This is a genomic window from Geodermatophilus sp. SYSU D00815 (assembly GCF_054050035.1).
Genome location: NZ_JBJGYO010000002.1, coordinates 169,071 through 280,363 on the forward strand (window position 1 = coordinate 169,071; position 111,293 = coordinate 280,363).

112 protein-coding genes and 2 pseudogenes (2 of these 114 cut by a window edge) are annotated in these 111,293 nt (G+C 75.0%); 56 read left to right on the plus strand and 58 right to left on the minus strand.

The window, feature by feature from the left end:
• Positions 1-334: the start of an MFS transporter gene (locus ACI78S_RS03440; protein ID WP_456970803.1), read on the minus strand. Its footprint begins 1,034 nt before the window's first position; the window shows 334 of its 1,368 coding nt (coding positions 1-334); the start codon lies at positions 332-334; the stop codon falls past the left edge of the window.
• A 264-nt stretch (positions 335-598) separates the two neighbouring features.
• Between ACI78S_RS03440 and ACI78S_RS03445 the strand changes: the two genes are divergently transcribed.
• From ACI78S_RS03445 to ACI78S_RS03460, 4 genes are read left to right on the plus strand one after another with little or no spacing between them, the layout of a single operon-like run.
• A complete protein-coding gene (locus ACI78S_RS03445) occupies positions 599-1,348 on the plus strand; it encodes a 3-hydroxybutyrate dehydrogenase (protein WP_456970804.1) in 750 nt (249 codons plus the stop codon).
• Entirely contained in the window at positions 1,279-3,204 is a 1,926-nt protein-coding gene (locus tag ACI78S_RS03450; protein WP_456970805.1) for a helix-turn-helix domain-containing protein, read from the plus strand. Before ACI78S_RS03445 ends, ACI78S_RS03450 begins: the two co-directional genes overlap by 70 nt.
• A 46-nt stretch (positions 3,205-3,250) precedes the next feature.
• Positions 3,251-4,204: a 3-methyladenine DNA glycosylase gene (locus ACI78S_RS03455; RefSeq protein ID WP_456970806.1), complete on the plus strand. Its 954-nt coding sequence runs from the start codon at positions 3,251-3,253 to the stop codon at positions 4,202-4,204.
• Positions 4,201-5,046, plus strand: a complete 846-nt coding sequence (locus ACI78S_RS03460; RefSeq protein WP_456970807.1) for a tyrosine-protein phosphatase — start codon at positions 4,201-4,203, stop codon at positions 5,044-5,046. The genes ACI78S_RS03455 and ACI78S_RS03460 overlap by 4 nt, the downstream gene beginning before the upstream one ends.
• Positions 5,047-5,053: 7 nt before the next feature.
• Here ACI78S_RS03460 and ACI78S_RS03465 read toward each other — a convergent pair whose 3' ends face one another.
• On the minus strand, positions 5,054-7,126 hold the full coding sequence (locus ACI78S_RS03465) for a diguanylate cyclase domain-containing protein (RefSeq protein WP_456970808.1): 2,073 nt from the start codon (positions 7,124-7,126) through the stop codon (positions 5,054-5,056).
• 135 nt (positions 7,127-7,261) lie between these two features.
• Between ACI78S_RS03465 and ACI78S_RS03470 the strand changes: the two genes are divergently transcribed.
• Positions 7,262-7,729, plus strand: coding sequence for a DUF4396 domain-containing protein (locus ACI78S_RS03470; protein WP_456970809.1), 468 nt, complete (start codon positions 7,262-7,264; stop codon positions 7,727-7,729).
• A 70-nt stretch (positions 7,730-7,799) separates the two neighbouring features.
• Here the strand turns inward: ACI78S_RS03470 and ACI78S_RS03475 are convergent, their stop codons facing one another.
• Positions 7,800-7,955 (minus strand): hypothetical protein, encoded by a 156-nt coding sequence (locus ACI78S_RS03475; RefSeq protein ID WP_456970810.1) that lies wholly within the window; start codon positions 7,953-7,955, stop codon positions 7,800-7,802.
• Between the two features lie 110 nt (positions 7,956-8,065).
• Entirely contained in the window at positions 8,066-9,805 is a 1,740-nt protein-coding gene (locus tag ACI78S_RS03480; protein ID WP_456970811.1) for a phosphoenolpyruvate--protein phosphotransferase, read from the minus strand.
• Positions 9,806-9,975: 170 nt separating this feature from the next.
• Here ACI78S_RS03480 and ACI78S_RS03485 point away from each other — a divergent pair, with 170 nt between their 5' ends.
• The 4 genes from ACI78S_RS03485 (at position 9,976) to ACI78S_RS03500 (ending at position 14,239) form a co-directional block, all read left to right on the plus strand.
• Complete coding sequence (locus ACI78S_RS03485; RefSeq protein WP_456970812.1) at positions 9,976-10,743, plus strand: DeoR/GlpR family DNA-binding transcription regulator; 768 nt, start codon at positions 9,976-9,978, stop codon at positions 10,741-10,743.
• Positions 10,740-11,765, plus strand: a complete 1,026-nt coding sequence (locus ACI78S_RS03490; protein WP_456970813.1) for a 1-phosphofructokinase family hexose kinase — start codon at positions 10,740-10,742, stop codon at positions 11,763-11,765. The genes ACI78S_RS03485 and ACI78S_RS03490 overlap by 4 nt, the downstream gene beginning before the upstream one ends.
• A gap of 23 nt (positions 11,766-11,788) precedes the next feature.
• Entirely contained in the window at positions 11,789-13,915 is a 2,127-nt protein-coding gene (locus ACI78S_RS03495; RefSeq protein ID WP_456970814.1) for a PTS fructose transporter subunit IIABC, read from the plus strand.
• Positions 13,916-13,978: 63 nt separating this feature from the next.
• Complete coding sequence (locus ACI78S_RS03500) at positions 13,979-14,239, plus strand: HPr family phosphocarrier protein (protein WP_456970815.1); 261 nt, start codon at positions 13,979-13,981, stop codon at positions 14,237-14,239.
• 188 nt (positions 14,240-14,427) lie between these two features.
• On the opposite strand, the gene ACI78S_RS03505 is transcribed toward ACI78S_RS03500, so the two are convergent.
• The 5 genes from ACI78S_RS03505 to pdhA all read right to left on the minus strand — a co-directional run bounded on the left by ACI78S_RS03505 (position 14,428) and on the right by pdhA (position 19,848).
• On the minus strand, positions 14,428-14,892 hold the full coding sequence (locus ACI78S_RS03505) for an SRPBCC family protein (RefSeq protein ID WP_456970816.1): 465 nt from the start codon (positions 14,890-14,892) through the stop codon (positions 14,428-14,430).
• Between the two features lie 95 nt (positions 14,893-14,987).
• The gene (locus ACI78S_RS03510) at positions 14,988-16,151 is read right to left on the minus strand and encodes an AGE family epimerase/isomerase (protein WP_456970817.1); all 1,164 of its coding nucleotides are present in this window, start codon (positions 16,149-16,151) and stop codon (positions 14,988-14,990) included.
• Between the two features lie 60 nt (positions 16,152-16,211).
• Complete coding sequence (locus ACI78S_RS03515; protein WP_456970818.1) at positions 16,212-17,729, minus strand: dihydrolipoamide acetyltransferase family protein; 1,518 nt, start codon at positions 17,727-17,729, stop codon at positions 16,212-16,214.
• A 2-nt stretch (positions 17,730-17,731) separates the two neighbouring features.
• Positions 17,732-18,712 carry an alpha-ketoacid dehydrogenase subunit beta gene (locus ACI78S_RS03520; protein WP_456970819.1) on the minus strand — a complete coding sequence of 327 codons (981 nt, stop codon included), beginning with the start codon at positions 18,710-18,712 and terminating at the stop codon, positions 17,732-17,734.
• Entirely contained in the window at positions 18,709-19,848 is a 1,140-nt protein-coding gene (pdhA, locus tag ACI78S_RS03525) for a pyruvate dehydrogenase (acetyl-transferring) E1 component subunit alpha (RefSeq protein ID WP_456970820.1), read from the minus strand. The genes ACI78S_RS03520 and pdhA overlap by 4 nt, the downstream gene beginning before the upstream one ends.
• Before the next feature lie 217 nt (positions 19,849-20,065).
• Between pdhA and ACI78S_RS03530 the strand changes: the two genes are divergently transcribed.
• The gene (locus tag ACI78S_RS03530) at positions 20,066-20,539 is read left to right on the plus strand and encodes an Lrp/AsnC family transcriptional regulator (RefSeq protein WP_456970821.1); all 474 of its coding nucleotides are present in this window, start codon (positions 20,066-20,068) and stop codon (positions 20,537-20,539) included.
• Positions 20,540-20,608: 69 nt separating this feature from the next.
• Here ACI78S_RS03530 and gdhA read toward each other — a convergent pair whose 3' ends face one another.
• Positions 20,609-21,961 carry an NADP-specific glutamate dehydrogenase gene (gene gdhA / locus ACI78S_RS03535; RefSeq protein ID WP_456970822.1) on the minus strand — a complete coding sequence of 451 codons (1,353 nt, stop codon included), beginning with the start codon at positions 21,959-21,961 and terminating at the stop codon, positions 20,609-20,611.
• Positions 21,962-22,093: 132 nt separating this feature from the next.
• Between gdhA and ACI78S_RS03540 the strand changes: the two genes are divergently transcribed.
• Entirely contained in the window at positions 22,094-23,149 is a 1,056-nt protein-coding gene (locus tag ACI78S_RS03540; RefSeq protein ID WP_456970823.1) for a hypothetical protein, read from the plus strand.
• A 3-nt stretch (positions 23,150-23,152) separates the two neighbouring features.
• Here ACI78S_RS03540 and ACI78S_RS03545 read toward each other — a convergent pair whose 3' ends face one another.
• Entirely contained in the window at positions 23,153-23,401 is a 249-nt protein-coding gene (locus ACI78S_RS03545; protein WP_456970824.1) for a DUF3253 domain-containing protein, read from the minus strand.
• Between the two features lie 55 nt (positions 23,402-23,456).
• Between ACI78S_RS03545 and ACI78S_RS03550 the strand changes: the two genes are divergently transcribed.
• On the plus strand, positions 23,457-23,975 hold the full coding sequence (locus ACI78S_RS03550; protein ID WP_456970825.1) for a hypothetical protein: 519 nt from the start codon (positions 23,457-23,459) through the stop codon (positions 23,973-23,975).
• A gap of 86 nt (positions 23,976-24,061) precedes the next feature.
• Here the strand turns inward: ACI78S_RS03550 and ACI78S_RS03555 are convergent, their stop codons facing one another.
• Both ACI78S_RS03555 and ACI78S_RS03560 read right to left on the minus strand, forming a co-directional pair.
• Positions 24,062-25,384: a serine hydrolase domain-containing protein gene (locus tag ACI78S_RS03555; RefSeq protein WP_456970826.1), complete on the minus strand. Its 1,323-nt coding sequence runs from the start codon at positions 25,382-25,384 to the stop codon at positions 24,062-24,064.
• Between the two features lie 26 nt (positions 25,385-25,410).
• A complete protein-coding gene (locus ACI78S_RS03560; RefSeq protein ID WP_456970827.1) occupies positions 25,411-25,737 on the minus strand; it encodes a DUF3817 domain-containing protein in 327 nt (108 codons plus the stop codon).
• Between the two features lie 104 nt (positions 25,738-25,841).
• On the opposite strand from ACI78S_RS03560, the gene ACI78S_RS03565 reads away from it, so the two are divergent.
• The gene (locus ACI78S_RS03565; RefSeq protein ID WP_456970828.1) at positions 25,842-26,387 is read left to right on the plus strand and encodes a hypothetical protein; all 546 of its coding nucleotides are present in this window, start codon (positions 25,842-25,844) and stop codon (positions 26,385-26,387) included.
• Between the two features lie 26 nt (positions 26,388-26,413).
• On the opposite strand, the gene ACI78S_RS03570 is transcribed toward ACI78S_RS03565, so the two are convergent.
• Positions 26,414-27,487 carry a C40 family peptidase gene (locus tag ACI78S_RS03570; protein ID WP_456970829.1) on the minus strand — a complete coding sequence of 358 codons (1,074 nt, stop codon included), beginning with the start codon at positions 27,485-27,487 and terminating at the stop codon, positions 26,414-26,416.
• 313 nt (positions 27,488-27,800) lie between these two features.
• Between ACI78S_RS03570 and ACI78S_RS03575 the strand changes: the two genes are divergently transcribed.
• Positions 27,801-29,360, plus strand: a complete 1,560-nt coding sequence (locus tag ACI78S_RS03575) for a phytoene desaturase family protein (RefSeq protein WP_456970830.1) — start codon at positions 27,801-27,803, stop codon at positions 29,358-29,360.
• Positions 29,361-29,465: 105 nt separating this feature from the next.
• Positions 29,466-30,209 (plus strand): annotated as a pseudogene (locus ACI78S_RS03580) (YhjD/YihY/BrkB family envelope integrity protein); the annotation flags it as partial.
• 20 nt (positions 30,210-30,229) lie between these two features.
• On the opposite strand, the gene ACI78S_RS03585 reads toward ACI78S_RS03580, so the two are convergent.
• From ACI78S_RS03585 to ACI78S_RS03625, 9 genes are all read right to left on the minus strand, one after another.
• Complete coding sequence (locus tag ACI78S_RS03585; RefSeq protein ID WP_456970831.1) at positions 30,230-32,623, minus strand: transglycosylase domain-containing protein; 2,394 nt, start codon at positions 32,621-32,623, stop codon at positions 30,230-30,232.
• 150 nt (positions 32,624-32,773) lie between these two features.
• Positions 32,774-34,813: a HelD family protein gene (locus ACI78S_RS03590; RefSeq protein ID WP_456970832.1), complete on the minus strand. Its 2,040-nt coding sequence runs from the start codon at positions 34,811-34,813 to the stop codon at positions 32,774-32,776.
• A gap of 143 nt (positions 34,814-34,956) precedes the next feature.
• Positions 34,957-35,619, minus strand: a complete 663-nt coding sequence (locus ACI78S_RS03595; protein ID WP_456970833.1) for an acVLRF1 family peptidyl-tRNA hydrolase — start codon at positions 35,617-35,619, stop codon at positions 34,957-34,959.
• 12 nt (positions 35,620-35,631) lie between these two features.
• Entirely contained in the window at positions 35,632-36,030 is a 399-nt protein-coding gene (locus ACI78S_RS03600; RefSeq protein WP_456970834.1) for a rhodanese-like domain-containing protein, read from the minus strand.
• Positions 36,027-36,599: a cysteine dioxygenase gene (locus ACI78S_RS03605; RefSeq protein WP_456970835.1), complete on the minus strand. Its 573-nt coding sequence runs from the start codon at positions 36,597-36,599 to the stop codon at positions 36,027-36,029. Before ACI78S_RS03605 ends, ACI78S_RS03600 begins: the two co-directional genes overlap by 4 nt.
• Positions 36,600-36,804: 205 nt before the next feature.
• Entirely contained in the window at positions 36,805-38,019 is a 1,215-nt protein-coding gene (locus ACI78S_RS03610; RefSeq protein WP_456970836.1) for an MFS transporter, read from the minus strand.
• A gap of 312 nt (positions 38,020-38,331) precedes the next feature.
• Complete coding sequence (locus ACI78S_RS03615; RefSeq protein ID WP_456970837.1) at positions 38,332-40,149, minus strand: phosphoenolpyruvate carboxykinase (GTP); 1,818 nt, start codon at positions 40,147-40,149, stop codon at positions 38,332-38,334.
• A gap of 452 nt (positions 40,150-40,601) precedes the next feature.
• Positions 40,602-41,102, minus strand: coding sequence for an SRPBCC family protein (locus tag ACI78S_RS03620; protein WP_456970838.1), 501 nt, complete (start codon positions 41,100-41,102; stop codon positions 40,602-40,604).
• Entirely contained in the window at positions 41,099-41,428 is a 330-nt protein-coding gene (locus ACI78S_RS03625; protein WP_456970839.1) for an ArsR/SmtB family transcription factor, read from the minus strand. The genes ACI78S_RS03620 and ACI78S_RS03625 overlap by 4 nt, the downstream gene beginning before the upstream one ends.
• A gap of 62 nt (positions 41,429-41,490) precedes the next feature.
• On the opposite strand from ACI78S_RS03625, the gene ACI78S_RS03630 reads away from it, so the two are divergent.
• Both ACI78S_RS03630 and ACI78S_RS03635 read left to right on the plus strand, forming a co-directional pair.
• Entirely contained in the window at positions 41,491-41,709 is a 219-nt protein-coding gene (locus ACI78S_RS03630; protein WP_456970840.1) for a hypothetical protein, read from the plus strand.
• Positions 41,710-41,779: 70 nt separating this feature from the next.
• Positions 41,780-42,022, plus strand: coding sequence for an acyl carrier protein (locus ACI78S_RS03635; RefSeq protein WP_456970841.1), 243 nt, complete (start codon positions 41,780-41,782; stop codon positions 42,020-42,022).
• Here the strand turns inward: ACI78S_RS03635 and ACI78S_RS03640 are convergent, their stop codons facing one another.
• Genes ACI78S_RS03640 through ACI78S_RS03650 form a run of 3 tightly spaced genes read right to left on the minus strand, consistent with a single transcriptional unit; the run spans position 42,023 to position 44,205 of the window.
• Entirely contained in the window at positions 42,023-42,715 is a 693-nt protein-coding gene (locus tag ACI78S_RS03640; RefSeq protein WP_456970843.1) for a DsbA family oxidoreductase, read from the minus strand.
• Between the two features lie 29 nt (positions 42,716-42,744).
• A complete protein-coding gene (locus ACI78S_RS03645; RefSeq protein WP_456970844.1) occupies positions 42,745-43,782 on the minus strand; it encodes a cation diffusion facilitator family transporter in 1,038 nt (345 codons plus the stop codon).
• A gap of 45 nt (positions 43,783-43,827) precedes the next feature.
• Complete coding sequence (locus tag ACI78S_RS03650) at positions 43,828-44,205, minus strand: FKBP-type peptidyl-prolyl cis-trans isomerase (protein WP_456970845.1); 378 nt, start codon at positions 44,203-44,205, stop codon at positions 43,828-43,830.
• A 197-nt stretch (positions 44,206-44,402) separates the two neighbouring features.
• Between ACI78S_RS03650 and ACI78S_RS03655 the strand changes: the two genes are divergently transcribed.
• Positions 44,403-44,780 (plus strand): VOC family protein, encoded by a 378-nt coding sequence (locus ACI78S_RS03655; protein ID WP_456970846.1) that lies wholly within the window; start codon positions 44,403-44,405, stop codon positions 44,778-44,780.
• Positions 44,781-44,826: 46 nt separating this feature from the next.
• On the opposite strand, the gene ggh is transcribed toward ACI78S_RS03655, so the two are convergent.
• Genes ggh through ACI78S_RS03670 form a run of 3 tightly spaced genes read right to left on the minus strand, consistent with a single transcriptional unit; the run spans position 44,827 to position 48,202 of the window.
• A complete protein-coding gene (gene ggh, locus ACI78S_RS03660) occupies positions 44,827-46,221 on the minus strand; it encodes a glucosylglycerate hydrolase (protein ID WP_456970847.1) in 1,395 nt (464 codons plus the stop codon).
• Positions 46,218-47,012: a sugar phosphate isomerase/epimerase family protein gene (locus ACI78S_RS03665; protein WP_456970848.1), complete on the minus strand. Its 795-nt coding sequence runs from the start codon at positions 47,010-47,012 to the stop codon at positions 46,218-46,220. Before ACI78S_RS03665 ends, ggh begins: the two co-directional genes overlap by 4 nt.
• Positions 47,009-48,202 carry a zinc-binding dehydrogenase gene (locus ACI78S_RS03670; protein WP_456970849.1) on the minus strand — a complete coding sequence of 398 codons (1,194 nt, stop codon included), beginning with the start codon at positions 48,200-48,202 and terminating at the stop codon, positions 47,009-47,011. Before ACI78S_RS03670 ends, ACI78S_RS03665 begins: the two co-directional genes overlap by 4 nt.
• A 161-nt stretch (positions 48,203-48,363) precedes the next feature.
• Here ACI78S_RS03670 and ACI78S_RS03675 point away from each other — a divergent pair, with 161 nt between their 5' ends.
• The 5 genes and pseudogenes from ACI78S_RS03675 to ACI78S_RS03695 all read left to right on the plus strand — a co-directional run bounded on the left by ACI78S_RS03675 (position 48,364) and on the right by ACI78S_RS03695 (position 52,858).
• Positions 48,364-49,776 (plus strand): ABC transporter substrate-binding protein, encoded by a 1,413-nt coding sequence (locus tag ACI78S_RS03675; protein ID WP_456970850.1) that lies wholly within the window; start codon positions 48,364-48,366, stop codon positions 49,774-49,776.
• Positions 49,777-49,780: 4 nt separating this feature from the next.
• A complete protein-coding gene (locus ACI78S_RS03680) occupies positions 49,781-50,722 on the plus strand; it encodes a carbohydrate ABC transporter permease (RefSeq protein ID WP_456970851.1) in 942 nt (313 codons plus the stop codon).
• On the plus strand, positions 50,722-51,669 hold the full coding sequence (locus ACI78S_RS03685) for a carbohydrate ABC transporter permease (protein WP_456970852.1): 948 nt from the start codon (positions 50,722-50,724) through the stop codon (positions 51,667-51,669). The genes ACI78S_RS03680 and ACI78S_RS03685 overlap by 1 nt, the downstream gene beginning before the upstream one ends.
• A 4-nt stretch (positions 51,670-51,673) precedes the next feature.
• Positions 51,674-51,817: pseudogene (locus ACI78S_RS03690) on the plus strand (helix-turn-helix domain-containing protein); the annotation flags it as partial.
• A 51-nt stretch (positions 51,818-51,868) separates the two neighbouring features.
• Positions 51,869-52,858, plus strand: a complete 990-nt coding sequence (locus tag ACI78S_RS03695; protein ID WP_456970853.1) for an ROK family protein — start codon at positions 51,869-51,871, stop codon at positions 52,856-52,858.
• An 88-nt stretch (positions 52,859-52,946) separates the two neighbouring features.
• Here the strand turns inward: ACI78S_RS03695 and ACI78S_RS03700 are convergent, their stop codons facing one another.
• Together ACI78S_RS03700 and ACI78S_RS03705 are read right to left on the minus strand one after the other, a co-directional pair.
• Positions 52,947-53,936, minus strand: a complete 990-nt coding sequence (locus ACI78S_RS03700; RefSeq protein WP_456970854.1) for a Gfo/Idh/MocA family protein — start codon at positions 53,934-53,936, stop codon at positions 52,947-52,949.
• Between the two features lie 48 nt (positions 53,937-53,984).
• Positions 53,985-55,247: an acyl-CoA dehydrogenase family protein gene (locus ACI78S_RS03705; protein WP_456970855.1), complete on the minus strand. Its 1,263-nt coding sequence runs from the start codon at positions 55,245-55,247 to the stop codon at positions 53,985-53,987.
• A gap of 137 nt (positions 55,248-55,384) precedes the next feature.
• On the opposite strand from ACI78S_RS03705, the gene ACI78S_RS03710 reads away from it, so the two are divergent.
• Genes ACI78S_RS03710 through ACI78S_RS03720 form a run of 3 tightly spaced genes read left to right on the plus strand, consistent with a single transcriptional unit; the run spans position 55,385 to position 57,266 of the window.
• Positions 55,385-56,161 carry a DeoR/GlpR family DNA-binding transcription regulator gene (locus ACI78S_RS03710; RefSeq protein ID WP_456970856.1) on the plus strand — a complete coding sequence of 259 codons (777 nt, stop codon included), beginning with the start codon at positions 55,385-55,387 and terminating at the stop codon, positions 56,159-56,161.
• On the plus strand, positions 56,158-56,520 hold the full coding sequence (locus tag ACI78S_RS03715) for a DUF4406 domain-containing protein (RefSeq protein ID WP_456970857.1): 363 nt from the start codon (positions 56,158-56,160) through the stop codon (positions 56,518-56,520). Before ACI78S_RS03710 ends, ACI78S_RS03715 begins: the two co-directional genes overlap by 4 nt.
• Positions 56,517-57,266 carry an NUDIX domain-containing protein gene (locus ACI78S_RS03720; RefSeq protein WP_456970858.1) on the plus strand — a complete coding sequence of 250 codons (750 nt, stop codon included), beginning with the start codon at positions 56,517-56,519 and terminating at the stop codon, positions 57,264-57,266. Before ACI78S_RS03715 ends, ACI78S_RS03720 begins: the two co-directional genes overlap by 4 nt.
• Here ACI78S_RS03720 and ACI78S_RS03725 read toward each other — a convergent pair.
• On the minus strand, positions 57,263-59,242 hold the full coding sequence (locus tag ACI78S_RS03725; RefSeq protein ID WP_456970859.1) for an acetoacetate--CoA ligase: 1,980 nt from the start codon (positions 59,240-59,242) through the stop codon (positions 57,263-57,265). The genes ACI78S_RS03720 and ACI78S_RS03725 overlap by 4 nt on opposite strands.
• A gap of 68 nt (positions 59,243-59,310) precedes the next feature.
• Here ACI78S_RS03725 and ACI78S_RS03730 point away from each other — a divergent pair, with 68 nt between their 5' ends.
• From ACI78S_RS03730 to ACI78S_RS03740, 3 genes are read left to right on the plus strand one after another with little or no spacing between them, the layout of a single operon-like run.
• Positions 59,311-59,712, plus strand: a complete 402-nt coding sequence (locus ACI78S_RS03730; protein ID WP_456970860.1) for a DUF2237 family protein — start codon at positions 59,311-59,313, stop codon at positions 59,710-59,712.
• Between the two features lie 28 nt (positions 59,713-59,740).
• A complete protein-coding gene (locus ACI78S_RS03735) occupies positions 59,741-60,232 on the plus strand; it encodes a glutathione peroxidase (RefSeq protein WP_456970861.1) in 492 nt (163 codons plus the stop codon).
• Positions 60,233-60,280: 48 nt separating this feature from the next.
• Positions 60,281-61,003 (plus strand): mycothiol-dependent nitroreductase Rv2466c family protein, encoded by a 723-nt coding sequence (locus ACI78S_RS03740; RefSeq protein ID WP_456970862.1) that lies wholly within the window; start codon positions 60,281-60,283, stop codon positions 61,001-61,003.
• On the opposite strand, the gene ACI78S_RS03745 is transcribed toward ACI78S_RS03740, so the two are convergent.
• Together ACI78S_RS03745 and ACI78S_RS03750 are read right to left on the minus strand one after the other, a co-directional pair.
• Positions 61,000-61,656 carry a response regulator gene (locus ACI78S_RS03745; RefSeq protein WP_456970863.1) on the minus strand — a complete coding sequence of 219 codons (657 nt, stop codon included), beginning with the start codon at positions 61,654-61,656 and terminating at the stop codon, positions 61,000-61,002. The two genes, ACI78S_RS03740 and ACI78S_RS03745, sit on opposite strands and share 4 nt — an antisense overlap.
• Entirely contained in the window at positions 61,653-62,786 is a 1,134-nt protein-coding gene (locus tag ACI78S_RS03750) for a sensor histidine kinase (protein WP_456970864.1), read from the minus strand. Before ACI78S_RS03750 ends, ACI78S_RS03745 begins: the two co-directional genes overlap by 4 nt.
• Positions 62,787-62,995: 209 nt before the next feature.
• Between ACI78S_RS03750 and ACI78S_RS03755 the strand changes: the two genes are divergently transcribed.
• Both ACI78S_RS03755 and ACI78S_RS03760 read left to right on the plus strand, forming a co-directional pair.
• Positions 62,996-63,679, plus strand: a complete 684-nt coding sequence (locus ACI78S_RS03755) for a hypothetical protein (protein ID WP_456970865.1) — start codon at positions 62,996-62,998, stop codon at positions 63,677-63,679.
• A gap of 105 nt (positions 63,680-63,784) precedes the next feature.
• The gene (locus ACI78S_RS03760; protein WP_456970866.1) at positions 63,785-65,176 is read left to right on the plus strand and encodes an aspartate aminotransferase family protein; all 1,392 of its coding nucleotides are present in this window, start codon (positions 63,785-63,787) and stop codon (positions 65,174-65,176) included.
• 63 nt (positions 65,177-65,239) lie between these two features.
• Here ACI78S_RS03760 and ACI78S_RS03765 read toward each other — a convergent pair whose 3' ends face one another.
• Positions 65,240-65,659 (minus strand): universal stress protein, encoded by a 420-nt coding sequence (locus ACI78S_RS03765; RefSeq protein WP_456970867.1) that lies wholly within the window; start codon positions 65,657-65,659, stop codon positions 65,240-65,242.
• A 28-nt stretch (positions 65,660-65,687) separates the two neighbouring features.
• Positions 65,688-67,217 (minus strand): APC family permease, encoded by a 1,530-nt coding sequence (locus ACI78S_RS03770; RefSeq protein ID WP_456970868.1) that lies wholly within the window; start codon positions 67,215-67,217, stop codon positions 65,688-65,690.
• An 89-nt stretch (positions 67,218-67,306) separates the two neighbouring features.
• On the opposite strand from ACI78S_RS03770, the gene ACI78S_RS03775 reads away from it, so the two are divergent.
• The gene (locus tag ACI78S_RS03775; RefSeq protein ID WP_456970869.1) at positions 67,307-68,515 is read left to right on the plus strand and encodes a saccharopine dehydrogenase family protein; all 1,209 of its coding nucleotides are present in this window, start codon (positions 67,307-67,309) and stop codon (positions 68,513-68,515) included.
• Here ACI78S_RS03775 and map read toward each other — a convergent pair.
• Entirely contained in the window at positions 68,486-69,301 is an 816-nt protein-coding gene (gene map, locus ACI78S_RS03780; protein ID WP_456970870.1) for a type I methionyl aminopeptidase, read from the minus strand. The two genes, ACI78S_RS03775 and map, sit on opposite strands and share 30 nt — an antisense overlap.
• Positions 69,302-69,351: 50 nt before the next feature.
• Here map and ACI78S_RS03785 point away from each other — a divergent pair, with 50 nt between their 5' ends.
• Entirely contained in the window at positions 69,352-69,615 is a 264-nt protein-coding gene (locus ACI78S_RS03785; RefSeq protein WP_456970871.1) for a helix-turn-helix domain-containing protein, read from the plus strand.
• A gap of 97 nt (positions 69,616-69,712) precedes the next feature.
• Here the strand turns inward: ACI78S_RS03785 and gabT are convergent, their stop codons facing one another.
• From gabT to ACI78S_RS03810, 5 genes are all read right to left on the minus strand, one after another.
• A complete protein-coding gene (gene gabT, locus ACI78S_RS03790) occupies positions 69,713-71,065 on the minus strand; it encodes a 4-aminobutyrate--2-oxoglutarate transaminase (RefSeq protein ID WP_456970872.1) in 1,353 nt (450 codons plus the stop codon).
• 106 nt (positions 71,066-71,171) lie between these two features.
• Entirely contained in the window at positions 71,172-72,245 is a 1,074-nt protein-coding gene (locus ACI78S_RS03795) for an LLM class flavin-dependent oxidoreductase (RefSeq protein WP_456970873.1), read from the minus strand.
• Positions 72,242-73,801: an APC family permease gene (locus ACI78S_RS03800; RefSeq protein ID WP_456970874.1), complete on the minus strand. Its 1,560-nt coding sequence runs from the start codon at positions 73,799-73,801 to the stop codon at positions 72,242-72,244. The genes ACI78S_RS03795 and ACI78S_RS03800 overlap by 4 nt, the downstream gene beginning before the upstream one ends.
• A gap of 130 nt (positions 73,802-73,931) precedes the next feature.
• Entirely contained in the window at positions 73,932-74,645 is a 714-nt protein-coding gene (locus ACI78S_RS03805) for a cache domain-containing protein (protein WP_456970875.1), read from the minus strand.
• Positions 74,642-75,424, minus strand: a complete 783-nt coding sequence (locus tag ACI78S_RS03810) for a FadR/GntR family transcriptional regulator (RefSeq protein WP_456970876.1) — start codon at positions 75,422-75,424, stop codon at positions 74,642-74,644. Before ACI78S_RS03810 ends, ACI78S_RS03805 begins: the two co-directional genes overlap by 4 nt.
• 120 nt (positions 75,425-75,544) lie before the next feature.
• Here ACI78S_RS03810 and ACI78S_RS03815 point away from each other — a divergent pair, with 120 nt between their 5' ends.
• The 5 genes from ACI78S_RS03815 (at position 75,545) to ACI78S_RS03835 (ending at position 81,388) form a co-directional block, all read left to right on the plus strand.
• The gene (locus ACI78S_RS03815) at positions 75,545-77,029 is read left to right on the plus strand and encodes a (Fe-S)-binding protein (RefSeq protein ID WP_456970877.1); all 1,485 of its coding nucleotides are present in this window, start codon (positions 75,545-75,547) and stop codon (positions 77,027-77,029) included.
• A gap of 2 nt (positions 77,030-77,031) precedes the next feature.
• Complete coding sequence (locus ACI78S_RS03820; protein WP_456970878.1) at positions 77,032-78,585, plus strand: FAD-binding oxidoreductase; 1,554 nt, start codon at positions 77,032-77,034, stop codon at positions 78,583-78,585.
• On the plus strand, positions 78,572-78,889 hold the full coding sequence (locus tag ACI78S_RS03825; RefSeq protein ID WP_456970879.1) for a hypothetical protein: 318 nt from the start codon (positions 78,572-78,574) through the stop codon (positions 78,887-78,889). The genes ACI78S_RS03820 and ACI78S_RS03825 overlap by 14 nt, the downstream gene beginning before the upstream one ends.
• A gap of 88 nt (positions 78,890-78,977) precedes the next feature.
• Positions 78,978-80,423 carry a gamma-aminobutyraldehyde dehydrogenase gene (locus tag ACI78S_RS03830; protein ID WP_456970880.1) on the plus strand — a complete coding sequence of 482 codons (1,446 nt, stop codon included), beginning with the start codon at positions 78,978-78,980 and terminating at the stop codon, positions 80,421-80,423.
• A 41-nt stretch (positions 80,424-80,464) separates the two neighbouring features.
• Positions 80,465-81,388 carry an oxygenase MpaB family protein gene (locus tag ACI78S_RS03835; protein ID WP_456970881.1) on the plus strand — a complete coding sequence of 308 codons (924 nt, stop codon included), beginning with the start codon at positions 80,465-80,467 and terminating at the stop codon, positions 81,386-81,388.
• 89 nt (positions 81,389-81,477) lie between these two features.
• Here ACI78S_RS03835 and ACI78S_RS03840 read toward each other — a convergent pair whose 3' ends face one another.
• A complete protein-coding gene (locus tag ACI78S_RS03840) occupies positions 81,478-81,975 on the minus strand; it encodes an Lrp/AsnC family transcriptional regulator (protein WP_456970882.1) in 498 nt (165 codons plus the stop codon).
• Positions 81,976-82,150: 175 nt separating this feature from the next.
• Between ACI78S_RS03840 and ACI78S_RS03845 the strand changes: the two genes are divergently transcribed.
• The 3 genes from ACI78S_RS03845 to ACI78S_RS03855 are packed head-to-tail and all read left to right on the plus strand — an operon-like array spanning position 82,151 to position 85,136.
• Positions 82,151-83,221: a FecCD family ABC transporter permease gene (locus tag ACI78S_RS03845; RefSeq protein WP_456970883.1), complete on the plus strand. Its 1,071-nt coding sequence runs from the start codon at positions 82,151-82,153 to the stop codon at positions 83,219-83,221.
• Positions 83,218-84,306 carry a FecCD family ABC transporter permease gene (locus ACI78S_RS03850; RefSeq protein WP_456970884.1) on the plus strand — a complete coding sequence of 363 codons (1,089 nt, stop codon included), beginning with the start codon at positions 83,218-83,220 and terminating at the stop codon, positions 84,304-84,306. Before ACI78S_RS03845 ends, ACI78S_RS03850 begins: the two co-directional genes overlap by 4 nt.
• The gene (locus ACI78S_RS03855) at positions 84,303-85,136 is read left to right on the plus strand and encodes an ABC transporter ATP-binding protein (protein ID WP_456970885.1); all 834 of its coding nucleotides are present in this window, start codon (positions 84,303-84,305) and stop codon (positions 85,134-85,136) included. Before ACI78S_RS03850 ends, ACI78S_RS03855 begins: the two co-directional genes overlap by 4 nt.
• Before the next feature lie 6 nt (positions 85,137-85,142).
• Here the strand turns inward: ACI78S_RS03855 and ACI78S_RS03860 are convergent, their stop codons facing one another.
• From ACI78S_RS03860 to ACI78S_RS03870, 3 genes are all read right to left on the minus strand, one after another.
• Entirely contained in the window at positions 85,143-86,087 is a 945-nt protein-coding gene (locus tag ACI78S_RS03860) for a siderophore-interacting protein (protein ID WP_456970886.1), read from the minus strand.
• Between the two features lie 330 nt (positions 86,088-86,417).
• Positions 86,418-87,377: an EamA family transporter gene (locus ACI78S_RS03865; RefSeq protein ID WP_456970888.1), complete on the minus strand. Its 960-nt coding sequence runs from the start codon at positions 87,375-87,377 to the stop codon at positions 86,418-86,420.
• Positions 87,378-87,420: 43 nt separating this feature from the next.
• On the minus strand, positions 87,421-87,870 hold the full coding sequence (locus ACI78S_RS03870) for an anti-sigma factor antagonist (protein WP_456970889.1): 450 nt from the start codon (positions 87,868-87,870) through the stop codon (positions 87,421-87,423).
• Positions 87,871-88,013: 143 nt separating this feature from the next.
• Between ACI78S_RS03870 and ACI78S_RS03875 the strand changes: the two genes are divergently transcribed.
• The 8 genes from ACI78S_RS03875 (at position 88,014) to ACI78S_RS03910 (ending at position 94,002) form a co-directional block, all read left to right on the plus strand.
• Positions 88,014-88,583: a DUF5655 domain-containing protein gene (locus ACI78S_RS03875; RefSeq protein ID WP_456970890.1), complete on the plus strand. Its 570-nt coding sequence runs from the start codon at positions 88,014-88,016 to the stop codon at positions 88,581-88,583.
• Positions 88,583-88,981, plus strand: coding sequence for a hypothetical protein (locus ACI78S_RS03880; protein ID WP_456970891.1), 399 nt, complete (start codon positions 88,583-88,585; stop codon positions 88,979-88,981). The genes ACI78S_RS03875 and ACI78S_RS03880 overlap by 1 nt, the downstream gene beginning before the upstream one ends.
• Positions 88,982-89,003: 22 nt before the next feature.
• Positions 89,004-89,783, plus strand: a complete 780-nt coding sequence (locus ACI78S_RS03885) for a thioesterase family protein (RefSeq protein ID WP_456970892.1) — start codon at positions 89,004-89,006, stop codon at positions 89,781-89,783.
• A gap of 58 nt (positions 89,784-89,841) precedes the next feature.
• Positions 89,842-90,747: a mechanosensitive ion channel family protein gene (locus ACI78S_RS03890; protein ID WP_456970893.1), complete on the plus strand. Its 906-nt coding sequence runs from the start codon at positions 89,842-89,844 to the stop codon at positions 90,745-90,747.
• A complete protein-coding gene (locus ACI78S_RS03895) occupies positions 90,744-91,238 on the plus strand; it encodes a hypothetical protein (protein WP_456970894.1) in 495 nt (164 codons plus the stop codon). Before ACI78S_RS03890 ends, ACI78S_RS03895 begins: the two co-directional genes overlap by 4 nt.
• A gap of 82 nt (positions 91,239-91,320) precedes the next feature.
• Positions 91,321-92,265: an ABC transporter substrate-binding protein gene (locus tag ACI78S_RS03900; protein ID WP_456970895.1), complete on the plus strand. Its 945-nt coding sequence runs from the start codon at positions 91,321-91,323 to the stop codon at positions 92,263-92,265.
• A 22-nt stretch (positions 92,266-92,287) separates the two neighbouring features.
• A complete protein-coding gene (locus tag ACI78S_RS03905; protein ID WP_456970896.1) occupies positions 92,288-93,241 on the plus strand; it encodes an amino acid ABC transporter permease in 954 nt (317 codons plus the stop codon).
• Positions 93,238-94,002, plus strand: a complete 765-nt coding sequence (locus ACI78S_RS03910; protein WP_456970897.1) for an amino acid ABC transporter ATP-binding protein — start codon at positions 93,238-93,240, stop codon at positions 94,000-94,002. The genes ACI78S_RS03905 and ACI78S_RS03910 overlap by 4 nt, the downstream gene beginning before the upstream one ends.
• A gap of 32 nt (positions 94,003-94,034) precedes the next feature.
• Here ACI78S_RS03910 and ACI78S_RS03915 read toward each other — a convergent pair whose 3' ends face one another.
• Complete coding sequence (locus ACI78S_RS03915; RefSeq protein WP_456970899.1) at positions 94,035-94,628, minus strand: gamma carbonic anhydrase family protein; 594 nt, start codon at positions 94,626-94,628, stop codon at positions 94,035-94,037.
• A gap of 60 nt (positions 94,629-94,688) precedes the next feature.
• Between ACI78S_RS03915 and ACI78S_RS03920 the strand changes: the two genes are divergently transcribed.
• Positions 94,689-95,723, plus strand: a complete 1,035-nt coding sequence (locus tag ACI78S_RS03920; RefSeq protein WP_456970900.1) for a uroporphyrinogen decarboxylase family protein — start codon at positions 94,689-94,691, stop codon at positions 95,721-95,723.
• Between the two features lie 60 nt (positions 95,724-95,783).
• On the opposite strand, the gene ACI78S_RS03925 is transcribed toward ACI78S_RS03920, so the two are convergent.
• Positions 95,784-96,674 carry an NAD(P)H-hydrate dehydratase gene (locus ACI78S_RS03925; protein WP_456970901.1) on the minus strand — a complete coding sequence of 297 codons (891 nt, stop codon included), beginning with the start codon at positions 96,672-96,674 and terminating at the stop codon, positions 95,784-95,786.
• Positions 96,655-97,380 carry a histidine phosphatase family protein gene (locus ACI78S_RS03930; RefSeq protein WP_456970902.1) on the minus strand — a complete coding sequence of 242 codons (726 nt, stop codon included), beginning with the start codon at positions 97,378-97,380 and terminating at the stop codon, positions 96,655-96,657. The genes ACI78S_RS03925 and ACI78S_RS03930 overlap by 20 nt, the downstream gene beginning before the upstream one ends.
• A gap of 62 nt (positions 97,381-97,442) precedes the next feature.
• On the opposite strand from ACI78S_RS03930, the gene ACI78S_RS03935 reads away from it, so the two are divergent.
• Positions 97,443-98,021, plus strand: coding sequence for a YdeI/OmpD-associated family protein (locus tag ACI78S_RS03935; RefSeq protein WP_456970903.1), 579 nt, complete (start codon positions 97,443-97,445; stop codon positions 98,019-98,021).
• 132 nt (positions 98,022-98,153) lie between these two features.
• The gene (locus ACI78S_RS03940) at positions 98,154-98,540 is read left to right on the plus strand and encodes a hypothetical protein (protein ID WP_456970904.1); all 387 of its coding nucleotides are present in this window, start codon (positions 98,154-98,156) and stop codon (positions 98,538-98,540) included.
• A 107-nt stretch (positions 98,541-98,647) separates the two neighbouring features.
• Here ACI78S_RS03940 and ACI78S_RS03945 read toward each other — a convergent pair whose 3' ends face one another.
• The 5 genes from ACI78S_RS03945 to ACI78S_RS03965 all read right to left on the minus strand — a co-directional run bounded on the left by ACI78S_RS03945 (position 98,648) and on the right by ACI78S_RS03965 (position 103,865).
• Complete coding sequence (locus ACI78S_RS03945; RefSeq protein WP_456970905.1) at positions 98,648-99,643, minus strand: C40 family peptidase; 996 nt, start codon at positions 99,641-99,643, stop codon at positions 98,648-98,650.
• 205 nt (positions 99,644-99,848) lie between these two features.
• A complete protein-coding gene (locus tag ACI78S_RS03950) occupies positions 99,849-100,340 on the minus strand; it encodes a hypothetical protein (protein WP_456970906.1) in 492 nt (163 codons plus the stop codon).
• A gap of 75 nt (positions 100,341-100,415) precedes the next feature.
• The gene (locus tag ACI78S_RS03955) at positions 100,416-100,718 is read right to left on the minus strand and encodes a hypothetical protein (protein WP_456970907.1); all 303 of its coding nucleotides are present in this window, start codon (positions 100,716-100,718) and stop codon (positions 100,416-100,418) included.
• 241 nt (positions 100,719-100,959) lie between these two features.
• Positions 100,960-102,357: a metallopeptidase TldD-related protein gene (locus ACI78S_RS03960; RefSeq protein WP_456970908.1), complete on the minus strand. Its 1,398-nt coding sequence runs from the start codon at positions 102,355-102,357 to the stop codon at positions 100,960-100,962.
• Positions 102,354-103,865 carry a TldD/PmbA family protein gene (locus ACI78S_RS03965; RefSeq protein ID WP_456970909.1) on the minus strand — a complete coding sequence of 504 codons (1,512 nt, stop codon included), beginning with the start codon at positions 103,863-103,865 and terminating at the stop codon, positions 102,354-102,356. Before ACI78S_RS03965 ends, ACI78S_RS03960 begins: the two co-directional genes overlap by 4 nt.
• A 147-nt stretch (positions 103,866-104,012) precedes the next feature.
• Between ACI78S_RS03965 and ACI78S_RS03970 the strand changes: the two genes are divergently transcribed.
• Complete coding sequence (locus tag ACI78S_RS03970; RefSeq protein ID WP_456970910.1) at positions 104,013-104,816, plus strand: MBL fold metallo-hydrolase; 804 nt, start codon at positions 104,013-104,015, stop codon at positions 104,814-104,816.
• A 117-nt stretch (positions 104,817-104,933) separates the two neighbouring features.
• On the opposite strand, the gene ACI78S_RS03975 is transcribed toward ACI78S_RS03970, so the two are convergent.
• A complete protein-coding gene (locus ACI78S_RS03975; RefSeq protein ID WP_456970911.1) occupies positions 104,934-106,229 on the minus strand; it encodes an amidohydrolase family protein in 1,296 nt (431 codons plus the stop codon).
• A 57-nt stretch (positions 106,230-106,286) separates the two neighbouring features.
• Between ACI78S_RS03975 and ACI78S_RS03980 the strand changes: the two genes are divergently transcribed.
• The 3 genes from ACI78S_RS03980 to ACI78S_RS03990 are packed head-to-tail and all read left to right on the plus strand — an operon-like array spanning position 106,287 to position 108,246.
• Positions 106,287-106,973: a DedA family protein gene (locus ACI78S_RS03980; RefSeq protein WP_456970912.1), complete on the plus strand. Its 687-nt coding sequence runs from the start codon at positions 106,287-106,289 to the stop codon at positions 106,971-106,973.
• Positions 106,970-107,644, plus strand: coding sequence for an HAD-IA family hydrolase (locus ACI78S_RS03985; RefSeq protein ID WP_456970913.1), 675 nt, complete (start codon positions 106,970-106,972; stop codon positions 107,642-107,644). The genes ACI78S_RS03980 and ACI78S_RS03985 overlap by 4 nt, the downstream gene beginning before the upstream one ends.
• Positions 107,644-108,246, plus strand: a complete 603-nt coding sequence (locus tag ACI78S_RS03990; RefSeq protein ID WP_456970914.1) for an alpha/beta hydrolase family protein — start codon at positions 107,644-107,646, stop codon at positions 108,244-108,246. Before ACI78S_RS03985 ends, ACI78S_RS03990 begins: the two co-directional genes overlap by 1 nt.
• 65 nt (positions 108,247-108,311) lie before the next feature.
• Here the strand turns inward: ACI78S_RS03990 and ACI78S_RS03995 are convergent, their stop codons facing one another.
• The 3 genes from ACI78S_RS03995 to ACI78S_RS04005 all read right to left on the minus strand — a co-directional run.
• Positions 108,312-109,403 (minus strand): SRPBCC family protein, encoded by a 1,092-nt coding sequence (locus ACI78S_RS03995; protein WP_456970915.1) that lies wholly within the window; start codon positions 109,401-109,403, stop codon positions 108,312-108,314.
• 121 nt (positions 109,404-109,524) lie between these two features.
• Positions 109,525-110,382, minus strand: coding sequence for an FAD binding domain-containing protein (locus ACI78S_RS04000; RefSeq protein ID WP_456970916.1), 858 nt, complete (start codon positions 110,380-110,382; stop codon positions 109,525-109,527).
• 28 nt (positions 110,383-110,410) lie between these two features.
• On the minus strand, positions 110,411-111,293 hold the 3' end of the coding sequence (locus tag ACI78S_RS04005) for a xanthine dehydrogenase family protein molybdopterin-binding subunit (RefSeq protein WP_456970917.1). Its footprint extends 1,622 nt past the window's final position; the window shows 883 of its 2,505 coding nt (coding positions 1,623-2,505); its start codon lies beyond the right edge, outside the window; it ends in the stop codon at positions 110,411-110,413.

Genomic DNA, 111,293 nt, shown 5'->3' on the forward strand with positions numbered 1-111,293 from the left:
CGACCGTCGCGTACGTCGGCAGCAGACCGATGAGGAACGTCGCGCCGCCCATCATGAGCAGCGAGATGACCAGCAGCTTCTTCCGGCCGAGCCGGTCGCCGAAGTGGCCGAACACCAGCGCGCCGACCGGTCGGGCGAAGAACCCGACGGCGTAGGTGGCGAACGCGGCGAGGGTGCCGACGAAGTCGTCCTGCTCGGGGAAGAACAGGTCGTTGAACACCAGCGCGGCGGCGGAGCCGTAGAGGAAGAAGTCGTACCACTCGACCGTGGTGCCGACGATGCTCGCGCCGACGACGCGGCCGAAGCGCGTGCCGGAGGTGGCGGGTGCGGACATGGGGGGAGGTCTCCTCGTCGAGGGGCCGGCGGTCCGTTCGGGCTCGACGCTAGGTACCCGTGATCGACGTCACCATGTGGCGGCGGGCCGCATCCGGCCGGCGCGGCATGTGCCCTCCGCCCACGACGCACCACCCCGCTCCCGGCGCGCGCGGTCCACGCCGCCCCCTGCCTCCGCGCTCGTGTGGGCTCACCACACCGGTCGCGGCGGCGGCTGTGGTGGGCGCACGTGCGCAGCCTCCCGGCGCGGGCCTACCGTGCTGCCATGGCCGACGAGCTGACGGGACGACGGGCGCTGGTCACCGGGGGCGCCTCCGGCATCGGACGCGCCTGCGCGCAGCGGCTGGCCGCGGCAGGCGCCTCGGTGCTGGTGCTGGACCGGGACGCCGAGGCGGCGAAGGCCGTCGCCGAGGAGGTGGGCGGTGACGCCGTCGTCGCCGACCTCACCGACCTCGACGCCGTCGACTCCCTGGACCTGGACGTCGACGTGCTGGTGAACAACGCCGGCCTGCAGCACGTGGCGCCGCTGCACGAGTTCCCCGTCGACCGGTTCTCCCACATCCTCCGGCTGATGCTGGAAGCGCCGTTCCGGCTGGTCCGGGGCGCGCTGCCGCACATGTACGGCCGCGGGTGGGGGCGCGTCGTGCACATCAGCTCGATCCACGGGCACCGCGCGTCGGCCTACAAGTCCGCGTACGTGACGGCGAAGCACGGCCTCGAGGGGCTGTCGAAGGTGATCGCGCTGGAAGGCGCCGAGCACGGCGTCACCTCCAACTGCGTCGCTCCCGCCTACGTGCGCACCCCGCTGGTCGAGGGCCAGATCGCCGACCAGGCACGGGCCCACGGCCTGTCGGAGGACGAGGTGGTGGAGCAGGTGATGCTGGCGCCGGCCGCGGTGAAGCGCCTGCTCGAGCCGGCCGAGGTGGCCGAGGCGGTCGCCTACCTGTGCTCCCCGGCCGCGGCGTCGGTCACCGGCACGTCGCTCCTGCTCGACGGCGGCTGGAGCGCCCACTGACGGCCGCGGAGTACTTCGAGCTGCTGCTCGACGACGCCGCGGCGATCGAGTACGAAGGACCGCTGGTGCGCGCCCGCGCCGCGGGGGCCGACGGCGCGACCGTGGCCGAGCTGGAGCAGGTGAAGCTGCTGGCGCTGCGCGTGCGCGAGGCGTTCGCCGCCCGCCGCCGGCGGGAGTCCGAGCTGGCGGCGCTGTTCGACACCGCCGGCGACCTCGCCGCGCTGCGCAGCGTCGACTCGGTGCTGACCGCGATCGTCCGGCGGGCCCGCCAGCTGCTCGGCACCGACGTCGCCTACCTGACGCTGAACGACGAGAGCCGCGGCGACACCTGCATGCGGGTCACCGACGGGTCGGTGTCCGCCCGGTTCCAGGCCCTGCGGCTGGGCATGGGCGAGGGCCTCGGCGGGCTGGTCGCCCAGACCGCGTCGCCGTACGCGACGGCGGACTACTCCCGGGACGACCGGTTCCTGCACACCGAGGAGATCAACGGCGGGGTCAACGAGGAGGGGCTGGTCGCCATCCTCGGCGTCCCGCTCGTCCGGGGTTCCTCGGTGATGGGCGTGCTCTACGCCGCCGACCGCAGCGAGCGCTCGTTCGACCGCTCCGAGGTGGCCCTGCTCGGGTCGCTGGCCGCGCACGCGGCCATCGCCCTCGACAACGCCCGGCTGCTGGAGGAGACCCGCACCGCGCTGGAGGAGCTCTCCACGGCCGGCCGGGAGCTGCGGGCGTACACCGCGTCCGTGGAGCGGGCCGCCGAGGCGCACGACCGGTTCATCGACGTCGTCCTGCGCGGCGGCGGGGTGGAGGACGTCGCCGCGGCGGTCACCGAGGTGCTCGGCGGCCGGATCGTCGTCCTCGACGAGGAGGGCCGGCCCTCCCCCGCCGGGCCGGACGACGCGCTGCCACCCGACCCGGCGGCCGCCCTGGGACAGGCCCGGGCCACCGGGCGCACCGCGCGGGACGGCAGCTGGTGGACCAGCGCGGTCACCGTGGGCAACGAGCTGCTCGGCGGGCTCGTGCTGCACCGCGACGACGACCTCTCCGGCGCCGACCAGCGAATCCTCGAGCGGGCGGCGCTGGTCACCGCGCTGCTGCTGCTCATCCGGCGGACGGCGAGCGAGGCCGAGAACCGCGTCCGCGGCGAGCTGCTCGACGAGCTGCTCACCGCCCCGGGCCGCGACCCCGACGGGCTGCGCGAGCGCGCCCGGCGGTTCGGGGCCGACCTCGACCGGCCGCACGCCGTGGTCGACGCCCGGGCGCCGGAGCCGCGGCGGGCGCGGGCGCTGGCCGCCGCCGTGCACCTGGCCGCGACGCGGGGCGGCCTGGCCGGGCTGCACGACGGGCGCGTGGTGGTGTGCCTCCCCGGCCCCGGCCCGGAGGACGCGGCCGCGACCGTCGCGCGCGAGCTCACCGGTGCCGGAGCAGGCCCGGTCACCGCCGGCGGCGCCGGGCCCGCGGCCGGCCCGGCGGGGCTGGCGGCGGCGTACGCCGAGGCCGCCCGCTGCACGGCCGCCCTGCTCGCGCTCGGGCGCGCCGGCCAGTCCGCCAGCGCCGCCGAGCTCGGCTTCGTCGGGCTGCTCGTCGGCGAGCACCGCGACGTCCCCGGCTTCGTCGGGTCGACCGTCGGGCCGGTCCTGGACTACGACCGGCGGCGCGGCACCGCGCTCGTCGCCACCCTGCAGGCGTGGTTCGACGCCGGCGGCTCGCCGGCCCGCGCGGCCGAGGCGCTCGGCGTGCACGTCAACACCGTGGGCCAGCGGCTGGACCGGATCGGCCACCTGCTCGGCGCGGAGTGGTCGGCGCCCGGCCGGGCGCTCGAGATCCAGCTGGCGCTGCGCCTGCACCGGCTCACCTGAGCGCCCGTCCCGGGGTGGGGAGGACCGGGGTCCTTACGCTGGACCGGTGCGCGCGGAGGTCTGGCAGGAGCGGGCGCGCGCCCACGCCGAGCGCGCCGACGCGCTGACCGCCGGCCACCGGGCTCGCCGGGTCGCGGGCGAGCGGCACGCCGTCGAGGACTTCCTCTACGAGTACTACGGCACGCGGCCCTCGCTGCTGCGCCGCTGGCACCCCGGCCCCGGCGCCGCCCTCGAGCCGTCGCCGGAGGGCCCGGCGCCGCACGCCGCCTGGCGCTGGTACGCGACCGACGACGACGGCGCCGTGCGCCTCGACGTCGACGCCTTCCTCGCCGACCGGGGGGACACGGTCGCGTTCGTGCACCGGCTGCTGACGGCCACCGCCGCGCGGCCGGTGCACACCGGCTGCTTCGGCCTGCACGAGTGGGCGATGGTCTACCGGGAGGACGAGCACCGGCACCCACTGCCGCTGCGGCTGGGCCGGGCCGGCACCGACGCCGTCGTCGAGGCGCACCCGGTCCGCTGCTCGCACTTCGACGCCTTCCGGTTCTTCACGCCGGCCGCCGTCCCGCTCAACCGGCTGCAGCCCACCCGCGCCACGCAGGTCGACCTCGAGCAGCCCGGCTGCCTGCACGCGTCGATGGACCTGCACAAGTGGGCGGGCAAGCTGGGCCCCGCCGTCCCGGGGGAGCTGGCCCTCGACTGCTTCGAGCTGGCCCGCGACGTGCGCCTGCTCGACATGCAGGCCTCGCCGTACGACCTCTCCTCCTACGGGCACGCGGCGGTGGCGATCGAGACCGCCGCGGGCAAGGCCGAGTACGTGCGGCGGCAGCGGGCGTTCGCCGAGCGCGCGGCGGTGCTGCGGACCCGGCTGGTCGCGGTCTGCGACGCGCTGCCGGCCCGGGCCGGCGCCGGCGGGGGCCCGCACCGACCCGAGCGGACCGGCGGCGGCCACCGGCGCGACACCGTCCCGTCGTCCGTGCGCCGTACCGTCGAGGCGTGACCTCCTCGCACCGCGACGCGTCCCCCGACCGCTGGATCCGGCTCGACGGCACGGCGAACACCCGCGACCTGGGCGGCCTGCCGACGACCGACGGCGGGCGGACCGTGCCGGGGCGGATCTTGCGCAGCGACAACCTGCAGACCCTGAGCGCCGACGACGTCCGCCGGCTGGTCGACGAGCTGAAGGTGCGCGAGGTCGTCGACCTGCGCACCACCGCCGAGGTGCTGCTGGAGGGCCGCGGCCCGCTGCGCGACGTCCCCGAGGTCACCCACCGGCACTTCACGCTGCTGCCCGAGCGGGGGCACCGCACCGACGTCTTCGCCGTCGAGGAGGACGCCGAGCTCCCCGACCTGCCCGCGGGTTGGCAGGAGTCGGTGCTGCCGCGGCAGGTGGCCGAGCACGACCAGCACGAGCCGCCGGCGGTGCGCTCCTACCTCGGTTACCTGCACGACCGCGGCGACGCCGTCGTCGAGGCGCTGCGCGCGCTGGCGCACGGCGGGCCGGGGGCGGCGATCGTCCACTGCGCGGCCGGCAAGGACCGCACCGGCGTCGTGGTGGCGCTCTCGCTCGCCGTGGCCGGCGTGCCGCACGAGGAGATCGTCGCCGACTACGCGCTGACCGCCGAGGTCATCCACGACATCGTCGCCCGGCTCGCCGCCTCCCCCACCTACGCCGAGGACATGGAGCGGCGCGACGTCGCCGACCACACACCGCACGCCGCCACGATGGACGGGCTGCTCCGCGTGCTCGACGAGCGCCACGGCGGCCCGATCGGGTGGCTGGAGAGCCACGGCTTCGGCGAGGCCGACCGGGCGGCGCTGCGCTCGCGCCTGCGCGACTAGGGCGCCCCTATCGCTGGGGCGCCGGGGCCCGCTCGTCGCGTCCCCGGTGCTTGTGCTCGTACATCGCCGCGTCGGCCCGCTTCAGCAGCTGCTCGGGCCCGCCGTCGCCGCGGTGGACGGCGAGGCCCACGCTGGTGCCCACCGGCACGTCCCGCCCCTCCAGGCGGAAGGGGCGGTCGAAGCAGGCCCGCACGCGCTGGACCAGGGAGTCGAAGCCCTGCGGTGCGGCGAGGCCGCGCAGCACCACCGCGAACTCGTCGCCGCTGAGCCGGCCGACGGTGTCGCCGGGACGGACGGCGGCCAGCAGGCGGGCGGCGACCTGCCGCAGCAGCTCGTCGCCGGCCGCGTGCCCCAGGGTGTCGTTGACCTGCTTGAACCGGTCGAGGTCGCAGAAGACGACGGCGACCTCCTCGGCCGGCCCGCGTCCGGCCAGCGCGGCGGCCAGCCGCTCGAGGAACAGGACCCGGTTGGGGAGTCCGGTCAGCGCGTCGTGCGTGGCCTGGTGGCGGACGGTGTCGAGCAGCCGGGCCTTCGCCATGGCGGTCGACGCCTGGTCGCCGATGCCGCGCAGGCGGGTCAGCACCTCGCCGTCGAGGTGCCCCGGCGCCTCCCCGGGCCGCCACCCCCCGGCGGCGACCCCGAGGAAGACCGTGCCGGCCAGCAGGGGGACGGCGACCGCGTCGCTGCTGCCGATGCCGTGCAGCAGCTGCCGCATCGCCGGGCTGCCGGAGTCGGCGTGGAGCACCTGGCACTCCCGCTCGGTGAGCATGCCGACCAGCTCGGGCGAGTCCTCGGTGGTGAACTCGGTGCCCATCGCGAGGTCGGTGACCAGCGGGTCCAGCCCCTCGGTCGCCGCCGTCCGCAGCGTCCCGTCCTCGGCGTCCCAGAGCATGATCATGGCGCGGGTGCAGCCGACGACCCGGGGCAGCGCGCGGGCGACGACCTGGCAGACGGAGGCCTGGTCGGCGGCGCCGGCCAGCTCGTGGGCCAGGGCCAGCAGCGCGCCGGCGCGGTCGGCCTCCCGCCGGGCGTCCTCGAGGGCGAGGAGCAGGTCGAGCGCGGCCGCGGCGTGGCCGGCGTAGGCGGCGAGCATCGACCGCTCGTCCCCGAGGGCGCCGTCCCCCTCCCGGTAGACGGCCGCGAGACGGCCGTGCGTGCCGCGGGCCGAGGCCACGTCGACGACCACCGCGTTCGGGCCGAGGTCGCCGCCCGCGAGGAGGGTGCGGGCCAGCCCGGCGACGTCCTCGGCCGGGAGGCCCGCGCTGTGCACCAGCGGCTCCCCGCCGGCCGGCGGGGAGACGGCCAGCAGGTAGGCCGGCGCGAGCACCGCCTGCGCGGCGCGGGCGACGATCGTGCGCAGCACGGTGTCCAGGTCGTCACCGGCGACCAGTTCGCGGGCGGCGGTCTGCAGGCCGTGCAGCTGCGAGCGCAGGGCAACGAGCTCGGCGTCGGCTCCCGGCGCGGCGCCGGGGACCCGCCGCCGGACGCGGAACCGGCGCCGGTTCTGCCACGTCAGGTGGTAGACGCAGGCCGGGTAGCCGTCCGACTCGCACTCGTCGTGCCGGACCTCGGCGGGCGGGAGGCCGAAGACGCAGGGCACCGTGCCGATCAGCCCGCGGGCGTAGTCGCAGTCGAGCCGCGAGTGCCGGTAGCCCTCGTGCAGGGTGAACCGGACGGTGGCGGAGGTCGCCCCGCTCTCGACGACCTCCATCGTCGACGTGGTCGAGAACTTGGCGACGGCGCGCGGGAGCTGGCGGTAGACCTGCCGCGGGGAGCCGATCGCCCGCACGAGCAGGACCAGGCCGGGGTTCAGGCCGTGGGCCAGCGCCTGGCTGCCGACGTGCCACATCGTCGCAGGGTCCCCCAGCACCTCGGTGGCCGCCGCGAACAGGCGGATGCGCGACTCGTAGCTCACCCAGTGGTCGTGGCGGCCGAGGTCCGCGGCCGGGAAGGGCAGGCCGGCGCGGCGCAGGGTCTCCTCGACGGCGTCCTCGCCGCCGCGGTCGCGCACGTAGGAGACCACGAGCGCGGTCGTGGCGCCGGAGGTCTCCCGGGCCTCGGCCGGCGCGTTCCCCGTCACGCCCGGTGCATCGGCAGCGCGCACGCCCCGGTTGAGCGCCCTGCCCCGTCCGGGGGAGCCGCCCCCCTTGCGCATCGGCGGCCGGGGGCGTAAACACGTAGATACCCCAGGGGGGTATTTACGAGGGAGGCTCCGATGCACGACCACACGACGTCCACCTCCTCCGGCAGCGCGCCGTGGAGCACCGCGATCCGGGCCACCCTGCACTGCCTCACCGGCTGCGCCATCGGCGAGGTGCTGGGCATGGTCATCGGCACCGCCCTCGGCCTGCCGGAGGCGGCCACCGTGGCGCTCGCCGTGGCCCTGGCCTTCGTCTTCGGCTACGCGCTGACGGTGCGGCCGGTGCTGCGCAGCGGCGTGCCGTTCCGCGCGGCGCTGCGGATCGCGCTCGCCGCCGACACCGTCTCGATCGCCGTGATGGAGGTGGTCGACAACGCGGTGATCCTGTCGGTCCCGGGCGCGATGGAGGCCGGCCTCGCCTCGGGGCTGTTCTGGTTCTCGCTCGCCGGCGCGCTCGCGGTCGCGTTCGTCGTGACGACGCCGGTGAACAAGTGGCTGATCGGCCGCGGCAGGGGTCACGCGGTGGTCCACGCCCACCACTGAGCCGGGCCGACCGGGCAGGGACGACGACGGCCCCGCCTCCGGGTGGAGGCGGGGCCGTCGTCGTCGGCGCTCAGCGCGGGATGCTGTTGTACGCGCGGCTGGCGGCCAGGGTCAGCAACTCGTCGACCATCGCCGGGCCGGTCGCGCGGTCGAGGGCGCGGTCGAGCGCCCGCCGCGTCCGCGCCGCCCGCCGACGCTCGCGCCAGCTGGACGTCACGCTGCTCATCTCTGCTGCTCCTTCGGAAGCCGTCTCGGGGTGACACCTGTACTAATACAGGCAGATCGGAGACTATTCCTAAGGAATTAAGGTCAACTCGGCGAAACGCCGAGGGAACCTCACTCGGCAGGGTGAGCTGCGCCTCGTTCCGCGGCCCGGACCACCTCGCGGACGGCGTCCCGCGCCGACCGCGGGTCGCGGGCCGCCAGGGCCGCCTCGGCCGCGGCCTGGCACGTGGCGAGGTCCACCGTGCCGAGCCGGGCGCCCACCGCCGGCACCGCCGACGCGGCGCAGGACAGCGAGCTGATCCCGAGGCCGACGAGGACGACGGCGAGCAACGGGTCGGCCGCCGCCTCGCCGCAGACGCCGACCGGCCGCCCCCTGCGCCGCCCGGCGTCGGCGGTCAGCCGCACCAGCTCGAGCAGCGCCGGCTGCCAGGGGTCGGTGAGGTCGGCCAGGTCGGCCGACAGCCGGTCGGCGGCGAGCGCGTACTGCGACAGGTCATTGGTGCCGATCGACAGGAAGTCGACGTGGTCGAGCAGCCGCTCGGCCAGCAGCGCCGCCGAGGGGACCTCGATCATCACGCCGGGCACCAGGCCGCGGTCGCGCACGCGGGCGGCGAAGTCCGCCGCCTCGGCCTCGGTGGCCACCATCGGCGCCATCACCCAGGGCGTGCTCCCGGTCTGCCGGGCCGCGCGGGCCACGGCGTCCAGCTGGCGGTCGAGGATGCCCGGGTCGCGGCGGGCGATGCGCAGGCCCCGCACGCCGAGGGCCGGGTTGGCCTCGTCGGGCAGGGTGGCGAAGGTCAGCGGCTTGTCGGAGCCGGCGTCGAGCGTGCGCACCACGACCTTGCGCCCCTCGAACGCGGCGAGGACCTCGGCGTAGCCGGCGGCCTGCTCCTCGACCGTGGGCTCCTCCGCGTGGCCGAGGAAGGCCAGCTCGGTGCGCAGCAGCCCGACGCCCTCGGCGTGCGCCGCCGCCGCCGCGCGGGCGCCGGCGCCGTCCTGCACGTTGGCCAGCACCTGCACGGCGTGCCCGTCCTTCGTGGTGGCCGGACCGCGGTAGCCGGCCAGCGCCTCGGCGGCGACGCGCGCCGCCGCCACCCGGGCCTGCGCCTCCCCGGGCTCCGGGTCCACCGTGACCGTGCCCTGCTCGCCGTCCAGCAGCACGGTCGCCCCCACTGGGACGTCGTCCAGCCCGCCGACCGCCACGACGCAGGGCAACCCCAGCTGCCGGGCGATGATCGCCGTGTGGCTGGTCGTGCCGCCGAGCCGCGTGGCAAGGCCGACGATGCGCGCCGGGTCCAGGCCCGCGGTGTCGGCCGGCGCCAGGTCGTCGGCGAGCAGCACCGACGGCCGCGCGGGCGTCGGGACCCCCGGCTCGCCCTGACCGGTCAGCTCGGCGACGATCCGGTCGCGGACGTCGCGCACGTCGGTCGCGCGCTCGGCCATGAGCCCGCCCAGCGAGGTGAACAGGTCGACGAACTGCTGGGCCGCCCGGACCGTGGCCACCTCCGCGGCCAGCCCGCCGTCGATGCGCTGCTCGACCGCCGCGAGCAGGCCGCGGTCGCGGGCCAGGCCGGCCGTGGCGGCCAGCACCTCGGCGCTGACCCCGGTGGCCGCGGCGGCCCGGGCCTCGAGCCGCCCGGCCACGGTCTCGGCCGCCGCGGTGAAGCGCTGCTTCTCCGCGGGCCGCTGCGCCTCCGCGACCGGCGCCCCGTCGTCGCCGGGGAGCCGGACCGCGCCCGACGGGCGGACGACGGGGCCGAGGGCGACCCCCGGGACGACGGGCGTACCGGTGAGCACGGCCGGGCCGGAGGTGGGCGGGAGCGATTCTGTCCCGGGGGCGGTGGTGGGCACGGGGCGCTCCATGGGTCTCGAGGGCGGGGGACGCCGTCGTCCGTCGGTGACCAGGGTCACGAACGGGCCTTGACTTGTCAACCAATCGGGCATAGAACAACACCACAGCAACCCGAAAGCCACATAATCGGACATCCCGTGTGGCGGCACCCGGAGGGAGGGAGGGTCGCATGTACCCGGAGGAGCGCCAGCACGCGATCGCCACGCTGGTGGCCGAGCGCGGGCGCATCCAGGTCGCCGCGGTGGCCGAGGAGTTCGGCGTGACGATGGAGACCGTCCGCCGCGACCTCGCCGTCCTCGAGCGGGCCGGGATGCTGCGCCGGGTGCACGGCGGCGCGGTCCCCTCGGGGGCGCTCACCCTGGTCGAGACCGGCCTCGGCGAGCGGCACGGCACGCGCACCGAGCAGAAGCGCAAGATCGCGGTGGCGGCGCTCGACCTGCTCCCCTCCGTGGAGGGCAGCGTCCTGCTCGACGGCGGCAGCACCACGGCGGCCCTCGCCGACGTCCTCCCGACCGACCGCCGGTTGCTCGTGGCCACCAACTCCGTGCCGATCGCGACGCGGCTGTCCGCCTCGCCGGGCGTCACGCTGCACGTCCTCGGCGGGCGGGTCCGCGGGATCACGCAGACCGCGGTCGGCGACACGACCATCCGCGCCCTCGCCGACCTGCGCACCGACGTGGTCTTCCTCGGCACCAACGGGATCAGCGCCGGGCACGGCTTCTCCACCCCCGACGAGGCGGAGGCCGCCACCAAGCGGGCCATGGTCCGCGCCGCCCAGCGCAGCGTCGTCCTCGCCGACAGCAGCAAGCTGGGCCGCGAGCACCTGGTCCGGTTCGCCGCCGTCGAGGACGTCGACGTGCTGGTCACCGATTCCGGCGCCGACCCGGCCGCGGTGGCCGAGCTGGAGGACGCCGGGGTCGAGGTCGTGGTCGCGTGAGCCGAGCCGTGCACAGCCGAGGCGTCGACGTCGTCACCCTCACCGCCAACCCGAGCCTCGACCGCACGCTGGCGCTGCCCGGCCCGCTCGACCGCGGCGGCGTGGTCCGCCTCGGGGTCAGCTCCACCGAGCCGGGCGGCAAGGGCGTCAACGTCTCGCGGGCGCTCGCCGCGGCCGGCACCGCCGTCCTCTCCGTGCTGCCGGCCGCCGACGACGACCCGATCGTGGGCGCCCTGCGCGCCCGCGGCCTGCGCCTGGCCACCGTCCCGGTCGACGCGCCGGTGCGCACCAACTACACGCTGGCCGAGCCGGACGGCACCACCACCAAGCTCAACGAGCCGGGGGTGCCCCTCGACGAGGGCTCGCGGGCGGCGCTCACCGCGGCGGTGCACGGGCACGCGGCCGGTGCCCGCTGGGTGGTCCTCTCCGGATCGCTGCCGCCCGGCACCCCGGTCGACTGGTACGCCCAGCTCGTCCGCTCGGTGCGCGACACCGGCGCGCGGGTGGCCGTGGACACCTCGGAGGCCCCGCTGCGGGCCCTGCTCGACGCCGGGCCCGACGCGGTCCCCGACCTGCTCAAGCCGAACGCCGAGGAGCTCGCCCAGCTCGCCGGCCTGCCGGAGGCCGCCGTACTGGCCGACGCCGGCGCCACCCTCGCCGCCGTGCGCGCCCTGCACGAGCGCGGCGTCGCCGAGGTGCTGCTCACCCTCGGCGCCGACGGCGCGCTGCTGTCGACGCCGCAGGGGCTGTGGTCGGCGCAGCCGCCGCCGGTCGCCGTGCGCAGCACCGTCGGCGCCGGTGACTGCAGCCTCGCCGGGTACCTGCTCGCCGACCTCGCCGGGCACCCGCCCGCCGAGCGGCTGCGCAGCGCCGTCGCGTACGGCGCGGCCAGCGCGTCGCTCCCCGGATCCGCCGTTCCCACCCCGGCCCAGGTGGACGGTCCAGCAGTTCGGGTCACGGCCGGTTTCGCCGGCACCAGCAGCACCCCTCTCGTCCGGGCCGCCGGCCGGGACGCCCGCTGACCTGCTCCAGGGGGAACCTCTCCATGCCCGCTCTGATCACTCCCGACCTGGTCGCGCTCGACGCCGACCTGGGAGCCGACAAGGACACCGTCGTCCGCCGGCTCGCCGCCCTGGTCGCCGACGCCGGCCGCGCCACCGGCGCCGAGGCGCTGCACAGCGACGCGATGGCCCGCGAGGCGCAGGCCGCCACCGGCCTGCCCGGCGGCATCGCCATCCCGCACTGCCGCTCGGCCGCCGTCACCGAGGCCTCGCTGGCCTTCGCCCGGCTCTCGCCGAGGGTCGACTTCGGCGCGCCCGACGGCCCGGCCGACCTCGCCTTCCTCATCGCCGCGCCGGCGCACGGGGACGCCGACCACCTCACCCTGCTCACCGCGCTGGCCCGGGCCCTGGTGCGGCCGGAGTTCGTGGCGTCGCTGCGGTCGGCCGCCACCCGCGAGGAGGTCGTCGCCCTGGTGCAGGAGGTGGTCGCCCCCGAGCCCGAGCCGGCCGCCGCGCCGGCCGCCGCCCCCGCCGCCCCCGCTGCCGCTCCGGCCGCCGCCCCCGCGGCGGAGGCGCCCGGCCGCAGCCTGGTCGTCGTCAGCGCGTGCCCGACCGGCATCGCGCACACCTACATGGCCGCCGACAAGCTCACCGCCGCCGCGCGGGCCGCCGGGGTGGACGTGCACGTCGAGACCCAGGGCTCCTCCGGGTCGACACCGCTGGACCCGGCGGTGATCCGGGCCGCCGACGCGGTGATCTTCGCCGTCGACGTCGGCGTCAAGGACCAGCAGCGCTTCGCCGGCAAGCCCGTCGTCCAGTCGGGCACCAAGCGGGCCATCAGCGAGCCGGAGAAGATGGTCCAGGAGGCGCTGGCCGCCGCCGACGACCCCGACGCCCGCCGGGTCCCCGGCACCGCCGCCGCGGCCGGACCGGCCGCGCTCGGGCCCCGGCCGAGCACCGGCGCGGAGATCCGCCGCTGGCTGCTCACCGGCATCAGCTACATGATCCCGTTCGTCGCCGCGGGCGGTCTGCTCATCGCCCTGGGCTTCGCCCTCGCCGGCTACCCGATCGCCAACGCGAACCCGGACACCGGCCAGTCGTGGGCGCTCACCTGGGTGCTGAACAACTCGGTGTTCGACCTGCCCGCGAGCACGGTCGAGAACCTGCGCGGCGGGCTCGCCGGCTACCTCGGCGCGGTGCTGTTCCTCATCGGCAACCTGACCTTCACCTACCTGATCGTCGCCGCGCTGGCCGGCTACATCGCCTACGCCATCGCCGACCGGCCCGGCATCGCGCCCGGCTTCATCGTCGGCCTGGTCGCCACCACGGTGAACGCGGGCTTCCTCGGCGGCCTCATCGGCGGCGTGCTGGCCGGGTTCGCGGCGCTGTGGCTGTCCCGCCTCAAGGTCGGTCGCGTGCTGCGCGGCCTGATGCCGGTCGTGATCATCCCGCTGGGCGCCACGCTGATCTCCAGCGGCATCATGGCGATCGTCCTCGGCCGGCCGCTGGCGGCCGCGATCGGCTCGCTGACCGACTGGCTCAACGGCCTCACCGGCACGTCCGCGATCCTGCTCGGGATCCTGCTCGGCCTGATGATGGCCTTCGACATGGGGGGGCCGGTCAACAAGGCGGCGTACGCCTTCGCCACCGCCGGACTGGCCAGCTACATCGCCGACCCGAGCGAGAACACCGGCCCCCTGGTGATCATGGCGACGGTGATGGCCGCCGGCATGGTCCCGCCCATCGCCCTGTCCCTGGCCACCGTGGTGCGGCCGCGGGTGTTCACCCCGGCCGAGCGCGAGCAGGGCAAGGCGGCGTGGCTGCTCGGGCTCGCGTTCATCACCGAGGGCGCCATCCCGTTCGCGGCGGCCGACCCGCTGCGGGTCATCCCGTCGATCATGATCGGGTCCGCGACGACGGGAGCGATCGTGGCCTCCGCGGGGCTCGAGGCCCAGGCCCCGCACGGTGGCGTCTTCGTCTTCTTCGCGATCAGCGGCCTCCTGGTCTGGCTGCTCGCGATCGTGATCGGCGCCGTCGTAGGCGCCGCGGCGGTGATCGTCGCCAAGAGCATCGGCCGCACCAAGGCCGAGGAGCTGCCCGAGGACGCCGTGGACCTCGAGCACACGCACACCGTGGCGCCGCCGGCCCCGTCGCGGGCCGCCACCGCCTGACACGGGGCGCACTCCCCAACTACCGTCCTGACCAGTACCGATCCGCACGAGGAAGAGGCATCGATGCCCAGTCAGACCGTCACCGTCGGTTCCCGCGTCGGGCTGCACGCGCGGCCGGCGGCCCTGATCGCCGAGGCCGTGGGCAAGGCCGGCGTCCCGGTCACCCTGGCCACCCCCGGCGGCAACCCCGTCGACGCGGGTTCCCCGCTGATGATCATGACGCTGGGGGCCAAGCAGGGCGCCGAGGTCATCGTGACCAGCGACGACCAGGCCGTCCTGGACCGGATCGCCGGCATGGTCGCCCAGGACCTCGACGCGGAGTAGCGGAAGGACCCGGCTGCCCCCCGTCCCTCGCAGGCTCGGGACGGACCCTGCAGCCGGGCCGTTCCAGGACGTGCGCCGGCGCCCGTCCCCTGCGGCTGCGGGGGACGGGCGCCGTCATGACGTGCGGGAACGGCTCCCTCGCACGCCCCGCCACGAGGGTGCCAGTGGCGGGGGCGAGGGGGTTCCTCCTACTGGTCGGGGCGGGAGACGTCGCCGCGCCAGGCGCCGGTCTCCATGCCGCGCTTCTCGATGAACTCCTTGAAGCGCTGGGCGTCGGCCTTCACCTGCCGGTCGTCGAAGCCCAGGGCGGCACCGGCCTTCTCGATGATGCCCTCGGGCTCCCAGTCGATCTGGATCATCACGCGGGTCTTGGCGTCGTCCAGCCGGTGGAAGGTGACCACGCCGGCGTGCTTGGCCTCGCCGCTGGTCGAGGTCCAGGCGACCCGCTCCTCGGGGTGCTGCTCGGTGATCTCGGCGTCGAACTCGCGCTTCACGCCGTCGATGTTGGTGACCCAGTGGGTGTGGGTGTCGTCGATCTGCGTGATGCGCTCGACCCCGCCCATGAACTCGGGGAACGACTCGAACTGCGTCCACTGGTCGTAGGCGACGCGGATCGGGACGTCGACGTCCACGGACTCCTGCACGGTGGCCACGGGGTGTTCCTCCTTTGTCTCGGATTCCGGTCGCGCACGACCTACCCACCGGATCCGGGCCGAACACCTGGAGAACCTCCTGCAGGGGCGCCGTTTCAGGGCAGGCCCGCAGCGACGCTCCCCCGCACCGGGCGGCCCTCGAGCAGCAGCATCTGGGCGAGGTGGTAGGCGTCCGGCTGCCCCGACCAGGTGCCGTGACCGACCTCCCCGGTGGGGCTCAGCTCGTGGTGCCAGCTGCCCGTGGCCGGGTCGGCGAAGACGTCCTCGCCGTGCGCGCGCCAGCGGTCGGCCAGCGCCCGGTAGCGCGGCTGCCCGGTGACCCGCTCCAGCACGGACGCCGCCGCGACCGCCTCGCACAGCACCCAGTGCATGCGCGCGCCCACCACGGGGCGGTCGTCCCAGCCGAGCGTGTACGGGAAGCCGTCGTGCCCGTCGGCCGCCCAGCCCCGCGTCGCGGCCGCGCCGAACAGCGCGACGGCGTCCTCGAGCAGCCAGGACGGCGGGTCGGGCAGCGCGGCCCGCAGGTGGAGCGCGAGCCGCGACCACTCGAACTGGTGCCCGACGGTGACGCCGTACGGGCGGAACGGGTCGGCCGGTCGGTCCCGGTTGAACTCCGGCAGCGGCGTCCAGTCGGCGGTGTAGTGCTCGGGCAGCCGCCAGTCGCGCTCGCGGGCCCACCCGTGCACGATCCGCTCGGTGCTGCGCAGGGCCTGCGCGCGCAGCCGCGGCGCGCGCGGATCGCCGCCGAGCGCGTCGGCCGCGGCCAGCACCGCCTCGACGCCGTGCATGTTGGCGTTGGCGCCGCGGTAGGCGTCGCAGGTCGTCCAGGCGGCGTCCCACTCCTCGACCGCCAGGCCGGCGTCGTCGTCCCAGAAATGGTCCTGCCAGACCTCGAGCGCCTCCTCCAGCAGCGCCGCGCCACCGGGCACGCCGGCGGTCGTCGCCGTGGCCCCGGCCAGGACGACGAAGGCGTGCACGTACGCGGCCTTGGACGGGTCGGCCGTGCTCGCCGCCCACCCGCCGCGCGCCTGGTCGTGCAGCGGGCCGCCGGCCAGGGCGGCGACGCCGTGCCGGGCCAGTTCGTCCGCCCCCGGCCGGCCGAGCAGCGAGGCCAGGCCGAAGACGTGCGTCATCCGCGCGACGATCCACGTCTCCTGGCCGCGGGTGGCGTCGAGACCGCCGTCGTCGCGGAGGTAGCCGAAGCCGTCGGGCAGCTTCGAGCGGGCGGCGAAGGCGAGCAGCCGGTCGAGGTCGGTCACGCCGACGATCATGGCCCCGCGACCACGATCCGCGCTGGATCGGTGGTCACGGCGTCATGATCACGGCTGCAAGGCGAGCGCGATCCCGGGGTCGGACAGCACCGCGCCGACGTCGGCCAGGAAGCGGGAGCCCAGCTCGCCGTCGATGATCCGGTGGTCGAACGACAGCGCCAGCTGCGTGACCTGCCGCGGCCGGACCTTGCCCTTGTGCACCCACGGCATCTCGCGGACGGCGCCGAAGGCGAGGATCGCCGACTCGCCGGGGTTGAGGATCGGCGTCCCGGTGTCCACGCCGAACACCCCGACGTTCGTGATCGTGATCGTGCCGCCGGTCATGTCGGCCGGCGCCGTCCGCCCGGCCCGGGCGGTCTCGGTGAGCTCGGCCAGCGCCCGCGCCAGCTCGACCAGCGAGAGCCGGTCGGCGTCCTTGATGTTGGGGACGACGAGGCCCCGCGGGGTGGCCGCGGCGATGCCGAGGTTCACCGCGCCGTGGACGACGATCTCCTGGGCCTGCTCGTCCCAGGAGCTGTTGACCACGGGGTGCTTCCGCGCGGCGAGGAGCAGGGCCTTGGCCACGAGCAGCAGCGGGCTGACCTTGACGCCGGCGAACTCCGGGCGGGCGACCAGCCGGTCCCGCAGCTTCATCGTGCGCGTGACGTCGACGGTCAGGAACTCGGTGACGTGCGGCGCGGTGAACGCGCTGGCCACCATGGCCGCCGCGGTGTGCTTGCGCACGCCCCTGATCGGGATCCGCTGCTCCCCCGCCGTCACCGGGCTTCCTGCACCGGGAACCCGGGGGACGACGGTGCTCCCGGTACCGGAAGCACCGCTCCCGGAACCTGGAGCAGCCCCGGAGAGGGCGGCGTCGACGTCGGCGCGGGTGATCACGCCGCCGTCGCCGGTGCCGGTGATGACGGCGAGGTCGACGCCGCGGTCCTTGGCGTACTTGCGCACCGGCGGCTTGGCCAGCGGCCGCGGGCGGCGGTGCCCGTGGTCGGCGGCCCGGGACGGCGCCGCCTCCTCGGCCGCGGCGTGCGCCTCGGCGGCCCGGCCGATCTCCAGCCCGCCGTGGCGCACCGGCTTGGTGGTGATGTCGGGCGCGGTGGCCAGCAGCGGCGGGCGCTCGGTGCCCCCGGAGCCGTAGTCGGCCTGCGGGAGCACGGCCGGGGCGGTCGCGCGGGCGGCCACCGCCGCCCCGGTGCGCCGCGGCCGGCGCTTGGCCTCGGTGTTCTTCGGCCCGTAGCCGACCAGCACCGACGTCCGACCGCCCGGGGCCGGACCGCCGATCAGGCCGGCGGCCGGCTCCGTGTCGTCGGGCCCGGGAGCGGCGTCCCCGCCGATGTCGATGGTGATGATCGGGGTGCCGACGTCGACCGTCGTCCCGGCCTCGACGTGCAGCTCGGTCACGGTGCCGGCGTACGGGGAGGGCAGCTCGACGGCCGCCTTCGCCGTCTCCACCTCGCACAGCGGCTGGTTGACCACGACCGTGTCGCCGACGGCGACCAGCCACTGCAGGATCTCGCCCTCGGTCAGCCCCTCGCCGACGTCGGGCAGCCTGAACTGGCGCAGGTCCGGCATGCTCAGAACCCCAGCGCCCGGTCGACGGCGTCGAGCACCCGGTCGAGGTCGGGAAGGTACTCCTCCTCCAGCTTCGACGGCGGGTAGGGCGTGTCGTAGCCGCCCACCCGCAGCACCGGCGCCTCCAGCGAGTAGAAGCAGCTCTCGGTGACCCGGGCGGCGATCTCCGCGCCCAGCCCCAGGGTGACCGGCGCCTCGTGGACGACGACGCAGCGGCCCGTGCGGCGGACCGACTCGAACACCGGGTCGAGGTCGAGCGGCGAGAGGGTGCGCAGGTCGACCACCTCGAGGGAGCGGCCCTCCTCGGCGGCGGCCTCGGCCGCCTGCAGCGCCGTCTTCACCATGGGGCCGTAGGCCAGCACGGTGAGGTCGTCGCCGCCGCGGACCACCCGCGAGGCGAACAGCGGGTCGGGCGTCGCGGCGGTGTCGACCGGCGCCTTCTCCCAGTAGCGGCGCTTGGGCTCGAGGAAGACGACCGGGTCGGGGTGCGCGATCGCCTGCTGGATGCCCCAGTAGGCGTCGACCGGGTTGCTCACCGCGACGACCTTGAGGCCGGGGGTGTGCGCGAAGTAGGCCTCGGGGCTCTCGCTGTGGTGCTCGACGGCGCCGATGCCGCCGCCGAACGGGATCCGGATGACGATCGGCATCGCCAGCCGGCCCTGCGAGCGGGCGTGGATCTTGGCCACCTGCGTGACGATCTGGTTGTAGGCCGGGAAGACGAAGCCGTCGAACTGGATCTCGCAGACCGGCCGGTAGCCGCGCATCGCCAGGCCGACGGCGGTGCCGACGATGCCGGCCTCGGCCAGCGGGGTGTCGACGACGCGGTCCTCGCCGAAGTCCTTCTGCAGCCCGTCGGTGATCCGGAAGACGCCGCCGAGGCGGCCGATGTCCTCGCCCATGAGGACGACCTTGGCGTCGTCCTCCATGGCCCGGCGCAGGCCGAGGTTGAGCGCCTTGCCGATGGTGAGCGTCTCGGTGCTCATTCCCCGGCCCCCTCGAAGCTCGCGTGGTAGGCGACGAACTCCTCGCGCTGGGCGGCCAGCTGCGGGGTCTGCTCGGCGTAGACCGAGTCGAACATCGCCGTGCCCGGCGGATCGGGCATCTCGAGCGTGCCCGTGCGGATCCGGGCGGCCAGCTCGTCGGCCTCGGCCTCGACCGAGTCGAAGAAGGCGGCGTCGGCGATAGCCGCCCGCGAGAGGTGCGCCTTGAGCCGCGCGATGGGGTCGCGCAGCTTCCACTCCTCCAGCTCGCTGGCCAGCCGGTAGCGGGTGGGGTCGTCGGAGGTGGTGTGCGCGCCCATGCGGTAGGTGAAGGCCTCGATGAAGGTGGGGCCCTGGCCGTCGCGGGCCGCGGCGAGCGCTGCCTTCGTCACCGCGAGGACGGCCAGGACGTCGTTGCCGTCGACCCGGACGCCGGGGAAGCCGAAGCCGGCGGCGCGCTGGTAGAGCGGCACGCGCGACTGCCGCTCGATCGGCACGCTGATCGCGTACTGGTTGTTCTGGCAGAAGAAGACGACCGGCGCCGAGAAGGTGGCCGCCCAGATCATCGACTCGTTGACCTCGCCCTGGCTGGTGGCGCCGTCGCCGAGGAACGCCAGCACGGCGCTCTCGGCGCTGTCGCGCTGCACGCCCATCGCGTAGCCGGTGGCGTGCAGGCACTGGGCGCCGATGACGACGGTGTAGAGGTTGAAGTTCGTGGCGGTCGGGTCCCAGCCGCCGTTGTCGACGCCGCGGAACAGGCTGATCACGTCGAGGGGGTCGACGCCCCGGGCCCAGGCGACACCGTGCTCGCGGTAGGTGGGGAAGGCCATGTCGCCGGGTTCGAGGGCCCGGCCGGCGCCCACCTGGGCCGCCTCCTGGCCGAGCAGCGAGGCCCAGATGCCGAGCTCGCCCTGCCGCTGCAGCGCGGTCGCCTCGACGTCCCAGCGGCGGACCAGGACCAGGTCGCGGTACAGGCCGCGCAGCTCGTCGTCGGACAGGTCGACCGAGTACTCGGGGTGCTCGACCCGCTCGCCCTCCGGCGTCAGGAGCTGGACCAGCTCCGGCTGCTGCGGGAGGTGGGGCGCCTGCGCCCCGGGGACCGGGTCGACGACTTCCGTCGCCTGGTGCAGCGCTGTCACAGATCTGCTCCTCGCCGTCTGCCTCGGGGCCGGGGTCGCCGGCAGTGCCTCGGTCGTGGACGTCTCGTGGCGCCGGGGTGTGGCGCCACTCACACATGGTGACACGACATCCCCGTGCGAGGACAACATCACCTGGCGACGATGTGCGCAAGGTTCGCGACGCAGATTGCGCACGATGACTATTAGTAGGACGTCCTCGCATGCCAGACTGAGCAACGTGCCCGACGTCGACGCCACCGACGCCCGGTTGCTGCTCGCCCTCAACGAGGACCCGCGGGCCAGCGTGATGGCCCTCTCGCAGCAGCTGGGGCTGGCGCGCGGCACGGTGCAGGCCCGCCTGGCGCGGCTGGAGAGCAACGGCGCGCTGACCCCGTTCGAGCGCCGGGTGGCCCCCGAGGCGCTGGGCTACCGGCTGCGCGCCTACGTCACCGTGCAGGTCGTGCAGCGCAGCCTCGCCGAGGTCAGCGACGCCCTGGCGCACATCCCCGAGGTGCTCGAGGTGATCGGCCTCTCCGGGGTCGTCGACCTCCTCGTCGAGGTGGCGGCCAGGGACGCCGACGACCTGTGGCGGATCACCGAGCAGGTGCTCGGGATCCCCGGCGTGCAGCGCACCGACACGGCGCTGGCGCTGCGCCGGTTCGTCGACCACCGCACGACGCCGCTGCTCGAGCGGGCCGCCGGACGCGACTGACACCGCCGCCGGATCTGCACTCCGGCGGCGGTCAGCGGCTCACGGCCACCGCCGCGCAGATCTCGCGGGTCAGACCAGCCCGAGGTCGTGCACCGCCCCGGCCACCTGCAGGAAGCCGGCCACGTTGGCGCCGAGCACCAGGTCGCCGGGCGACCCGTACTCCTCGGCGGTCCGGGCGCAGCGGGCGTGGATGTCCCGCATGATCTCCGCCAGGCGGGCCTCGCTGTGCTCGAAGGTCCACCGGTCGCGGGAGGCGTTCTGCTGCATCTCCAGCGCCGAGGTGGCGACGCCGCCGGCGTTGGCCGCCTTGCCGGGGGCGAAGGCGACGCCGCCGTCGCGCAGCACGCGCACCGCCTCCGGCGTCGTCGGCATGTTGGCGCCCTCGACGACGTACCGGCACCCGTTGCGCACCAGCTGCACCGCCGCGTCGCCGTCCAGCTCGTTCTGGGTGGCGCCGGGGACCGCGACGTCGCAGGGGACGTCCCAGATGCTGCCGCCGGGCACGAAGGTGGCGGACGGGACCCGCTCGGCGTAAACCTCGATGCGGGCCCGCTCCACCTCCTTGACCTGCTTGAGCACCTCGAGGTCGAGCCCCTTCTCGTCGACCACGTAGCCGCTGGAGTCGGAGCAGGCGATCGCGGTGCCGCCGAGCTGGTGCACCTTCTCGACCGCGTACACCGCGACGTTGCCCGACCCGGACACGACGACCCGCTGCCCCTCGATCGACTCGCCGCGCTCGGCGAGCATCTCCGCGGCGAAGTAGACGGCGCCGTAGCCGGTGGCCTCGGTGCGCACGAGGGCGCCGCCCCAGCCGAGGCCCTTGCCGGTGATGACCCCCGACTCGTAGCGGTTGGTGATCCGCTTGTACTGGCCGAACAGGTAGCCGATCTCCCGCGCGCCCACGCCGATGTCGCCGGCCGGCACGTCGGTGTACTCGCCGAGGTGCCGGTAGAGCTCGGTCATGAACGACTGGCAGAACCGCATGACCTCGGCGTCGGAGCGGCCCTTGGGGTCGAAGTCCGAGCCGCCCTTGCCACCGCCGATCGGCATGCCGGTCAGCGCGTTCTTGAAGATCTGCTCGAAGCCCAGGAACTTGACGATGCCCAGGTCCACCGACGGGTGGAACCGCAGGCCGCCCTTGTACGGCCCGAGCGCCGAGTTGAACTCGACCCGGAAGCCGCGGTTGATCTGCACCTCGCCCCGGTCGTCCTGCCACGGGACGCGGAAGATGATCTGCCGCTCCGGCTCGCAGATCCGCTCCACCGTCTTCATCTCGGTGAACTCGGGGTGCCGGTCGAGGACGACGGCCAGGGACTCCAGCACCTCCCGGACTGCCTGGTGGAACTCCTTCTCGCCCCGGTTGCGGCGCAGCACCTCGTCGTAGATGTGCTGCACCCGCTCCGGGACCTCGCCGCTGCTCACGCTGGTCGCTCCTCGTCCGGTCCGGACGCCGTCGTCTCGGCTCTGCGGAAACGGTAGGAGCCGCCGGGGAGCGTGGGCCCAGGGGGGTGGGGTACGGGCGCCGGACCGCGTCCCCTCTCCGGGAGGAGCCCCGTGCCACCGATCCGCCGCGACCTGCTCGAGGAACTGCTGCTCGCCTACGGGCCCGGCGGCCAGGAGGACGCCGTGCGCGACGTCGTGCGCCGCGAGCTCGAACCGCTGGTGGACGAGCTGTCGGTCGACGCCGCCGGCAACCTCGTCGGGCTCGTCCGCGGCGGCGGAGGGCCGGTCGTCCGCGTCATGGCGCACCTGGACGAGCTGTCGATGATCGTCAAGCGGGTCGAGCCGGACGGCACGCTGCGGGTCAACGAGGTCGGCACGATGTACCCCGGCAACTTCGGGCTCGGCCCGGTGGCGGTCCTCGGGGACGACGAGGTGCTGACCGGCGTGCTCACCCTCGGCTCGGAGCACACCACGGCGGAGACGCCGCACGTGCAGCAGACCAAGCCCGACGGCGGCGACCGGGCGATGCAGTGGAGCGACGTCCACGTGTTCACCGGGCGCTCGCCCGACGACCTGGCGCGCTGCGGCGTGCACGCCGGCACCCGGGTGTGCGTGCACGCCAGCCGGCGGTCGCTGGTCGACCTCGGCGAGCACGTGGCCGGCTACTTCCTCGACGACCGGGCCGCGCTGACCGCCGTGGTGCACGCGGCCGCGCTGCTGCGGGAGGGCGGGGGCCCGGCCGGCGACGTCCTGCTGGTGGCGACCACCGGGGAGGAGACGGGCGGGGTCGGCGCCGCGTACGCGAGCCGCACCCTGCCCGGCGACGTCACGCTTGCCCTGGACGTCGGCCCCGCCGAGGCCGAGTACCAGGTCGACGTCGGCGACGGCCCCGCGATCGCCTACGCCGACGACGCCGCCGTCTACGACAAGCCGATCGCCGACCGGCTGCTGGCCCTGGGCCGGGAGATCGGCGTGGACCCGGTGCCCGCGGTCTGGCAGGCGTTCGACTCCGACGCCTCGCAGTCGAAGGCCGGCGGCCAGGCCGCGCGGGCGGCGCTGGTCTCGCTGCCGACCCTGTCGACGCACGGCTACGAGGTCATGCACGCCGCGACGATCGAGCGGACGGCGCGGCTGGTGGCGGAGTTCCTGCGCCGTCCGGGCTGGTGACCCTCAGCGGGGACGGCGCACGCGGACCGGACCGCGGGCGGTCGCGACGTCGACGGCCGCGCCGCGCTGGGTGACCTCGACCTCGCCGGCGGCCGCCAGCCGGCCGGCGGCGGCCCGGGCGGCCGGCATGAGCTCCCGCCAGCCGTCGGGGTCGACCGCGCGGGCGGCCTCCGAGGGGCAGATGGACGCCGGGGCGCGGGCGTCGAGCAGCGCACCGATGGCCCGCTCGAGCTGCGCGTCCACGTCGGTCACGTGCCCAGCGTGCGGGCGGCGCGTGCGGACCGCCAGGCGGGGTAGCGCAGCGGGCATGGCGAAGCGGACACCGGTCGGGACCTTCGGCGAGGAGCGCCGCGGCATCAGCCCGCTCGGCTGGGCGCTGCGCGGGGCGGCCGCCGGGGCCGCGGCCAGCACCGCGCTGAACGCGGTGACCTACGTGGACATGGTGGTCCGCGGCCGCGGCACGAGCTCCACGCCCGAGCGGACCGTGGAGGCGCTCGCCGGCAAGGCGCACGTGCCGATCCCGGGCGACGAGGAGCACCGGCGGAACCGGGTGCAGGGCCTCGGCCCGCTGACCGGTCTGGTCGCGGGGGTGGGCGTCGGGGTGCTGACCGGCCTGGTGCGCGCGGCGGGCTTCCGGTCCAGCAAGCCGGTCGGCACGGCGCTCACGACGGCGGGGGTGCTGGTGGCCGCGAACGGCCCGATGACCGCCCTGGGCATCACCGACCCGCGGACGTGGTCGGCCACCGACTGGGTCAGCGACCTGGTCCCGCACCTGGTCTACGGGCTGGTGCTCAAGACGACGATGGACGCCTTCGACAGGCCGTGACCCCGTCCTCGGCTACGAATCGGCGGTGTCGCACGCCTTGGTGGGCGACAGCGTGCGGGAGCGCCGGTGTCGCCCGGAGAACCGGGTCAGCGCCAACCGCGCTCGTCGACGCCGCCGGGCACCGGCGCCTCCGGGTCGTACGGCGTCCGCGTGAAGACGAACGTGCCCAGGTCGAGGTGGTCGGGGGCGATCCGCAGCGGCTCGCCGGCGTAGTAGCCGTCCAGCCCCACCCACGTGCCGTCCGGACGGCGGCGGAACCGGCTGGCCCGGCCGGTGCGCCCCGGCAGCGGCCCGAGGTGCAGCAGACCGCCGGGGACGGCGCGCAGCACGTGCGGCGCGGGCCCCCAGAACCAGATCCCGAGCAGGTCCAGGTCGACCGGCGCCGGCGCGGGCCGCCACGGCTCGACGACGCGCGGCTCGAGCTCCCGCAGGTCGGCGAGCAGGCCGGGGACCAGCGGGTCCAGGCCCGAGGTGGTGTTGGCGAGCTGGACCGCCCCGGCCTGCTCCTCCCGGTCGACGAACACCCCGGCGAGGAAGCCGGGCATCGAGCCGCCGTGGCCGACCAGCGTGCGCCCGTCGAGCCGCAGCACCTGCAGCCCGAGCCCGTAGGCCGACCAGCCCGGCGCGGAGGAGTCGACGCCGGCCGGCTCGGTCATCTCCTCGAGCGTCGCGGGGTCGAGCACGTCGCCGGTGTCGCCCAGCAGGAAGACCGCGAAGCGCGCCAGGTCGGCCAGGGTCGCCCAGAGCTGGCCGGCCGCGGCCATGACCCCGGCGTGGTGCTCGGGCTCGGGCAGGACGACGTCGGCCCACGGGTGCACCGCCGTGCCGGCCGCCGCGGGCGCGACCGGCCGGGGCGTCGTCCGGTGCATGCCCAGCGGGGCCAGCACCTCGGCGCGGACGACGTCCTCCCAGGGCGCGCCGCGGTGCCGGGCCACCAGCTCGCCCAGGAGACCGAAGCCGAGGTTGGAGTAGTGGAAGCGGCGGGCGGCGCCCAGGACGACGTCCTGGGCGCCCAGCTCGAGCTCGGCCAGCGACCCGCCCGGCGTGCGCTCCCACCAGCCGCCGGGGCTCTCGGCCGAGGCGCCGGCGAGGTGGGACAGCAGCTGGCCGACCGTCCGGTCCCCGAACGGCGTGCCCGGCAGGTGCCGGTCGAGCGGGTCGTCGAGCGCCAGGCGGCCCTCGTCGCGCAGCCGCAGCACCGCCACCGCGGTCACCGTCTTGCTGATCGAGCCGAGCCGGTGCTGGACGTCGGTGTGCGGTTCCGGGACGTCGCCGCGCCCCGCCGACCACGCCAGGCCGCCGTCGCGGACGACGCCGGCGACCAGGCCGGGCGCCCGCCCGTCGCGCTGGACGCGGGCGGTGCGGGCGAGGAGCCGGCGGGCGGTGGTCGGCAGCACGGGTTCGGCCATGCCCCGGACCGTAACGGCGCCCGGGATCAGGCGGTGGCGGGCTCCCGGCGCGGCAGCCGGTCCCTGCGGGTGGCCCACCGCTCGAACCACACCGTGGCCAGCGGCGGGACGGCGGCCACGAGCGCCAGCAGGGCGGTGCCCGGCCGCCAGCGCAGCACGCGCGCTGCGACGAGGGCCACGACGACGTAGACGACGAAGACCGCGCCGTGGATCGGCCCGAACACCTGCACGCCGGCCTCGGTGGTCCCGGGGACGTACTTGACGTACATGCCGGCCAGCAGGCCGATCCAGCTGAGCGCCTCGGCGACGGCGACGACGCGGAAGACGGTGGCGGTCAGGGCAGGGGACGGCATGGGCGCGCTTCCTCCTCGGGACGGTTCCGACAGGGGGCAACGCGGGGCGCGCCGCCGGCGTCCCCGGAGCGGGTGTGACCTTCGCCGGATGGCAGGGTCGCAGCGTGCGCGGGCTGGCTCGGCGGGAGTTCTGCCTCGTCCTGCTGCGCCGCATGGCCGACCTGCGCCCCGACCTGGTCGCCGACGCCCTGCCCCGGCTGGGCGCCACCCGGGCGCAGGCGCACGCCGCGCACAACCGCTGGCAGGCGCTGCACCACTCGCCGCGGGCGCCGCGCGGCCTGGCGCTGCGCACCGCCGTGCTGGGGCCGGCCGAGGAGACCGAGGACCGCCGGTTCGGCGACCTCGACCTGGAGGTGCGCCGGTGGCCCCTGCCGCTGTGGCCGCAGCACCGGTGGGAGGTGCTGTCCGGGCCGGGCGGGGAGGTGCTCGAGGAGCACTTCGTCCGCGTGCCCGGGGCGTGGGCGCCCCGCGCCGCGGCCGGGCGGCTGCGGGTGTGGGAGCACGTGCTCGACGACCTGGTGGGCCTGCCCGGCGCGCGCGGCGTCGACCCTGGCGTGCACACGCGCTGGGAGGTCCACCTCCCGGACGGCACCCGCGCCGAGTTCGTGTGGGGGCTGCTCCAGCGGGTCACGCCGCCGTCGGCGGGCTGACCCGCGACCGGCGGACGGTCAGCCGGTCAGCCGGCGATGCGCCGCATAGCGGTGATCGAGCCGACGGCGTCGATGCCGGCCACCTTGACCACGTCGCCGGACGTCGGGGCGTGCACCATCTGGCCGTTGCCGATGTAGATGCCCACGTGGCTCACCGGGCTGTAGAAGAAGATGAGGTCACCGGGCTGCAGCTGGCTGCGGGAGACGGACTGGCCCATCCGCGACTGCTGCGCGCTGGAGTGCGGCAGGCTGATGCCGGCGGCCTTGAACGCGTACTGGACCAGGCCCGAGCAGTCGTAGGAGCCGGGGCCCGCGGCCGCCCACACGTAGGGCTTGCCGCGCTGCGCCATCGCGGTGTCGACGGCGATCTGCGCCGCCTCGCTGCTGGCCACCACCGGGCCCGACGGCAGCGGCTCGGCCCGCTCGGTGCGGCTGGCGCGGTCGGCGCCGTGGGTGGCCGCGAGCTCGGTGGCGGCCCGCTGCTCCTGCGCGCTGAGGCGGTCGAAGTCGGCCCGGTACGCGGCGATCTGCGCCTCGAGGTCGGCCTGCTGGGCGGCGACGGCGTCGAAGGTGGCCTGGGCCTGGGTGGCGGCCTCGACGGCGGTCGCCTGCGCCTCCGCGGCGGCCTGACCGGCGGCCGCCGCCTCGCCGAGGATCTCGTCCTGGTGGCCGGCGACGACGGAGAGCGTGGACATCCGGGCGACGAAGTCGTCGGCGTCGTCGCTGGTCATCAGCGCGGCGAAGCCGTTGAGCCCCTCGCCGGTGAAGGCGCTGCGGGCGATCCCCCGGACCTGGGCCTGCGCGGCGGCGAACGCGGCCTGCGCCTCGGCCAGCGTCGCCTCCGCGGCCGCGACGGCGGCCTGCTGCTGCTCGAGGACCACCCGGGCGTCGTTGAACTGCTCGGTGACCACCTCGAGGTCGTGGGCGCGGGCGGCCATCAGCGCCGCGGCCTCCTGGGCGGTGCCCGGCTGCTCGGGCGCGGCGGCGGCCGGCGCGGGCACGAACGCGAGGCCGAGGGCGGCGGCGACCGCCAGGGCGGCGCCACGGGCGGTCCGGCGGCGGGGGTTCGGGCGCGGGGAAGACGTCCGAGTGGTCGCCATGGGAGGGCGGCTCTCCAATGCTGGCTGTGCGGCACGGGGGGCGGACGCGGGCCGCGGCGCTGCGACCGGTCCGGCGCCGGCAGGTCGCTCACCCAGGAAGGTGACTCAACGCCCCGACGGACACACAGACCGTAAGGGCGTTGCCGTCTCGTGACAATCACCTCGATGTAATTTGTGCACGTCTTCACAACGCTCTGCGCTTCAGTCCGGACGCTGAGTGACGACAGCGGACGCCTGGTCACCCGCCCGCCGGCCGGGATCGCGCCGGGCGACCTGCGCGAAGGGCGGCCCCCGCGGCGGTTACCGTGCGCACGTGGCAGCTACCCGGTACGACGCCGTCGTTGTCGGAGGTGGACACAACGGCCTCACCGCGGCCGCGTACCTGGCCCGCGCCGGGTGGTCGGTGCTCGTGATCGAGCGCGCGGCGGAGGTGGGCGGGGCCGCGGTGAGCCGGCAGCTGTTCGCGGGGGTCGACGTCCGGCTCTCGGCCTACTCCTACCTGGTGAGCCTGCTGCCCGACCGGATCGTCGCCGACCTCGGCCTCGGGGTGGCCCTCGCCGATCGCCGGGTGGCGTCCTACACCGCCGTCGCCCGCGCCGGCCGGCCCACCGGCCTGCTCGTGGAGCGCGACGAGGGCGCGGCCACGGCGGCCTCCTTCCGGGCGCTCACCGGCTCCGACGCCGAGCTCGCCGGCTGGCGGCGGCTGTACGCGCGGCTGGCCACCCTCGCCGAGGACGTCGCGCCGACGCTCACCGAGCCGCTGCTCACCGCCGGCGAGCTGGAGCGCCGGCTGCGCGACCCCGGGATCTGGCGGGACCTGCTGGAACGCCCGCTCGCCGACGTCGTCGCCGACCACCTGGCCGACGACGTGGTGCGCGGGGTGGCCCTCACCGACGGCCTGATCGGCACGTTCGCCGACCTGCACGACGCCGCCGGCCCCGCCGGTCGCTGCTTCCTGTACCACGTGATCGGCAACGGGACGGGGCGCTGGCGGGTGCCGGTCGGCGGCATGGGAGCGGTGACCGGCGCGCTGGCCGCCGCCGCCCGCGCCGCGGGGGCGGAGCTCGCCACCCGGGCCGCGGTCACCGCGCTGGAGGAGGCCGCCGACCGCGTCACCGTGCACTGGACCGACGACGACGGCCGCGAGCGCGCCGTCGACGCCGGGCACGTCGTGGTCGGCGCCGCCCCCGCCGTGCTCGCCGAGCTGACCGGCGCCGACCCCGGCCCGCGGCCGAGCGGGTCGCAGCTGAAGGTGAACATGGTCCTCACCCGCCTGCCCCGGCTGCGGGCCGGCACCGACCCGGCGACGGCGTTCGCCGGCACCTTCCACGTCGACGAGGCCGCCGACCAGCTCGACGCCGCCCACGCGCAGGCCGCCGCCGGCCGGCTGCCCGACGCGATCCCCTTCGAGGTCTACTGCCACTCGCTCACCGACCCGACCGTGCTCGGGCCCGGGCCCCGGGATGCCGGCTGGCACACCCTCACCCTCTTCGGCCTGCACACGCCGGCCGAGCTCTACGCCGCCGACCCCGAGGGGACGCGGGAGGAGGCGGTGCGGCGGGTGGTGGCCCAGCTCGACGCGCACCTGGCGGAGCCGCTGGAGGACTGCCTGGCCCGCGACGCCGACGGCCGGCCGTGCCTGCAGGCGGCCTCACCGCTGGACGTCGCCGCCTCGCTGGCCATGCCCGGCGGGCACATCTTCCACGGCGACCTGTCCTGGCCGGTGGCCGAGACCGCGGCGGAGGCCGGCACCTGGGGCGTGGCCACCGCGTCCCCGCGGATCGTGCACGCCTCCTCCGGGGGCACGGTCCGCGGCGGCGGGGTCAGCGGCCTGGGCGGGCACGCCGCGGCCCGTTCCCTGCTCGCCGGCTGACCCCGACGGGCAGCCCCCGCCGGTAGCTGGTGGCATGACGGGGTGCAGCCGTCCTGGTGGTCCCCCGCGCGCTGGTGGGCCGAGTCGGCCGGGCTGGCCGGCAACGTGCGCCAGCGGCTGCAGGGCCGCGACCTGGCGCTGATCGCGGCCGGGCTGACGTTCTACGCCGGGCTGGCCGTCGTGCCGCTGCTGGTCGTCGCGTTCAGCCTCACCGCCGGGCTGACCTCACCGGCGGCGGTGCGTGCCCTCGGGGAGCGGCTGGCCGAGCTGTTCCCGGCCGAGGTCGGCGCGCCGGACGCCGTCGAGCGGCTGGTGGACGCCGGGGTGGGGCTGGACTGGGTCGGCGTCCTGCTGGCCCTCGTGCCGATGTCGCTGTACGGCGAGGGGCTGCGCCGGGCGCTGCTGCGCTTCAGCCGCCGGGAGGAGACGCTCACCGGCTGGCGCGGCCGGCTGCTCGCGCTGCCCCTGCTGCTGGTCACCCCGGTGCTGCTCTACCCCCTGCTGCAGGCCGTCGAGGTCATGGCCGACCTCGAGCGCGACGGGCGCACGCTGACCCGGGTCGCCGTCGGCTTCTACGCCGTCCTCGCCGCGCTCGTCGTCCCGCTGCTGTGGGGGTTCCGCGTCGTGGCCGCGAGCCGGCCGGGCTGGCGGGCGCTGCTGATCGGCGTCCCGTTCACGGCCGCCTGCCTGTCGGGCTTCCTGCAGGGCTTCGTGCTGTTCCTCGCCCTCCCCCTCGACCTCGGCGCGCCGTTCGGCGGGCTCACCGTGGTCGGCGGCGTCGTCGCCGTCGGGTTCTGGCTGTTCCTGCTGCACCTGGTCCTGCTCGGCGGCTGGCTGCTCACCCAGGCGCTCGACGACCGGTTCGCCGGTCAGTCGTCGACGGCCCCGTCGCCGGGGAAGCCGGGCGCGCCGCCGTCACCGCCGTCCCCGCCCTCGTCGCCCCCGCCACCGGCGCCCCCGCCGTCGTCCGGGGGCACCGGATCCGGTGGTGGGGCCGGGGCCGGTGGGGGCGCGGGCGCCGGCTCCTGCGGCGGCGGCGCGGGCTCAGGGGTCGGCTCGACGTAGTCGGAGCCGTTGCTGACCAGGATGGTCACGACCTGACCGGGGACGGCGCGGCTGCGCGGGCTCAGGCCGACGAACTGACCCGCGGGCCGGTCGCTGTCGACCCGCGCGGTCGTCCACTGGAAGCCGGCGGCGGTCAGCGCGTTCTTGCACGCGCTCACGCCCGAGCAGCGCGGCAGCGGCCGCGTGTCACCGTTCTCGACCTGCTCGTCGGCCGGCGGGAACTCGCCGCTGCCGCGGGCCTCCAGCACCGGCGCCATCGCGTCGTGCCAGATCTGGGCGCCCTTGCCGCCACCGAAGCCGCCGACGTCCTCGTTGCGCTTGGGGTTGAGCACCATGACGCTCGCCGTGATCTCGGGCGTGTAGCCCACGAACGCGACCGAGTAGTTGTCCTGCGAGGTGCCGGTCTTGCCGGCGATCTGGTGCCCCGGCACGTACGCGCGGCGGCCGGTCTGCCCCCCGTAGCCGGGCTCGACGTCGCGGCGCAGCATCTGGTTGAGCGTGTTGGCCACCCCGGCGGGGATCGCCTCCGGCGTGCACCGGTCGCGCACCAGCGGGGCGCCGTCCTCGCCGCGGACGTCCTCGCCGTTGCGGTCGAGCAGCCGGGTCAGCGGGACGACGTCGCACTGCGTGCCGCCGGCCGCCAGGGTCGAGTAGGCGCTGGCCAGCCCGAGCGGGCTGGTGGCCTCCGCGCCGAAGGTGAACGAGCCGCGGTTGTCGTCGATGATCTGCTGCGGCAGCGCCGGGTCGCTGAACTGGAACAGCCCCATGCGCTCGGCCATGCGCACCGGCTCCTCGACGCTGCCGAGGGCGTCCTCGAGGGCGAGGAAGTAGGTGTTCGACGACTGGTACAGCGCGGTGGTCATGTCCAGCGTGCTGCCGTACCGGCCGGCGTTGCGCACGTCGTAGGGCTCGCCGCCGTCCCGGTACACCTTCGAGACGTACGGGTCGGACGTCGTCAGCGTGTAGTGGCTGCCGTACCCCCGGGCCAGCGCGGCGGCGGCGACGAACACCTTGTAGGTGGACCCGGAGCCCTGGCTGGGGGCGACGTTGAGGTTGTACGACTCCTGCGCGGGGTCGGTGACGTCGTAGCCGAAGACGCGGTTGACGCTCATCGCGAGCAGGTGCCCGGTGCCCGGCTCCACCGCGGTGAACATGCCGGCCAGCGAGTCGCCCATGGGCAGGGTCTGCAGCACGGCCTGGTCGCCGGCCCGCTGCAGGTCGGGGTCGAGCGTGGTGTGGATCGTGTAGCCGCCGTGCTCGAGGTCGTCCTGGGTGAGGCCGAGCTCGTTGATCAGGTACTGCTGGACGAAGTCGCAGACGTACGGGCCGACCGAGGCCTGCACGCAGCCGCGGCGCGGCGCCGGCGCGGGGGCCAGCCCCAGCGGCGCGGCCGCGGCCTCCGCCGCCGCGGCCTCGCTGACGTACCCCTGGTCGGCCATCCGCGAGAGGACCTCGTTGCGCCGGGCGGTGGCCGCCTCCGGGTTGGTGAACGGGTCGTCGTGGGTGGGGCTCTGCACGAGCCCGGCCAGCAGTGCGGCCTGGGGCAGCGTGAGGGCGGCGGCGTCGACGCTGAAGAACGCCTGGGCGGCCGGCTGGATGCCGTAGGCGTTCTGCCCGTAGTAGACGATGTTCAGGTAGCGGGTGAGGATCTCGTCCTTCGAGTACTCCTCCTCCAGCGCCAGCGCCAGCTGGGCCTCGCGCAGCTTGCGGCCGAGCGTCTGCTCCACCGCGGCGCGCCGCTCCTCCGGGGTGTCGGCGGTCTGCAGCAGCGTCTGCTTCACCAGCTGCTGGGTGAGCGTCGAGCCGCCCTCCTGCACGCCGCCGGAGGCGATGTTGGTGACAAGCGCGCGCAGCGTGCCCTGCACGTCCAGGCCGTTGTGCTCGAAGAAGCGGGCGTCCTCGATCGCGATCATCGCCTGCTTCATGACCTCGGCGATCTGGTCACCGCCGACCGGCGCGCGGTTCTCCTCGTAGAAGTAGGTGATCGGCTCGCCGTTGGCCGCGAGCACCACGGTGTTGCCCGGCGGCGGCTCGTCGGTGAGCTCGACCGGCGGCTCGCCGAGCAGGCCGGTGCTGCGCTGGGCGGCCAGGGCGGGGCCGCCGATCCAGGGGAAGAGGAGTCCGGCGACGAGGGCACCGGCGACGACGACCGTCGACAGCAACTTCAGCAGAGTGCTGGCAACTTCCGGCCGTTCCATCGCCCTCCTCCCCTCGAACGGTGTCACACCTCAACAGGAAACGTCCCGATCCACAACCACCCGCGCCGCGCAGGGACAGGCGGGACCGGAGTGGCTCCGCTGCCGGGTCCCGGGCGGGGTCCTGCCCGCGGCGGGGGAGCGGCGTCGTCCCTACACGGCGAGCTCCGGCGGCAGGTCCCCGCGGTGGAGGACGACGAGGGTGCTCACCGCACGGGTGAGGACGACGTAGAGCCGGTGCAGGCCGCGCGGCTCCGCGGCCGCGATCGCGCCGGGGTCGACCACCACGACGGCGTCGAACTCCAGGCCCTTGGCCAGCGTCGCGGGCACCACGGCGACGCGCGCCCTGCTGCGGTCCAGGGCCTCGCCGTCGTCGGTCAGCGCCTCGGCGGGCAGCCCGGCGTCGCGCAGCAGGGCGACCACCTCCGCGACGGCGGCGTCCCCGCACACCACGCCGATCGACCCCTCGTCGGCGGCCAGCCGGGCGACGACGTCGACGAGCGGCCCGGCGAACGTGCCCACCGGCCGCACGGTCAGCGAGCCGGCGTCCCGGCGGGTGGCCGTGGCGGGCGGCAGCCCGGGGGCGATGGCCGGCAGCAGCCGGTTGGCGTAGTCGAGCACCTCGCCGGGCACGCGGTAGCCGCGGGTGAGCGGGCGCACGGCGGTGCCCGGCCGGCCGAGGTCGGCGAGGGTGCGGGCCCAGTCGGCCACCGCCCACGGGCCGGTCGCCTGCGCGAGGTCGCCCAGCACGGTCAGCGAGCCGGCCGCCAGCCGGCGGGCGATCGCCCGGCACTGCATCGGGGAGAGGTCCTGCGCCTCGTCGACGACCACGTGCCCGTAGCCGGGGGTGCGCGCCAGCAGCCCGGCGGCCTCGTCGACGAGGACGGCGTCGGCCTCGGTCCAGGGCGCGGTGCGCGGCGAGCGGGCGGGCCGGTGCAGCGCCGCCTGCTCGTCGTCGTCGAGGACGCCCCGGGCGGCGCGGGCCAGCCGGTCGGGCTCGGTGAGCAGGGCGTGGACCAGGTCGGCGGCGTCCCAGGCCGGCCACACCTCGTCGCAGAAGGCCCGCACCTCGGGGCTGCGGGCCGCTCGCCGGGTCTCGGTGTCGGTGGGGCTGCCGCCGGCGAGCTCCTTCTGCCGGCGGGCGTCCTCGGCGAGCGCCATGGCGAGCCGTTCGCGGCCGGCGGCGTAGTGCAGCGCCTGCAGGTGGTCGGCGTTCCGCCCGCGGCGGCGCAGGTCGTCGACGCAGCGCTTGAGCCGCTCGACCGGGACCCGGTAGCGCCGCCCGGCCAGGGGGACGAGCAGGTCCTCGGCCGGCTTGGCGATGCCGCCCCACAGCGCCCGGCGGAGCACCTCGGCCATGCGGGCGTCGCCCTTGAGCACGTGGAGGGCCGGCTCCTCGGCCGCGCGCACCGGGACGCGCGCGGTGAGGCCGGCGACCGTGGTCTGCTCGACGTCCACCTCGCCGAGGGTGGGCAGCACCTGCTCGATGTAGCGCAGGAACGCCCGGTTGGGCCCGACCACCAGCACGCCGGTGCGGGCCAGCTGCCCGGAGTGCGTGTAGAGCAGGTAGGCGGCGCGGTGCAGCCCGACCGCCGTCTTCCCGGTGCCCGGGGCGCCCTGCACGCAGATCGACTCGGTCAGCGGCGCCCGCACGATCTCGTCCTGCTCGGGCTGGATGGTGGCGACGATGTCGCGCATCGGACCGCTGCGCGGGCGCTCGATCTCCCGCCGCAGGAACTCGCTCTCGTGCTCGTCCCCGGCCCCGAGCAGCTCGTCCTCGTAGCCGGTCAGCTCGCCGCCGGCGAAGCCGAACCGGCGGCGGCGCACCAGGCCCTGCGGATCCGCCGCGCTGGCCTGGTAGAACGGCCGGCTCATCGGCGCCCGCCAGTCGATGACCACCGGGTCGCCCGCCGCGTCGCGGACGTGCCGGCGGCCGATGTGGAAGGTCTCGGTCGCCGTGTCGGTGCGGCCGAAGAAGGGCGGCACGCCGGGGTCGGCGGCCAGCCGGCGCAGCCGCTCGGCGCGGGCGGCGCCCAGCCGCTCGGAGGCCCAGGCGTCGACGCCGGCGTCGGTGACCGCGGCGGCCGCGGCGCGCATCTCGGTCAGGCAGTCGGCCGCGCGCGCCAGGTGGGCGCGCTCGGCGGTGAGGACGGGGTCGGGGGAGGTGGTCGTCGCGCTCGCTGCGGAGGACACGGTCGGAGGACGTTACGCCCGGCCGGCCGATCCGTCACGCCCGTTTCCGCGGCCGTGATCAGGTGACCTGGTCCCCGCGGCTCCTCCCCCGCGGTGCGGCGTGGGGGAGGAGCTGTCCGGATCAGGTGGGCTGATCGTGGCCGTCAGCGCTCGTGGGGTTCCACGATGTGGACGGCGACCGCGCGGAACTGCTGCGGCGTCGCGAGCAGCACCGCCTTCGTCGGCTCGCCCACCTCGAGCGCGGGCTCGCGGCGCAGCGCGGCGAGCGGCGCCAGCCGCGGGTCGGCCAGGACGGCGTCGACCAGGCCGCGGTCGCCGCCGGTGAACAGCGCCTCCACCGAGCCGGCGTGCGTCAGGAGCACCCGCGCGGCGGTGTCGGCGGCCGCGGTCACGACGGCGTCGGTCTGGTTGGCCCGGCGGCGGGCGAACCGCTGCTGCGACCACCCGCCGGCCGCGCTGCGCCCCTGCACGAGCCGGGCGTCGACCTTGGAGACCTCCAGCTGCGCGCCGGTGAAGACGCCCACCGCCCACCGGCCGCGCCGCACCAGCAGGACCGCTGCCCGCCGGGGCCGGCGCGCCGCGGCGGTGAAGCCCGTCAGCAGCGCCGGCTCCGGCGTCCAGCCGAACGGCGCCCGCAGCACCGCGGTGGTGCCGTCGGCGCAGGCGATGCGCACCGCGCCGTCGTCCGCCGCCACCTCGGTGAAGGCGCCGTGCCGGTCGGCGACGCCGTCGAGCCAGCGCCCCAGCCGCTCCGGGGCCACGCCGAGCGTGCGGCCGCCACCGGCGGCGGCGCGTGGACGGGTCACCCGGGCAGCATCTCAGCCCCGGACGGGCAGCCCCGCGGCCTCCCAGGCGGCGAACCCGCCGACGACGTCGGTGGCCCGCGACAGGCCGAGCGAGCGCAGCGCGTCGGCCGCGAGGCTGGAGGTGTAGCCCTCCGAGCAGAGCACGACGACCTCGACGTCGTACCCGGTCGCCTGCGGCAGCCGGGCCTCCGACGCCGGGTCGAACCGCCACTCGAGGACGTTGCGCTCCACCACCAGCGCGCCGGGCACCTCGCCCTCGGCCGCGCGCTGCGCGGCGGGGCGGATGTCGACCAGCAGCGCCCCCCGGGCGACGCGGGCCGCGGCCTCCGCCGGGGTCACGCGGTCGAGCCGGCTGCGCGCCTCGGCCAGCAGCTCGTCGATGGTGCGGGCGCCGGCCGGCCGCGCCGTCACCAGTCCACCCCCGCGCGCTCGGTGCCGGTGCGGACCAGGCCGTCGTCGGCGATGCGGTAGGTGTTCATCAGGGTCAGCCGGGGCGCGTACACGTGCACGCTCACGGCGGGCTCGGCGTGCCGGTTGGTCACCTGGTGCACGTAGCGGGGGCCGAAGTAGCGGACCCGCCCGGCCGGCAGGCCGGTGTCGGTCTCGCGGGGCCGACCCGGTCCCCCGGTGGCGACCACCTTCTCGGTGAGCGTGCCGCGGGCGACGGCGAACGCGCCGGCCGAGTCGCCGTGGTCGTGCAGCGGCGTGCCCTGGCCGGGCAGCCAGGACAGCAGCCAGATCTGCGCGTCGTCGAGCTCGTCGTGCAGCGACGCGTCGAGGAACGGGCGGACGTCGTCGGGCTCGAGCAGCGCCGTCCACCGCGTGCTCTCGCGGAAGCCGACCACCGGCTCCCAGAGGCCGGGGCGGGCGGCGAGGGCGACGGCGAGCGCGGCCGAGCCGGTCGGGCGGGTGGCCGCGGCGGCCACGAGCGGGGCGATGCGGGGGTCGGCGAGGGCAGCGGACAGCGGTGCCGGAGACATGCGGGAAGGGGTCCTCACGGGGGTGGCCGCGGCTACGGCGGCAGTGGTCGATGAGAGGGGTGCGTGCTCAGCGACCCGGACACAGCGCGCTCGCCACCCGCAGCAGGTCCACGTCGGACCGGCGGTGGAGGAGCAGCGGAGTCACGCCCCCAATCAACCAGGCGAAGCGAATCCCGTCAAATACGAGCGACTTGGTGTGTTTTGCTCAGGCGGCGAGCGCCGGCTCCGCGGCGTGCTCGGCGGGCACGTGCAGCAGCCGCTGGAACACGCCGACGGCCACGGCGGCGACGCCGGCGGAGACGGTGGCGACGAGGAAGGCGGCGTTCGCGCCGGCGACGTCGACGATCTTGCCGGCGACCGAGGCGCCCAGGGCCACCCCGAGACCGAGCGCCGTGCCGATCCAGGTGAACGCCTCGGTCACCGCGGCCCGCGGCACGAGCAGCTCCGCCAGGGTGAACGAGCTGATCAGCGACGGCGACACGGCGATCCCGGCCACGACGACGAACGGGATCATCACCCAGATGTCGCCGATGAGCAGCAGCGGGACGCTCAGCACGGTGAGCGCCACCAGCACCACGAGCAGGCGGTGGCGCAGCGGGTGCCGCCAGTGCACCGCACCCCAGCCGATGCCGCTGGCCATCGACCCGACGGCGAGCCCCGCGATCAGGACGCCGGACAGCGACATCGCGCCGACCTCGTCGGCGAACGCGACCAGCGCGATCTCCAGCGTGCCGAGGATCGCCCCGACGGCCCCGCCGACGACGAAGAGCACCCGCAGCCCCGGGGTGCGCATGGCGGAGGGGCCGGAACGGCTCTCGTGGCCACCGGGCGGGGGCTCGGTGCGGCGCTGGGCGGCGAAGAGCAGGCTGCCGACGACGGCGAGGGTGAACGCGGTGACCACGCCGGAGGTGGCGTGCCCGGTCGTGGACAGGAACGTGACCAGCACCGGGCCGACGATGAAGACGAACTCGTCGACCACCGACTCCATGGCCAGCGCGGTGGGCAGGCGGTGGCTGCCGCGCAGCAGGTGCGTCCAGCGCACCCGGATCATCGAGGCCACCGGTGGGATGCACGCCCCGGCGACACCGGCCCCCGCGAAGACGATCCAGCGCGGCCAGTCCTCCTTCACCGCGGCGAGGAAGAGCGCGCCGGCGGCGACGAAGACGGCGAGCACGGGCAGCAGCACCCGGCGCTGGCCGTGGCTGTCGGCGAGCCGCCCGATCACCGGTCCGGCGAGCGCCGTCGTCACCGCGCCGACGGCGGCCACCGCCCCGCCGAAGCCGTAGGAGCCGGTCTCCGAGGCGACGAGGAGGACGCAGCCGAGCCCCACCATCGACAGCGGGAGCCGGCCGATGAAGGCGGCCAGCACCATGGGCAGCGCGTGCGGCGTGCGCAGCACGTGCAGATAGGGATTGGCCACGAGGGGGGAGGTCTCCGTCGGAGAAGGTGTCAGGCGTCGTCACGCTAACCGACGCCCCGGTCACGCGGCGCGTCGGACGGGCTCCACGACACGCCGGACCGGCCGTGATCACCCGGACGTGGCGCCCGCCGCGCCCACCCGCGCCGTGTGGTCGCGCCCGCGCGGCGCGCCGCGAGGGTCACGGCTCCGCGGCGCGGGCGGGCGTCGTCCTCCCTTACCGGGACGGGTCCTCCCCCGCGGTGCGACGCGGGGGAGGACCGGTCCGGATCAGGTGAGCTGATCGCCGTCGGCCCCTGCAGCGGGGTCCTCCCGTCAGCCGTCCAGGCGGTGCTTGAGGATCTCCAGCTCGTCCCACATCGTGCTGGGCAGCTTGTCGCCGAACTTCTCGAACCACTCGGTGATCTGCGGGACCTCGGCGCGCCACTCGTCCTTGTCGACGGCGAGCGCCTTCTCGACCTGCTCGCGGGTCAGGTCGAGGCCGGAGACGTCGAGGGAGTCGGCGGTCGGGACGTGCCCGATCGGCGTCTCCTCGGCGGCCGCGGTGCCCTCGAGCCGCTCGACGACCCACTTGAGCACGCGGCTGTTCTCGCCGAAGCCCGGCCAGAGGAAGCCGCCGTCGTCGTCGCGGCGGAACCAGTTGACGTAGAAGATCCGCGGCAGCTTGGCCGCGTCGTGCGCCTTGCCGGTCTCCACCCAGTGCCGGAAGTAGTCGCCGGCGTTGTAGCCGATGAACGGCAGCATCGCGAACGGGTCGCGGCGGACGACGCCGACGGCGCCGGTGGCGGCCGCGGTGGTCTCCGACGACAGCGTCGCGCCCATGAAGACGCCGTGGTTCCAGTCCCGCGCCTCGGTGACCAGCGGGATCGTGGTCTTGCGGCGGCCGCCGAAGAGGATCGCCGAGATCGGCACGCCCTTCGGGTCGTGGTACTCCGGCGCCAGGATCGGGCACTGGGTGATCGGCGTGCAGAACCGGCTGTTGGGGTGGCTGGACGGCTCCGCGGAGCCCGGCGTCCAGTCGCGGCCCTTCCAGTCGGTCAGGTGGGCCGGGGGCTCGTCGGTCATCCCCTCCCACCAGATGTCGCCGTCGTCGGTGAGGGCCACGTTGGTGAAGACGGAGTTGCCCTCGTCGATCGTGCGCATCGCGTTGGGGTTGGTGTCCCAGCCGGTGCCCGGCGCGACGCCGAACAGGCCGTACTCGGGGTTGAGCGCGTAGAGCCGGCCGTCCTCGCCGAAGCGCATCCAGGCGATGTCGTCGCCGAGGGTCTCCACCTTCCAGCCGGGGATGGTGGGCTCGAGCATGGCCAGGTTGGTCTTGCCGCAGGCCGAGGGGAAGGCGGCGGCGATGTAGTAGGTCCTCTGCTGGGGGCTGGTCAGCTTGAGGATCAGCATGTGCTCGGCGAGCCAGCCCTCGTCGCGGGCCATGACCGACGCGATCCGCAGCGAGTAGCACTTCTTGCCCAGCAGGGCGTTGCCGCCGTAGCCGGAGCCGTAGGACCAGATGGCCCGCTCCTCCGGGAACTGGGTGATGTACTTCGTCGAGCTGCACGGCCAGGGCACGTCCTGCTGACCGGGCTCCAGCGGGGCGCCGACCGAGTGCATGGCCGGCACGAACGTCGCGTCGTCCCCCATGGCCTGGAGGATGCGGCTGCCGATGCGGGCCATGACGCGCATCGAGACGACGACGTACTCGGAGTCGGTGAGCTCGACGCCGAACATCGGGTTCTCGGCCTCGACCGGGCCCATGCAGAACGGGATCACGTACATGGTCCGGCCCCGCATGCACCCGCGGTACAGCTCGGTCATGATCGACTTCATCTCGTCCGGGGCCATCCAGTTGTTGGTCGGCCCCGCGTCGGCCTCGTCGACCGAGCAGATGAAGGTGCGGTCCTCGACGCGCGCCACGTCGCTGGGGTCGGAGGCGCACCAGAAGGAGTTCGGCTTCTTCTCCAGGCGGGTGAACGTGCCGGCCTCGACCAGCTTCCCGGTGAGCCGCTCCCACTCCTCGTCGCTGCCGTCGACCCACACGACCCGGTCGGGGGTCGCGAGCTCGGCCATCTCCCGCACCCATGCCAGCAGCCGGGTGTGCGTCGTGGGCGCGTTGTCCAAGCCGGGGGTGGCCACTGAGGTCACGGCATCTCCATCCATGTGGCTGAACTGGTCCCGCCGCACCGACGCCGGGACGGCGCGACCGGGGCTCCGGATCGGGTCAGGCTACAAGGCGTACACCGTCGTGTAACCGTGAGAGATGTTACGTATAAGACGTCTTGTCCGGGGTCGCGCGCCTGTGGTGCGCCGCGGCGTTCACCACATCCGGCGACGCGCCGGCCCCGCGCTGCGCCGCCGTGAACACGCTGCTCACCCGCCCGGCCCGCCACCGGCCTCGCCGGGCACGCCCTCGCCGTCGCGCGCCGGGCGGCCTACGAGCTCCTCCCATCCAGCGCCCCGGTCACCGTGCCGGCGCTGCGGACGTGGGCGACGGCGCGGCCGGCCCACCACCCCGGCGACTCCCTCGCCGGCCGCGTGCCGCGCGGCACGGCGCGGTCATGACGGGGTGATGGCGGGGTCATGGCGCGGACCGGCCGTCAGGCGCGGTAGGCCGGGCCGACCTCGGCGAGGAAGGCGTCCCAGTCGGTCGGCTGGGGCTCGCCGTGCAGTTCGGCCGCGAGCTTGTCGAGGTACCAGTGCCAGCCGGCCGCGACGTCCGCGACGCCCTCCTCGGTCGGCAGGACCTGGCTGAACAGCAGGACGGTGCGGCCGCCCTGCGTGCTCAGGTCCAGCTCGACCCGCCAGTGCTCCGGCTGCGTCCACTCCAGGACGAGCCGCCGCGGCGGGTCGCACTCGACGATGGTGGTCGGCGAGGCGGCCGGCTCGTCCCCCTCGTGGAGCATCATGAACGTGCCGGTGCCGCCGGCGCCGCGCTCGCCCTCGTAGGTGCCGATCCAGCGGGCCAACCGGTCGTTCTCGGTGAGCGCCGACCAGATGTCCTCGATCGGGTCGGGCCAGCTCCGGCGGAACACCAGCCGCCGGCCGCCGCCGGGTTCGGGGGTGACGACGCCGCGGCGGTCGTCGGGGCTGTCGCTCATGCCGTGTCTCCGGTCCGTCGGGCCCGCCGGCCGCGGGCGATCTCGGTGTCGAGCGCGTCCAGGCGGGCGGCCCACAGGTCGCGGTAGGGCTCCAGCCAGTCGTCGAGCTCCCGCAGCGGTCGCGGGTCGAGCGCGTAGAGGCGGTGGCGGCCCTCCACCCGGTCGTGCACCAGCCCGGCCTCGCGCAGCACCCGCAGGTGCCGGCTGATCGCCGGGCGGCTCACCGGGAAGCGGGCGGCCAGCTCACCGGCGGCGAGCTCGCGGCGCGCGAGCAGCGCGACGATCTCCCGCCGGGTGGGGTCGGCGAGGGCCCCGAGCGCCTCCACGGCTAATGCGTAACATATCTGTTACGGGTTGACCAGGGGCCGGCCGGGGCATGCGACCGGCCATGACCGTCACCGATCCCGACGTCCCCGACCCGCTCAACGACCCGCGCACCACGCAGGCCGACCCGGGCGCCCTCGCCGAGGGCGCCGACCTCGCCTCCACCGCGGACGACCCGACGGCGACCGGCGAGGACGAGCTGCAGGCCGGGGGGACCGAGGCCGACGACGCCGGCGGCGGCGACGTCACCGGCGGTGCCTTCTCCGAGGCGCCGCGCGGCTGAGCCGTTTCACGGGCCCCACCACGGGAAAGCCCTCGCCGTCCCGCAATCCCCCCAGCTCGAGGAGGTAACGATGGCCACCGGTGAGACCGGCTTCGAGGACGTGACCTACGACCTGATCTCGGTGCAGTACCACTCGCTCAAGGCCGGGCACGACTACGGCCAGTACGTGCGGGACGCCGAGAACGCCGGGCTCGACGACATCGCGGGCTTCTTCCGCGAGGTCATGGAGCAGGACTCGCAGCGGGCCAGGCGCTGCCACGAGTTCCTGCGGCAGCTGTCCGGCACCGAGCAGGGCGGTCCGGCGACCCAGTAGCTACAGCGCGCAGGCGTCCCCGGCACAGCCGTCGGCGTCCGGCACGGTGCGCAGCGGGTGGGCCTCGGCCCACGCCTGCTCGAGGACCTGCAGCAGCAGGGCGGCCGGCTGGGCGCCGGCGGCGCCGTACTTCCGGTCGACCACGAAGAACGGCACCCCCGTGGCGCCGAGCGCCCGGGCGGTGGCGACGTCCTCGTGGACGGCCGGCAGGTAGCGGCGGTCGGCGAGCGCGGCGCGCACCTCGGCCTCGTCCAGGCCCACCTCCACGGCGAGGGGGAGCAGGTCCTCGACGGAGAACACCGGGCGGCCCTCCTCGAAGTGGGCGTGCAGCAGCCGCTCCTTCATCTCCCCGCCCCGGCCGCGCGCCGCGGCCAGGTGCAGCAGCTCGTGGGCCGGCAGGGTGTTGCCGCTGACGCCGTTCGCCAGGTCGTAGCGCAGGCCCTCGCCGGCGGCCATCTCCTCGACCCGCGCCTGCATGGCGCGCATCTCCTCGACCGAGCGGCCGTACTTCTCCGCGAGCGCGGGCAGCGTGGGGAAGGTCTCGCCCTCGGGGATCGACGGGTCGAGCTGGAACGACCGCCAGACCACCTCGACCTGGTCGCGGTGGGGGAACCGCTCCAGGGCCGCCTCCAGGCGCCGCTTGCCGATGTAGCACCAGGGGCAGACGACGTCCGACCACACCTCGATCCGCATGGTCGGGTGAACGTTCAACCAGTCCCGGGTCATTCCGCGGGCCGGTGCGCCTCCGCCTGCACGTGGCCGGCGGCGTCGGTCGGGTCGAGGAACACGTAGCGCACGCCCGGGTGCCGGGCGACCAGCCGGCGCTCCGCGTCGTCGGACGTCCGCTCGATCTCGTCGGCGGTGGCCTCGTCGGTGAAGTCGACCTTGGCGGCGACGACGAGCTGCCCGGGCCCGATCACCGAGGTGATCAGCAGCGGGACCTGCTCGACGTGCGGCAGCGCCAGGATCTCCCGGCGCAGCTCCTCCTCGATCCGCGAGGAGGCCGCCTGGCCGATCAGGGGCGAGGCGTTGGCCCGCGCCAGCGAGTACGCCACGGCGAGCAGCAGGACGCCGATGGTGATGGCCGCGACGCCGTCCCACGTGGGATCGCCGGTGACGTGCTCGAGGAACAGGCCGGCCGCGGCCAGCAGGAGCCCGACCAGCGCCGCGCTGTCCTCGAAGGTGACCGCCTTGACCGTGGTGTCGGTGGTCGCCGACAGGTACCGGCCCGGCGTGACCTTCCACCGGCGCGCCGCGCCGCGGACCTGGCGCACCGCCTTGAGCAACGACGCCCCCTCCAGCACGAAGGAGACGGCCAGGACGACGTAGGCGACGGTCGGCGAGCCCTGCTCCTCGCCGTGCAGGATCGTGCTGATCCCCTGCCACACCGAGAAGCCGGCGCCGAGCACGAACGTGCACAGCGACGCCATGAACGCCCAGAAGTACGTCTCGCGGCCGTAGCCGAACGGGTGCTTGTCGTCGGCCGGCCGGTTGCCGCGCTTGAGCGCGATGAACAGCAGGACCTCGGTGATGGTGTCGGCCAGGGAGTGCGCCGCCTCGGACAGCATCGCCGAGGAGTGGCTGATCAGGCCGCCGACGAGCTTGGCGATCGCGATGCCGAGGTTGGCCAGCCCGGCGAGGACGACGGTGCCGGTGCTCTCGCCGCCGCTGTCGTGCTCGGGGCCGCCGGTGTCCCCGGGAACGGGCGGAGCCGGCGGCCCCGGGGTGACGACGGACTGCTCGGGCGCCGGCGGACTCATGGCGCCATCGGTGCCCCGCGGTTGGGTTCGGCAACCGCCGGAGACCTACCGCACGCCGACGAGGTCCACCACGAAGACCAGGGTGGCGCCGGGCTTGATGACGCCGCCGGCGCCGCGGTCGCCGTAGGCCTTGTGCGGCGGGATCGTGAGCCGGCGGCGGCCGCCGACCCGCATGCCGGTGATGCCCTCGTCCCAGCCCTGGATGACCATTCCCACGCCCAGCCGGAACTCCAGCGGGTCGCCGCGGTCCCAGGAGGCGTCGAACTGCTCGCCGCCCTCGTGGGTCACGCCGACGTAGTGCGCGCTCACCAGGCTGCCGGGGGTCGCCTCGGGGCCGTCGCCCACCACGAGGTCCTCGACGACGAGGTCGGCCGGGGCGGGGCCGGTCGGCGGGTCGACGTCCGGTCGGGTCAGCTCGGCCACGGTGCTCCCTCCTGCTCCCGGGGCGGTCCCGGCGCTGCGCTCCATCCAAGCAGCGGCGCCACCGGAGCGCTGCCCGCGGCCCCCGCCCCCCCGGCGATCATGGAGCTCGGGGAGCGGCACGCCGCGGCGACCCGGCGTGCCGCTCCCCGGACGCCATGATCACCGCAGCGGGACGCCGGGCCGTTAGCCTGCGCCGCGTGATCGACCACCTCTCGCTGCAGGTCGCGGACCTCGATGCCGCGGCGTCGTTCTACACGCGCGTGTTCGCCCCGCTGGGCGTGCGCGAGGCCATGCGCCACGGGGACGCGGTGGGGCTGTGCGGCCCCGACGGCTTCCCGCAGCTGTGGCTGGGCACCCAGGTGGACGACGGCGTGCGGCCGGTGCACCTGGCGCTGCGCGCGCCCTCGCGGGAGGCGGTCGACGAGGTGTTCGCGCTCGCGAAGGACGCCGGCGCGGAGATCCTGCACGAGCCGCGGATCTGGCCCGAGTACCACCCGGGCTACTACGGCGTCTTCTTCCGCGACCCCGACGGCAACAACGTCGAGGCGGTCCACCACACCCCGCCGTCGTCCTGAGCGGAGTGCCACGGGCGCGGGATCCGCGCCGTGGCACTCCGACGGCTCAGGTGAGCAGCAGGTCGAGGGCCGCGGCCGCCGTCCAGGACTGGCAGGCGCTGCCCAGCGGCTCGCCCGTGAACGGCTCGTAGTACTCCGCCAGCGAGCCCTCGGCCAGCTGGTCCAGCGAGGCGCGGCGCAGCGGCGCCGCGACGTCCTCGAGGCCGCGCTGCTCCAGCATCCAGACGAACAGCCAGTTGATCACCGGCCAGCTCGGGCCGCGCCAGTAGGCCCGCCGCCGGAAGTCCGGCGACGTCGGGCTGGTCGTCGGCAGGACGGCGTGCCGCAGGGCGGGGTGCCCGGTCCAGTCGGTCGACCGCAGCAGGCGCACCATCGCGCGCTCGCCCGCCTCGTCGAGGCCGCCGCACAGCAGCGGGGCGAACCCGGCCACGGTCTGCACGCGCAGCCGCTCACCGGTGCGCAGGTCGGTGTCCAGCGCCAGGCCCAGCTCGGGGTCGACGCCGGCCGCCACGCCGGCGCGGAAGCGCGCCGCGTGCTCCTCGAGCTCGGCGACCTCCGGCGCGCCCAGCGACCGGGCGATCCGGGCCAGGGCCTCGCTCGCGGCGGCCATGATCGCGGACATGAAGACGTCGGTGGTGAGGTAGCTCGCCGTCGCCCGGATGCGGGCGTCGTCGTAGCGGGCGGCCTTCAGCTCCTCGACGCTGGTCAGGTACCGGTCGTACTCCAGCTGCGTGGGGCGCTGCCGGGTGTCGGTCACGATCCGGGTGTCCCGGCGCCGGTAGGGCGGCAGGTCGGCCGGGACGTCGACCCGGGAGTAGGGCCCGTCCCAGCGGGGCGAGTTGTCCATCCCGCCCTCCCAGCCGTGGTGGACGGTGAGCAGGCCGGTGCCCTCGGGATCGCGCCGGTCGGCGAGGTAGCGGTGCCAGGCCAGCAGCGTCCGGTAGGCGCCGGGGAGCCAGGCGCGCACGTGCGCGGCCGCGGCCGGTCCGTGGCTGTCCGCGATGGCGGCGATGCGCTCCACCGCCAGGGCGTGCACCGGCGGCTGGCAGATGCCGCTGGTGCGGGGCGCCGCCGGCGCGGCGTCGCTGACCTCGCACCCCCACCGGTCGGGGCCGGGGAAGTAGTCGTGCTCGTCGGGGTCGAAGACGATGTGCGGCAGCATGCCGGTGGCCCACTGCCCGCTGAACAGGTGGTCGAGCTCCGCGCACGCGCGGCGCGGGTCGAGGTGCGCGATGCCCACCGAGACGAACGCGGCGTCCCAGCTCCACTGGTGCGGGTAGAGGTGCGGCGCGGCCTTGGTCATGGCCCCGGCGCTGTTCGCCCGCAGGGCGTAGGCGGCGCGGGCGGCCAGCTCCGCGCCGCGGACGCCGGTCTCCGCGAGGACGGCGTCCGCGGCCCAGTCGAGCGCCAGGTCGTCGGTCAGGTCGTCGGCGGTGGTCACGCGAGGCTCCGCAGCAGCGCCGTGGCGCGGGGCAGCACCGTGGCGGCGTCGCCGGACAGCCGGCACTCGAAGGCGAGGAAGCCGTCGTAGCCGAGCGCGTCGAGCGCCCGCAGGTGCGCGGCCCAGTCGACGTGGCCGGCGCCGGGCTCGAGCCGGTTGCTGTCGGAGAGCTGCACGTGACCGAGGCGGCCGGCGACGCCGCGCAGCGCGGCCGGCGGGTCGGCCTCCTCGATGTTCATGTGGTAGGTGTCGGCACCCACCCGGACGCTCTTCAGTCCCGTGGCCTCCGCCAGCTCGGCGGCCTGGGCCAGGGTGTTCACCATGTGGTCCTCGTAGCGGTTCAGCGGTTCGAGCAGGATGCGCGTCCCCTCCCGCTCGGCGACCTCGCCGAGCCGGACGAGCGCGTCGAGCAGGACCTCGCGGTCCTCCTCGGGCGAGCGGGGCGGGGTGAACGGGGGCAGCCGGCGGGAGAACATCCCCCAGGAGGCGGGGGTCATCGCGCCGACGCCGCCGAGCGCACCGATGACCTCGACCTGCGTGGTCATGTTGGCCAGCGCGTCGGCCCGCCGGTCGGCGTCGAAGTCGCCGATGAAGTGGTCCATCTCCACGCAGACGGTGGGCAGCACGACGCCGTCGCGCTGCGCCGCGCGCAGCTGCGGCAGCCGCTCGCGCAGCGCGTGACCGCCCTGGCCGCGCAGCTCCACGCCGTCGAAGCCCCAGGCCAGCGCGGTGTCCCACTTCTCCTGCAGGGTCGCCCCGGGGAGGACCTGCTCCTGGACGGCGAGCCTCACGACGCGCGCTCCAGCGCGGCAGCCGGGCGCGCGGCGGCGCGGAAGTCGAGCACCACCTGCAGGGCCTCGGCCGGGCGCTCGTCGAGCAGCCGGTAGGCCGCGGCGACGTCCTGGCAGGGCACGACGTGCGACACCAGCGAGGCGACGTCGACCCGGCCGTCGACCACGAGGTCCATGAAGACGCGGTGCAGCCGCTCGGGCGTCCACCGGTCCCCCAGCCCGGCGGGCACGCCGCCGATCTGCGAGGCGACGATCTGGATGCGGTTGTGGTGGAACTCCTCACCCAGGTGCAGGCCGGTCCCCTCGCCCTGGTAGAAGCCCGAGGCGATCACCCGGCCGCCGGGCACGGTGCAGCGCACCGCCTCGTGCAGCGCCCGGTACGAGCCGCTGAGCTCGATGGTCACGTCGGCGCCGGCCCCCGTGCCGTTCTTCACGCACTCGGCGACGGGGACGGCCTCGTCGGTGGGGTCGAGCGCCAGGACGGCGCCGAGCCGGCTGGCCAGCTCGCGGCGCGGGGCGATCCCGTCGACGGCGACCACCCGGGCGCCGGACAGCACGGCCAGGCGGGTGGCGAGCAGCCCGATCACGCCCTGCCCGAAGACGGCGACGGTCTCGCCGAGGTGCACGTCGGCGGCGAGGACGGCGTTGAGCGCGATGGCCCCCACCCGGGCGAACACGCCGACCACCGGGTCGACCCCGGGTGGCAGCCGGCGGCCGGCCAGCGTCCCGGCGGGCAGCACGGCCTCGCTCCGGTGGCCCCAGATGCCGTGGACGACGTCGCCCGGCCGCAGGTCCGCGACGTCGTCGGCGACCTCGACCACCTCGCCGACCTCGCTGTAGCCCCAGCCGGTGACGGGGTAGTCGAAGCTGCGCCCACCGTCGGTGAACAGCCGCCGCTCGGGGTCCCAGTGCTTGTTCAGGTAGACGTTCGAACCCCGGTAGGCGGTCATCTCCGTCCCGGCCGAGATCCCGGAGTAGAGGGTGCGCACCCGCACCGACCCGGGCCGGAGGACGGGCGCGTCCTCCTCCACCAGGGCGACGCTGCCCGGGCCGGTGAAGCTCACCACCACGGGCCGCCCGTGGAGCGCGGCGCCCCCGCGGCGCAGCGGCTGCGCGATCGGGGCGGGGCGCACGGCCGCCGTCGTCGGAGTGCCCACGGTGGCGCTCGCCTCCCGGTCTTTCTGGTTCACGGGAGCCATATCGGCGTGCCCACAGACCACTTTACAACGACCGCTTGACGCTTTACGCCTGACTGCACTACATAATTGCTGTGCCTCGTTTGTGATGTACGGAACACCGCTGGCCGCTACTGTCCGTAGCACCCGGCCGCTCCCAGCAAGAGGAGAACGGAATGAGCGCAGCGACGCGACGACTCCGCGGAACCCTCGCCGTGGCCAGTGCGGCCGTCCTCGTCGCCGGGTGCGGCTCCGACGACGGTGGTGGCGGCGGAGGCGGCGACGGCGGCGGTGACGGCTCGCTCACGGTCTGGACGCTGGAGAACCTCCCCGACCGGCTGCAGGCCCAGGAGGAGATCGCCGCGGCGTTCACCGAGGAGACCGGCATCGAGGTCGAGCTGGTCGGCGTCGCCGAGGACCAGTACAACCAGCTGCTCACCTCGTCCGCGGCCGCCGGGGAGCTGCCCGACGTCATCGGCGCGCTGTCGCTGGCCGGCGTCCAGGCGCTGGCGGCCAACGAGCTGCACGACCCCGACGCGGCCGCCGCCGTCGTCGAGGAGCTCGGCGCGGACACCTTCTCCGAGCAGGCCCTGGAGCTGACCCGGGACGGCGACACGCAGCTGGCCGTGCCGAGCGACGGCTGGGCGCAGCTGCTGGTCTACCGCAAGGACCTCTTCGACGCGGCGGGCCTCGCGGCGCCGGAGACCTACGAGGACATCCTGGCCGCGGCCCAGGCGCTCGACACCCCCGAGCTGGCCGGCTTCACTGGCGCCAACGTGCCGAACGACCCGTTCACCCAGCAGACCTTCGAGCACCTGGCGCTGGGCAACGGCTGCCAGATGGTCGACGACGACGGCGCGATCCAGATCGGCAGCGACGAGTGCGTGGCCGCCTTCGAGTTCTACAACGACCTGATCACCCAGTACTCGGTCTCGGGCGCGCAGGACGTCGACACCACCCGGGCCGCCTACTTCGCCGGCCAGGCCGCGATGGTGGTGTGGTCGTCGTTCATCCTCGACGAGATGGCCGGGCTGCGGAACGACGCGCTGCCGACCTGCCCGGAGTGCACCGCCGACCCGGCGTTCCTCGCCCGCAGCAGCGGCGTGGTCACCACGATCGCCGGCCCGGACGGTGACGAGGGGGCGCAGTTCGGCGAGGTCGTCTCGTGGGCGGTGACCGCCGACGCCGACACCGAGTCCGCCCAGCAGTTCGTGGCCTACATGATGGAGGAGGGCTACGAGCAGTGGATCGGCTTCGCCCCGGAGGGCAAGGTGCCGACCCGCCAGGGCACGGCCGACGAGCCGACCCGCTTCATCGACGCGTGGGCGACCCTGCCGGCCGGCGTCGACACCAAGGCGCCGCTGTCCGACTTCTACGGGCCCGACGTGCTGACCGCCCTGCAGGAGGCCCCGGACACGATCGCGCCGTGGGGCATCTCCCAGGGGCAGGGGGCCCTGATCGGCGCGTCGCTCGGTGAGCTCCCGGTGCCGGAGGCGATCGCCGCCATGACCGCCGGCGAGATCAGCCCGGACGAGGCGGCGCAACAGGCGGCCGACGCCCTGCAGGAGATCGCCGACGGCCTGGACTGATCCGGTGGCCACCTCGACCCGGCCCCCCGGTGACCGCGAGGAGACCCGCGGTCGCCGGGGGCTGCACCAGTGGCGGGAGGCGCGCTTCGGGCTGGCGCTGATCTCGCCGACCGTCGTCCTCGTGCTCGTGCTGGTGGTGCTGCCGATCCTCTGGACGGTGATGCTGGCCTTCCAGGACCTGCGGCTGATCCGGCTGCGCACCGCCGGGCTGTTCGGCGACTACACGCTCGACAACTTCGTCGACGTGTTTACCTCGCCCGGGTTCTGGAGCTCCCTGGTCACCACGCTCGTCTACGCCACCGGGGGGACGGCGGCGGCGATCGGGCTGGGCCTGGTGGCGGCGCTGGCCCTGCGCGCCCCGTTCCGCGGCCGCGGGTTCGTGCGCGCGTCCCTCCTGCTGCCCTACGTGGCGCCGGTCGTGGCGGCGACGTTCGTCTGGGGCGTCATGCTCAACCCGCAGTTCGGCATCGTGAACGAGGTCGGCACGGGGCTGCTGGGCTGGGACGAGCCCATCGCGTTCCTGTCCGAGCGCCCGTGGGCACTGCTCACGGTGATCTTCTTCGAGATGTGGCGCTCGTTCCCGTTCGCCTTCCTCTTCCTCACCGCCCGGCTGCAGGCCGCCCCGGCGACCCTGGAGGAGGCGGCGCGGGTCGACGGCGCGACGCCGACGCAGGTCTTCCGGCACGTGGTGTGGCCGCAGCTGCTGCCGACGATCGCGGTGCTGGCCCTGCTCCGCTTCATCTGGACGTTCAACAACTTCGACGACATCTACCTGCTCACCGGCGGCGGCGCCGGCACCGAGGTGATCAGCGTGCGGGTGTTCGACTACCTGGTCAGCCGCGGGGACATCGGGGCCGCCTCGGCCCAGGCGCTGGTCCTGGCCGCGGTGCTCACGGTGCTGGTCACGGTCTACTACCGGTTCGCGGCGAAGGACGAGGTGGCCTGATGGCAGGCGTCGCCACGGTCCCCGCCGAGACCCCGGCCGCGCCCGCCGGCCTGCCGGCCCGGGCCCCCCGGGCGCGGGGCTGGTCGCGCAACGCGGTCGAGACCCGCGTGTTCGGTGTCCTGCGCTGGGTCGTGATCGTCTTCCTGGTGCTGTTCACGCTCTTCCCCTTCTACTACATGGTCCTGCTCTCGGTCCGGGACCTGAGCTCGCTGGTGCAGGACCCGGGCCGGCTGTGGCCCACGCTGCAGGAGCTCACGGTCAGCACCTACCGCGAGGTGCTGACGCCCACCGACGACGGCGGGCAGGGCTTCCTCGGCTTCATCCGCAACAGCGGCCTCATCGCCCTGGGCACGGTGGCCGTCACGCTGGCCTTCGCCATCCTGGGCTCCTACGCCATCGCCCGGCTGCAGTTCCCCGGCCGGCGCAAGGTCAGCGTGCTGTTCCTCGCCGTCTACCTGTTCCCGAGCATCCTGCTGGCCGTGCCGCTGTTCGTCTTCTTCACGCGGATCGGGCTGCGGGGCTCGCTGGCCGCGCTGGTGCTGGTCTACGTGTCGCAGACGGTGGCGGTGGCGATCTACACGCTGCGCAACTACTTCCAGACCGTGCCGGCCAGCATCGAGGAGGCCGCCGCGGTCGACGGTGCCAGCCGGTTCACGATCCTGCGCAAGATCACGCTGCCGCTGGCGATGCCGGCGATCCTGTCCAACGCGCTGTTCATCTTCATGATCGCGTGGAACGAGTTCCTGTTCGCGCTGCTGTTCCTGGTGGAGGACCGCTCGCGCTGGACGGTCTCGCTGGGCCTGTCGCAGCTGGCGGGCAGCATCGAGATCCCGACGACTGTGCTCATGGCGGGTTCGGTGATCCTGACCCTGCCGATCGTCATACTCTTCTTCGCCAGTGAGCGGCTGCTGACCGGTGGTCTGACCGCCGGCGCGGAGAAGGGGTGAGGAGCTGGTCGAGCGCGCCGAACGTGCGGGGCACCTGCTCGATCTCGTCCGCCGAGGGAGGGCCCGGACCCGCGGCGACCTGATCGAGCTCACCGGGCTGTCCCGCTCCACCGTCGCCGCCCGCGTCGACCTCCTCGTCGAGGCGGGCTACCTGCGCGAGTCCGGCCGGGAGCCCGGCGTCCGCGGCCGCCCGTCGCACGTGCTCGGCCTCGACGGCTCCGGGGGCGTCGTGCTCGCCGCCGACCTCGGTGCCGCGCACGCCACCCTGGCGGTCTGCGACCTGGCCGGGCGGTCCCTGGCCGAGGAGACCCACGAGCTCGACCTGGCCGCGGGGCCCGACGCGGTGCTGGGCTGGGTGGAGAAGCGCTGGGAGGAGATGCTCGGCACGGCGGACGTGACGACGAGCCGGGTGCTCGGCCTCGGGCTCAGCGTCCCGGGCCCGGTCGACGTGGCCGCCGGGCGGGTCGTGCAGAACACCTCGGTCATGCCCGGCTGGCACGACCACCCCTTCCGCGACCAGCTCGTCGAGCGCTTCGGCGTGCCGTGCGTCGTCGACAACGACGCCAACGCCATGGCCTTCGGCGAGTTCTCCTGCGAGTTCCCCGACGCCTCGCCGCTGCTGTTCGTGAAGGTGTCCACCGGCATCGGCGCCGGCATGGTGGTGGACGGCGCGGTGCTGCGCGGCGCCGACAGCGCCGAGGGCGACCTCGGGCACGTCAGGATCACCAGCGCCGAGGACGGCGCGCTGTGCGTCTGCGGGGCGCGCGGGTGCCTGGCCGCCTCGGCGAGCGGGCGGGCGCTGGCGCGGACGCTGCGGGAGCTGGGGGTCGACGCGCCCGACAGCCGGTCGGTCGTCCGGCTGGCGCAGAGCGGCCACCCCGAGGCCACCCGGCTGGTCCGCGAGGCGGGGCTGGTGATCGGCGACGTGCTGGCGACGGCGGTGAGCCTGCTCAACCCGCGGATCCTGGCCCTCGGCGGTGACCTCGGGCTGGTGCACGACCACTTCGTCGGCGCCGTCCGGGAACGGCTGTACCAGCGCACCCAGCCGCAGGCGGCGCGCGGGCTGCGCGTGGTGCCGAGCAGCCTGGGCGACCGCGCCGGCGTGGTCGGTGCGGCGCGGTCGGCGCTGGAGCAGGTGCTGTCCGCCGAGGCGGTGGACCGGGCCCTCGCGGCGCGGCCGCGTCGCTGAGGTCTTGGCGGCGCGGCCGCGCCGCTGAGGTCTTGGCGGCCCCGCCGCGCCGCTGAGGTCTTGGCGGCCCCGCCGCGCCGCTGACGGGTCACCGCCCGACCGCGACCCTGGCCCCGGTCCGCGCGGACTCGCGCGCGGCCAGCGCCACGGCCAGCGAGGCGACGCCGTCCTCCCCCGTGGCCGTGGGCGCGCCCTCCCCGCGGACCGCCGCCTCGAACGCCGCGACCGTGGCGACGCCGACGGGTGGCGCCCCGGGCAGCGCGATCGGCTCCTCGCCGGCGGGGGTGCGCAGGACGAGCGAGGACGGCCGGCCCGGCTCCCGCTCCGCGCGCAGCGCCCCGTGCGCGCCGAACACCTCGAGGACGCTCGCCCCGTGCGGGGTGGCGAAGGAGCACAGGAACGAGGCGAGCAGGCCGCCGGCGGTGGTGAGCACCCCGGCGACGACGTCGTCGGCGGGGTCCTCGCCCGGCCCGTGCGCCGCCGCGGCGGCCTGCACCGCCGCGACGTCGTCGTCGAGGACGAACCGCAGCGTGTCGGCGTCGTGCACGAGCAGGTCGAGGGTGACCCCGCCGCCCGCGCCGCCGCGCAGCCGCCAGTCCCGCAGCCGCTCGGGCAGCTCGACCGCCGTGGTGCTGCGGGTGGCGCGCGGCTCACCGAGGGCCCCGGCGCGGACGAGGTCGCGGGCCGCCCGCAGCGCGGGGTCGTTGCGCCGGCCGTGGTTGGTGGCCAGCACCACCCCGGCGGCGGCCGCGGCGTCGATCATCGCGCGGGCGTCGGCGAGGGTGAGCGCGAGCGGCTTCTCGCACAGCACGTGCCGGCCGCTGCCCACGGCGGCGATCGTCTCTTCGGCGTGCCGGTCGTTGGTGGTGCTCACGTAGACCGCGTCGACCTCCGGGTCGGCGAGCAGCGCCTCGAGGGTGGCGTGGCTGCGGTCGATGCCGTGCCGCCGCGCGTACCGCTCACCGCGCTCGGCCGACCGGCTGTGCACGGCGACGACGCGGCCGCCGGGCTGGGCGCGGATCCCGGGGATGATCGAGCCGGCGGCGATGTCGCTCGCGCCGACCAGCCCCCACCGCACACTGCGGAGGCTAGCCGGGCTCTCGGCACCGAAAGCCCCACCAGGCGGTCAGGACAGGGGGCTGCGGGGCAGCAGGCGGTCGCTGACGATCCGCTTCTGGATCTCGCTGGTGCCCTCGAAGATCGTGGTCAGCCGGGCGTCGCGCCAGTGCCGCTCGACCTGCCGCTCGGTGGTGTAGCCGTTGCCGCCGTGCAGCTGCATGGCCTGGTTGGTCACCCTCACGGCCATCTCGGTCGCCTCGAGCTTGACCATCGAGGCCTCCTTCTCGCAGCGGATCCCGAGGTCGACGAGGTGCGCGACCTGCCGGTAGAAGGCCCGCGCCTGCTCCACCTGCGCAGCCATCTCGGCGACGGCGAAGCGCAGCGCCTGGAAGTCGCCGATCGGGTGGCCGAACTGCTCGCGCTCCTGCAGGTAGCCGATCGAGTCCTCGAGCGCGGCACGGGCCAGGCCGACGGCCCGGGCGGCGGTGTGCACGCGGGCGGTGTTGAGGAACTTCTGCGCCTCGGCGAACCCGGCGCGCCTCCCCGCCTCGCCCTCCTCACCGCTCGCGGCGGCCTCGTCGACGACGTCGTCCCTGGGGATGCGGACGCCGTCGAAGGTCAGGTCCCAGGTGAGGAAGCCGTGGTAGCCGACCTTGTCGATGGGGTGGCCGGTCAGGCCCTCGGGGAACTCACCACGCTCCTTCTCCAGCAGCAGGTTGACCAGGCCCGCCGAGCGGGACTCCCCCGGCCCGGGGTCGCGCTCGCGGACGAGCACCTGGATGAAGTCGGCCGCCTCGGCGTTGCCGCACCAGCGCTTGCGCCCGGTGACCACCCACTCGTCGCCGTCGAGGACGGCGCGGGTGGAGACCCCGGCCAGGTCGGAGCCGGCGTCGGGCTCGGACAGCGCGATGGCGCCGATCCACTCGCCGCGGGCGCTGCGGCCGAGCAGCTCGGCGCGTCGGGCGGCGTCGGCCACCGCCGTCCCCAGGCCCTGGGCGCGGGCCAGGATGCTGGCGGTGCTCATCCAGGCGCGGGCCAGCTCCTCGCTGACCATGCAGTACTCGAAGACGCCGAGCCCCATGCCGCCGTGCTCGGCCGGCACGGTGATGCCGAACCAGCCGAGCTCCGCCAGCCGGTCGAGGAGAGACGCCGGGATCTGCCCCTTGCGCGGGTCGAGCTCGTTCGCGACCGGCAGCACCTCGTCCATCGCGAACCGGCGGGCCCGCTCCTGCAGCTCCTCCCGCTCCGGGGTGTGCCACGGCGGCAGCAGCACCGGCGGCCGCGGCTCCCAGGTCCGGCCCGTCGAGGTCCTCCTGTCCTCGGACGTCATGGCCTCGTCCTCCTCGCTGGAGACGGCGTCGCCGACCGGTCGTTCCCCGCGCCGACCGCGGCCACCCGCGATCGTGATCGACACCATCGGATGACAAGTTCTTCACAGATCTATCAACAGTCTGTGAGAATTGCGCCATGGCCGTGGCCCAGCGTCTGGACGTGACGCTGCGCCTCGTCCGCAACGCCGGGACGACGACGCTGACCGACCTGGCGGGACGGCTCGGCGTGAGCGAGATGACCGTGCGCCGCGACCTCGACGAGCTGCAGCGCCGGGGGCTGGTGCGGCGGATCCGCGGCGGGGCCACGGCGGTCGACACCCCGGAGAACGGGTTCGCCGCCCGCGCCGGCTGGCAGGCCGGCCTCAAGGACCGGATCGGCCGGGCCGCCGCCGAGCTGGTCGCCCCGGGCTCGACCGTCCTGCTCGACGCCGGGACGACGACGGTGCACGTGGCGCGCCACCTCGCCGACCGGGCGCCGCTGACCGTCGCGGTGCTGAGCCTGCCGGTCGCCGAGGTGCTGGCCGACCGGCCCGGGATCCGGCTGCTCGTGGTCGGCGGGGAGGTGCGCCCGGGCGAGCGCAGCATCGCCGGGCCGGTGGCCGCGGCCGTGCTCGCGACGTTGAGCTTCGACGTCTTCCTGATGTCGATCGGCGGCATCACCGCCGCCGGCTGGTCGGAGTTCACGCTCGAGGACGCCGCGGTGAAGCAGGCCGGCCTGCGGCAGGCCGCGCGCTCCCTGGTCGTCGCCGACGCCAGCAAGCTCGGCGTGCGGGCCTTCGCCCGCGTGGCCGACCTGGGGGCGGTGGAGCGCCTGGTCACCGACGCCAGCGCCCGCGACCCCCGCCTCACCCCCGCGGCGCAGGACACCCTCGCCGCGCTCGACGACGCGGACGTGGAGGTCACCACCGCATGAGCCTGATGATCCTGGTCGCCGGCCCTTACCGGAGCGGCACCGGCGACGACCCCGAGAAGATCGCGGCCAACCACCGCCGCATCCAGCAGGCCACCCTGGAGCTGTTCCGCGCCGGCCACCTGGCGGTCAACGGCGAGGACCTCGCGCTGCCGCTCGCGTCGCTGGCCGGGTCCACCCGGGTCGGCGACGCGGCGTTCGACGAGCTCTTCCACCCGGTCGGCCGCCGGCTGGTCGCGCGGGTGGACGCCGTCCTGCGGCTGCCCGGGGCGTCGGCCGGCTCCGACGAGATGGTCGAGATCGCCCGCGCCCGCGGCATCCCGGTCTACACCGACGTCGCCGACGTCCCGGCCGCGGCATGACCGCCGTCCCGGGCATCGACGTCCCCGACTCCCGCGGCCGCACCGGGCTGGACCGGGTCGGCCGCGACCTCACCGGCAACCCCGACGTCGTCGTCCGCGACGTCGAGCTGCTGGCCAGCGGCTGGCACGTGCTGCGCCGGACGACGTTCGACCAGCGGCACCGCGACGGCCGGTGGACCACCGAGCGGCGGGAGACCTACGACCGCGGCAACGGCGCGACCGTGCTGCTGCACGACGCCGAGCGGGGGACCGTGCTGCTCACGCGGCAGTTCCGCTTCCCGGTCTACGTGAACGGCCACCCCGACGGGATGTTCGTGGAGACCGCCGCCGGCCTGCTCGACGACGACGACCCCGAGACGGCGATCCGCCGGGAGGCCGCCGAGGAGCTCGGCGTGGAGGTGGGCCCGCTGGAGCTGGTCTTCGCGCCGTGGACCAGCCCGGGGTCGGTGACCGAGCGGCTGTACTGCTACGCCGGGCCGTACACGCCGGCCGACCGGACGGGCGCCGGCGGCGGGCTGGCCGACGAGGGCGAGGACATCGAGGTGCTCGAGCTGCCCTTCGAGAAGGCGCTGGCCATGGTCGGCACCGGCGAGATCGCCGACGCCAAGACCATGCTCCTGCTCCAGTGGGCGGCCCTCTGCGGCCCCTTCTCCCGGGCTTCCGGTAGCGAAAGCCCCAGCGGCCCCCGCGCTTCCGGTACCGAAAGCCCGGGCGGCCCCCGCGCTTCCGGTACCGAAAGCTCCTAGGCGCCGGCGCGGGTCGAGCGGCGGCGCTCCTCGGCCAGCCGCACGAACGCCTCGACCAGGGCGGCGTCGTCGACGGCGCCGGGGTTGACCGCCTTCGCCGGGTCGATCCCCTGGAACAGCCGCTTGAGCGGCACCTCGAGCCGCTTGCCGGTGCGGGTGTGCGGCACGCCCGGCACGGCGATGACCTCGTCGGGGACGTGCCGCGGGCTGGCCTCCGTCCGGATCGCGGTCCTGATCTCGGCGACCAGCTCGTCGGTGAGCTCCTCCCCCGGCGCGAGCTGGACGAACAGCGGCATCCAGTAGCCGCCGTCGGGCTGCTCGACGCCGAGCACCACGCAGTCGACGACGGCCGGGATCGACTCGACGGCGGCGTAGATGTCCGCCGTCCCCATGCGCACGCCGCCGCGGTTGAGCGTGGAGTCCGACCGGCCGGTGATGACGCAGGTGCCGCGCTCGGTGAACTCCAGCCAGTCGCCGTGCCGCCACACGCCGGGCCACGGCTCGAAGTAGGCCTCCCGGTAGCGGGCGCCGTCGGGGTCGTTCCAGAAGTACAGCGGCATCGACGGCATGGGCTCGGTGACCACCAGCTCGCCCAGCTCGCCGACCACCGGCCGGCCGGACTCGTCCCACGAGGCGACGGCGACGCCGAGGTTCGGCCGCTGCAGCTCGCCGGCGACCACCGGCAGCAGGGGCGAGCTGCCGATGAACCCGGTGGCCACGTCGGTGCCGCCCGACAGCGAGCCGAGCAGGACGTCGGGCTTCACCGCGTCGTAGACCCAGCGGAACGCCGAGGCCGGCAGCGGCGAGCCGGTGGAGCCGATGCTGCGCAGCGCCGACAGGTCGTGGACCTCCCCCGGCCGGAGCCCGGCCTTCTCGCACGCGGTCAGGTAGCCGGCGCTGGTGCCAAGGTAGGTCATGCCGGTGCGGGCGGCCAGGGCGAACTGGGCGTCGAGGGAGGGGTACGCGGGGGCGCCGTCGTGGACGACCACCGTCGCTCCCGAGAGCAGCGCCGACGTGGAGATGTTCCACATGATCCAGGCGGTGGAGCTGTACCAGAAGAAGCGGTCGCCCGGGCCGATGTCCATGTGCAGCTGCGCGGCCTTGAGCTGCTCGAGCACCACGCCGCCGTGGCCGTGGACGATGCCCTTGGGCAGCCCGGTGGTGCCGGAGGAGTAGACGATCCACAGCGGGTGGTCGAACGGCAGCTGCTCGACCGCCGGCTCCTGCGGCTCGGCCACCGCCTCCGCCCACGGCAGGGCGCCGTCGGGCACCTCGTCCGGACGCAGCCGGGGCAGGGCGATCGTCGTCCGCACGGTGGGCAGCCCGGAGCGCAGCTGCGCCACGACGTCGCGCCGGTCGTGCTCGCGCCCGTTGAACCGGTAGCCGTCGACGGCGACGAGGACGACGGGCCCGATCTGGGCGAACCGGTCGAGGACGGCGCGGGTGCCGAAGTCCGGCGCGCAGGACGACCACACCGCCCCGATCGACGCCGCGCCGAGGAAGGCGACCACGGCCTCCGGCACGTTGGGCAGGTAGCCGGCCACCCGGTCGCCGGGGCGCACGCCGAGGCGGCGCAGCGTCGCGGCGAACGCGCCCACCTGCCCGCGCAGCTCGGCCCAGGTCACCTCGGTGGGCTCGGTGTCCTCGGTCGTGACGACCAGCGCGGTCCCCTCGTGCCGCAGCGCCTGCTCGGCGAAGTTCAGCGTGCGGCCGGGGAACCAGACCGCGCCCGGCATCCGGCGGTCGGTCAGCACCTCGTCGTCGGCGACGCCGGGCAGCACGCCGCTCCAGTCGGCCACCTCGGCCCAGAACGCGTCGAGGTGCTCGACCGACCAGCGCCACAGCGCGTCGTAGTCGGGCGGGTCGCCGAGCTCGAGCCCGCGCCGCCGGGCCACGCGGGCGGCGAAGCCGGCGATGCGGCTGGCGCGGGCCGACTCCGGGGTCGGCCTCCACAGCACCTCGGGCGCGTCGCTCACGCCCGCACGATGCCATCATGTGACGCCCGTCGACATCCCGATGGTCCTGCCTCGCGCGAGGAGTGCCCGTGACCGAGCAGCCGGAACAGCGCAACGTCCTCGGCGGGTCGCTGGAGCCGTGCGGGACCGACCCGGTCACCGGCTTCTACCGCGACGGCCTGTGCTCGAGCGGGCCGGAGGACCTCGGCAGCCACACCGTCTGCGCCGTCGTCTCGGCCGAGTTCCTGGCGATGCAGCGCGAACTGGGCAACGACCTCACGACGCCGCGGCCCGAGTTCGCCTTCCCGGGGCTGCGGCCGGGTGACCGGTGGTGCGTGGTGGCCGCGCGGTGGCTGCAGGCCTACCAGGCGGGGGTCGCCACCGGCGTCGTCCTGGCCGCCACCAACAAGCGCGCGCTGGAGGTCGTGCCGCTCGAGGCGCTGCGCCAGCACGCCGTGGACGTGCCCGACGACGTCAGCAGCCTGGAATAGCCGCGCGGACCGGGGTGCTGCGCCGGGCATGAGCGACCTCCTCGACGTGCCCGTGACCACGCTGCAGGGCGAGCAGACGACGTTCGGCGAGCTCACCGGTGGCCGCCCCGCGCTGGTCGTCAACGTGGCCAGCAGGTGCGGGCTGACGCCGCAGTACACGCAGCTGGAGGCGCTGCACGAGGAGTACGGGCCGCGCGGGTTCACCGTCGTCGGATTCCCGTGCAACCAGTTCATGGGCCAGGAGCCGGGCACCGCCGAGGAGATCGCCGCCTTCTGCTCGGCCACCTACGGCGTCACCTTCCCGCTGAGCGAGAAGGTCGAGGTCAACGGCGAGGGTGCGCACCCCGTGTACCAGCGGCTGACCGCCACGGCCGACGCCGGCGGCGAGGCCGGCGACGTGCAGTGGAACTTCGAGAAGTTCCTGGTCTCGGGCACCGGCGACGTCGTGGCCCGGTTCCGGCCGCGGACCCAGCCCGACGCCCCCGAGGTGCGCACCGCGATCGAGTCGCTGCTCGCCTGAGGCCGCCGCCCGCGGTTCGCCGAGGACGGCCGTGGGCAGGTCTCCCGCGTGACCGACGCCGACCTGCACTTCTACTTCGACCCGGTCTGCCCGTTCGCCTGGATGACGTCGAAGTGGGTCCGCCTGGTGGCGGCGCGCCGCGACTACGCGGTGGACTGGCGGTTCGTCTCGTTGCGGCTGCTCAACGCCCACGTCGACTACGACGCGCACTTCCCGCCCGAGTACGAGGCCGGCCACACCGCCGGCCTGCGGCTGCTGCGGGTCGCGGCCCGCACGCGGGCCGAGCACGGGCGGGACGCCGTGGGCCGCCTGTACGAGGTCCTGGGCCGGCACGTCTTCGAGGTGGACCGCGGCGGGTGGCGGGCGGGGGAGCAGCGGGACACCCCCGGGTTCGTCGCGCCGGCGCTCGCCGAGGCCGGCCTGCCGGGGGATCTGGCCGGCGCGCTGCTCGACGAGACGTGGGACGCGGAGATCCGCGCCGAGACCGACGAGGCGCTGCGCCTCACCGGCAAGGACGTCGGGACACCGATCCTGCACTTCCGCCCACCGGACGGCGTGGCGTTCTTCGGCCCGGTCATCAGCCGGCTGCCGGACGGGGACGACGCCGTCGAGCTGTGGGACCACGTGGTCGCGCTCGCCGGCTTCCCCGGGTTCGCGGAGCTCAAGCGGAGCCTGCGGGAGCGACCGCAGCTGCCGGCGTTCGGCGTCCGCCCCGGCGAGGTCGGGCGCGAGGAGGACTGGCACGGCGGCAGCCGCCGCCGGAAGCGCTAGCCGAGCGGGACGAGGCCGCTGCGGAAGGCGAAGGCCACCGCCTGCACCCGGTCGCGCAGGTCGAGCTTGGTGAGCATCCGGGACAGGTAGGTCTTCACCGTCGCCTCGCCGAGGTAAAGCCGCGCCGCGATCTCGGCGTTGGTGAGCCCCTCGGCGACCAGGCGCAGCACCTCGGTCTCGCGGGCGGTCAGCGACGCCAGCTTGGCGACGGCGGACGGATCGGGCGCGGGCGAGCGGGCACCGGCCGCGATGACCCGCAGCGTGACCGCCGGGTCCAGCAGCCCGTTGCCCGCGGCCACCGTGCGCACCGCCTGCAGCAGCTGCTCGGGCGGGGCGGTCTTGAGCAGGAAGCCGCTCACCCCGGCCCGCAGCGCCTCGGCCAGCGAGGCGTCCTCGTCGAACGTCGTCAGGACGACGACGGCGACGTCGGGGCTCTGCGCGAGCACGCGGCGCGCCGCCTCGAGCCCGTCGCAGCGCGGCATGCGCACGTCCATGAGGACGACGTCCGGCCGCGTGCGGGCGACGACGTCCACCGCCTCGAGCCCGTCGGCGGCCTCGCCGACCACCTCCAGGTCGGGCTGGAAGTCGATGAGCATGCGCAGGCCGGCGCGGACCATCTCCTGGTCGTCGGCCAGCACCACCCGGACCGTCACCGCACGACCTCCAGCGGGAAGCGGGCGCGCAGCCGGTAGCCGCCCTCGGGTCGCGGGCCGGCCTCCACCGCGCCGCCGAAGACGGCCACCCGCTCCCGGATGCCGAGCAGCCCGTGCCCGCCCGGCGCGCTCGCCGGCACGGGAGCGGCCGGCCCGGCGTCGTCGACCTGGACGACGAGCGCGGCGGGCTCGTGCCGCAGCGACACCGCGGTCGGCACCTGACCGGCGTGCCGGAGCACGTTGGACAGCGCCTCCTGGAGGACGCGGTAGGCGGAGACGTCGACGGCCTGGGGCAGCTCCCGCGGCTCGCCGGTGACGTCGAGCGACACCGGCAGCCCGGCGGCGCGCACCTCCTCCAGCAGCTCGGGCACCCGGGCCAGGGACGGCGGCGCGCCGGTGCCCGGTGCCTCCCGCAGCAGCCCGACCAGCCCGCGCAGCTCGTCGACCGCCTCCCGCCCGATGCGCTCCACCCCCTGCAGCACCTCGGCCACCCGGCCGCCCGGCTCGACCGTCGTCCGCAGCGCCCCGACCTGCAGCACCATGACGCTCACCGAGTGGGCCACGGAGTCGTGCACGTCCCGGGCGATCCGGGCCCGCTCGGCGGCGACCGCGGTGGCCTCGGCGAGCTCCCGCTCGGCGTCGAGGCGGGCGGCCAGCCGGCCGAGCCGCTCGGCGCGCTCCCGCGAGCGCCGGGTGAGCAGGCCGACCGCCCACGCGCCCCACAGCAGCAGCGAGAAGAAGAGGTTCTCCCAGGCCTGCGACGCCGGCGCCCACAGCAGGATGCCCGCGGTGGCCAGCACCTGGTCGGCGGCCGGGGCCACCCACGAGCGGCGCGGGCCCTCCTGCGAGCCCGCCCAGCCGGCGGAGAGCAGCAGCGCGAAGAGCTGCGCGCCGTTGGGCCCGTCCAGGCCGAGGGCCGAGCCCGCCGGGAAGGTCAGCCCCACGACGAGCGCGGCGCCGACCGGCGACCACGGCGCCAGCGCCCCGGCCACGGCCACCGACCCGAGCACCGCCGCGCTCGCCGCCGGCGACGGCAGCGCGGCGTCGAGCAGGAACTCGACCACGCCGACGACCAGCACGACCACGGCGCCGCCCCACGGGACGGCGACGGTGCGCAGGAAGGCGGGCACGGGCGGACCTCTCGGCGGTCGGACCAGGGGGCCCGCACAGCGTAGGAGCGGCGCGCGACGCCGGGGGTCCTCCGGACGGAGGACAGCGCGGCCGCGTCGCCGTCCGCCGGTCGGCGGACCGATGTCGAGCCCGCAGGCGGCAGCGGCGGAGCCCCCGCGACGGCGACCCTTCTCGCCGTCCGAGAACGATCTCTGCCGAAGAGGAACCGATGAGCACCGTCACCGCCGTCCCCGCCCCGCCCGCCGCCGAGCGGACCGACCCCGCCCCCCGGGTCCTCGCCCGTCTGGCCGGGGGCGCCCTGGTCCTGGGCGTCCCCGCCTTCGTGGCGGGCATCCTGACCAGCCCGATCCCCGACGGCGACGACCGCGCCGCCTACCTCGGGTCGCTGGCCCGCACCCCGTGGCTCACCGAGCTCTCCGCCGTCCTGCTGCACTACGGCAACCTGCTGCTCGGCGTCGGCGCGCTCGCCCTGCCGCTGCTCGTCCGGGGCCGAAGGGGCTGGCTGCCGTCGCTGCTCGGCGCCCTGTTCAGCGCGCTCGGCCTGCTGAGCACGTCGGGCGCGCTGATGACCGACTGGTTCCACATGGAGATCACGCGGGCGGTGGCGATCGACACCGCGGTCTCGATCTCCGAGGCGGTGCTGGGCGCGCCGCTGCAGCAGCTCAGCTTCGGCCTCGACCCGCTGCTCGTGCTGTGCCTGCCGCTCCTGGTGTTCGGCCTGTGCCGGGCCGGCGTCCTCGGCTGGTGGACGCTCGGCGCCGTCGTCGCCGGGACCGTGCTGCTGCCCCTCTCCCCCGCCCAGGGCAACTTGGTGCCGGCCGCGGCGTTCCTGCTGATCCAGCTGCCGCTGGCGGTGGCCGGTCTCCGGACCGTCGCCCGCGCCCGCCGCTGACCGCGCGGGTGGATCCGTGCGCGCAACGCGCACGGATCCACTCCGCAACCGTTGTCCCGCTACGATCCGGGCACTCCCAAGCACTCCGGACGACGGGATCCGCAGATGACCACCACCGAGCAGGACGTGACCACCGGGGGCTCGCCCTTCGGCCCGGACGCCGCCGACAACCTGTGGCTGCACTTCTCGCGGATGGGGGCCTACCGCGACGCCCCGCCGCCGGTGATCGTCCGCGGCGAGGGCGCGCGGATCTTCGACGACCGCGGCCGCAGCTACCTCGACGGGCTGGCCGGGCTGTTCGTCGTCCAGGCCGGCCACGGCCGCAAGGTGCTGGCCGAGGCCGCCGCGAAGCAGGCCGAGCAGCTGGCGTACTTCCCGATCTGGTCCTACGCCCACCCGGCGGCGATCGAGCTGTCCCAGCGGCTCGCGGCCGCGGCGCCGGGCGACCTCAACCGGGTCTTCTTCACCACCGGCGGCGGCGAGGCGGTCGAGACCGCGTGGAAGGCCGCCAAGCAGTACTTCAAGCTCATCGGCAAGCCGCTCAAGACCAAGGTGATCAGCCGGGCGGTGGCCTACCACGGCACCACCCAGGGGGCGCTGTCGATCACCGGCCTGCCCGCGCTCAAGGCCGACTTCGAGCCGCTGGTGCCGGGCACGTTCCGGGTGCCGAACACGAACATCTACCGGGCGCCGGTGTTCGGCGACGACCCCAAGGCCTTCGGCCGCTGGGCCGCCGACCAGATCGAGCAGGCCATCATGTTCGAGGGCCCGGAGACCGTCGCCGCCGTCTTCCTCGAGCCGGTGCAGAACGCCGGCGGCTGCTTCCCTCCCCCGCCCGGGTACTTCGAGCGGGTCCGCGAGATCTGCGACCGGCACGACGTCCTGCTGGTCAGCGACGAGGTCATCTGCGCCTTCGGCCGGCTCGGGACGACCTTCGCCTGCGACAAGTTCGGCTACGTGCCCGACATGATCACCTGCGCCAAGGGGATGACGTCCGGCTACTCGCCGATCGGCGCGATGATCGCCTCCGACCGGGTGATGGAGCCGTTCCTGCAGGGCAGCGCCAGCTTCCCGCACGGCTACACCTTCGGCGGCCACCCGGTGAGCGCGGCGGTCGCGCTGGCCAACCTCGACATCTTCGACGACGAGCAGCTGAACCAGCACGTGCTCGAGACCGAGGGCGCGTTCCGCACCACGCTGGAGAAGCTGCTCGACCTGCCGATCGTCGGCGACGTCCGCGGTGACGGCTTCTTCTACGGGATCGAGCTGGTCAAGGACAAGGCGACCAAGGAGACCTTCGACGACGCCGAGTCGGAGCGGCTGCTGCGCGGGTTCCTCTCGACGGCGCTGTTCGACGCCGGCCTCTACTGCCGCGCCGACGACCGCGGCGACCCCGTCGTCCAGCTCTCCCCGCCGCTGATCTGCGGCCAGGCCGAGTTCGACGAGATGGAGCAGATCCTGCGGTCCGTGCTGACGGAGGCCTGGACCCGCCTGTAGCCGGCGAGAACGGCGCTCTCGCACGCCTTCGCCCGGCGGACCGTGCGAGAGCGCCGATCCCGCCTAGTCGCGCTCGGGCGGGACGGCGAGCACGGGGCGGTCGGACAGGTGCAGCAGCTTGTGCGACACCGAGCCGAGGAACGCGCCGCGCAGCGGGGTCTCGCCGTGGGTGCCGACGACGATGACCCGGGCGTCGTGCCGGTCCGCGGCGTCGATCAGCGCCTCCACCGGCTTCTCGGGCAGCACCTCGACCACCGTGGCCACCCCGGCCGCCTCCGCCTCCCGGACGGCCTGGGCCGCGGCCGCCTGCCCGATCTCGGCCAGCGCCTTGTAGTGCTCCCCCGCCTCCTCGCCGACCATGCCGGGCGGGGCGGCGCCGAACACCAGCACCAGCGGCTCGCCCAGGCGGGCGGCCAGGTCGATCGACAGGCCGAGCGCCCGCCGCGCCCCGGGGGACTCGTCGTAGCCCAGGACGATGCTCATCGGGTTTCTCCTCGCGGGGATGGGCGGGTCACGGGGCGGGGTCCTCGACGGCCGCGCCCGAGCGGCCGGCGGCGATGTCGGCCTGCATGCGGTCCGACGTCGTCGGCCGCTCCCGCCAGAACCGGCCGTCGCGCACCCGCCAGAACAGCATGAACGCCACGCCGACCACGAAGATCGCGACACCGATGACCAGCGGCGGGCCGACGCCCAGCCACGCGGCACCGGTGTAGGAGTTCGCCGGGTCGGCCAGGTCGCCCACCGACTCGATCAGCAGCCAGATCAGCAGCGCCGAGCCGATCACCGGGCCGACGCCGATGAGCAGGAAGTTCTTCACGCTGCGGGTGAGCTCGCGGCGGTAGAACACGGCGCACGCGATGCCGGTGAGCGAGTAGTAGAAGGCGATCAGCAGCGACAGCGCCGTGAGCGAGTCGAACAGCGCGTTCTCGCTGATCCAGCTCACCAGCAGGTACCAGCCGATCGCGATGCCGGCGACCCACCAGGTGGAGACGTCGGGGGTGCGGAAACGCGGGTGGATGCGGGCCAGGCCGTTGGGCAGGGCGTGCCGGCGGGCCATCGACAGGCCGGTGCGCGACGCGGGCAGGATCGTCGTCTGGGTCGAGGCGACCGCCGACGTCGCGACCGCGAGCAGCAGCACCCAGTCCCAGCCGCCGAGCACGTCACCGGCCAGCAGCGCGAAGATGAAGTCCTCCTCGGCGGCGTTGGCCTCGAGGAAGCCCGGTCCCGCGAAGACCAGGACGGCGTAGGCGACCCCCAGGTAGGTGACCAGCAGGACGACGGTCGAGACCATCGCCGCGCGCCCGGGCGTGGACGACGAGTCCTTGGTCTCCTCGGTGAGGTTGACCGCCGACTCCCAGCCCCAGTAGATGAACACGCCGAGCAGCAGGCCGCCGGTCAGGGCGCCGCCGCCGGCGCCGAACGGGTTGAGCCAGCTCCACTCCGGCGACAGGCCGCCGCCGTCCACGGCGTCGCCGGACAGGCCCTTCACGATGGCCACCACGGCGAACACCAGCAGGCTGACGATCTGCAGGATGATCAGCACGTTCTGCAGCCGGGCGCTGATCTCGGTGCCGAGCACGCAGACCGCCGTCATCACGAGGATCAGCAGCACGGAGAGCGTGCGCAGCACGAACGTGTTCTCCGCCAGACCGTCCAGCTGCAGGGCGAGCAGCCCGTAGCGGACGCCGACCTCGGCCAGCGAGCCGATGACCAGCACACCGGTCAGGGCGATCGCCCAGCCGCCGAGCCAGCCGACCCAGGGCCCCATGGCCCGGGTGACCCAGGAGAACGTCGTCCCGCAGTCCTGGTCGACCCGGTTGAGGTAGTAGAAGGCCGAGGCGATGAGCAGCATCGGCACGAACGACGCCAGGAAGACGCCGGGCGCGTTGACCCCGACCAGCGCCACCACGGCGCCGATCACCGCGGCGAGCGAGTAGGCCGGCGAGGTCGAGGCCAGGCCGATCACGAGGGCGTCGACGAAGCCGATCGCGTTGTGCCGGAGCTCGGCGGGCGCCTCCGCCTGGGTCTGCTGCTGGCTCATTCGACGGTTATCGCAGCCCAACGCTCCATAAGCAAGCGTTCCGCGTGCTACGACTGTGCAACACCACGAAAAGCAGTGAAGGAGAGGTAATGCGCATCCTGCTGGTCGGCGCCGGCGGAGTCGGGGGCGCCGTGACCGCGATCGCGGCCCGCCGCGACTTCTTCGAGGCGGTGGTGGTGGCCGACTACGACCCCGCGCGGGCCGAGAAGGCGGTCGCCGCGGTGGCCGACCCGCGGTTCACCGCGGCCCGGGTGGACGCCTCCGACGAGGCCGCCGTCCGCGCACTGCTGGCCGAGCACCGCTGCGACGTCCTGCTCAACGCCACCGACCCCCGCTTCGTGATGCCGCTGTTCCGCGCCGCGCTGGAGGCCGGCGCGACGTACCTCGACATGGCGATGTCGCTGTCCCGGCCGCACCCCGAGCGGCCGTACGAGCTCACCGGCGTCAAGCTCGGCGACGAGCAGTTCGCGCTGGCCGGCGAGTGGGAGGCGCGCGGGCAGCTGGCGCTGGTGGGCATCGGCGTGGAGCCGGGCCTGTCCGACGTCTTCGCCCGGTACGCCGCCGACCACCTGTTCTCCTCCATCGACGAGCTGGGCGTGCGGGACGGGGCGAACCTGTCCGTCCGCGGCTACGACTTCGCGCCGTCGTTCAGCATCTGGACGACGATCGAGGAGTGCCTGAACCCGCCGGTGGTGTGGGAGCAGGACAAGGGCTGGTTCACCACCTCGCCGTTCAGCGAGCCGGAGGTCTTCGACTTCCCCGAGGGCATCGGGCCGGTCGAGTGCGTCAACGTGGAGCACGAGGAGGTCCTCCTCATGCCGCGCTGGGTGGACGCGAAGCGGGTCACCTTCAAGTACGGGCTCGGCGAGGAGTTCATCGACGTCCTGAAGACCCTGCACAAGCTCGGGCTGGACTCGACGACGCCGGTGCGGGTCGGGGGCGTGGAGGTCTCACCGCGCGACGTCGTCGCCGCCTGCCTGCCCGACCCCGCCGGGCTGGGCGAGCTGATGGAGGGCAAGACCTGCGCGGGGCTGTGGGTGCGCGGCACCGGCCCCGACGGGCAGCCGCGGGAGGTGTACCTCTACCACGTCGTCGACAACGCGTGGTCGATGAGCGAGTACGGCTCCCAGGCGGTGGTCTGGCAGACCGCGATCAACCCCGTCGTCGCGCTGGAGCTGCTGGCCGGCGGGGCGTGGCGGGGCAGCGGCGTGCTCGGCCCCGAGGCCTTCGACGCGGTGCCCTTCCTCGACCTGCTGACCGCGTACGGGTCACCGTGGGGGATGCGCGAGGGCGGGTGAGCTCGCCCCGCCGGTGAGCACGCGCGGGCCGTCGTCGGTGACGGCGACGGTGTGCTCGACGTGCGCGGCGCGGCTGCCGTCGGAGGTGCGCACGCTCCAGCCGTCCCCGCCCGTCTCTACGGTGTCGGTCCACGAGGTGTCGTCGCCGCCGGCCATGAACCACGGCTCGACGGCGATCACCAGGCCGGGCCGCAGGCGCAGGCCGCGGCCGGCACGGCCCTCGTTGGGCACGTGCGGCTCCTCGTGCATGCGGCGGCCGACGCCGTGCCCGCCGTGGGCGGTGTCGATGCCGACGCCGGCGGCGCGGCCGACGGCGGCGATGGCGGCCGAGATGTCGCCGAGGCGGCCACCCGGCACCGCCGCGGCGATGCCCGCGGCCAGCGCCCGCTCCGCGGTGTCGATAAGGGCGAGGTCGGCCGGGGCGCCCGCGCCGACGGTCAGCGAGATCGCGGAGTCCCCGACCCAGCCGTCGAGGGTGGCGCCGGCGTCGATGCTGAGCAGGTCGCCCTCGGCCAGCCGCCGGCCGTTCGGGATGCCGTGCAGCGCGACGTCGTTCACCGAGGTGCAGATGACGCCGGGGTACGGCGGCATCGACCGGTGCGGCCGGTAGCCGAGGAACGGCGAGGTCGCGCCGGCGTCGGCCAGCACGGCGCGGGCCACCTCGTCGAGGTCGCGCAGGCGCACGCCGGGGGCGGCGGCGGCGCGCGCGGCCGCGAGCACCCGGGCGACCACCTCGCCCGCCGCGCGCATCGCGTCGATCTCGCCGGGTGTCCGCAGCTCGACCATGACCGTCCCTCCGGGAGTCGGTATTCCTATCCCGGTATTACTATCACGCCATGGTCCGACCGCCGCTCACGGCCGCCGAACGGGAACGCGGACGCCGGTTGGGCGCGCTGCTGCGCGCGGCCCGGGGCGGGCGCAGCCCGGCGGAGGTCTCCGCGGCGTCGGGCGTGAGCCTCGAGGCGCTGCGCAAGATCGAGACCGGCCGCGTGCCCACGCCGGCGTTCTTCACCGTGGCCGCCCTGGCCCGCGCCCTGGACATCCCGCTGGAGCGCCTGGCCGCCCTCGACGAGCCGGTGAAGACCGCCGAAGCGGTCTGAGCCGCCGTGATCGTCGCGGGGAGGAGCCGGTCAGCCGGCCTCCGTGGTGACCGCCTCCTCGCGCCGGACCCCCACGACCCGGATCTCGCCGGACGCGTCAGCCGGCCTCGGTGGCGAAGGCCTCCTCGAGCACGTCGAGCGCCTCGGTGAGCAGCTCCTGGCCGATCACCAGCGGCGGCAGGAAGCGCAGCACGTTGCCGAACGTGCCGGCGGTCAGGACGACGACGCCGCGGGCGTGGCAGGCCTTGGCCACCCGGCCGGTGAGCGCGGCGTCCGGCTCGAGGGTGCCCGGCCGCACCAGCTCGACGGCCAGCATCCCGCCGCGGCCGCGGACGTCGCCGACGGCCGGGAACCGCTCCTGCAGCGCCCGCAGGCGGGGCAGCATGGTCGCCTCGATGCCCCGGGCGGCCCCGCAGAGGTCCTGCTCGCGCATCGTGCGGATCGACGCGAGCGCCGCCGCGCAGGCCACCGGGTTGCCGCCGTACGTGCCGCCCAGCCCGCCGGTGTGCACGGCGTCCATGAGCTCGGCCCGGCCGGTGACCCCGGCCAGGGGCAGGCCCCCGGCGATCCCCTTCGCCGTCGTCACCAGGTCGGGCACGACACCCTCGTGCTCGCTGGCGAACCAGTCGCCGGTGCGGCAGAAGCCGGTCTGCACCTCGTCGGCGATGAACACCGCCCCGGCCTGCCGGCACCACTCGGCCAGGGCCGGCATGAACCCGGGCGCCGGGACGACGAACCCGCCCTCGCCCTGGACCGGCTCGATCAGCACCGCCGCGACGTTCGCCGCCCCGACCTGGCTCTCCACGAGCGCGAGCGCCCGCGCGGCCGCCTCGGCGCCGGTCATGCCCTCGGGGTCGCGGAACGGGTAGCTCATCGGCACCCGGTAGACCTCGGGCGCGAACGGCCCGAAGCCGAACTTGTAGGGCATCGACTTGGCCGTCAGCGCCATCGTGAGGTTGGTGCGGCCGTGGTAGGCGTGGTCGAAGACGACGACGGCCGAGCGCCCCGTGGCCACCCGGGCCACCTTGACCGCGTTCTCCACGGCCTCCGCGCCCGAGTTGAACAGCGCCGAGCGCTTCTCGTGGTCGCCGGGGGTCAGGCGGTTGAGCTCCTCGCTGACGGCGACGTAGCCCTCGTACGGCGTGACCATGAAGCAGGTGTGGGTGAAGGCGGCCACCTGCTGCTGCACCGCCTCGACCACGGCCGGCGCGGCGTGGCCCACGTTCACCACCGCGATGCCGGCGCCCAGGTCGATCAGCGAGTTGCCGTCGACGTCGACCAGGACGCCGCCGCCGGCACGCTCCACGAACACCGGCAGCGTGCCGCCGACGGCGGAGGACACCGCCGCCGTGCGCCGGGCCATCAGCTCCCGCGAGCGGGGGCCGGGCACCTCGGTGACCAGCCGCCGCTCCTGCGGCAGGGACCCGGTCGGGGTGAGCACGCCGGTCATCGCGGCCTCCTGGTACTCGTCGCGACGCTTTCCGCGCGATCTGGGGTTCCCGGCGACTGTATGCGTCGACCGGCCCGCCCGGCGAGGCGAGCCGGTCGCCCCCGTGTCAGCCCGCGGAGGCCCCCGCGGGCGTCCGCTCGAAGGCCGGCATGACCTCGTCGTGGATCAGCTGCAGCTGCTCCTCGACCGTCGCCACGCCCGGCACCTCCCGCCCGGTGAACGCCTTGACCAGCGAGGCGTCGGTGATCGCCGCGATCACGTGGTTGACCCCGGCGGGCTCGATCTCCCGGATCTTGGCCACCACCTCGTCCGGCGTGCCGGCGAAGGAGAGCTTCTCGGCGATCTCGGGCGTCGTCAGCTCCACACCCCGCGCCAGGTCACCGGCGCCGATGGCGTCGATGATCGGCTTGAGGCTCTCCGGGTCGACCCCGTTGCGCTCGAGCTGCTCGGCCGGCATCGAGGAGGCGTAGATGCCGACCATGCTGCGGGCGGCGTCCTTGGCGGCGGCGGAGTCCCGGCCGACCGAGACGACGACCCAGGCGCCGAAGTCCAGCGTCGTCCAGTCCTTGCCGGCCCGCTCGGCCCCGATCCGCAGGTGCTCGGCGGCGTACTCGTAGGCCTCCCGGGTGTAGCTCAGGGCGTGGTGGCAGCCGTCGGAGAACTCGGCCGCGGCCTCGAACGAGCGCGGGCCGCGCATGGAGCCGATCATGACCGGCAGCCGCTCCTGCACGGGGCGCGCGAAGGTGAACAGGCCCTCGTACTTGAAGAACTCGCCGTCGAAGTTGATCGCCCCCTCGTCGAGCAGGGTGCGCACCACCTTCACGCCCTCGACCACCCGGGACAGCGGCTTGGTCTTCTTCCAGTCGATCTTGTAGTTGGCGAGCAGGCCGAAGTTGCCGCTGCCGAGGACGACCTCGGCGCGGCCACCGGTGAGCTCGTCCAGCGTCGCGGCCGCCTGGGCGATCAGCGTCGGCTCGCGCAGGACGACGCCGGAGAGGCTGGGCCCGAACCGCACCCGCGAGGTCTGCTGGGACGCGGCCGCGAAGAGCAGCCAGAGGTCCTTGTGCCAGGTCTCGTCCGCCGCGTAGCAGGCGTGGAAGCCGAGCTCGTCGGCGAGCTTGATCGCCCGCATGGACTCCTCGAGCGGGTAGTCGGGGAGCATGGCGTAGCTGAACTTCATCGGATCTCCTCACTCGCCTGGGCACGCGCGGCCTCGGGCGAGGCGTCGCGCCGGATCTGTCGGAGCTGTGCTGCCACCTCGCGGGCGTCGCCCTCGGGGATGTCTGCGGAGTGCCGGTCGGGCCGGGCCAGGAACAGGTAGAGCAGGCCGCTGACGGCCACGATGGCCAGGCCGATCGCCACGATCCAGCGGTCGAGGAACGTCTCGGTCCCCGGCGCGGGCTTGATCAGCAGGATGATCGCGAAGATCCCGTAGGCCAGCGCCAGCACGTTGACGACCATCCCGGCGCCGCCGAGGTTCCACAGCCCGGCCGGCCGCCAGCCCTTCAGCCGCTGCCGCAGCGCCGCCAGGACGACGGCCTGGAAGGCGATGTAGATGCCGAGCACCGCGAAGGCGGTGACGCGCGGCAGCGCGTCGGGCTGGAAGAAGACGAACAGGCAGATGAGCATCGGGACCACGCACACGACGAGCAGCGCGTTCGTGGGGACGGCGTGCCGGCTCGAGACGTGCGCGAGCCAGCCGCTGGCCGGCAGCATGCGGTCGCGGGCGAACGCGTAGAGCAGCCGGCTGCCGGCCGCCTGCAGCGAGAGCACGCAGGAGATGAAGGCCGTCACGGTGACGACGAGGAAGACCTTCGACCCGGCGGTGCCGAGCGTGCTCTCGAGGATCGACGGGATGGGGTCGGCGTCCTCCCCGGCCACGATGGCCGGCAGGTCCGGCGCGGCCAGCACGTAGCCGGCGTAGGAGAGCAGCCCGGAGACGCCGCCCACGAGGATGGTCAGGATCATCGCCCGCGGGATGCGGCGGGTCGGGTCGGAGACCTCCTCGGCGACGTCGCCGCACGCCTCGAAGCCGTAGAAGAGGAACAGGCCGGACAGCGACGCGGCCAGGAACGGGCCGAGGTAGCCCCCCTCACCCGTGCCCAGGGTGTCGAAGAAGATCGAGAACGGCTGCTCGCGCTGGAACAGCAGCAGGTAGAGCCCCAGCACGATGACGCCGATGAGCTCGGCGGCGAGGCCGATCTTGGCGATGCGGGCCAGGTTGCGGGTGCCGCTGTAGTTGACGACGAAGGCGATCAGCAGCAGCCCGACGGCGGTCGCGAGCGCGACGCCCGGGGTGGCCTCGATGCCGAACAGGGCGGCGACGAAGCCGCCGCCGAACTCGGCCACCGAGGTGATGGTGACGATGATCGCCCAGATGTAGACCCACGAGACGATCCACGCGTACCGGCGGTTCCACAGCCGCCGCGTCCACGGGTAGATGCCGCCGGCCAGCGGGTACTGCGAGACCACCTCGCCGAAGACCAGCGAGACGAGCAGCTGGCCGGCGCCGACGATGACGATCCACCAGATCGCCGGCGGCCCGCCGATCGACAGGCTGTAGGCGAACAGCGAGTACACGCCCACCAGCGGGGACAGGTACGTGAAGCCGAGCGCCATGTTGGCCCAGAGGCCCATGCTGCGCTCGAACTGGCCGGAGTAGCCCAGCGCGGCGAGCTGCGCGTCGTCGTCGAGCGGAGCGGCGGGCGGTGCGGCGTGCGGTCCAGAGGGGTGCACCGGGCCTCCTCGTCTGCCGAGAGGTCGATGGCCCGGGTGTGCCGTGGGCCACAGGTTCGCGCGAAAACCTATAGAGGCGAAGTTCTGAGGACAAGAGCCCGGCGCGATCTCCTCGCCGCCGACGGCGGCGTCAGGCGCTCAGCACACCCGGCTCGTCGACCGGCACCACCCGCCACGGCACCCCCGGCACCTCCGTCGCGGGACCGGCACCACCCGGCACGGCCGCCAGCAGGTCCCCCACCAGGCGGCGCGGCGACGTGGAGAGGACCACCCGGTCCTCGTCGTTGACGAGCAGGAACCGGCCCGGCAGCGAGCCCAGCTCGGCCAGCAGGTGGGTCTCGAACCGGCGGACCGGCACGTCGGCGCCGACCACGCCGGCGAACTCGCCCTCGACCACGACCGGCTCGGTGAACGTCAGCACGTAGCGGCCGGTGCCGTGCACGTCGACGTACGGCCCGACGACGTGCCGCCGTCCGGTCCGCCGCGGGACGGCGAACCACTCGGCGGCCGTGTAGTCGTAGTAGCCCAGGCTGGTGGGGCGGAGGTCGGGCTCGAGGGTGCGGAGCTTGCCGCCGTCCGGGTCGACCTGCCACCACTCGAGCCGCAGCGGCAGCCCGCGCTCCGGTCGCGGCGCCACGACCAGCCCGCAGCCGACCGCGAGCTGGCCGGGCCGCAGCAGCAGCCCGGGCACGTCCTCCCCCAGCACCGGGCGCCCGGCCCGCAGGTCGGCCCGGGCCCCCGGCCGGAGGGTCGCGGCGTGCACCTCGCCGACCGTGGTGAAGACGCGCTCGACCACGTCGGAGACCGCGGCGAGCACCTGCGGGAGCACCCGGGTCGCGCTCACGAGACCTCGCGGCGCACCGCGGCGCCCTCGTCGGAGCCGGCGCGCAGGCGCAGCTCGGTGGACCACAGCGTGCGCGTCTCGATGTGCCCCTCGGTCAGGGCCCGGGCGGTGACTGCGTCGCGGGCGGCGATCGCGTCGACGACCGCCCGGTGGCTGGCCACGATGACCCCGAGCAGCTCGGGTGCGTGCGCGGGCGGCCAGGGCAGCTGCCCGAGCTCGAGGTGCAGGTCCATCAGCTGCATGGTGAGGCGCACCGACTGGGCGCAGGCGGCCAGCTCGATGTAGTAGCGCCCCTCGGCCCGGCGCTGGTCGGTCACCGAGTCGGCCCGCGCCAGGCGGTCGACGATGTCGCGCAGCCGCGCCACCTCGGTGCGGGAGGCGCGCGTCGCGGCCAGCCGCGCCGCGGCGGCCGCGACCGCCCCGTGGACGTCGCCGAGCTCCCGCAGGTCGGTGGTCCCCAGCTCCGCCAGCCGGGTGTCGGCGAGGGCGCCGAGCACGTCGTCGCGGGCCCGCACGAAGCTGCCGCCGCCGCGGCCGCGGCGGGTCTCCACCAGGCCCAGCCCGCGCAGCTCGGCGAGCGCCTCGCGCAGGGTCATCGTGGAGACGTTGAGCATCGTCGCGAGGTCGGTCTCGGCCGGGAGCTGCTCCCCGTCGCCGAGGAGCCCGAGCGCGATCGCGCTGCCCACGCGGCGCACCACCGTCTCGCTGCGCAGGGCGCGGTCGTCGAGGGGCGCGAAGACGGCGCGGCGGGCGTCACCGCTGAGCAGCTGCACGCTCACCTCCCCCTCCGGATCCCCAGAGTCTCGCACCCCGGGCAAGACGCCATAAGCGTTGATTCCATAGGTTTTCCTCGTTAGCGTGGCCCCCGCCACACCCGATCCTGTGACGAGGAGCACGCCGTGACACAGGTCCAGCCCGAGCGGACCCCGGACGCCCTGTCCGAGCCGTTCACCCCGGGCGCCCCGTCCAACCCGCCGGAGCTGGCGGACTACCCCGAGACCCTGGCCGGCCCGGTGCCCGCGCCGCGGCAGGACCCGCAGACCGCGGCCTTCGTCGAGCAGTGGCGCAACACGTCGTACAACTGCTTCTCCTCCGGTCACAAGTTCTGCCGCGAGGTCTGCCCGGTCACCCAGGTCGAGCGCAACGAGTCGTGGACGCCCACCGCCTTCCACGCGAACGTGGTGGCGATGGAGCGCGGCGAGCTCGACGTCGAGGACATCGCCGCCGACTACGTGAACTGCACCCAGTGCGGCGCCTGCGAGCTGCGGTGCCCGAACACGCTGTTCACCGGCGACTTCTACCGCTTCCGCACCCGGACGGTCGACGTCGTCAAGGCGGTGCGCTCGCTCGCGGTCGAGAAGGGCGTGCACCAGCCGAACTGGAAGATCTGGAACGAGCGCACCGACCTGCGCACCCACGAGCCGGTGCTCGGCGAGACCCCGGTGAGCCAGGAGCGGGTCCGCGACTGGGCCGAGGGGCTCGACATCCCGATCGGCGGCGAGACGGTCCTGTTCGTCGACTGCGAGGCCGCCTTCTACCGGACGTCGGTGCCCCGAGCGGTCGCCCAGATGCTGCAGCTGGCCGGCTACGAGTTCGGCCTGATGGGCGAGCAGTGGTGCTGCGGCGGCCCGGCCGCGGAGATGGGCTACGCCGAGCAGGCGCAGCGCTTCGCCCGGCACAACCTGGACAACTGGCGGGCCACCGGCACCAAGCGGGTGCTCGTGCTCGACCCGCACGACTACATCAGCTTCACCGAGGACTACCCCAAGTACTTCGGCGAGGAGTTCGACATCGAGGTCGTCCTCGTGCTCGACGTCCTGGCCGAGCTCCTGCGCGAGGGCCGGCTGACGCCCACCGTGCCGGTCGACCGCGCGATCACGTACCACGACCCGTGCCGGCTCAACAAGCGCAAGGGCATCTGGAAGGAGCCCCGCGAGCTGCTGCGGGCGATCCCCGGGCTCCGGTTCGAGGACGTCGACCGGGTGACGCAGTGGTCGTACTGCTCGGGCGGCGGGGGCGGCCTGCCGATCGAGAAGCCCGAGCTGACCGCGAAGATCAGCGCCGCCCGCCTGGAGCGGGCCGCCGAGCTCGACGTCGACACGCTCGTGAGCGCCTGCCCCTGGTCGGAGCGCCCGCTGTCGGAGGCCGGCGACGCCGAGGACATCGACGTCGTCGACCTCCACGAGCTGTTCGCGCAGTCCCTCGGCATCACCGTGGGCGGGTCGCGCGGCGACGTCGGCGACCGCCGGCTGGCCCAGGAGCGCACCGGCGTCCCCGGCCGGGCCCGGCGGGAGCGCGGGAGCAGCCGCGGCGGGTGCGGCGGCGGTGGCTGCGGCGGTGGCTGCGGCAACGGTTCCGGCGGCTGCGGGTGCGGAGGGCACTGACCATGACGATCACCGAACCGGCGCCCTTCACCCGGGAGCCCCTCGACGACGCCGCGCTGACCACCCTGGTGACGGCGCTGCGGCCGGTGCTGGGCGACGACCAGATCCTGCTGGCCAAGACCGACCGCTACAACCGCGCCCGCGTGCCCGCGCCGTTCCCGGTGCACCGCTGGTCGGAGCGGGTGCCCGACGTGGTGGTCATGCCCACCTCCACCGAGCAGGTGGCGGCGGTCGTGAAGATCGCCAACGACCTGCGCATCCCGGTGGTCCCCCGCGACGGCGGCACCGGCCTCACCGACGGCGCCGTCCCCATGCGCCGCGGCATCGTCGTCGACGTCAAGAAGATGAACCAGATCCACGAGCTCGACCTGGTCAACCGCACGGTCACCGTGGGCACCGGCATCAACATGCTCAAGCTCAACGAGCGGCTGGCCCGGCACGGGCTGTTCTACCCGGACGACCCGGCGTCCTACCCCTGCTCGCTGGTCGGCGGGCGGATCGGCACCAGCGGCTGGTCGCTCATCGGCGCCCGCTACGGGCACACCCGCGACCTGGTGCTCAGCTTCGACCACGTGCTGCCCACCGGCGAGGTGCTGCACGTGGGCGACGGCATCGGGCAGAAGATCAGCAAGAGCTCCAGCGGCTACCAGCTCAAGCACCTGTTCATGGGCCACCAGGGCACGCTCGGCATCGCCACCAGGGCGACGCTGAAGCTGTTCCCGAAGCCGGAGGCCGAGCTGTCGCCGTTCTGGGCGTTCGACAACTACGACGACGCCTACGCCTGCGTCGGCGCCCTCGCCCGGGCGGGGGTGGCCACCTTCGCCGGCGCGGTCCTGTTCGACGAGCACAAGGTCGCCTACCTGCGGCGGGACGACGAGGCGTACATCCCCCAGCCGACCGACGTCCGGGCGCTGGTGTGCGCGGTGATGTACGGCTACGAGGACGAGGTGCGCGCCGGCGGCAGGCGGCTGTTCCGCATCGCCAAGGAGCACCGCGCGCGCTACCTGGGCGACGAGATCTCCGAGGGCGACTGGGCCGCCCGGCACGACCGGTACGCCACCCCCCTGCACGGGCGCACCAAGGACGGCCAGGTCATCCCGATGTCCTGGCACTGCGAGGACGCCGCGGTCAACTACTCGAACCTGCCGGCCGTGACGAAGGCCTGGCACGAGATCGTCGCGGACCTGCGGCGCAAGACCGACGTCTTCGACGACTGGGGCATGTTCGCCTACACCTCGGCCAACACCGGGGTCGACTACCTCACCGAGATCGACGTGGGCATCTGGGAGCAGCGGCTCGACGACGCCGCCTGGGCCGCGTGGGTGCAGGCCAAGCGGGACATCGCCGCGGTGGCCATCGCCCACGGGGGCTCGATGAGCGCCTGCCACGGCTCGTGCCGGGAGGGTGAGGTCGACCTGCTGCCGCAGGAGCTGGGCAAGGGCTTCGACGTGATGCTCGAGGTCAAGCGAGCCCTGGACCCGAACAACATCATGAACCCGGGCAAGTACCTGCTCGACCGGGCGTACGGGAGGGACGTGACCGATGAGAACCGATGACCAGCCCACCGGTCCGGCCGCCACGGCCCCCTACCGCTTCGCCGAGCAGCACACCCCGCCGGCGCCGCTGCGGGTCAGCGAGGTGGCCCAGACGACGTTCGAGCACGTCTACGAGGTGGACCCGCGGCTGATGCAGGTGCACGTGCTGCAGCAGGTGTTCCCCAACTGGGACACCCTGCGGATCATGCGCAGCCGGCACGACCACCTCGAGTGGATGCACCGGCACTTCGCCACCCGGGTGGTGACCGGCTCGGAGCTGCTGGCCGAGATCGACGACGGCGGCGGTACGACGGTTTCCGCGTGATCGGTAGCGTTGGGCCACGGGTTCCGTTGACAGGGCAGGCATTCACCGGTGGAGTGCCGAGTACCCACCGAGAGCATGGAGGACGGTCGTGAGCGACAAGCTGGAGCTGCGCAACTTCGTCGGCGGCGAGCACGTCGACGCCGCGGACGGGCGCCGGTCCGACCTCGTCGACCCGGCCACCGGTGAGGTCTTCGCGACCGCCCCGGTGTCGACGGACGAGGACGTCGACCGCGCGTACCGGGTCGCCGCCGACGCGTTCGAGACGTGGCGGGACGCGACGCCGTCGGAGCGGCAGAAGGCGCTGCTCAAGCTGGCCGACCTGGTCGAGGAGCACGCCGACGAGCTGGTGGCGCTGGAGAGCCGCAACACCGGCAAGCCCATCGCGCTGACGGCCAGCGAGGAGATCCCGCCGATGGTCGACCAGCTCCGGTTCTTCGCCGGGGCGGCGCGAGCGCTCGAGGGCAAGGCCGCGGCCGAGTACCTGAAGGGCCACACGTCGTGGATCCGGCGGGAGCCGATCGGCGTCGTCGGCCAGGTCACGCCGTGGAACTACCCGATGATGATGGCGGTCTGGAAGATCGGCCCGGCCCTGGCCGCGGGCAACGCCGTCGTCCTCAAGCCGTCCGACACCACGCCGGCCACCACCATCCGGCTGGCCGAGCTGGCCGCCGAGGCGTTCCCGGCCGGGGTGCTCAACGTGATCTGCGGTGACCGCGACACCGGCCGCGCGCTGGTCTCGCACAAGATCCCGCAGCTGGTGGCCATCACCGGCTCGGTGCGCGCCGGCATGCAGGTGGCCGAGGCCGCCTCGCACGACCTCAAGCGGGTGCACCTCGAGCTCGGCGGCAAGGCGCCGGTCGTCGTCTTCGACGACGCCGACCTCGAGGCCGCCGCCGAGAACATCGCCATCGCCGGTTACTTCAACGCCGGCCAGGACTGCACCGCGGCCACCCGGGTGCTGGCCGCGCCCGGCATCCACGACGACTTCGTCGCCGCGCTCTCGGAGCAGGCGAAGAACACCGCCACCACCTTCGAGAAGGGCGCCGCCGACGAGGACGCGCTCGTGCCGCCGGTGAACAACGCCAACCAGCTGGCCCACGTCACCGGCTTCCTCGATCGGGCGCCCGACCACGCCGAGATCACCGCCGGCGGCCACCGCCAGGGCGACCGCGGCTTCTTCGTCGAGCCCACCGTCGTCGCCGGCCTGCGCCAGGACGACGAGATGGTGCAGCGGGAGATCTTCGGCCCGGTGATCACCGTGCAGCGCTTCACCGACGAGGACGAGGCGGTCCGCTGGGCCAACGGCGTGGAGTACGGCCTGGCCTCCAGCGTGTGGACCAAGGACTTCGGCCGCGCCATGCGGATGAGCAAGCGGCTGGACTTCGGCTGCGTGTGGATCAACACCCACATCCCGCTGGTCGCCGAGATGCCGCACGGCGGCTTCAAGCACTCCGGCTACGGCAAGGACCTGTCGATGTACGGGTTCGAGGACTACACCCGGATCAAGCACGTCATGGCGAACATCGAGAGCTGACGTCATGGCGGGCATCGAGAGCTGAGCGCAGGCTGGGCGGGGTGCGCCTCCTCCCCGCCCTGGCCGCGCCGCTGCTCGACGGCGCCCGCACCACCTTCCGAGCCCGCGTCTCCGGCGACCCCACCGGCGTCCCGGCGTGGGTGCGCGACATCGACCGGGTCGGTGAGGGGCCGGGCTGGTTCGAGCCCGACGGCGTGGTCTGGCGGGTGCACGGCGACCTCTCCACGCTGGTCGGCGGGGTGACCGCGCTGCTCGGCCAGGCCGCGCACCCGCTGGCGCTGGCCGGCGTGGAGCGGCACTCCGCCTACCGCGACGACCCGTGGCGCCGGTTGGCCGGCACCGCGCGCTGGCTGGTGGTGACGACGTTCGGCTCGGCCGAGCTCGCCGAGCGCGAGGCGGCGCGGGTGCGGGCGATGCACCGCCGGGTGGCCGGCGCCGACGAGCGCGGCCGGCCCTACTCGGCGGGCGACCCCGCGCTGCTGCGCTGGGTGCACCTGGCCTTCACCGACGCCTTCCTCGCCGCGCAGGCCGCCGTCGGTCGCGACATGGGCCGGTTCGGGCGCCGGTGGCCGGACGCCTACGTCGCCGACTGGGCGCGCAGCGCCGAGGCGCTCGGCGCCACCGACCTCCCGCGGTCGGCCGCCGAGCTGGCCGAGGCCCTGGCCGCCTGCGTCCCCTCGCTCGAGCCCGTGCCGGGCGACCTGCGGGCCTTCCTCGCCGGGCCGCCGGGGCTGGGCGCGGCCGAGCGGGTCTTCTACGCCGGCCTCTCGGCCGCGGCCGGGCTGCTGGTGTCGCCGTCGGTGGCGCCGTTCGCGGGGGTCCCCGGCCGGGCCGCCCGGGGGTTGCCCGAGCGCGGGCAGCTCGCCGTCACGCGGGCGCAGCTGCGCGGGCTGCAGGTGGTGCTGGGCCCGCGCAGCCCGTCGGAGGAGGCCGCCCGCCGGCGCCTCGGCCCCGGTCGCCCGTGAGGCCCGTCCCGGGCACTGGGTACCGAGAGCCCGGGGAGGTGCCGGGCTTCCGGTGCAGAAAGCCCGGTTGTCGTCGGCGGGCGGCGGGGTCAGAGGGCGGCGTCGGCGGCGACCGGCTCCTCGGGGCGGCGGGTGCCCCACGCGTAGGTCTGCTTGCGCAGCCCCAGGTAGACGAACGTCTCGGTGGACTCCACGCCCTCGACGTCGCGGATGCGGCTCACCGTGTCGAGCAGCCGGTCGTCGTCCTCGCAGACGACCTCCACCAGCACGTCGAACGAGCCGGCCGTGACGACGACGTAGTCGACCTCGTCGAAGGCGGCCAGCGCGTCGGCGACCTTGCGGGTGTCCCCGCGGGTGCGCACGCCGACCATCGCCTGCCGGGCGAAGCCCACCTGCATCGGGTCGGTCACGCCGACGATCTGCACGATCCCCGCGTCCAGCAGCCGCTGCACCCGCTGGCGGACGGCGGCCTCGGACAGCCCGACCGCGGCGGCGATCCGCGCGTAGGGACGGCGGCCGTCCTCCTGCAGCTGCTCGATGATGGCCCGCGAGACGTCGTCCAGCACCACCCCGGTCCGGACCGACACCGTGCACCACCTTCCGACTCAACCCGTCGTCGGCGACGGGTTCTACTGCCGTGATCGTAGCCGCGGCGGCCCCCGTACGGTCCGATCCGCAGCGGGACGGCCGGGCTGCCACGGCGCCGGTCAGGCAAGTAAGGTAAGCCTTGCCAATCCCTGCCCTCGCCCCCCGGAGCCGCTCGTGACCGCCGAGGCCCTCCCCGGCTCCGCCGAGCGGACGGCGCCGCCCGGGCCCGGCACGGCGCCGCGGGCCGGCACGTCGCGGCGGCTGGGCCTGCTGCTGGTCCTCGCCGCCCTCGTGGTGGTCGCGGGACTGCTCAGCATCGCCGTCGGCACGCGCGCGATCGGGCTGCCCGAGGTCTGGCGGGCGCTCACCGACTCGTCCTGGGGCGGCGAGGAGGCGGTCATCGTCCGCGAGCTGCGGCTGCCCCGCACGCTGCTGGGCCTCATGGTGGGCGCGGCGCTGGGCATGGCCGGCGCGCTCATGCAGGGGCACACCCGCAACCCGCTCGGCGACCCGGGCCTGCTCGGCATCACCGCCGGGGCCTCCCTCGCCGTGGTCCTGGCCATCTTCCTGGTCGGCATCCGCACGCCGGCCGGCTACGTCTGGTTCGCCTTCGCCGGCGCCCTCCTGGGCACGGTGCTGGTCTTCGCGATCGGCTCCGTCGGCCGCGGCGGCCTGACGCCGGTCACCCTGGCGCTGGCCGGGGCGGCGCTGTCGGCGCTGCTGTTCGCGCTCATCCGCGCGGTCCTGGTCAGCGACGAGCAGACGCTGGACAGCTACCGGTTCTGGGTGGTCGGCGCGCTGGCCGGCCGCGGCGCCGACATCGCCTGGCAGGTGGCCCCGTTCCTGCTGGCCGGGCTGGTGCTCGCCGTGGCGAACGCGCCCGCCCTCAACCTGCTGGGCCTGGGCGAGGACGTCGCCCGCGGGCTGGGGCAGCGCATCTGGCTGGCCCGCGCCGTCGGGCTGCTGGCGGTCACCCTGCTCTGCGGCGCGGCGACGGCGGCCTGCGGGCCGATCGCGTTCGTCGGGCTGATCACCCCGCACGTCACCCGCGCCTTCACCGGCCCCGACCACCGGTGGCTGGTGCCCTGCTCCGGGTTGCTCGGGGCCGTGCTGCTGGTGCTGGCCGACGTCCTCGGCCGGGTGGTGGTCCGCCCCGCCGAGCTGCAGGTGGGCATCGTGCTCGCGCTGGTGGGCGCGCCCTTCTTCATCGCCCTCATCCGCCGCCGGAAGATGGTCTCGGTGTGACCGGGCTGCTGGAGCGCCCCGCGCGGCGCGTGCGCCCGCCGGGCGTGGTGCGGGTCGGCCCCGTGTCGGCCGTCGTCCGCTGGCGGGCGGTCGCCGTCCCGCTGGTCACCCTGGCGCTGCTGGTCCTGCTGGCGGCGCTGAGCCTGGGCCGCGGCGACTACCCGGTCCCGGTGACCGACGTGCTGCGCACCCTGGTCGGCCTCGGCGACGACGGCCAGCGGTTCATCGTCGTCGAGCTGCGCGCGCCGCGGATCGTCGTGGGCGTGCTGGTCGGGCTGGCCCTCGGCATGTCCGGCGCCCTGTTCCAGACGTTCTCCCGCAACGCGCTGGCCTCCCCCGACGTCCTCGGCATCACGCACGGCGCCTCGCTGGGCGCGGTCGCCGCGATCGTGATCGGCGGCGGCGCCTCCACGGCCGGGTCGGTCCTCGGCGCGGTGGGCGTCCCCGTCGCCGCGCTGGTCGGCGCCTTCGTCGCCGGCGCGCTGCTGTTCGCGCTCGCCTGGCGGGCGGGCATCAACGGCTACCGCCTGGTGCTGGTCGGCATCGCGCTGTGGGCGGCGTTCGGGGCGCTGATCGACTGGCTGCTCACCGAGGCCGAGATCTGGGACGCCGCGGCCGCCTACGTGTGGCTCACCGGGTCGCTCAACGCGCGCACCTGGGAGCAGGCGGCCGCCCTGGCCGTGAGCCTGGCGGTGCTCGTGCCGCTGGCGCTCATGACGAGCCGGGCGCTCGGCGTCCTCCAGTTCGGCGACGACGCAGCCCGCGGGCTCGGCGTGCGGGTGACCGGGGCGCAGGCCGCGGTCGTGCTGGTGGCGATCGGGCTGACCGCCGCCGCGGTGGCCGCCGCCGGGCCGATCGCGTTCGTCGCCCTCGTCGTGCCGCAGATCGCCGTCCGGCTCACCGGCGGCCCGCGGCCCCCGCTGCTGGCCTCCGGGCTGCTCGGCGCCGTCCTCGTCGTCGGCGCCGACCTGATCGCCCGCACCGTGCTGCCGACGGCGCTGCCCGTCGGCATCCTCACCGCCGCGATCGGCGCTCCGTACCTGCTCTGGCTCCTGGTCCGCGGAAGGCGGCGAACCACGCTGTGACGACGACCCTCCCCTCCTCCTCCACCGGCACGGCCGCGGCCGGCCGCGTCCGGCTGGCCGCCGAGGGCCTGCGGCTGGCCTACGACGCCAAGGTCGTCGTCGACGGGCTGGACCTCGAGCTGACCGAGGGGTCGTTCACGGCGATCGTCGGGCCCAACGGCTGCGGCAAGTCCACGCTGCTGCGCGCGCTGGGCCGGCTGATGCGCCCGGCGGCCGGCCGGACGCTGCTCGACGGCCGGTCGATCTTCGAGCAGCCCACCCGCGAGGTGGCCAAGGTGCTCGGCCTGCTGCCGCAGAGCCCCACCGCCCCCGAGGGGCTCACCGTGGCCGACCTGGTGGCCCGCGGCCGCTACCCGCACCAGAGCTGGCTGCGGCAGTGGTCGCGCGACGACGAGTCGGCGGTCAGCGAGGCGCTCGCCTGGACCGACATGGCCGACCTCGCCGACCGCCCGGTCGACGCGCTCTCCGGCGGGCAGCGGCAGCGGGCCTGGATCTCGATGGCGCTGGCCCAGGGCACCGACCTGCTGCTGCTCGACGAGCCGACGACGTACCTGGACCTGTCGCACCAGATCGACGTCCTGGAGCTCGTCGCCCGGCTGCACGCCGAGCGGGGGCGCACGGTGGTCGTGGTCCTGCACGACCTGAACCTGGCGGCGCGCTACGCCGGCCGGCTGGTCGCCATGAAGGACGGTCGCCTCGTCGCGTCCGGGACCCCGGCGGAGGTGCTCACCGAGCGCCTGCTGGCCGACGTGTTCGACCTCGAGGCGCGGGTGGTGCCCGACCCGGTGACCGGGACGCCGATGGTGGTGCCGGTCCGCCGGCTGCGCTGAGGCCGCTCAGCCCAGCGCGGCCGCGCCCAGCCGCCAGTAGCCCATGAAGGCCACCGAGCCCCGCGGCACGCCCAGCTCGGACACCAGCCGCCGCCGCATCCGCTTCACCACCCCCGCCTCGCCGGCCAGCCACGCGTAGCAGGTGGACGCCGGGTCGGCGTCGGGCACCTCCCACAGCGTCGCCTCGTCGACGTCGGGCAGGTCGGCCTCGGCGTCGGCCCGGTGGGCGATGCCCAGCTCGGCGAGGGCGACGTCGAGCGCGGGGGCCAGCAGCGAGCCCACCGGGGCGTCGCCGCGCGGCAGCCAGCGGACGTCCGCGCCGGAGGCCCCGGCCAGGTCGAGCACGTCGCCGGCGGTGGGCACCTCCAGCAGCGCGACCACCCGGCGGCCCGCGGGCAGCCCGGCCAGGATCGCGGCGATCGCCGGGACGGCGGTCTCGTCGCCGGCCAGCACGAGGGTGCGGGCGCCGGCGGGCGGCGCCCACTCCGCGGCCCAGGCGCGGCCGGACCCGGGGCGGTCGGGACCGAGGACGACCAGCTCGTCACCGGGGACGGCCGCGGCCGCCCACGCCGCGGCCGGGCCGGGGTGCCCGTCGTCGAGCCCGTGCAGGACGACGTCGACGTCCAGCTCGGCCGGCTCCGGCCGGAACGCGCGGACGGTGTACGTGCGCAGGAACGGGCGGCGGGCGTCGGGCAGCGCGCAGTACTCGGCGTACCAGCCCGCGCCCGAGCCCATCAGCTCGTCGAAGGGCTGGCCGTCCCGCGGCAGGACGAACTTGATCCGCTGGTCGTCGCCGGCCGCGCCGAAGCCGGCCAGCTCCGGCCCGCCGAGCGTCAGCCGCACGAACGAGGGGGAGAGGCGCACCGAGCGCAGCACCCGGGTGCGGAAGAACCGGTACGCCGGGGCCACCTCGACCACCTCGGTGGCCGTGGCCACTGCTGCCTCGCTCATCCGCGCACTCCCCGGGCTGGATTCGGTCCGTCCAGAAGGTGAGGCTAACCTAACCCGCCGCACGCCGGGAAGAGCGTCCCGGCAGGATCGGAGTGACGTGATCCTCCACTCGCCGCGGTTCAGCATGACCCCCGAGGAGATGGCGGCCCAGCCGACCGCCGCGCTGCTGCCCGCCGTCCCGGCCGGCCAGCTCTACCCGTGGAAGCACATCGGGATGGACTACCAGGCGCAGGCGGCCTACATGGAGGAGCTGGCCGGCTACCTGGCGGAGCCCGGGTGGTCAGCTGAGTGGAGTGCCAGGGCGCGGATCCCGCGCCCGTGCCACTCCGGTCACGTGCCGACCGCGGACGGCGTCTCGGGCAGCACCGCCCGGGGCGCCGTCCGCGCCGTCTGGGCCAGCACGATCCCGCCCAGGACGACGACGCCGCCGAGCACCTGCCAGCCGGTGAGCACCTGCTCCACCCACAGCCACGCCACCACCGACGCGAACACCGGCTCGACGGTGGCGACCAGCCCGGCGGCGGTGGGGGACAGGTGGCGCAGCGCGGCGATGGACAGCCAGAACGGCACGATCGCCCCGAGGACGACGATCCACGCGACCAGCACCCACAGCGGCAGCTCGACGTCCCCCAGCGACACCGGCACCCGCTCGGCCAGCACCGCCGCGTCGAAGGTCCACCAGGGCCCGGCGACCGCCCAGAACAGCGCGGCGGCCACGAAGCTCCAGCAGGTGAGCGCGACCGGGTCGTGCCCGCCGGTCCCCCGCTCCCCCATCAGGTAGTAGGTGGCCAGGCACACCGCCGCCCCGAGCGCGGCCGCGATGCCGAGCGGCTCGAGCGAGCCCTCGCCCCGCCAGACCTCGGCGACCAGCACCAGGCCGGCCAGCGACAGCAGCAGCGCCACCCAGACCCGGCGGCGCACCGGCTCGCGGCGCACCAGGCGGACGTAGAGGGCGATGAGCACCGGCGCGGTCATCTCGAAGACCAGCGCGATGCCGACCGGCAGGTCGCGGATGGCCACGTAGTAGAGGAACTGCGTGAGCGCGACGCCGACGACGCCGAAGACGGCCAGGAACGGCAGCTCGCGCGGGCTCACCCGCAGCCGCGACGGCGCCACGAGCGCCAGGCCGACGAGCAGACCGAGCGCCGCGCCGGTGCAGCGCAGCGCCGTCAGCTCGGTCGGCCGCAGCCCCGCCTGCAGCGCCAGCGTCGACACCGTGCCGTTGACCGCGAAGACCGCGGCCGCGGCCAGCGTGAGGGCGTAGCCGATCGGCGGACGGGCGGTGGGCACGAGGGCACGGTAGGCCCCACGGGCCGCTGCGCCCCCTACCGGGTCAGAACAGGGCGAGCTCCTGCGTCGGCCCCGGCCCGGCCGGGCCGTCCCCCTCCGGGAAGACGCGGTGCAGGCCGGTCAGCTCGAACACCCGCCAGACCGAGCGCTGGGCGCCGCGCAGCCGGAGCTCGATGCCGCGCTGCTGGCACCACCGGCGCAGCTCCAGCAGCGCCGAGAGGCCGGCCGAGGCGATGCTGGTGACGCCGGCCAGGTCGAGCTCCAGCACGGCGCACCCGGCCAGCGAGCGGCCGGCGACGAAGGCCTCCAGGTGCGGCGCGGTGAGGGCGTCGATCTCGCCGGAGACCCGGACGACGATCAGCGCGCCGCCGGACTCGGCGTCCAGCTCGATCGGCGGCTGGTCGGGAACGGGGTGCGAGACCCACCACGGCCGGCGGTTGGCGGGCGCGCGGACCAGCCGGCGGGAGACGTCCCACTCGTGCGACAGGACCATGCTCGCTCCCCCCGGATCGCCGGTCCCCGTCCGGTCACGATACGTACCGTCAGGAACCGGCTACAAGGATCCGGCGCGAATTCGATCATGGATTGAGGGTCTCAACCGAGCGGCTCCGGAGCCGGTCGGGCTACCGTCGGTCCGTGCCGGGTGCCGACGACATGGTGCGCGCGGTCACCGACTCGAAGGCCGGGCGGACGGGGCGCGGCCTGGAGGACTGGGTGGCGCTCGTCGGCGGCTCGGGCATCGACCCGCTGGACCAGAACGCCGTCCGCCGGTGGCTGAAGGACGTGCACGGCGTCGAGCAGAACCGCCAGTGGGCGATCGCCGACGCCGCCGCCCGGGCCGCGGGGTGGGAGCGGCCGACCGTCGAGCAGTACGTGGACGGCCGGTACACCGGCGCGAGGGCCGGGCTGCGACCCGTCTTCGACGCCGTCCGCCGCGCCGCGGAGTCGCTCGGGGACGACGCCGTCGTGGAGGGGCGCGGCACCTGCACGCCGTTCGTGCGCCGCCGGCAGTTCGCCGCCGCCGCGCCGGCCACGGCCACCCGGCTGGACCTCGGCCTGCGCTACGTCGACCCGCCGGCCGGCGACCGGCTGCAGCCGGCGCGGGCGCCCGGGTCGGCCACCCACGGGGTCGCCCTCACCGCGGTGGAGGACGTCGACGACGAGGTGCGCGCCCTGCTGCGGGCGGCCTACGAGCAGAACGGCTGATGTCCTCTCCGCCCTGGGGACCGCCACCGCCCGGCCGGGCGCCGTGGTCGCGCCGGCGCCGGCGGCTGCTGCTGTGGCTGGCCGCCGGGGCGGCGCTCACCGGCGTCGGCGCGTTCACGCTGCCCGACGAGCTCGGCGTCGGCTCCGGGCTGGCCGCCGCCGTCTGCGGGCTGCTCCTGGTGGCCGCGACCGTGGTGTTCGTCGCGATCCCGGGGCCCGGGACCGCCGGGCAGCTGCTGCGCACCGCGCCGCTGGCCGGGGCGGTGACCGTGGTCGCCGTCCTGCTGGCGCTGTCCAACGCCGGCGAGTCGCTGCGCTGGCTGTGGATCCTCGCCGCCGTCGCCGCGGCCGGCTGGACGGCGTTCGCGGTGTGGGAGAACCGCAGGTCGGGCGGGTGAGCCGGCGCGGCAGACTGCGGGCATGGACCTGCCCGGCGCCCTGTACGTCCCGACCGGCGACGGCTTCACCGCCACCGCGCTGACCATCGGCCCCTGGGACCCGGGGCTGCAGCACGCCGGTCCGCCGGCCGCGCTGCTGCTGCGCGAGGCCGAGCGGGCCGGCGGCATCGCGGGCGGGCAGACCGTCCGGCTCACCTACGACATCTTCGCGCCGGTGCCGGTGGGACCGGTCCGCCTCCGCTCCTCCGTCGTCCGGCCCGGCCGGCGGATCGAGCTCGTCGAGGCCACCCTGGACGCCGGCGACCGGCCGCTGATGAGGCTGTCCGCCTGGCGGATGCGCGTGACCGAGGGCGGACCGGCGTCGGCGGCGCCGTCGGCCATCACCGGACCGGAGAGCAGCCGCGCCGAGACGGCGGGCTTCTTCACCACCGACGTCGCCTACCACCGGGCGCTGGACTGGCGCTTCGCCTCGGGCACGTTCAACGGCCCCGGGCCGGCCGCGGCGTGGACCCGCCCGGCCTGCGACCTGGTCGAGGGCGAGCCGATCACCCCGCTGCAGCACCTGCTGGTGATGACCGACGCCGCCAGCGGCATCTCCACCGAGCTGGACTGGCGGGAGCACACGTTCGCCAACGTCGACCTCTCGGTGGCGCTGCACCGGCCGCCGTCCGGCGAGTGGCTCGGCATGGACGCCCGGACGACGCTCGGCGGCACCGGTGCGGCGCAGTGCTTCGCCGACCTGTACGACACCCGCGGCCGGATCGGCCGCTCCTCGCAGTCGCTGTTCGTCGAGCGGCGCTGACGCCGGCCGGGACCCCGGCTGGCGAGGTGATCACGGTCCGGGGCAGGCTGGGGAGCCGATGGACGCTCTCGCGATCGCACCGCTCGACGACGTCCGCGACTGGGTGGCCGGCCGCGGGCTCGAGGTCGTGCTCATCGTCCTCGGCTCGGTCCTGCTGGCCCGCTTCGTCTCGTGGGTCGGCCGCCGGGTGACCGACCGGATCGACGCCCGGTCGACCGGGGGCGACGCGCTGGTCCGCTCCGAGGCCGCCAAGCACCGGCACTCGCTCACGCAGGTGCTGCAGTGGACGGCGATCGTGCTCATCTACGCGGTCGCGGTGTTCTTCGTGCTCGACCGCCTCGGGGTGCCGATCACCGGCCTCGTCGCGCCCGCCACCGTGCTCGGCGTCGGCCTGGGCTTCGGCGCGCAGCGGATCGTCGGCGACGTCCTCGCCGGCTTCTTCATCATCACCGAGCGGCAGTACGGGTTCGGCGACGTCGTGGCCATCGCCGTCACCGGGGCGGCGGAGGCGGCCACCGGCACCGTCGAGGACGTCACGCTGCGGATCACCCGCATGCGCTCGGTGAACGGCGAGGTCGTCACGATCCCCAACGGGCAGATCGTCAAGGTCGTCAACCTCTCCCGCGACTGGGCCCGCGCGGTCGTCGACGTCCCGGTGCCCACCTCCAGCGACGTCAGCCGGGTGAGCGAGATCCTGCGCGAGGTGGGCGAGGAAGCGTTCCGCGACCCGGCGCTGTCCAAGCTGCTGCTCGACCCGCCGAGCGTCATGGGCGTGGAGAGCCTCGACCTCGACCAGGTCAGCGTCCGCGTGGTCGCGCGCACGCTGCCCGGCAAGCAGTTCGAGGTCGGCCGCGACCTGCGCGCCCGGATCGTGCTGGCCTTCCGCCGGCAGGGCCTGAGCCTGCCGCCGCAGGCGGAGGACGGCTCGGTCGACGGTGCGGCGCCGACGCAGGTGCTCCGGTGACCACGCCGCGGGAGGAGCAGCCTCGCACCGAGGCGCCGGCCACGCCGACGATCAGCACCGCCCCGCCGCGCTCGCGCTGGCGTTTCGGCAACGTGCCGTCGCACCTGGGGCCGGCGCGCACCTCCACGGTGGTGCTGGCCCTGCTCTGGATCGCGGTCTTCGCGCTCTGGCTGTCGGTTCGGCCGGACCCGGCCACGGGGACCAGCACCACCGGCGGCACCGGCACGGTCACCACGACGGTCCCGCCCGCGACCACCGCGCCCGCGGCGCCGACGACGACCTCCGAGGCGCCGGCGGACGAGCCGACGCCCACGGAGGACCCGACGACGACGACGACCGCGCCCACCACCGCGACGACGCCGACCGGGGAGGGCGGGGTGGAGGAGACGGCCCCCGCGACGACCACCGGGACGACGCCGACCACCGGGTCCGACCCGTCCCCGACCACCGCCCCGGAGGCCCCGCCGGCCACCCCGACGACCACCGGTTGAGCGAATGTCGCGGCCCCTGGGCGCGCATCCGGGCACGTCGGGTGGAAGATCGTCGCGTCGAACGACAGAAGGAGAACCCGCGGTGAACTTCCGCTCCCCGTCCCGCCGGCCCGCCGCTGCGGCCGCCGCGCTCGCCACCGTCCTGGCCGTCGCCGGCTGCGGTGGCGACGATTCCTCCGAGTCCACCTCCACCGGCGGGGGCGGCGGCACCGCCAGCGCGCCGACCGCGGAGCTGCCCGCCGTCGAGGCCGACGACGCGCTGGCCGCGCTGGTCCCCCCGGAGGTCGCCGAGGACGGCGTCATCTCCGTGGGCACCGACAGCACCTACGCCCCGAGCGAGTTCCTCGCCGAGGACGGCGAGACGATCATCGGCTTCGACATCGACCTGTTCACCCTGGTCGCGCAGAAGCTGGGGCTGGAGGCGGAGTTCGAGACCGCGGCCTTCGACTCGATCATCGCCGGCGTGGGCTCGGGCCGGTACGAGGTGGGCGTCTCCTCGTTCACCATCAACCCCGAGCGCCTCGGCGAGGCGAACATGATCAGCTACTACCAGGCCGGCACCCAGTGGGCCACGCGCGCAGGCAACCCCGACGACGTCGACCCCGACAACGCCTGCGGGCTGTCGATCGCCGTGCAGCGGGGCACCGTGCAGGTCGACGACCTGACCGCCCGGTCCGAGGCGTGCGAGGCCAACGGCGACGAGCCGATCACCATCGAGCAGTTCGACGCGCAGAGCGACGCCACCGCCGCCATCGCGTCGGGCCGCGTGGCCGCCGGCCTGGCCGACTCCCCCGTCATGGCGTACGCGGTGCAGCAGACCGACGGCCAGCTCGAGCTGCTCGGCGACATCTACGACGCCGCGCCGTACGGCTACGTCGTCCCGCTGGCGCAGACCCAGTTCGCCGACGCGATCCGCGGCGCCGTCGCCGCGCTGATCGAGGAGGGCGCCTACGAGGAGGTCCTCGGCACCTGGGGCGTCGAGGACGGCGCCATCGAGAACCCGGAGGTCAACCCGGCCGTCGGCTGACGTTCTGAGGTCTACTCACCCCATGTCGCAGACGACGACGCGACCGGCACCGCCCGAACCGATCAAGGCGGTGCCGGTCCGTCATCCCGGCCGGTGGGTCGCCACCGCCGTCATCGCGGTGCTGGTCGCGATGTTCGTCCACATGCTGGCCACCAACCCGGTGTTCCGGTGGGACTTCATGTTCGACAACATGTTCAGCCCGCCGGTCCTCCGCGGGGCGCGGACGGCGCTGATCATGACGGTCGCGGCCATGGTGATCGGCATCCTGCTGGGGATCGTGCTGGCCGTCATGCGGCTCTCGCCGAACCCGGTGCTCTCGGGGGCCTCGTGGGTGTTCGTGTGGTTCTTCCGCGCGATCCCGCGCTACGTGCTGCTGTTCTTCATCGCCAACCTCGGTGCGCTGTACGCGTCCTACGACCTGGGCTTCCCCTTCGACCAGCAGCTGATGGACCTGCTCGGCTTCGAGGCCGACTGGCGGTTCCTGTCGCTCGACGGCAACGAGATCTTCGCCGGCTTCACCGCCGGCCTGCTCGGGCTGGCGCTGTCGGAGGGCGCCTACATGGCCGAGATCGTCCGGGCCGGCATCCAGTCGGTGGACCCGGGCCAGGCCGAGGCGGCCGGCGCCCTGGGGATGAGCCGCGCCACGACGATGCGCCGGATCGTGCTGCCGCAGGCGATGCGGGTGATCATCCCGCCGACCGGCAACGAGACGATCGCGATGCTCAAGGACACCTCGCTGCTCATCGCGGTGCCGGTGACCACCGAGCTGAACTTCCAGCTGCGCGCCATCGGCAGCCGGACGTTCCAGATCATCCCGATGGCCGTGGCCTCGATCCTCTGGTACCTGGCGCTGACCAGCCTGCTGATGGTCGGGCAGTACTTCCTGGAGAAGCGGTTCAGCCGCGGCTTCGGGGGCCGCGAGACCCGGGCGCAGCGCGCGGCGCGCCAGGCGCGCGAGGTGGGGAGCACGCATTGACCAGCCCCATGGTGAAGGCCGAGACGGTGCACAAGTCGTTCGGCGCCGTCGAGGTGCTCAAGGGCATCGACCTGGAGGTCGCCCCGAGCGAGGTCATGTGCATCATCGGGCCCTCGGGCTCGGGCAAGTCGACCTTCCTGCGCTGCATCAACCACCTCGAGAAGATCGACGCCGGCCGGCTGTGGGTCAACGGCCACCTGGTCGGCTACCGCGAGCACGGCGGCCGGCTGCACGAGCTGCGCGACCGCGAGGTCGCCGCTCAGCGCCGCGACATCGGCATGGTGTTCCAGCGCTTCAACCTCTTCCCGCACATGACCGCGCTGGAGAACGTCGTCGAGGCGCCGGTGCGGGTCAAGAAGGTCGCCAGGGAGGCGGCCCGGCAGCGCGGCACGGAGCTGCTCGAGCGGGTGGGCCTCGGCCGGCAGGTGCACAGCTACCCCAGCCAGCTCTCCGGCGGCCAGCAGCAGCGGGTGGCGATCGCCCGGGCCCTGGCCATGGAGCCGTCGCTGATGCTCTTCGACGAGCCGACCTCGGCGCTCGACCCCGAGCTGGTCGGCGAGGTGCTCGACGTCATGCGGGGGCTGGCCGCCGACGGCATGACGATGGTCGTGGTCACCCACGAGATGGGCTTCGCCCGCGAGGTCGGCGACACCCTCGTCTTCATGGACGACGGCGTCGTCGTCGAGGCCGGCGACCCCCTGCAGGTGCTCACCGATCCGCAGCAGCCGCGCACCCGGGAGTTCCTCTCCAAGGTGCTCTGAGCCGAGGTGCTCTGAGCGGGTCCCGCGTCGGCTCAGGGGCTGTCGTCCCCGGGGCCGTCGTCGCCGGCCACCAGGCCCGCGGGCGGCAGCTTCTGGCGGACGACCGGGCGCACGCGGCGGGCGGTGTCCAGCCGGTCGGTGTAGCTGGCGGCGTTGCCGCGGATGTGCAGCTGGTCGTCGTCGGTGGCCTCGCGGAGCACCTTCGCCGGGACGCCGCCGACCACCGACCGGGGCGGCACCTGCGTGCCGGGGGTGACGACGGCGCCGGCGGCCACGATCGAGCCGCTGCCGATGCGGGCGCCGTTCATGACCACGCTGCCCATGCCGACGAGGACGTCGTCCTCCACCTGCGCGCCGTGCAGGATGACCCCGTGGCCGACGGTCACGCCGCGGCCGATCACCAGCGGGAAGCCGGGGTCGGAGTGCAGCATGCAGCCGTCCTGGACGTTCGAGCCCTCGCCGATCTCGATGATCTCGTGGTCGGCCCGGGCGACCGCGCCGTACCAGATGCTCGCCCGCGGCCCCATGGTCACCGCGCCGACGACCACGGCCGTCGGGGCCACGAACGCCTCGTCGTCGATCTTCGGCGCGCCGAAGTCGAGCTCCGCGATGTAGTTCTCCGCCATCTGCCCACCGTGGCAGAGGCGGCCCCCCGGCGCGAGGGGATGGCGCGGCAGGATGGGCCCATGCCGAGACCGCTGCCGAAGCTGCCCACGTCGATCGTCGGGAGCCTGCCGCAACCGGACTGGCTGATCGACCGCGACCGGCTCGCCCACCAGTTCCCGCCCCGGGTGCGCGCCAAGGAGCTGTGGCGGATCCCGCCGGAGCTGCTCGAGGAGGCGCAGGACGACGCCACGCTGGCCGCCATCCGGTCGCAGGAGGAGGCGGGGCTCGACATCCTCACCGACGGCGAGATCCGCCGGGAGTCCTACTCCAACCACTTCGCCACCGCGCTCGAGGGCATCGACCTGGACCACCCCGGCTCCGTGCTCAACCGGTCGGGCAAGGAGATCCCGGTGCCCCGGGTGACCGGTGAGATCCGCCGGCCGGCCCCGATCCAGGTGCGCGACGTCGAGTTCCTGCGGGCGCACACCGACCGGACGATCAAGATCACCGTTCCGGGGCCGTTCACGATGGCGCAGCAGGCGCAGGACGACCACTACGGCGACGACCGCGCGCTGGCCCTGGCCTACGCCGACGTCGTCCGCGAGGAGATCGCCGACCTCTTCGCCGCCGGTGCCGACCTGGTGCAGATCGACGAGCCGTGGCTGCAGGCCCGCCCCGAGGTCGCCCGCAAGTACGGCGCCGAGGCGGTCACCCGCGCGCTCGAGGGCGCGCCCGGCCCGGTGCACCTGCACCTGTGCTTCGGCTACGCGGCGATGGTGTCCGAACGCCCCGAGGGCTACTCGTTCCTGCCCGAGCTGGCCGACACCCCGGCCGACGCGATCTCGGTGGAGACGGCGCAGTCGCACCTCGACCCGGCGACGCTGCGGCCGCTGCGGGGCAAGGGGATCGCGCTCGGCGTCCTCGACCTGTCCACCCCGGAGGTGGAGACGCCCGAGGTGATCGCCGACCGCGTGCGGCGGGCCCTGGACGACGTCGACGTCGACAAGCTGGTGCTCTCCAGCGACTGCGGGCTGAAGTACCTGCCGCGCGCGTCGGCGGCCGGCAAGATGCGCTCGCTGGCCCAGGCCGCCGAGATCCTCCGGGGGGAGGTCTGATCGGCGGCCCCGTCCGGGGGCCCGCCCCGAGCCTGCGAGGGTGAGGAGGACGGCGTCCTCCTAGATCGAGATCTCGTCGATCACCGCGGGCACCTGGCGCGGCAGCTCGCGGGCGAGGAAGCCCAGGCGGCCGATCGTGGCCGCCAGCCGCTCCCCCGCCCGGCCGTGCAGGTGCGAGCCCCAGACGGCGGCCTGCACCGGGTCGGCGCCGCGGGCGAGCAGCCCGGCGACGATGCCGGCGCGGACGTCGCCGGAGCCCGAGACGCCGAGCCCGGCGCCGCCGCTGTCGTCGCGCCACAGCTCGCCGTCGGGCGAGGCGACCCACGACGTCGCGCCGCCCAGACCGACGGCGGCGCGGGCGCGGGCGGCGAGCTCGAGGGTGGCGCCGGCCGGGTCGTCCTCGACCTGGCCCTCGTCGGCGTGCAGCGCGATGGCGAGCTCGGACGGGTTCGGGGTCAGCACCACGTTGGCGTGGAGGTGCTCGAGGCACGAGGCGTCGGCCGTGACGCTGGCCAGCCCGAGCGCGTCGAGGGCGACCGGCCCGCGCAGGTGCGGCAGCAGCCGGTCGCCGAAGCCCTGCGTCTCCTCGACGTCGGTCATGCCCGGGCCGATCAGGACGGCGTCGGCGGACTCGGCGAGCTCGCGGACCACGTCGGCCGCCTCGGCCCGGATCGCCCCGGCGTCGCTCTGCGGCAGCGCCCGCACCAGCGCCTCGGGCAGCGCGGTGGCCGCGTAGGGGGCGACCGACTCGGCGGTGGCCACCTGCAGCTTGCCGGCACCGGCGCGCAGCGCGGCCTCCGCGGCGAGCAGCACGGCGCCGAGGGTCTCGCTGCTGCCGCCGATCACCAGGATCGAGCCGCGGGAGTTCTTGCCGCCCGTCGGCTCGGGCAGCGACCACTCCCGCAGCAGCGGCGGGGTGATCGGCGTGGGGTCAGGCCTGCTCGGCGGCATGCGGCTCCTCGGTGACGTCCTCGTCCTGGGCGGCGAGGTGCTCGACGGTGTTGAACGCGACCAGGCGCAGCTCGCCGCCCGCGGCCTCGTACCGGGTGACGGAGGTGTTGGCGACCCGCTCGGCCCGGTCGATGTCCAGCACCTGCTGCTCGGTGAGGCCCTCCAGCACGTACCGGAACACCATGACCACGGCCTGGTGGGCGACCAGCAGCAGGCGCTCGCCGTCGTGCCGCAGCGCCTCGGTGGCGAGCAGGCTGCGCACCCGCAGGGCGACGTCGGCCCAGCTCTCGCCGCCCGGCGGCCGGTAGTAGAACTTGCCCAGCAGGTCGCGGCGGCGCGCCTCGTCCGGGTACTCCGCGCGGATCCCGGCGCCGGTCATCCCGTCGAACGCGCCCAGGTCGCGCTCGCGCAGCCGCTCGTCGGTGCGCAGCGGGAGGTCCAGGGGTGCGGCGACGAGCTCCGCCGTCGTCCGGGCCCGCTCGTAGGGCGAGCTGAGGACGGCGGTCGGCCGCTGCTCGGGCGGCAGTCCGGCCAGCCAGCGCCCGAGCGCGCGGGCCTGGTCGCGGCCGGTGCCGGACAGCGGGACGTCGGGATCGCGGACGTCGAGGTCGAGCCGGCCGCTGCCCTGCTCGTGGGCGTGCGCGTCGGCGAGGTTGCCCACGCTCTCGCCGTGCCGCACCAGCCAGACCGCGCTCGGCCCGGGCATCCGTCGCCTTCCCACCCGGTCGGCGGTAGCCCCCGACCCCGGTCGTGAAACAGGATGCCCCCGTGACCACCCCCTCCGACCTGCCGGTCCACCGGTTCGCCGACCAGGAGACCTTCGAGAAGTGGCTCGAGGCCGAGCACGAGCGCTCGCCGGGCGCCTACGTGGTGATCGCGAAGAAGGGCGCGCCCGAGCCGACGCTGACGCAGCAGGAGCTGGTCGAGTCGCTGCTGTGCTTCGGCTGGATCGACGGCCGCGCCAACCGGCTCGACGACCACCACTACACGATCCGCGTCACCCCGCGGCGGGCGAAGAGCCTGTGGTCGAAGAAGAACGTCGACTGGGTCGGGCGGCTGATCGAGGCCGGCCGGATGCGCCCGGCGGGCCTGGCCGCGGTGGAGGCCGCGCAGGCCGACGGCCGCTGGGACCGCGCCTACGCCGGCCCGGCCACCATCACCGTGCCCGACGACCTGGCGGCGGCGCTGGCGGCCGAGCCGCGGGCGGAGCAGTTCTTCGCCGGGCTGGACGGCGCCAACCGCTACGCCGTCCTCTGGCGGGTGCACACGGCGACGACGCCGGCGACCCGGGCGAAGCGGATCGCCGCCCTGGTGGAGATGCTGGCCGGGGGCCGCACGATCCACTGAGACCCGGGAGCCCGGTCGGTCGCGTTGCCGTCGCCGCCTGGTGGGACCCCTGGGACGGCCGGGTCGCCCCGCGCGGGCCCCGGCGGCGCGGGTGCTGGCGCCAGGGCGGGCGCGCCAGCGAACCTGCCCCGCATGAGCTGCCAGGTGCTGCGCTGCGGTCGTCCCGGTACCCCGTCGTCCGTCCCCGGTGGGACGGCGTCCTGGGCGCTGTGCGACGGGCACCGGGAGGCGATCGCCGGGGGAGCGCCGTGGTCGCGGCACGGCGGCGGTGTGCTGGTGGTCGGCGTCGACGCGCTCTACGACCTGCCGCGGGCGGTCAAGCGGCTGCAGGCCCGCGTGGCCGACAGCGTCCAGGTCGTCGACGGCCGCCGGCAGGGGCTGGTGCAGCTGGATCTCACGTACGGCTTCGAGGGCACCGCCGACCACGACCGGGACCTGTCGCTGGTGCTCCCGGCACACCTGGCGCGGGCGCTGGCGGAGGGCCTGGTCGACCTGGCCGACGACGCCGAAGCCGTCTGAGCCACGATCAGCCCACCTGGTCCCAGCGGTTCCTCCCCCACGTCCGGACGTGGGGGAGGAACTCGCACGATCAGGTCAGCTGATCGTGGCCGGCGGGGCGGACGGCGTCAGACGACGCGGCGGGCGCCGGCGTAGCCGCGCATGTCCACGCTGGTGACGGCGACCGGCTGGCCGTAGGTGCGGGCGTGCACCATCTTGCCGCCGCCGATGTAGAGACCCACGTGGCTCACCGGCGAGTAGAAGTAGACGAGGTCGCCGGGCTGCAGCTCCGAGCGGGAGACGGCGACCCCCAGTCGCGACTGCGCGGCGCTGGAGTGGGGCAGGCTGACACCCGCGGCGGCGTAGGCGTACATCGTCAGGCCGGAGCAGTCGAAGCCGTCCGGGCCCGCGGCGCCGTAGACGTAGGGCTTGCCCACCTGGGCCAGCGCGGCCCGGATCGCCGTCGCGACGACCTCGCTGGGGGCCGCCTCGACGACGCTGGCGGTGTCGGGGGCGGCGAGCGTCGGGCCGGCCAGGGTGGCGGTGACCCGTGCCTGCTCGGTGGCGGAGAGCCGGGCGAAGTCGGCCTGGTACTGCTCGACCTGCTGCTGCAGCTGCGCCTGCTGCTCCTGCAGCTGGGTCAGCGAGGCCTGCGCCTGCGCGGCGGCCTGGTCGGCGGCGGTCCGGGCCTCGTCGGCGGCCCGCTGGGCGGCGGCGGCGGCCTGGATCACCGACTCGACGTGGCTGGCGACCATGTCCAGCGTGGTCATCTGGGCCACCAGCTCGCTGGCCGACTCGCTGGTGAGGAAGGCGGCCAGGCTGGACTGCGCGCCGGTGTAGCCGCTCTGCGCGATGGCCCGCAGCTGGGGCTCGAAGGCGTCGACCGCGGCCTGCGCGGCGGCGGCCTGCGCGGCGGCGGCCTGGGCGGCCTGCTGCTGCGCGGCGACGGTGAGCCCGGCCTGGTGGACCTGCTCGTCCACCTCGGCGAGCCGGGCACCGGCCTGGGCCACCAGCTCGGCCGCCTCGGCCGCGCTGCCCGGCGCGGCGATCGCCGCGGGAGGGGTGAGCGTGCCGCCGAGGGAGGCGGTCAGCGTCACGGCGAGCACCAGGACCGCGCGCCTCACCCGGCGGGTCGTCGTCCTCGTGGGCTGCACCGTCGCCTCCGTCCCGTGACCGCGACCGCGTCCGGGGAAGGGACGGCGTCCTCTCGCGAGCCGATACGGACGGTAGGGAACCGGTGTCGACAAGTAGGGGAGGGCGCGCTGGTCAACCCTTGGGGCCGGTCCCGTGCGTCACAGCCGTCCCAGGAGCGTCCCCCCGCCCCGCACGTCACCAGGTCGGGCGGCTGCGGCCCGGGCGGAGGTGGCGCCGGTCGGGGGCGAGGGGGACCAGCCGGTCGGCCACGGCCCCGGTGACGAAGGAGTAGACGGCCTTGCCGGCCAGGTCGACCGCCTGGTCGCGGCCGGACCACGTCCAGGGCGGCGAGCCCACACCGGTGGCGTTCTCGAGGGTCTGGTCGGTGGCGAGCCGGACCGAGGTGTGCCAGGCGGAGGCGCGCCAGCCGCGCAGGCCCGAGGCGGCCCAGACGCCGCGGAGGGCGCCGACGGCGGCGCCGGTGCCCCAGTGCATGAGGTGGTTGCGCACCGGCGGGCGGGCGGTGCCGGGCAGCCGGCGGCGGGTGACCAGCGCGGTGAGGGTGCGCGCCGGCACGTAGGAGTCGGGCCGGTGGGTGGCGCGCTGCTCGACCTGCTCGGCGAGCGTCATGGCGGCTGTGCCGGCCAGCCCGGCCAGTGCGCCGCGGAGCGCGGCTCGTCCCAGCATGGGATGCCCCTACCCGGCGGGCGGGGAGGGTAAAGGCCCCCCTGCGCGGCGCACCGGGGGCAGGGGGGCCCGTCCTCAGCCGGCGAGGGGCTCCTGGGCGTCGAGGCGGGAGAGGGTCTCGAAGTCGCGCAGCACGCCGGAGAGCTCCTCCGCCGTCCACGGCTCGCAGCAGTCGCAGCCGCCGTCGGCGAAGCTGACCAGGCCGAGCGTGCCGCCGTCCTGGTCCTCGGCGATGGCGAGGTGCCCCGCCATCGGGTGGCGGTGGCAGGTGCAGGCCGCGGCGCACAGGCCCAGACCCCACCCCGAGATGACCACGGTGCGACCGTCGTCACGGATCTTGCCGATCTGGAAGACGGACGGCTTACGACTCCGGCTCATGGGAGCCTCCCCCCTCGACGGCCCGCGCCTCTCCAGGGCCGGGCGTGCAGCGTGCCTCTGCACCGCAGCGTCTCCATCGGCGCATCACACCGCGTGCTTGAGCGGGTGCGTTCAGTGCAGTGAGCGCAGCGTAACAACGCAAATACGCTCGATGGGAGTACTTCCGGCACTATCTGGGTAGTGCGGCGTGTTCGGAGATCACCCGTTGTCACATTCCGACAGCCGGGCGAGGCTCCGGCCGTCAGCTGGCGGGGCTGACGCTGCTCATGTTGAAGTCCGGCACCCGCAGCGGCGCCATCGCCGCCCGGGTGAACCAGTCGTTCCACTCCCGCGGCAGCGTCCGCTCGGTGCGGCCGGCCTGGGTGACGCGGGCCAGCAGGTCGATCGGCGACTCGTTGAACCGGAAGTTGTTCACCGCCCCGGTGACCTCGCCGCCCTCGACGAGGAAGACGCCGTCGCGGGTGAGGCCGGTGAGCAGGAGCGTCTGCGGGTCGACCTCTCGGATGTACCAGAGCGTGGTGAGCAGCAGCCCGCGCTCGGTGCCGGCCACCATGTCGTCGAGGGTGGCGGTCGCCGTCGGGTCCTCGAGGATCAGGTTGTCGACGGCGCCGACGGCCGGTGCCGTCGTCTTCAGCGCCCACGCCCGCGGCCGGATCAGGTTGGCCAGGACGCCGTCGCGGATCCAGTCGACCGCCGGGGTGGCCATGCCGTTGTCGAACACCGAGGCGGTGCTCGACGACGACGCCACCACCTGGAACGGCGCCGACTCCAGCCCGGGCGCGGCGGGGTCGCTGCGCAGGGTCAGCGGCAGCGCGGCCAGGCGCTCGCCGATCCGGTTGCCGCCGCCGGCCTTGGCGTAGACGTTGCGGCCCTCGTCGGCGTCGCGGGCCTGCATCGTCCAGTAGGCGTAGATGAACAGGTCGCTCACCGCCGACGGCGGCAGCAGCGTCTCGTAGCGGCCGGCCGGCAGCTCGACCCGGCGCCGCGACCAGGCGAGCTTCTGCTCGACCTGGGCGGCGAGGTCGGGCACCACCACGTCGGTGAAGTCGCGGGTGCCCGTGCCGGCCCACACCGAGCGGGCGAAGTCGCGGCTCTTGCCGTTGAGCTCGACCCGGCCCGTGGGCTGGTCGTGGCGCAGTCGCAGGCCGGTCGAGCTGCCGAGGTAGGTGGTGGACATCCGGTGCTCGGCGAAGCCGAACAGCAGCTCCTCGCGGCTCTTCGCCGCGCCGAACGCCTCGCCCAGCGCGGGGGCGAAGTCGGCGAACACCGCGATCGAGGTCTCCGCCGGGTCGGCGGCCCAGTCGCCCGAGCCGGGCGGGGCCGTGCCGTCGGGGCCGATCAGCGGGACGGCGTCCTCGGCCGGGCCGGCGTCGCGGGCCGCCTGCTCGCTGGCGGCGACCAGGGCGGCGACGTCCGGGTTACCGGTGCGCGCGACCGTGCCGGTGGCCATGCCCGCACCGCCGTCGACGAACGAGACGACGACGACCTGGCGGGAGCGCATCGAGCCGTTGGTGGTCAGGCTGTTGCTCGCCCACCGCAGGTTGGCCTCGGAGCTCTCGACGACGAAGGTGACCTGCCCGTCGGCGGTCGAGGCGGCCAGCGCCTTCTCCACGACCTCCTGCGGCGTCAGCGTCGTCATCGCCCGGCCTCCTGCACGGTGTTGAGGATGTTCACCTGGTCGAAGCGCGCCGAGGGGCAGCCGTGGCTGACCGGCGCGGTCTGCCCCGGCTGGGCCTTGCCGCAGTTCATGGCCCCGCCGAGCACGTAGGTCTGCGGGCCGCCGACGACCGACATCGCGCCCCAGAAGTCCGTCGTCGTCGCCTGGTAGGCGACGTCGCGCAGCTGACCGGCCAGCCGGCCGTTCTCGATCCGGTAGAAGCGCTGGCCGGTGAACTGGAAGTTGTAGCGCTGCATGTCGATCGACCAGCTCTTGTCGCCGACGACGAAGATGCCGCGGTCCACCCCGGCGATGATCTCCTCGGTCGAGGGGCCGCCCGGCGCCGGCTGCAGCGAGACGTTGGGCATGCGCTGCACGGGGGTGTGCGCGGGGCTGTCGGCGAAGGCGCAGCCGTTGGAGCGCGGCATCCCGCGCAGCCGGGCCATGTTCCGGTCGACCTGGTAGCCGACCAGGACGCCGTCCCTGATGATGTCCCACTGCTGGGCGGCGACGCCCTCGTCGTCCCAGCCGACGGTGGACAGGCCGTGCGGCGCGCTGCGGTCGCCGGTCACGTTCATCAGCGGCGAGCCGTACTGCAGCGTGCCGAGCTTGTCGACGGTGGCGAAGCTCGTGCCGGCGTAGGCGGCCTCGTAGCCGAGCGCCCGGTCGAGCTCGGTGGCGTGGCCGATCGACTCGTGGATGGTGAGGAACAGGTTCGACGGGTCGATGACCAGGTCGTAGCGGCCCGGCTCGACCGACGGCGCCTTGGTCTTCTCCATGAGCAGCTCGGGGATCTCGGCCAGCTCGCCGCGCCAGTCCCAGCCGCTGCCGGTGAGGTACTCCCAGCCGCGGCCGACCGGCGGGGCCAGGGTCCGCATGGTCTCGAACGCGCCGGTGGCCCGGTCGACGGTCAGCGCGGTGAACTCGGGGTGGATGCGCACCCGCTGCTGGCGGGTGCGGGTGCCGGCGGTGTCGGCGTAGTACTTCTGCTCCTTGACGTGCATGCAGGACGACTGCACGTGCTCCACGCCGTCGGCGGCGAGCAGCTGCTCGGACAGCTCGGTGAGCAGGCCGGTCTTGTCGGCGTCGGGGACCTCGAACGGGTCGACGGCGTAGTCGGACACCCACTGCCCGTCGGGGTGGACCGGCTCGGGGGCCAGCTCGACCGGGTCGGTGTTGATCGCCGCGGACACCTTGGCGACGGCGACGGCCTCCTCGGCCAGCCGCACCGCCTCGGCCGCGGTGAGCACGACGCCCGCGGCGAAGCCCCACGTCCCCTCGTGTACGACGCGGACGGCCAGGCCGAGGTCCTCGCCGTCGGTGAGCGACTCCAGCCGCGCGTCGCGCAGGCTGATGACCTGCGTGCGGATGCGCTCGACGCGGATGTCGGCGTGCTCGCACCCGAGGTCCACGGCACGGGTCAGCGCCGCGTCGGTGAGCGCGGACAGCGGCAGCGCCAGGAAGGATTCGTCGACTGTTCGCCCGGACACGCCCCCTTGTCTACCAGCCGCCTCCGGGGGAACGGGAAGAGATCGTGAGCACGGCTACCGATCTCCCGGCGAGATCTGCACCGTGGTCGTCCTCGGCAGCCGGTCGCGACGGGTGTGCAGATCCCGCCCGGGGGTAGCCGCAGGCGCATGCCCCCCGCTGCGGACGACGTCACGATGACCTTCGGCGGCAACGCGACGATGCTGCTGCGCATCGGGCCGTTCACGCTGCTCACCGACCCCAACTTCCTGCACCGCGGGCAGCGGGCCTACCTGGGCAAGGGGTTGTGGGCCAAGCGGCTGACCGAGCCGGCGCTGCAGCCGACCCAGCTGCCGGCGCTCGACGGGATCGTGCTCTCCCACCTGCACGCCGACCACTGGGACCGCATCGCCACCCGCTCGCTGCCGAAGTCGCTGCCGGTGCTCACCACCCCGGCCGCCGCGCGGGCGCTGGCCCGCCGCGGGTTCTCCGAGACGGCCGACCTGCGGCCCTGGCAGACCCACGAGTTCACCCGCGACGGCCGGACGCTGCGGATCACCTCCGCGCCCGGGGTGCACGGCCCCGGGCCGATGGCGAAGGTGCTGCCGCCGGTGATGGGCAGCGTGCTGGAGCTGGTCACCGACGGGCAGGTCGGCTGGCGGGGCTACATCAGCGGCGACACGATCTTCCGCCCGTGGCTGGGCGAGGTGCTCCAGCGGTGCGGACCGCTCGACGTCGTCATCCCCCACCTCGGCGGCACGAAGGCGCTCGGCGTCACCGTGACGATGGACGGCCGCCAGGGCGCCGACCTGGTCGAGCTGCTCGAGCCCCCGGTCACCGTGCCGGTGCACTTCGACGACTACGACCGCTTCAGGTCACCCCTGGGCGACTTCGTCTCCGAGGTGGCCCGGCGGCGGCTGCCCGGCGAGCTCCGCACGGTCCACCGCGGCGACACGATCTCGCTGCGACCCTGACCTGGCGACCCTCCGGGTCGCACCGCGGCCAGCAGCCGTCCCCGACCTGAGCCGAACCGCTGACGTGGCACCGCCGGGGACCCTCCGGGTCCCGCGTCGGCGTCACCCCGGGGTCGTCTACCGCCCGCTCAGGCGCGCGGCGCGCTGGGCGACGTCGGCGCGCAGGGCCTCGGCGTCCACCGTGGTGCACACACCGTCGCGCACCACCTGGCGGCCGGCCACCCAGGTGTCGCGCACCAGCCGCGAGGCGCCCGACCAGACCAGGTGGGTCAGCACGTCCTCGACGTCGCCCACCGGCTCGAACAGCAGGCTGCGGGTGTCCACGTGCACGAGGTCGGCCTGCCGGCCGGGGGTGAGCCGGCCGAGGTCGGGGCGGCCGATCGCGTCGGCCGCGGCGCCGGTGGCCAGCCACAGCGCCTCCGCCGCCGACAGCGCGGTCGCGTCCCCCGCGGCCAGCCGGGCCAGCGACGCGGCCAGCCGCGCGTCGGCGAGCAGGTCCAGCCCGTCGTTGGACGCCGGGCCGTCGGTGCCGAGCCCGACGCGGATCCCGCGGTCGAGCATGTCGGTGAGCCGCGCGACCCCGCTGGCCAGCTTGGCGTTGCTGGCCGGGCAGTGCGCCACGGCGACGTCGTACTCCTGCCACAGCTCGAGGTCGCCGTCGTCCATGTGCACGCAGTGGGCGGCCAGCACCCGGCCGCCGAGGACGTCGTGCGCGGCCAGCAGGGCGGGCACCGACAGCCCGTGGCGGGCGAGCAGCTCGTCGCCCTCGGTGGCGGTCTCGGCGACGTGCAGGTGCAGCAGCAGCCCGTGCTCGCGGGCGGCGGCGGCCGCCTTGGCCAGGACGGGCAGCGGGAGCGTGTAGGCCGCGTGCGGGCCCAGCCCGTACTCGACGGTGCCGCCGGTGGGCGTGGCGGAGGCCAGGGCGACGGCGTCGCGAAGCTGGTCCTCCAGCGGGGGCATCCCCGGCAGCGGCAGCAGCGGGGAGGCGATCACCGCCCGGGCGCCGGTCGCGGTCACCGCCGCGGCGATCCGCTCGGGGTGGAAGTACATCTCGACGCTGGTGGTGACGCCGTTGCGGAGCATCTCCGCCGAGGCCGCGGTCATCGCGACCTCGACGTCGTCCCCGGTGAGGCGGGCCTCCCGCGGCCAGATCACCTCGCGCAGCCAGCGGTCCAGCGGCAGGCCCTCCGCCTGGCCGCGGAAGAGCACCATCGGCGCGTGCGAGTGGCTGTTGACCAGCCCCGGCATCAGCACACCCGGCAGCTCCACGGGATCGGCGTCGGGCGCCGGCGGCGCGTCGGCGGCCGGGCCGACCCAGCGGATCTCGCCGTCGGCGACGTCGAGCACGGCATCGGGGACGACGGTGCCGGCGCGGTCGCCCACGACGACGGCGCGGGCTCGGAAACGCTGCATGCCCGAACGCTAGAGGTCACCGGCTCCGCCCACCTCCCTCACGTACGGTGGGATCCCGTGTCGACCCTCGCCGCCGCTGCCGCCGACCAGGGGGGCATCACCGGCTTCCTCCTCGAACTCGTCGAGAAGCTGGGCCCGGTGGGCGTCGGCCTCACCATCCTGATCGAGACGGTCATCCCGCCGATCCCCAGCGAGGCCGTGCTGGGCGCGGCCGGGGTGCTGATCAACGACGGCCGGATGAGCGTCGTCCCGGTGGTGCTCTTCGCCACCCTGGGCTCGCTGGTCGGCGCGGTGGTCCTGTACTCGGTGGGCCGCGCCCTCGGCCCGCGCCGCTCGCACGCCTTCCTCGACCGGCTCCCGCTGGTCGAGACGTCCGACGTCGACAAGACCTTCGAGTGGTTCGAGCGCCACGGGCGGGCCGCGGTGTTCTTCGGCCGGATGGTGCCGATCGTGCGCAGCTTCGTGTCGGTGCCGGCCGGCGTGGTGCGCATGCCGTGGCCGCAGTTCCTGCTCTACACCGCCGCCGGCAGCCTGATCTGGAACAGCGTGCTGATCGGGCTCGGGGTCGCGGCCGGCGACTTCGTGCAGGAGAACCTGAAGTACCTCGACTACGTGGTCGTTGCGGTGGTCGTCGTCGCCGTCGGCTGGTTCGTGTGGCGCAAGGCCTCCGGCCGGCTCCGCCGGCCGCCCACCGCCGGGCTCGACCTCCCGGTCGACGAGCGGGACGAGCCGCAGCACCCGTGACGGCGCCGCGTCCCCGTCCGGACGTCGTCGCCTTCGACGTCAACGAGACGCTGCTCGACCTCGCGCCCGTGCGCGCGGCGCTGGTCGAGGCCGGGCAGCCGGAGCACCTGCTGCCCGCCGTCTTCTCCCGGACGCTGCTCACCGGCTTCGCCGCGGCTGCCGTCGGCTCCTGGTGCCGCTTCCGCGACGCCTTCGACACCGCGCTCGCCCAGGCCACCGACCTGGCCCCGACCGACCGGGTGCGCGTCGCCGACGCCTTCGCGGAGCTGGCGCCGCACCCCGACGTCGAGCCGGCGCTGCGGCAGCTGGCCGAGGCGGGGGTCCGCGCCGTCACGCTGACCCACGGCTCGCCGGGCGTGGCCGAGGCGGCGCTGGAGCGCGGCGGGGTCGCGCCGCTGGTGGAGCGGACCCTGTCCAGCGAGCTGATCCGCGCCTGGAAGCCCGACCGCGGGGTCTACCTGTGGGCAGCCGGGGTCTGCGACGTCGCGCCGGAGCGGATGGCGCTGGTCGCCGCGCACGGCTGGGACGTGCAGGGTGCCCAGCGGGCGGGGCTCACGGGGGCGTGGTTCCCGCGCGGCGAGCGGGTCTACCCCGCCGTCTACGAGCCCCCGCACGTGCTCGCCGCCGACCTTCCGGGCGCGGTCGGCGCCCTGCTCGCCCTGCCCGCCTGATGGAGGTCGCCACCCCGCTGGGGCCCGCGCGGGTCCTGCGCCGGGACCCGCCCCGGGCGCCCCGCGGCACCCTCGTCCTCGGTCACGGGGCCGGCGGTGGCATCGACTCCCCCGACCTCGCCGCGGTCACCGACGCCGCGGGCGGCGCCGGCTGGCGGGTGCTCGGCGTCGAGCAGCCGTGGAAGGTCGCCGGCGGCCGGATCGCGCCGGCGCCGCCGCGCCTGGACCTCGTGTGGGCTGCGGTGCTCGACCGGCTGCGCGCCGACCGCCTGCTGCACGGGCCGCTCGTGCTCGGCGGGCGCAGCGCCGGCGCGCGGGTGGCCTGCCGCACCGCCACCGGGCAGGGCGCGGCCGGCGTCCTCGCGCTCGCCTTCCCGCTGCACCCGCCGGGCCGGCCGGAGAAGAGCCGCGCCGACGAGCTGGCGCTGCCCGCCGCGCCGGTGCTGGTGGTGCAGGGGGAGACCGACGCGTTCGGCTCACCGGACGAGGTGCGGGCGGCGGCGCCCGGGGTCCGCGTGGCCGCCGTCCCGGGCGACCACGCCCTGAAGAAGGACGTCGCCGCGGTCGCCGCCGCCGTCCTCCCCTGGCTCGCCGGGCTGTAGCCCGACGGCCCTCCTGCTCCCGCCGCGAGCGGCGGGGGCAGGAGGGCCCTCTCTCAGTACCGGCCTCAGTACCGGCGGCGGCGGGCCACCAGGAAGATGAGCAGCAGGAGCAGCGCCAGCCCCCCGGCCGGCTTGGCGTAGCGGGCCATCGCCGCGCCGCCGGCGACCTCCAGCAGGTCGATCGGCTCCGGCTCCGACTGCGGGACGGTGCGCTCGGCCGCGGCGGCGGGTGCGGCGGCCGGCGGCTCCGCCGGCTCGGCGGGCGCCGGCGTGGTGGCCTCCGCGGCCGGGACGCTGGGCGCGCTGGGTGCCGCGGCCGCGGGGGTGGCCGGCGCGGCGTCGGTCGCCGCCGGGGCGGTCTCGGTCGCAGCGGGGGCGGTCTCGGTCGCCGCGGGGGCGGTGTCCGTGGCGACCGGCGCGCCCTCCGTGGCCGCCGGCGCGGTGCCGGCAGGCGCGGCCTCGGCGGCGGCCGCCGCGGGGGCCGCCTTCTTGGCCGGGGCCGCCTTCTTCGCCGGCGCGCTCTTGGCCGGGATCGTGCTGGTGGCGGTGACCCGGTCGGTGGCCGACGCCGCCGCCTTCCTGGTGGCGGCGGCGGCCTTCTTCGTCGCCGTCCCGTCCTGGGCGGCCCCCTCGGCCGCGGCCGCGATCTCCTCCACCGCGCCGGTGGCGGTGGCCGCCGCCCTGGTGGCCGCGGACGGCGCCGGGGCGGTCTCGCCGGCGCCGAGCTGCGCGGCGAGCTTGTCGGCGAACTGGCCGAGCAGCTTGTTGCCCACGTCGGTCATCACCCCGCGGCCGAACTGGGCCGGCCGGCCGGTGATGTTCAGGTCGGTGAGGACGTCGACCCGGGTGGTGTCGCCCTCGGCCCGCAGCTGGGCGGTGACGACGGCGGCCGCGGTGCCGTTGCCGCGCTGGTCCTTGCCGCGCGCGTCGATGACCGCCTTGTGCGCCGCCTCGTCCTTCTCGATGAACGACGCCTTGCCCTGGTAGGTCAGGTTGATCGGGCCGAGCTTGACCTTCACCCGGCCGGTGAAGTCGTCGCCGGTCACCGAGTCGAGGGCGGCGCCGGGCATGCAGGGCGCGATGCGCTCGATGTCGAGCAGCACCCGCCAGGCCTCGTCGATCGGCACGGGCACGGTGAACGAGTTCTCGAGCTGCACGCGAACCTCCAGGGGTGCGGCTCGGCCGGTCCGCCCCGGGAGAGGGGGCGGGCCGGCCGAGACGGGACGGGACGGACCGGTGCGGCGACCGGCGCGGCTACCGGCGCGGCTACCGGCGAAACTACAGCCCGGCGGCCGCGCTGACCGCCCGGCGCGTGAGCACCTTCGCCAGGTGCTGCCGGTAGTCGGCCTGGGCGTTGAGGTCGCTGCTGGGCGCGGTGCCCTCGGCCGCCCGGTCGGCGGCCGCGGCGATCGCCTCCGCCGACGCCGCGGCCCCGGCCAGGGCCTGCTCCGCGGCGGTCGCCCGCAGCGGCGTCGACCCCATGTTGGTCAGGCCGATGCGGGCCTCGGCGATGGTCCCGTTCTCCCGCCGGACCGCCGCGGCGACCGCGACGATCGACCACGCCTGCGCCACCCGGTTGAACTTCTCGTAGCGCATGCCCCACGAGCCCTGCAGCTTGGGCACGCGCACCTCGACCAGGAGCTCCCCCTCCTCGAGGGCCGTGGTGAGGTAGTCGACGAAGAAGTCCCGCGCCGGCACCGTGCGCCGTCCCGCCGGACCGGCGATCACGAACTCGGCGTCCAGGGCGAGCGCCACGGCCGGCAGGTCGCCGGCGGGGTCGGCGTGCACGAGCGCCCCGCCGAAGGTCCCGCGGTGGCGCACCTGCCGGTCGGCGACGGTCTCGGTCGCCTCGGCGATCAACGGCGCGTGCTCGGCGATCAGCGGGTCGGACACGACGTCGGAGTGCGTCGTCATCGCGCCGATCACGATCGCGTCGCCGTCGTCCCGGACGCCGCGCAGCTCGCTCACCCGGCCCAGGTCCACCACGGTCGACGGCGCGGCCAGCCGCAGCCGCATGACCGGGATGAGCGACTGCCCGCCGGCGAGGACCTTGACGTCGTCCCCGCCCTCGGCGATGGCCTGCAGGGCTTCCTCGACCGTCGTCGGCCGGGCGTAGTCGAAGGCAGCGGGGATCATGGCTCGACTCCTTCATCGTCTCGGCGGATCACCGGTCGCCTCCCAGCGACGACTCGGGCGTCGAGACGCCGGTGGTGGTCTCGGTCTGCGCGCCGCCCCAGGCGTTGGTCCCGGCCGTGGCCCGGCCGCCGCCGTCGCCGCCCTCGTGCAGCGCCCGCCAGACCCGTTCGGGCGTCAGCGGCATCCGGATGTCGGACACCCCGCGGTGGCGCAGCGCGTCGAGCGCGGCGTTGACGACGGCCGGCGTGCTGGCGATGCAGCCGGCCTCGCCGACCCCCTTGGCGCCGATCGGATTGCCCGGCGCCTCGTGCACGGTGTTGCCCGTGTCGAAGTGCGGCAGGTCGGCCGCCGAGGGCACCAGGTAGTCGACGAAGGTGCCGGTGGTCAGGTTGCCGGAGTCGTCGTAGACCGCCTCCTCGTACAGGGCCTGCGCGATGCCCTGGGCCAGGCCGCCGTGCACCTGGCCCTCGACGATGAGCGGGTTGACGATCTTCCCGACGTCGTCGACGCAGGCGTACCTGCGGATCTTCACCATCCCGGTCTCGGTGTCGACCTCCACGGCGCAGATGTGCGTGCCGTGCGGGAAGGAGAAGTTGACCGGGTCGAAGGTGGCGTCGGCGTCGATCGACGGCTCCACGCCCTCCGGGAAGTTGTGCGCCGCGAAGGTGGCCAGCGCGATCTCCTGGATCGACAGCGCCGTCCCCGGCGTGCCGCGGACGGAGAACTTGCCGCCCTCGAACTGCAGGTCCTCCTCGTCGGCCTCCAGCAGGTGCGCGGCGACCTTGCGGGCCTTGGCCACCACCTTCTGCGACGCGTTGATGACCGCCGCGCCGCCGACCACGAGGGAGCGGGAGCCGTAGGTGTCCAGGCCGCGCGGGGCGATCGAGGTGTCGCCGTGCAGCACCTCGACG

Excerpts from the sequence above, each read along its gene's own strand:
- ACI78S_RS03940 (WP_456970904.1), top strand. The coding sequence starts at position 98,154 with ATGAGCTGCCAGGTGCTGCGCTGCGGTCGTCCCGGTACCCCGTCGTCC.
- ACI78S_RS03485 (WP_456970812.1), top strand. The coding sequence starts at position 9,976 with ATGTACCCGGAGGAGCGCCAGCACGCGATCGCCACGCTGGTGGCCGAG.
- ACI78S_RS03640 (WP_456970843.1), bottom strand. The coding sequence starts at position 42,715 with ATGCGGATCGAGGTGTGGTCGGACGTCGTCTGCCCCTGGTGCTACATC.
- ACI78S_RS03885 (WP_456970892.1), top strand. The coding sequence starts at position 89,004 with ATGGACCTGCCCGGCGCCCTGTACGTCCCGACCGGCGACGGCTTCACC.
- ACI78S_RS03500 (WP_456970815.1), top strand. The coding sequence starts at position 13,979 with ATGCCCAGTCAGACCGTCACCGTCGGTTCCCGCGTCGGGCTGCACGCG.
- ACI78S_RS03955 (WP_456970907.1), bottom strand. The coding sequence starts at position 100,718 with ATGAGCCGGAGTCGTAAGCCGTCCGTCTTCCAGATCGGCAAGATCCGT.
- ACI78S_RS03775 (WP_456970869.1), top strand. The coding sequence starts at position 67,307 with ATGCGCATCCTGCTGGTCGGCGCCGGCGGAGTCGGGGGCGCCGTGACC.
- ACI78S_RS03515 (WP_456970818.1), bottom strand. The coding sequence starts at position 17,729 with ATGCCGGACCTGCGCCAGTTCAGGCTGCCCGACGTCGGCGAGGGGCTG.
- ACI78S_RS03925 (WP_456970901.1), bottom strand. The coding sequence starts at position 96,674 with ATGCCGCCGAGCAGGCCTGACCCCACGCCGATCACCCCGCCGCTGCTG.
- ACI78S_RS03890 (WP_456970893.1), top strand. The coding sequence starts at position 89,842 with ATGGACGCTCTCGCGATCGCACCGCTCGACGACGTCCGCGACTGGGTG.
- ACI78S_RS03930 (WP_456970902.1), bottom strand. The coding sequence starts at position 97,380 with ATGCCCGGGCCGAGCGCGGTCTGGCTGGTGCGGCACGGCGAGAGCGTG.
- ACI78S_RS03570 (WP_456970829.1), bottom strand. The coding sequence starts at position 27,487 with ATGGCGACCACTCGGACGTCTTCCCCGCGCCCGAACCCCCGCCGCCGG.
- gabT (WP_456970872.1), bottom strand. The coding sequence starts at position 71,065 with ATGACCGGCGTGCTCACCCCGACCGGGTCCCTGCCGCAGGAGCGGCGG.
- ACI78S_RS03915 (WP_456970899.1), bottom strand. The coding sequence starts at position 94,628 with ATGGCGGAGAACTACATCGCGGAGCTCGACTTCGGCGCGCCGAAGATC.
- ACI78S_RS03755 (WP_456970865.1), top strand. The coding sequence starts at position 62,996 with ATGAGCACCGTCACCGCCGTCCCCGCCCCGCCCGCCGCCGAGCGGACC.
- ACI78S_RS03820 (WP_456970878.1), top strand. The coding sequence starts at position 77,032 with ATGACGATCACCGAACCGGCGCCCTTCACCCGGGAGCCCCTCGACGAC.
- ACI78S_RS03675 (WP_456970850.1), top strand. The coding sequence starts at position 48,364 with ATGAGCGCAGCGACGCGACGACTCCGCGGAACCCTCGCCGTGGCCAGT.
- ACI78S_RS03605 (WP_456970835.1), bottom strand. The coding sequence starts at position 36,599 with ATGTCTCCGGCACCGCTGTCCGCTGCCCTCGCCGACCCCCGCATCGCC.
- ACI78S_RS03470 (WP_456970809.1), top strand. The coding sequence starts at position 7,262 with ATGCACGACCACACGACGTCCACCTCCTCCGGCAGCGCGCCGTGGAGC.
- ACI78S_RS03720 (WP_456970858.1), top strand. The coding sequence starts at position 56,517 with ATGACCGCCGTCCCGGGCATCGACGTCCCCGACTCCCGCGGCCGCACC.
- ACI78S_RS03550 (WP_456970825.1), top strand. The coding sequence starts at position 23,457 with ATGGCGAAGCGGACACCGGTCGGGACCTTCGGCGAGGAGCGCCGCGGC.
- ACI78S_RS03760 (WP_456970866.1), top strand. The coding sequence starts at position 63,785 with ATGACCACCACCGAGCAGGACGTGACCACCGGGGGCTCGCCCTTCGGC.
- ACI78S_RS03495 (WP_456970814.1), top strand. The coding sequence starts at position 11,789 with ATGCCCGCTCTGATCACTCCCGACCTGGTCGCGCTCGACGCCGACCTG.
- ACI78S_RS03685 (WP_456970852.1), top strand. The coding sequence starts at position 50,722 with ATGGCAGGCGTCGCCACGGTCCCCGCCGAGACCCCGGCCGCGCCCGCC.
- ACI78S_RS03630 (WP_456970840.1), top strand. The coding sequence starts at position 41,491 with ATGACCGTCACCGATCCCGACGTCCCCGACCCGCTCAACGACCCGCGC.
- ACI78S_RS03990 (WP_456970914.1), top strand. The coding sequence starts at position 107,644 with ATGGAGGTCGCCACCCCGCTGGGGCCCGCGCGGGTCCTGCGCCGGGAC.
- ACI78S_RS03620 (WP_456970838.1), bottom strand. The coding sequence starts at position 41,102 with ATGAGCGACAGCCCCGACGACCGCCGCGGCGTCGTCACCCCCGAACCC.
- ACI78S_RS03765 (WP_456970867.1), bottom strand. The coding sequence starts at position 65,659 with ATGAGCATCGTCCTGGGCTACGACGAGTCCCCCGGGGCGCGGCGGGCG.
- ACI78S_RS03950 (WP_456970906.1), bottom strand. The coding sequence starts at position 100,340 with ATGCTGGGACGAGCCGCGCTCCGCGGCGCACTGGCCGGGCTGGCCGGC.
- ACI78S_RS03905 (WP_456970896.1), top strand. The coding sequence starts at position 92,288 with ATGTCGCAGACGACGACGCGACCGGCACCGCCCGAACCGATCAAGGCG.
- ACI78S_RS03860 (WP_456970886.1), bottom strand. The coding sequence starts at position 86,087 with ATGAGCGAGGCAGCAGTGGCCACGGCCACCGAGGTGGTCGAGGTGGCC.
- ACI78S_RS03585 (WP_456970831.1), bottom strand. The coding sequence starts at position 32,623 with ATGGAACGGCCGGAAGTTGCCAGCACTCTGCTGAAGTTGCTGTCGACG.
- ACI78S_RS03475 (WP_456970810.1), bottom strand. The coding sequence starts at position 7,955 with ATGAGCAGCGTGACGTCCAGCTGGCGCGAGCGTCGGCGGGCGGCGCGG.
- ACI78S_RS03635 (WP_456970841.1), top strand. The coding sequence starts at position 41,780 with ATGGCCACCGGTGAGACCGGCTTCGAGGACGTGACCTACGACCTGATC.
- ACI78S_RS03920 (WP_456970900.1), top strand. The coding sequence starts at position 94,689 with ATGCCGAGACCGCTGCCGAAGCTGCCCACGTCGATCGTCGGGAGCCTG.
- ACI78S_RS03825 (WP_456970879.1), top strand. The coding sequence starts at position 78,572 with ATGAGAACCGATGACCAGCCCACCGGTCCGGCCGCCACGGCCCCCTAC.
- ACI78S_RS03880 (WP_456970891.1), top strand. The coding sequence starts at position 88,583 with ATGTCCTCTCCGCCCTGGGGACCGCCACCGCCCGGCCGGGCGCCGTGG.
- ACI78S_RS03975 (WP_456970911.1), bottom strand. The coding sequence starts at position 106,229 with ATGCAGCGTTTCCGAGCCCGCGCCGTCGTCGTGGGCGACCGCGCCGGC.
- ACI78S_RS03560 (WP_456970827.1), bottom strand. The coding sequence starts at position 25,737 with ATGCCGTCCCCTGCCCTGACCGCCACCGTCTTCCGCGTCGTCGCCGTC.
- ACI78S_RS03795 (WP_456970873.1), bottom strand. The coding sequence starts at position 72,245 with ATGAAGTTCAGCTACGCCATGCTCCCCGACTACCCGCTCGAGGAGTCC.
- ACI78S_RS04000 (WP_456970916.1), bottom strand. The coding sequence starts at position 110,382 with ATGATCCCCGCTGCCTTCGACTACGCCCGGCCGACGACGGTCGAGGAA.
- ACI78S_RS03555 (WP_456970826.1), bottom strand. The coding sequence starts at position 25,384 with ATGGCCGAACCCGTGCTGCCGACCACCGCCCGCCGGCTCCTCGCCCGC.
- ACI78S_RS03770 (WP_456970868.1), bottom strand. The coding sequence starts at position 67,217 with ATGAGCCAGCAGCAGACCCAGGCGGAGGCGCCCGCCGAGCTCCGGCAC.
- ACI78S_RS03715 (WP_456970857.1), top strand. The coding sequence starts at position 56,158 with ATGAGCCTGATGATCCTGGTCGCCGGCCCTTACCGGAGCGGCACCGGC.
- map (WP_456970870.1), bottom strand. The coding sequence starts at position 69,301 with ATGGTCGAGCTGCGGACACCCGGCGAGATCGACGCGATGCGCGCGGCG.
- ACI78S_RS03520 (WP_456970819.1), bottom strand. The coding sequence starts at position 18,712 with ATGAGCACCGAGACGCTCACCATCGGCAAGGCGCTCAACCTCGGCCTG.
- ACI78S_RS03645 (WP_456970844.1), bottom strand. The coding sequence starts at position 43,782 with ATGAGTCCGCCGGCGCCCGAGCAGTCCGTCGTCACCCCGGGGCCGCCG.
- ACI78S_RS03870 (WP_456970889.1), bottom strand. The coding sequence starts at position 87,870 with ATGGTCCTGTCGCACGAGTGGGACGTCTCCCGCCGGCTGGTCCGCGCG.
- ACI78S_RS03785 (WP_456970871.1), top strand. The coding sequence starts at position 69,352 with ATGGTCCGACCGCCGCTCACGGCCGCCGAACGGGAACGCGGACGCCGG.
- ACI78S_RS03735 (WP_456970861.1), top strand. The coding sequence starts at position 59,741 with ATGAGCGACCTCCTCGACGTGCCCGTGACCACGCTGCAGGGCGAGCAG.
- ACI78S_RS03710 (WP_456970856.1), top strand. The coding sequence starts at position 55,385 with ATGGCCGTGGCCCAGCGTCTGGACGTGACGCTGCGCCTCGTCCGCAAC.
- ACI78S_RS03970 (WP_456970910.1), top strand. The coding sequence starts at position 104,013 with ATGCCCCCCGCTGCGGACGACGTCACGATGACCTTCGGCGGCAACGCG.
- ACI78S_RS03705 (WP_456970855.1), bottom strand. The coding sequence starts at position 55,247 with ATGACGTCCGAGGACAGGAGGACCTCGACGGGCCGGACCTGGGAGCCG.
- ACI78S_RS03445 (WP_456970804.1), top strand. The coding sequence starts at position 599 with ATGGCCGACGAGCTGACGGGACGACGGGCGCTGGTCACCGGGGGCGCC.
- ACI78S_RS03960 (WP_456970908.1), bottom strand. The coding sequence starts at position 102,357 with ATGACGACGCTGACGCCGCAGGAGGTCGTGGAGAAGGCGCTGGCCGCC.